The organism is Winogradskyella sp. SM1960, assembly GCF_020179375.1.
Lineage (GTDB): Bacteria > Bacteroidota > Bacteroidia > Flavobacteriales > Flavobacteriaceae > Winogradskyella > Winogradskyella marina.
This window is the reverse complement of record NZ_JAICBG010000006.1, coordinates 1-115343: the sequence shown is the minus strand read 5'-3', so window position 1 is coordinate 115343 and position 115343 is coordinate 1. Positions and strand designations below refer to the sequence as shown.

At 34.3% G+C, this 115343-nt stretch carries 105 protein-coding genes; 73 read left to right on the top strand and 32 right to left on the bottom strand.

Annotated features, from left to right (window positions below):
- Positions 1 to 98 precede the first annotated feature (98 nt).
- From K1X16_RS14315 to K1X16_RS14290, 6 genes are all read left to right on the top strand, one after another.
- On the top strand, positions 99 to 845 hold the full coding sequence (locus K1X16_RS14315) for an electron transfer flavoprotein subunit beta/FixA family protein (RefSeq protein ID WP_195871476.1): 747 nt from the start codon (positions 99 to 101) through the stop codon (positions 843 to 845).
- Positions 846 to 950: 105 nt separating this feature from the next.
- On the top strand, positions 951 to 1913 hold the full coding sequence (locus K1X16_RS14310; RefSeq protein WP_225036895.1) for an electron transfer flavoprotein subunit alpha/FixB family protein: 963 nt from the start codon (positions 951 to 953) through the stop codon (positions 1911 to 1913).
- A gap of 296 nt (positions 1914 to 2209) precedes the next feature.
- Positions 2210 to 2827 carry a bifunctional nuclease family protein gene (locus tag K1X16_RS14305; RefSeq protein ID WP_195871474.1) on the top strand — a complete coding sequence of 206 codons (618 nt, stop codon included), beginning with the start codon at positions 2210 to 2212 and terminating at the stop codon, positions 2825 to 2827.
- 15 nt (positions 2828 to 2842) lie between these two features.
- Positions 2843 to 4555: a nucleoside transporter C-terminal domain-containing protein gene (locus tag K1X16_RS14300; protein WP_225036894.1), complete on the top strand. Its 1713-nt coding sequence runs from the start codon at positions 2843 to 2845 to the stop codon at positions 4553 to 4555.
- Between the two features lie 191 nt (positions 4556 to 4746).
- Positions 4747 to 5571: a thymidylate synthase gene (locus tag K1X16_RS14295; RefSeq protein WP_195871472.1), complete on the top strand. Its 825-nt coding sequence runs from the start codon at positions 4747 to 4749 to the stop codon at positions 5569 to 5571.
- Between the two features lie 8 nt (positions 5572 to 5579).
- A complete protein-coding gene (locus K1X16_RS14290; RefSeq protein ID WP_195871471.1) occupies positions 5580 to 5993 on the top strand; it encodes an energy transducer TonB in 414 nt (137 codons plus the stop codon).
- Positions 5994 to 6059: 66 nt separating this feature from the next.
- Here the strand turns inward: K1X16_RS14290 and K1X16_RS14285 are convergent, their stop codons facing one another.
- Positions 6060 to 6356: an isoamylase early set domain-containing protein gene (locus tag K1X16_RS14285; RefSeq protein ID WP_195871470.1), complete on the bottom strand. Its 297-nt coding sequence runs from the start codon at positions 6354 to 6356 to the stop codon at positions 6060 to 6062.
- Positions 6357 to 6653: 297 nt separating this feature from the next.
- Between K1X16_RS14285 and K1X16_RS14280 the strand changes: the two genes are divergently transcribed.
- A complete protein-coding gene (locus tag K1X16_RS14280) occupies positions 6654 to 7586 on the top strand; it encodes a dihydrofolate reductase (protein WP_225036893.1) in 933 nt (310 codons plus the stop codon).
- Between the two features lie 85 nt (positions 7587 to 7671).
- Here K1X16_RS14280 and metK read toward each other — a convergent pair whose 3' ends face one another.
- The gene (metK, locus tag K1X16_RS14275; RefSeq protein WP_225036892.1) at positions 7672 to 8925 is read right to left on the bottom strand and encodes a methionine adenosyltransferase; all 1254 of its coding nucleotides are present in this window, start codon (positions 8923 to 8925) and stop codon (positions 7672 to 7674) included.
- A gap of 468 nt (positions 8926 to 9393) precedes the next feature.
- Between metK and K1X16_RS14270 the strand changes: the two genes are divergently transcribed.
- The 10 genes from K1X16_RS14270 (at position 9394) to K1X16_RS14225 (ending at position 17708) form a co-directional block, all read left to right on the top strand.
- Positions 9394 to 9531, top strand: coding sequence for a hypothetical protein (locus K1X16_RS14270; protein WP_195871467.1), 138 nt, complete (start codon positions 9394 to 9396; stop codon positions 9529 to 9531).
- Positions 9532 to 9563: 32 nt separating this feature from the next.
- Positions 9564 to 9977, top strand: a complete 414-nt coding sequence (locus K1X16_RS14265; protein WP_195871466.1) for an RrF2 family transcriptional regulator — start codon at positions 9564 to 9566, stop codon at positions 9975 to 9977.
- A gap of 120 nt (positions 9978 to 10097) precedes the next feature.
- The gene (locus K1X16_RS14260) at positions 10098 to 10358 is read left to right on the top strand and encodes a DUF2061 domain-containing protein (protein WP_195871465.1); all 261 of its coding nucleotides are present in this window, start codon (positions 10098 to 10100) and stop codon (positions 10356 to 10358) included.
- Complete coding sequence (locus K1X16_RS14255) at positions 10355 to 10975, top strand: phosphoadenosine phosphosulfate reductase family protein (RefSeq protein ID WP_225036891.1); 621 nt, start codon at positions 10355 to 10357, stop codon at positions 10973 to 10975. The genes K1X16_RS14260 and K1X16_RS14255 overlap by 4 nt, the downstream gene beginning before the upstream one ends.
- 94 nt (positions 10976 to 11069) lie before the next feature.
- Positions 11070 to 13157 (top strand): HEPN domain-containing protein, encoded by a 2088-nt coding sequence (locus K1X16_RS14250; RefSeq protein ID WP_195871463.1) that lies wholly within the window; start codon positions 11070 to 11072, stop codon positions 13155 to 13157.
- Between the two features lie 10 nt (positions 13158 to 13167).
- Positions 13168 to 13947 carry a uroporphyrinogen-III C-methyltransferase gene (cobA, locus tag K1X16_RS14245; protein ID WP_225036890.1) on the top strand — a complete coding sequence of 260 codons (780 nt, stop codon included), beginning with the start codon at positions 13168 to 13170 and terminating at the stop codon, positions 13945 to 13947.
- A 2-nt stretch (positions 13948 to 13949) separates the two neighbouring features.
- Positions 13950 to 14528 carry a bifunctional precorrin-2 dehydrogenase/sirohydrochlorin ferrochelatase gene (locus K1X16_RS14240; RefSeq protein WP_225036889.1) on the top strand — a complete coding sequence of 193 codons (579 nt, stop codon included), beginning with the start codon at positions 13950 to 13952 and terminating at the stop codon, positions 14526 to 14528.
- 3 nt (positions 14529 to 14531) lie between these two features.
- Positions 14532 to 15581, top strand: a complete 1050-nt coding sequence (locus tag K1X16_RS14235) for an NAD(P)/FAD-dependent oxidoreductase (RefSeq protein WP_225036888.1) — start codon at positions 14532 to 14534, stop codon at positions 15579 to 15581.
- Between the two features lie 295 nt (positions 15582 to 15876).
- Positions 15877 to 16968 (top strand): acyloxyacyl hydrolase, encoded by a 1092-nt coding sequence (locus K1X16_RS14230; RefSeq protein WP_225036887.1) that lies wholly within the window; start codon positions 15877 to 15879, stop codon positions 16966 to 16968.
- The gene (locus tag K1X16_RS14225; protein ID WP_225036886.1) at positions 16965 to 17708 is read left to right on the top strand and encodes a head GIN domain-containing protein; all 744 of its coding nucleotides are present in this window, start codon (positions 16965 to 16967) and stop codon (positions 17706 to 17708) included. The genes K1X16_RS14230 and K1X16_RS14225 overlap by 4 nt, the downstream gene beginning before the upstream one ends.
- A gap of 31 nt (positions 17709 to 17739) precedes the next feature.
- Here the strand turns inward: K1X16_RS14225 and gldA are convergent, their stop codons facing one another.
- Positions 17740 to 18636, bottom strand: coding sequence for a gliding motility-associated ABC transporter ATP-binding subunit GldA (gene gldA, locus K1X16_RS14220; RefSeq protein WP_195871456.1), 897 nt, complete (start codon positions 18634 to 18636; stop codon positions 17740 to 17742).
- Positions 18637 to 18972: 336 nt separating this feature from the next.
- Here gldA and K1X16_RS14215 point away from each other — a divergent pair, with 336 nt between their 5' ends.
- From K1X16_RS14215 to K1X16_RS14150, 14 genes are all read left to right on the top strand, one after another.
- On the top strand, positions 18973 to 19800 hold the full coding sequence (locus K1X16_RS14215) for a prephenate dehydratase (protein WP_225036885.1): 828 nt from the start codon (positions 18973 to 18975) through the stop codon (positions 19798 to 19800).
- Positions 19797 to 20939 carry a pyridoxal phosphate-dependent aminotransferase gene (locus K1X16_RS14210; RefSeq protein ID WP_225036884.1) on the top strand — a complete coding sequence of 381 codons (1143 nt, stop codon included), beginning with the start codon at positions 19797 to 19799 and terminating at the stop codon, positions 20937 to 20939. The genes K1X16_RS14215 and K1X16_RS14210 overlap by 4 nt, the downstream gene beginning before the upstream one ends.
- 50 nt (positions 20940 to 20989) lie before the next feature.
- Entirely contained in the window at positions 20990 to 21841 is an 852-nt protein-coding gene (locus tag K1X16_RS14205; RefSeq protein WP_225036883.1) for a prephenate dehydrogenase, read from the top strand.
- A 99-nt stretch (positions 21842 to 21940) separates the two neighbouring features.
- On the top strand, positions 21941 to 23023 hold the full coding sequence (locus K1X16_RS14200) for a bifunctional 3-deoxy-7-phosphoheptulonate synthase/chorismate mutase type II (protein ID WP_195871452.1): 1083 nt from the start codon (positions 21941 to 21943) through the stop codon (positions 23021 to 23023).
- A 152-nt stretch (positions 23024 to 23175) separates the two neighbouring features.
- The gene (locus tag K1X16_RS14195; protein WP_225036882.1) at positions 23176 to 23814 is read left to right on the top strand and encodes a T9SS type A sorting domain-containing protein; all 639 of its coding nucleotides are present in this window, start codon (positions 23176 to 23178) and stop codon (positions 23812 to 23814) included.
- 65 nt (positions 23815 to 23879) lie between these two features.
- Positions 23880 to 24830, top strand: a complete 951-nt coding sequence (gene rsgA / locus K1X16_RS14190; RefSeq protein WP_225036946.1) for a ribosome small subunit-dependent GTPase A — start codon at positions 23880 to 23882, stop codon at positions 24828 to 24830.
- A gap of 83 nt (positions 24831 to 24913) precedes the next feature.
- Positions 24914 to 25366, top strand: coding sequence for a D-aminoacyl-tRNA deacylase (gene dtd, locus K1X16_RS14185; protein ID WP_225036881.1), 453 nt, complete (start codon positions 24914 to 24916; stop codon positions 25364 to 25366).
- A gap of 191 nt (positions 25367 to 25557) precedes the next feature.
- Positions 25558 to 27471, top strand: a complete 1914-nt coding sequence (locus tag K1X16_RS14180) for a DUF3857 domain-containing protein (RefSeq protein ID WP_225036880.1) — start codon at positions 25558 to 25560, stop codon at positions 27469 to 27471.
- A 41-nt stretch (positions 27472 to 27512) separates the two neighbouring features.
- Complete coding sequence (locus tag K1X16_RS14175; RefSeq protein WP_225036879.1) at positions 27513 to 29468, top strand: transglutaminase domain-containing protein; 1956 nt, start codon at positions 27513 to 27515, stop codon at positions 29466 to 29468.
- A 2-nt stretch (positions 29469 to 29470) separates the two neighbouring features.
- Complete coding sequence (locus K1X16_RS14170) at positions 29471 to 29797, top strand: nucleotide pyrophosphohydrolase (protein ID WP_195871449.1); 327 nt, start codon at positions 29471 to 29473, stop codon at positions 29795 to 29797.
- A gap of 33 nt (positions 29798 to 29830) precedes the next feature.
- Positions 29831 to 31057 carry a 3-phosphoshikimate 1-carboxyvinyltransferase gene (locus tag K1X16_RS14165; protein ID WP_225036878.1) on the top strand — a complete coding sequence of 409 codons (1227 nt, stop codon included), beginning with the start codon at positions 29831 to 29833 and terminating at the stop codon, positions 31055 to 31057.
- 74 nt (positions 31058 to 31131) lie between these two features.
- Positions 31132 to 32181: a tRNA preQ1(34) S-adenosylmethionine ribosyltransferase-isomerase QueA gene (gene queA / locus K1X16_RS14160; protein ID WP_195871447.1), complete on the top strand. Its 1050-nt coding sequence runs from the start codon at positions 31132 to 31134 to the stop codon at positions 32179 to 32181.
- A 90-nt stretch (positions 32182 to 32271) separates the two neighbouring features.
- Complete coding sequence (gene rlmN / locus K1X16_RS14155) at positions 32272 to 33312, top strand: 23S rRNA (adenine(2503)-C(2))-methyltransferase RlmN (RefSeq protein ID WP_225036877.1); 1041 nt, start codon at positions 32272 to 32274, stop codon at positions 33310 to 33312.
- Between the two features lie 73 nt (positions 33313 to 33385).
- Positions 33386 to 34420 (top strand): T9SS type A sorting domain-containing protein, encoded by a 1035-nt coding sequence (locus tag K1X16_RS14150; protein WP_225036876.1) that lies wholly within the window; start codon positions 33386 to 33388, stop codon positions 34418 to 34420.
- Positions 34421 to 34878: 458 nt separating this feature from the next.
- On the opposite strand, the gene K1X16_RS14145 is transcribed toward K1X16_RS14150, so the two are convergent.
- Positions 34879 to 35622, bottom strand: coding sequence for a T9SS-dependent choice-of-anchor J family protein (locus K1X16_RS14145; RefSeq protein WP_225036875.1), 744 nt, complete (start codon positions 35620 to 35622; stop codon positions 34879 to 34881).
- Between the two features lie 301 nt (positions 35623 to 35923).
- Between K1X16_RS14145 and K1X16_RS14140 the strand changes: the two genes are divergently transcribed.
- Positions 35924 to 36748, top strand: coding sequence for a T9SS-dependent choice-of-anchor J family protein (locus K1X16_RS14140; protein WP_225036874.1), 825 nt, complete (start codon positions 35924 to 35926; stop codon positions 36746 to 36748).
- 457 nt (positions 36749 to 37205) lie between these two features.
- Here K1X16_RS14140 and K1X16_RS14135 read toward each other — a convergent pair whose 3' ends face one another.
- Positions 37206 to 38438 carry a T9SS type A sorting domain-containing protein gene (locus tag K1X16_RS14135; RefSeq protein ID WP_225036873.1) on the bottom strand — a complete coding sequence of 411 codons (1233 nt, stop codon included), beginning with the start codon at positions 38436 to 38438 and terminating at the stop codon, positions 37206 to 37208.
- Positions 38439 to 38579: 141 nt separating this feature from the next.
- On the opposite strand from K1X16_RS14135, the gene K1X16_RS14130 reads away from it, so the two are divergent.
- From K1X16_RS14130 to K1X16_RS14115, 4 genes are all read left to right on the top strand, one after another.
- The gene (locus tag K1X16_RS14130) at positions 38580 to 39557 is read left to right on the top strand and encodes a polyprenyl synthetase family protein (RefSeq protein WP_195871443.1); all 978 of its coding nucleotides are present in this window, start codon (positions 38580 to 38582) and stop codon (positions 39555 to 39557) included.
- A 134-nt stretch (positions 39558 to 39691) separates the two neighbouring features.
- Complete coding sequence (locus K1X16_RS14125; protein WP_225036872.1) at positions 39692 to 40270, top strand: RNA polymerase sigma factor; 579 nt, start codon at positions 39692 to 39694, stop codon at positions 40268 to 40270.
- Positions 40257 to 41042: a hypothetical protein gene (locus K1X16_RS14120; protein ID WP_225036871.1), complete on the top strand. Its 786-nt coding sequence runs from the start codon at positions 40257 to 40259 to the stop codon at positions 41040 to 41042. The genes K1X16_RS14125 and K1X16_RS14120 overlap by 14 nt, the downstream gene beginning before the upstream one ends.
- A 92-nt stretch (positions 41043 to 41134) precedes the next feature.
- Positions 41135 to 42232: a hypothetical protein gene (locus K1X16_RS14115; RefSeq protein ID WP_225036870.1), complete on the top strand. Its 1098-nt coding sequence runs from the start codon at positions 41135 to 41137 to the stop codon at positions 42230 to 42232.
- Between the two features lie 95 nt (positions 42233 to 42327).
- Here the strand turns inward: K1X16_RS14115 and K1X16_RS14110 are convergent, their stop codons facing one another.
- The 3 genes from K1X16_RS14110 to aceB form a co-directional block, all read right to left on the bottom strand.
- Positions 42328 to 42654, bottom strand: a complete 327-nt coding sequence (locus tag K1X16_RS14110) for a DMT family transporter (protein ID WP_195871439.1) — start codon at positions 42652 to 42654, stop codon at positions 42328 to 42330.
- Positions 42655 to 42811: 157 nt separating this feature from the next.
- Positions 42812 to 44443 (bottom strand): isocitrate lyase, encoded by a 1632-nt coding sequence (locus K1X16_RS14105; protein ID WP_225036869.1) that lies wholly within the window; start codon positions 44441 to 44443, stop codon positions 42812 to 42814.
- 73 nt (positions 44444 to 44516) lie between these two features.
- Entirely contained in the window at positions 44517 to 46115 is a 1599-nt protein-coding gene (aceB, locus tag K1X16_RS14100; RefSeq protein ID WP_225036868.1) for a malate synthase A, read from the bottom strand.
- A gap of 118 nt (positions 46116 to 46233) precedes the next feature.
- Here aceB and K1X16_RS14095 point away from each other — a divergent pair, with 118 nt between their 5' ends.
- On the top strand, positions 46234 to 47712 hold the full coding sequence (locus tag K1X16_RS14095) for a helix-turn-helix domain-containing protein (protein ID WP_225036867.1): 1479 nt from the start codon (positions 46234 to 46236) through the stop codon (positions 47710 to 47712).
- A 201-nt stretch (positions 47713 to 47913) separates the two neighbouring features.
- Positions 47914 to 49881 carry a DNA primase gene (gene dnaG / locus K1X16_RS14090; protein ID WP_195871435.1) on the top strand — a complete coding sequence of 656 codons (1968 nt, stop codon included), beginning with the start codon at positions 47914 to 47916 and terminating at the stop codon, positions 49879 to 49881.
- 11 nt (positions 49882 to 49892) lie between these two features.
- Here dnaG and K1X16_RS14085 read toward each other — a convergent pair whose 3' ends face one another.
- On the bottom strand, positions 49893 to 50522 hold the full coding sequence (locus K1X16_RS14085) for a response regulator transcription factor (RefSeq protein WP_195871434.1): 630 nt from the start codon (positions 50520 to 50522) through the stop codon (positions 49893 to 49895).
- Between the two features lie 131 nt (positions 50523 to 50653).
- On the bottom strand, positions 50654 to 51442 hold the full coding sequence (nadE, locus tag K1X16_RS14080) for an NAD(+) synthase (RefSeq protein ID WP_195871433.1): 789 nt from the start codon (positions 51440 to 51442) through the stop codon (positions 50654 to 50656).
- Positions 51443 to 51526: 84 nt separating this feature from the next.
- Between nadE and gldB the strand changes: the two genes are divergently transcribed.
- Both gldB and gldC read left to right on the top strand, forming a co-directional pair.
- The gene (gene gldB / locus K1X16_RS14075; protein WP_225036866.1) at positions 51527 to 52495 is read left to right on the top strand and encodes a gliding motility lipoprotein GldB; all 969 of its coding nucleotides are present in this window, start codon (positions 51527 to 51529) and stop codon (positions 52493 to 52495) included.
- On the top strand, positions 52495 to 52830 hold the full coding sequence (gldC, locus tag K1X16_RS14070) for a gliding motility protein GldC (RefSeq protein ID WP_225036865.1): 336 nt from the start codon (positions 52495 to 52497) through the stop codon (positions 52828 to 52830). Before gldB ends, gldC begins: the two co-directional genes overlap by 1 nt.
- A gap of 2 nt (positions 52831 to 52832) precedes the next feature.
- Here gldC and K1X16_RS14065 read toward each other — a convergent pair whose 3' ends face one another.
- Entirely contained in the window at positions 52833 to 53807 is a 975-nt protein-coding gene (locus tag K1X16_RS14065; RefSeq protein ID WP_225036864.1) for a hypothetical protein, read from the bottom strand.
- A gap of 247 nt (positions 53808 to 54054) precedes the next feature.
- Positions 54055 to 54822, bottom strand: a complete 768-nt coding sequence (locus K1X16_RS14060; protein WP_225036863.1) for a hypothetical protein — start codon at positions 54820 to 54822, stop codon at positions 54055 to 54057.
- Positions 54823 to 55051: 229 nt separating this feature from the next.
- Here K1X16_RS14060 and K1X16_RS14055 point away from each other — a divergent pair, with 229 nt between their 5' ends.
- On the top strand, positions 55052 to 55675 hold the full coding sequence (locus K1X16_RS14055) for a DUF4230 domain-containing protein (protein ID WP_225036862.1): 624 nt from the start codon (positions 55052 to 55054) through the stop codon (positions 55673 to 55675).
- Between the two features lie 3 nt (positions 55676 to 55678).
- On the opposite strand, the gene K1X16_RS14050 is transcribed toward K1X16_RS14055, so the two are convergent.
- Positions 55679 to 55987, bottom strand: coding sequence for a rhodanese-like domain-containing protein (locus K1X16_RS14050; RefSeq protein ID WP_195871427.1), 309 nt, complete (start codon positions 55985 to 55987; stop codon positions 55679 to 55681).
- Positions 55988 to 56100: 113 nt separating this feature from the next.
- On the opposite strand from K1X16_RS14050, the gene K1X16_RS14045 reads away from it, so the two are divergent.
- The 16 genes from K1X16_RS14045 to K1X16_RS13970 all read left to right on the top strand — a co-directional run bounded on the left by K1X16_RS14045 (position 56101) and on the right by K1X16_RS13970 (position 71823).
- Complete coding sequence (locus tag K1X16_RS14045; protein ID WP_225036861.1) at positions 56101 to 56673, top strand: TetR/AcrR family transcriptional regulator; 573 nt, start codon at positions 56101 to 56103, stop codon at positions 56671 to 56673.
- 274 nt (positions 56674 to 56947) lie between these two features.
- Positions 56948 to 58021, top strand: a complete 1074-nt coding sequence (locus K1X16_RS14040) for an FAD-binding oxidoreductase (RefSeq protein ID WP_225036860.1) — start codon at positions 56948 to 56950, stop codon at positions 58019 to 58021.
- Positions 58022 to 58117: 96 nt separating this feature from the next.
- On the top strand, positions 58118 to 59074 hold the full coding sequence (paaA, locus tag K1X16_RS14035) for a 1,2-phenylacetyl-CoA epoxidase subunit PaaA (RefSeq protein ID WP_225036859.1): 957 nt from the start codon (positions 58118 to 58120) through the stop codon (positions 59072 to 59074).
- A 204-nt stretch (positions 59075 to 59278) separates the two neighbouring features.
- The gene (gene paaB, locus K1X16_RS14030; RefSeq protein WP_225036858.1) at positions 59279 to 59563 is read left to right on the top strand and encodes a 1,2-phenylacetyl-CoA epoxidase subunit PaaB; all 285 of its coding nucleotides are present in this window, start codon (positions 59279 to 59281) and stop codon (positions 59561 to 59563) included.
- A gap of 46 nt (positions 59564 to 59609) precedes the next feature.
- Positions 59610 to 59957: a four helix bundle protein gene (locus K1X16_RS14025; RefSeq protein WP_195871422.1), complete on the top strand. Its 348-nt coding sequence runs from the start codon at positions 59610 to 59612 to the stop codon at positions 59955 to 59957.
- 130 nt (positions 59958 to 60087) lie between these two features.
- Positions 60088 to 60840 carry a 1,2-phenylacetyl-CoA epoxidase subunit PaaC gene (gene paaC, locus K1X16_RS14020; protein WP_225036857.1) on the top strand — a complete coding sequence of 251 codons (753 nt, stop codon included), beginning with the start codon at positions 60088 to 60090 and terminating at the stop codon, positions 60838 to 60840.
- A 97-nt stretch (positions 60841 to 60937) separates the two neighbouring features.
- Positions 60938 to 61438 (top strand): 1,2-phenylacetyl-CoA epoxidase subunit PaaD, encoded by a 501-nt coding sequence (gene paaD / locus K1X16_RS14015; RefSeq protein WP_225036856.1) that lies wholly within the window; start codon positions 60938 to 60940, stop codon positions 61436 to 61438.
- Between the two features lie 71 nt (positions 61439 to 61509).
- Positions 61510 to 62289: an enoyl-CoA hydratase-related protein gene (locus K1X16_RS14010; protein ID WP_225036855.1), complete on the top strand. Its 780-nt coding sequence runs from the start codon at positions 61510 to 61512 to the stop codon at positions 62287 to 62289.
- A gap of 76 nt (positions 62290 to 62365) precedes the next feature.
- Complete coding sequence (locus K1X16_RS14005; protein WP_225036854.1) at positions 62366 to 63304, top strand: pyridoxal-phosphate dependent enzyme; 939 nt, start codon at positions 62366 to 62368, stop codon at positions 63302 to 63304.
- Between the two features lie 136 nt (positions 63305 to 63440).
- Positions 63441 to 64613, top strand: a complete 1173-nt coding sequence (locus K1X16_RS14000; protein WP_225036853.1) for a 3-hydroxyacyl-CoA dehydrogenase NAD-binding domain-containing protein — start codon at positions 63441 to 63443, stop codon at positions 64611 to 64613.
- 118 nt (positions 64614 to 64731) lie between these two features.
- Positions 64732 to 65136 carry a PaaI family thioesterase gene (locus tag K1X16_RS13995; protein WP_225036852.1) on the top strand — a complete coding sequence of 135 codons (405 nt, stop codon included), beginning with the start codon at positions 64732 to 64734 and terminating at the stop codon, positions 65134 to 65136.
- A 20-nt stretch (positions 65137 to 65156) separates the two neighbouring features.
- The gene (locus tag K1X16_RS13990) at positions 65157 to 66017 is read left to right on the top strand and encodes a neutral zinc metallopeptidase (RefSeq protein ID WP_225036851.1); all 861 of its coding nucleotides are present in this window, start codon (positions 65157 to 65159) and stop codon (positions 66015 to 66017) included.
- A gap of 158 nt (positions 66018 to 66175) precedes the next feature.
- Complete coding sequence (gene pcaF / locus K1X16_RS13985) at positions 66176 to 67384, top strand: 3-oxoadipyl-CoA thiolase (protein WP_225036850.1); 1209 nt, start codon at positions 66176 to 66178, stop codon at positions 67382 to 67384.
- Positions 67385 to 67395: 11 nt separating this feature from the next.
- Complete coding sequence (locus K1X16_RS13980) at positions 67396 to 68214, top strand: hypothetical protein (protein WP_225036849.1); 819 nt, start codon at positions 67396 to 67398, stop codon at positions 68212 to 68214.
- Positions 68215 to 68275: 61 nt separating this feature from the next.
- Positions 68276 to 70813 (top strand): phenylacetic acid degradation bifunctional protein PaaZ, encoded by a 2538-nt coding sequence (gene paaZ / locus K1X16_RS13975; RefSeq protein WP_225036848.1) that lies wholly within the window; start codon positions 68276 to 68278, stop codon positions 70811 to 70813.
- A 257-nt stretch (positions 70814 to 71070) separates the two neighbouring features.
- Positions 71071 to 71823, top strand: coding sequence for an enoyl-CoA hydratase/isomerase family protein (locus K1X16_RS13970; RefSeq protein WP_225036847.1), 753 nt, complete (start codon positions 71071 to 71073; stop codon positions 71821 to 71823).
- 3 nt (positions 71824 to 71826) lie between these two features.
- Here the strand turns inward: K1X16_RS13970 and K1X16_RS13965 are convergent, their stop codons facing one another.
- Positions 71827 to 72117, bottom strand: coding sequence for a hypothetical protein (locus tag K1X16_RS13965; protein WP_195871410.1), 291 nt, complete (start codon positions 72115 to 72117; stop codon positions 71827 to 71829).
- Between the two features lie 104 nt (positions 72118 to 72221).
- Between K1X16_RS13965 and K1X16_RS13960 the strand changes: the two genes are divergently transcribed.
- Positions 72222 to 72818 carry a transferase hexapeptide repeat family protein gene (locus tag K1X16_RS13960; RefSeq protein WP_225036846.1) on the top strand — a complete coding sequence of 199 codons (597 nt, stop codon included), beginning with the start codon at positions 72222 to 72224 and terminating at the stop codon, positions 72816 to 72818.
- A 107-nt stretch (positions 72819 to 72925) separates the two neighbouring features.
- Here K1X16_RS13960 and K1X16_RS13955 read toward each other — a convergent pair whose 3' ends face one another.
- Positions 72926 to 73402: an Lrp/AsnC family transcriptional regulator gene (locus K1X16_RS13955; protein WP_225036845.1), complete on the bottom strand. Its 477-nt coding sequence runs from the start codon at positions 73400 to 73402 to the stop codon at positions 72926 to 72928.
- 176 nt (positions 73403 to 73578) lie between these two features.
- On the opposite strand from K1X16_RS13955, the gene K1X16_RS13950 reads away from it, so the two are divergent.
- From K1X16_RS13950 to K1X16_RS13940, 3 genes are all read left to right on the top strand, one after another.
- Positions 73579 to 74898 carry a dihydrolipoamide acetyltransferase family protein gene (locus K1X16_RS13950; protein WP_225036844.1) on the top strand — a complete coding sequence of 440 codons (1320 nt, stop codon included), beginning with the start codon at positions 73579 to 73581 and terminating at the stop codon, positions 74896 to 74898.
- 123 nt (positions 74899 to 75021) lie between these two features.
- Positions 75022 to 76089: a branched-chain amino acid aminotransferase gene (locus K1X16_RS13945; protein ID WP_225036843.1), complete on the top strand. Its 1068-nt coding sequence runs from the start codon at positions 75022 to 75024 to the stop codon at positions 76087 to 76089.
- A gap of 522 nt (positions 76090 to 76611) precedes the next feature.
- On the top strand, positions 76612 to 78750 hold the full coding sequence (locus tag K1X16_RS13940) for a thiamine pyrophosphate-dependent enzyme (protein WP_225036842.1): 2139 nt from the start codon (positions 76612 to 76614) through the stop codon (positions 78748 to 78750).
- Positions 78751 to 78832: 82 nt separating this feature from the next.
- Here the strand turns inward: K1X16_RS13940 and K1X16_RS13935 are convergent, their stop codons facing one another.
- The 5 genes from K1X16_RS13935 to K1X16_RS13915 form a co-directional block, all read right to left on the bottom strand.
- Entirely contained in the window at positions 78833 to 79024 is a 192-nt protein-coding gene (locus K1X16_RS13935; RefSeq protein WP_179339703.1) for a cold-shock protein, read from the bottom strand.
- A 127-nt stretch (positions 79025 to 79151) separates the two neighbouring features.
- On the bottom strand, positions 79152 to 81053 hold the full coding sequence (locus K1X16_RS13930; protein WP_225036841.1) for a SulP family inorganic anion transporter: 1902 nt from the start codon (positions 81051 to 81053) through the stop codon (positions 79152 to 79154).
- Positions 81054 to 81178: 125 nt separating this feature from the next.
- Positions 81179 to 81730 carry a DUF4136 domain-containing protein gene (locus K1X16_RS13925; RefSeq protein WP_225036840.1) on the bottom strand — a complete coding sequence of 184 codons (552 nt, stop codon included), beginning with the start codon at positions 81728 to 81730 and terminating at the stop codon, positions 81179 to 81181.
- A 17-nt stretch (positions 81731 to 81747) separates the two neighbouring features.
- The gene (locus K1X16_RS13920) at positions 81748 to 83748 is read right to left on the bottom strand and encodes a urocanate hydratase (protein ID WP_225036839.1); all 2001 of its coding nucleotides are present in this window, start codon (positions 83746 to 83748) and stop codon (positions 81748 to 81750) included.
- 2 nt (positions 83749 to 83750) lie between these two features.
- A complete protein-coding gene (locus K1X16_RS13915; RefSeq protein WP_195871399.1) occupies positions 83751 to 83909 on the bottom strand; it encodes a DUF5522 domain-containing protein in 159 nt (52 codons plus the stop codon).
- 114 nt (positions 83910 to 84023) lie between these two features.
- Here K1X16_RS13915 and K1X16_RS13910 point away from each other — a divergent pair, with 114 nt between their 5' ends.
- The 4 genes from K1X16_RS13910 to hemL all read left to right on the top strand — a co-directional run bounded on the left by K1X16_RS13910 (position 84024) and on the right by hemL (position 87462).
- Positions 84024 to 84347 carry a hypothetical protein gene (locus K1X16_RS13910; RefSeq protein ID WP_225036838.1) on the top strand — a complete coding sequence of 108 codons (324 nt, stop codon included), beginning with the start codon at positions 84024 to 84026 and terminating at the stop codon, positions 84345 to 84347.
- A gap of 82 nt (positions 84348 to 84429) precedes the next feature.
- Entirely contained in the window at positions 84430 to 85335 is a 906-nt protein-coding gene (locus K1X16_RS13905) for a 1-aminocyclopropane-1-carboxylate deaminase/D-cysteine desulfhydrase (protein ID WP_225036837.1), read from the top strand.
- 3 nt (positions 85336 to 85338) lie between these two features.
- Positions 85339 to 86172, top strand: a complete 834-nt coding sequence (locus K1X16_RS13900) for a glucosaminidase domain-containing protein (protein ID WP_195871396.1) — start codon at positions 85339 to 85341, stop codon at positions 86170 to 86172.
- Positions 86173 to 86175: 3 nt separating this feature from the next.
- Positions 86176 to 87462: a glutamate-1-semialdehyde 2,1-aminomutase gene (gene hemL / locus K1X16_RS13895; protein ID WP_225036836.1), complete on the top strand. Its 1287-nt coding sequence runs from the start codon at positions 86176 to 86178 to the stop codon at positions 87460 to 87462.
- Between the two features lie 51 nt (positions 87463 to 87513).
- On the opposite strand, the gene K1X16_RS13890 is transcribed toward hemL, so the two are convergent.
- The 5 genes from K1X16_RS13890 to lysS form a co-directional block, all read right to left on the bottom strand.
- Entirely contained in the window at positions 87514 to 87864 is a 351-nt protein-coding gene (locus K1X16_RS13890; protein WP_225036835.1) for a hypothetical protein, read from the bottom strand.
- A 108-nt stretch (positions 87865 to 87972) separates the two neighbouring features.
- Positions 87973 to 88446 carry a Spy/CpxP family protein refolding chaperone gene (locus tag K1X16_RS13885; RefSeq protein ID WP_225036834.1) on the bottom strand — a complete coding sequence of 158 codons (474 nt, stop codon included), beginning with the start codon at positions 88444 to 88446 and terminating at the stop codon, positions 87973 to 87975.
- 215 nt (positions 88447 to 88661) lie between these two features.
- Positions 88662 to 91154: a zinc-dependent metalloprotease gene (locus K1X16_RS13880; protein WP_410530023.1), complete on the bottom strand. Its 2493-nt coding sequence runs from the start codon at positions 91152 to 91154 to the stop codon at positions 88662 to 88664.
- An 86-nt stretch (positions 91155 to 91240) separates the two neighbouring features.
- The gene (locus K1X16_RS13875) at positions 91241 to 92494 is read right to left on the bottom strand and encodes a fibronectin type III domain-containing protein (protein ID WP_225036832.1); all 1254 of its coding nucleotides are present in this window, start codon (positions 92492 to 92494) and stop codon (positions 91241 to 91243) included.
- A gap of 157 nt (positions 92495 to 92651) precedes the next feature.
- Positions 92652 to 94340 carry a lysine--tRNA ligase gene (gene lysS / locus K1X16_RS13870; RefSeq protein ID WP_225036831.1) on the bottom strand — a complete coding sequence of 563 codons (1689 nt, stop codon included), beginning with the start codon at positions 94338 to 94340 and terminating at the stop codon, positions 92652 to 92654.
- Positions 94341 to 94604: 264 nt separating this feature from the next.
- Here lysS and K1X16_RS13865 point away from each other — a divergent pair, with 264 nt between their 5' ends.
- The 3 genes from K1X16_RS13865 to lipB are packed head-to-tail and all read left to right on the top strand — an operon-like array spanning position 94605 to position 96290.
- A complete protein-coding gene (locus tag K1X16_RS13865) occupies positions 94605 to 94763 on the top strand; it encodes a YqaE/Pmp3 family membrane protein (protein ID WP_092446701.1) in 159 nt (52 codons plus the stop codon).
- A 39-nt stretch (positions 94764 to 94802) separates the two neighbouring features.
- Positions 94803 to 95567 (top strand): hypothetical protein, encoded by a 765-nt coding sequence (locus K1X16_RS13860; protein ID WP_225036830.1) that lies wholly within the window; start codon positions 94803 to 94805, stop codon positions 95565 to 95567.
- Between the two features lie 12 nt (positions 95568 to 95579).
- The gene (gene lipB / locus K1X16_RS13855; RefSeq protein ID WP_225036829.1) at positions 95580 to 96290 is read left to right on the top strand and encodes a lipoyl(octanoyl) transferase LipB; all 711 of its coding nucleotides are present in this window, start codon (positions 95580 to 95582) and stop codon (positions 96288 to 96290) included.
- On the opposite strand, the gene K1X16_RS13850 is transcribed toward lipB, so the two are convergent.
- From K1X16_RS13850 to K1X16_RS13825, 6 genes are all read right to left on the bottom strand, one after another.
- Positions 96287 to 97021, bottom strand: coding sequence for a YoaK family protein (locus K1X16_RS13850; RefSeq protein WP_225036828.1), 735 nt, complete (start codon positions 97019 to 97021; stop codon positions 96287 to 96289). The two genes, lipB and K1X16_RS13850, sit on opposite strands and share 4 nt — an antisense overlap.
- Before the next feature lie 471 nt (positions 97022 to 97492).
- The gene (locus tag K1X16_RS13845; protein ID WP_225036827.1) at positions 97493 to 98569 is read right to left on the bottom strand and encodes a hypothetical protein; all 1077 of its coding nucleotides are present in this window, start codon (positions 98567 to 98569) and stop codon (positions 97493 to 97495) included.
- Between the two features lie 222 nt (positions 98570 to 98791).
- Complete coding sequence (locus tag K1X16_RS13840) at positions 98792 to 99841, bottom strand: nucleoid-associated protein (RefSeq protein WP_195871387.1); 1050 nt, start codon at positions 99839 to 99841, stop codon at positions 98792 to 98794.
- 153 nt (positions 99842 to 99994) lie between these two features.
- Positions 99995 to 101566 (bottom strand): OmpA family protein, encoded by a 1572-nt coding sequence (locus K1X16_RS13835; RefSeq protein ID WP_225036826.1) that lies wholly within the window; start codon positions 101564 to 101566, stop codon positions 99995 to 99997.
- An 83-nt stretch (positions 101567 to 101649) separates the two neighbouring features.
- A complete protein-coding gene (locus K1X16_RS13830; RefSeq protein WP_225036825.1) occupies positions 101650 to 104001 on the bottom strand; it encodes a ribonuclease HII in 2352 nt (783 codons plus the stop codon).
- Positions 104002 to 104032: 31 nt separating this feature from the next.
- Entirely contained in the window at positions 104033 to 104635 is a 603-nt protein-coding gene (locus K1X16_RS13825; protein WP_225036824.1) for a ribonuclease HII, read from the bottom strand.
- 215 nt (positions 104636 to 104850) lie between these two features.
- On the opposite strand from K1X16_RS13825, the gene K1X16_RS13820 reads away from it, so the two are divergent.
- The 5 genes from K1X16_RS13820 to K1X16_RS13800 all read left to right on the top strand — a co-directional run bounded on the left by K1X16_RS13820 (position 104851) and on the right by K1X16_RS13800 (position 114772).
- Entirely contained in the window at positions 104851 to 107916 is a 3066-nt protein-coding gene (locus K1X16_RS13820) for a SusC/RagA family TonB-linked outer membrane protein (RefSeq protein ID WP_225036823.1), read from the top strand.
- A gap of 11 nt (positions 107917 to 107927) precedes the next feature.
- Positions 107928 to 109352: a RagB/SusD family nutrient uptake outer membrane protein gene (locus K1X16_RS13815; protein WP_225036822.1), complete on the top strand. Its 1425-nt coding sequence runs from the start codon at positions 107928 to 107930 to the stop codon at positions 109350 to 109352.
- A 42-nt stretch (positions 109353 to 109394) separates the two neighbouring features.
- Entirely contained in the window at positions 109395 to 110225 is an 831-nt protein-coding gene (locus K1X16_RS13810; RefSeq protein WP_225036821.1) for a Calx-beta domain-containing protein, read from the top strand.
- A 544-nt stretch (positions 110226 to 110769) separates the two neighbouring features.
- Positions 110770 to 112671 (top strand): S8/S53 family peptidase, encoded by a 1902-nt coding sequence (locus K1X16_RS13805; protein WP_225036820.1) that lies wholly within the window; start codon positions 110770 to 110772, stop codon positions 112669 to 112671.
- A 136-nt stretch (positions 112672 to 112807) separates the two neighbouring features.
- Positions 112808 to 114772 (top strand): putative porin, encoded by a 1965-nt coding sequence (locus K1X16_RS13800; protein ID WP_225036819.1) that lies wholly within the window; start codon positions 112808 to 112810, stop codon positions 114770 to 114772.
- 297 nt (positions 114773 to 115069) lie between these two features.
- Here K1X16_RS13800 and K1X16_RS13795 read toward each other — a convergent pair.
- Positions 115070 to 115343, bottom strand: a 274-nt coding sequence (locus K1X16_RS13795; RefSeq protein ID WP_225036818.1) for a hypothetical protein, incomplete at its 5' end; no start/stop codon positions are given.

Below are 115343 nucleotides of genomic sequence, written 5' to 3'. Positions count from 1 at the left end.
GTTTTTACAAAAATTACTATGCGTGCATAGTAAAATTCAAATTATTATTTTTATCTTCGTACTCAAGAAAACAGACGTTTAAAATAAATCATTTATATATGAAAATATTAGTATGTATTAGTCATGTTCCTGATACAACCTCAAAGATTAATTTTACAGATGGCGACACAAAATTTGACACTAATGGTGTTCAGTATGTCATTAATCCAAATGATGAATTTGGTCTAACACGCGCCATGTGGTTTAAGGAAAAACAAGGAGCAAGTGTAGATGTTGTTAATGTTGGTGGGGCAGAAACAGAACCAACTTTAAGAAAAGCTTTAGCGATTGGTGCAGATACAGCAATTAGAGTAAATACACCTGCAACAGATGGTTATGCCGTTGCTAAGCAATTGGCAAAAGTGGTTAACGATGGTGGTTATGACTTAGTAATTGCTGGAAGAGAATCTATTGACTATAATGGAACTATGGTTCCTGGTATGTTAGCTGCAATGGTTAATGCTAATTTTGTAACTAACTGTATTAGTTTAGAAGTCGACGGAACCAACGCAAAAGCGGTTAGAGAGATTGATGGAGGTAAGGAGACAGTTAGCACATCGTTACCATTAGTAATTGGTGGACAAAAAGGATTGGTAGAAGAGAGCGATCTTCGTATTCCAAATATGAGAGGGATTATGATGGCGCGTAAAAAACCATTAAATGTTGTTGAGCCAACTGATGCAAATGCAGAAACTAAAGTAGTGAGTTTTGAAAAACCAGCACCAAAAGGAGCTGTTAAATTGGTTGATGCTGATAATATAGACGAATTAGTAAACTTACTTCATAACGAAGCTAAAGTGATTTAGTGAAACTAAATTATTCCGAACTTGTTTCGGAAGCTCATGGAGTTAAAAGGAAATAATAATAAGTTCCTGAATCAAGTTCAGGAAAAATTTTATAAATAAAATTTTATGTCAATTCTAGTATATACAGAATCCGAAAACGGAAAATTAAAAAAGGCGGCTTTAGAAGTTGTCTCTTATGCTAAAGCTGTTGCCGACCAAATGGGAACAACAGTAACGGCAGTTGCTGTTAATGCAGACAACACAGAAACGCTTGGAAACTACGGAGCATCAAAAGTACTTTTGGTAAAAGACGAGTCTTTAAACGCATTCAACGCACAAAAATATGCCGCTATTTTAGAAGGTGCTGCTAAAACTGAAGGAGCAAAAGTAGTTGTGGTAAGTGCCAGCGCCAATAGTAAATATGTAGCGCCATTGTTGGCGGTTGGGTTAGATGCAGGTTATGTATCTAATGTGGTAGAAGCACCATCTAGCGTGTCTCCGTTTACAGTAAAACATTCAGCATTTACAAATAAAGCATTTGCGAACACAGAAATTACAACAGAGGTAAAAATTGTAGGTATATCTAATAACTCATTTGGGTTCGTAGAATCTGGAGGTAGTGCTTCGGTTGAAGGTTTTTCACCTTCAATTCCAGATTCTGGTGTAACTGTTGAATCTGTTGATAAAGCAACTGATAAAGTAAGTATTGCGGATGCCGAAATTGTGGTATCTGGAGGAAGAGGATTAAAAGGTCCAGAAAATTGGGGAATGATTGAAGAGCTTGCTGAAGTTTTAGGAGCAGCAACCGCGTGTTCTAAACCAGTTTCAGATTTAGGATGGAGACCACATAGCGAACACGTTGGACAAACAGGAAAACCTGTAGCATCTAATTTGTATATTGCCGTTGGTATTTCTGGAGCGATTCAGCATTTAGCAGGTATTAATTCGTCTAAAGTAAAAGTAGTGATCAATACAGATCCAGAAGCACCTTTCTTTAAAGCTGCAGACTATGGAGTGGTAGGTGACGCCTTTGAAGTGGTGCCGAAATTAATAGAAAAGTTAAAGGCTTTTAAAGCTGCTAACGCATAATTTATTGAAACGCTAATTTAAATCGTTACGTTATGACGCATTTAAATTGGGGCGTTGAATACAAACATCTTAGTTTAAAAAAAACCTCTCGGCTTGCTCAGAGGTTTTTTTTTACTACCTTTAAAGTTCAATGCCAAATCAATAATTAGATCGATGAGGTATAAATAGGGACTGTTTAAATTTAGAAGCACTCTTGTTCACTTGCGTTTTATCGAAAGTATCAGGAAAATTAACCAAATCTGCACAATGCAGTTGGTAAAGTCCAAATTTAAACAGTTCTTTGTGTTTTATAAATTATGAGTTTAGTACGTTTAAATATAAAGGGGATTTCTTACAGTCAGACCCAAAATGGTGCCTACGCTTTAATACTTAACGAAGTAGATGGTGACCGAAAATTACCAATAGTTATTGGTGCATTTGAAGCCCAATCCATTGCAATTGCTTTGGAGAAGGAAATTCGACCTCCGCGTCCTTTAACTCACGATTTATTTAAAAACTTCTCTGATCGTTTCGATATTGTTGTTAAGCAAGTTATTATTCATAAGTTGGTTGATGGTGTTTTTTATTCGAGTTTAATTTGCGAACGCGATAAAATCGAAGAAATTATCGATGCTAGAACTAGTGATGCTATTGCGTTAGCTTTACGTTTTCAGGCACCAATATTTACCTATAAAAATATTCTAGATAAAGCAGGAATCTACCTTAAAGTCAACCCAAAAAAGGAAGACGAAGAAGAGCAAGATAGTATTCTTGTCGATGATCTTATTGTTGAAGAAATTGAAGCTGCATCAGCAGAACAAGAAGGTTATAAAAATAAATCTCTCGAAGAACTCAATACACTTCTCGAAGAAGCCGTTAATAATGAAGATTATGAAATGGCTGCTCAGTTAAGAGACGAAATTTCCAAACGCTAACTAACACATCTTTTTATGAATCAGTTTTTCAAGGCTTTTCTGGCTATTTTTATTAGCCTTTCATCAATAACAGCACAAGAACTTGAAAAAACATGGGAGTCAACAACTTCTGAAAATAACTATTCTACTTTAGAATTTAAAAAAGGAGAATTCAACTTTTCTTCAAACACGGTAGATGATTTAACAGGAGATTATATGTACCAAAATAATTTGTTGGTACTGTATCACAATGATTCATTAAACTCTATTAAGCGATATAAAATTACAGAACTTACAGATTCTACTCTGGTTTTCTCTGGAAATGAGATGCGTTTTAATTTAGTGTCAAAACAAAATAAAACTATAGTTACACCTGCGTCTATTAAAGGAGAAATTATTCCAAATCAAGGGTTTTCTTTTAGCAGTTTATGGCGAGGCATATTAGGAATGGTAACCTTAATTTTTATTGCTTTTTTATTTAGTAGTAATCGAAGAGCTATTAACTGGAAAACGGTTGGTATTGGGTTAATTTTTCAATTAGTAATTGCTATTGGAGTTTTAAAAATAGATTTTGTAAAAACAGTTTTCGAATTTATAGGGCAAGGTTTTATAGCTATACTTGGATTTACGCAAGCTGGAAGTGAATTTTTATTAGGAGGCATGTTAGATGTAAACTCTTTTGGTTACATTTTTGCTTTTCAAGTATTACCAACAATTATATTCTTTTCGGCTTTAACTTCAGTGCTATTTTATTTAGGACTAATTCAAAAAGTTGTAAAAGGGTTGGGCTGGTTATTATCGAAAGTACTAGGTATTTCTGGTGCAGAAAGTTTAAGTGTTGCGGGAAATATTTTCTTAGGTCAAACAGAAGCTCCTTTATTAATAAAAGCCTATTTGGAGAAAATGAATAAGTCTGAAATTCTCCTAGTAATGATCGGTGGAATGGCTACTGTAGCAGGTGCTGTTTTGGCTGCTTATATTGGGTTTTTAGGAGGGGAAGACGAAGCGTTACAATTGTTTTATGCTAAACACTTATTAGCAGCGTCAGTAATGGCGGCACCGGGAGCTATTGTAATTTCTAAAATTTTATTTCCACAAGTAGAAGATGTTAATACAGATGTTGCCGTTTCAAAAGAAAAAATAGGTTCTAATATATTGGAAGCAATAGCTAATGGAACAACAGAAGGTCTAAAACTAGCTGTAAACGTTGGTGCTATGCTTTTAGTTTTCGTAGCGTTTATTGCTATGATTAATGGAATTTTAGGTGGTCTTGCTGGATTTGATGGTATTGTTATTGAAGAGTGGAATGTGAATTGGCATTTTACATCACTTAATGAAGTCATTGCAGCAAATACACCATACCAGAGCCTGTCTTTAGAGTTTCTTTTAGGCTATTTGTTTGCTCCTTTAATGTGGCTTATTGGTGTAGCAAAAGAAGATATGGCTTTAATGGGGCAGCTTTTAGGAATTAAATTAGCTGCAAGTGAATTTATTGGGTACATTCAACTTGCAGATTTAAAAAATATAGCAAACGCCACACACCTTACTTATGAGAAGTCGATTATAATGGCAACGTATATGTTATGTGGTTTTGCGAACTTCGCATCTATTGGAATTCAAATTGGTGGTATAGGTTCTTTAGCACCAGGTCAACGTACACAGTTGTCTAAATTTGGTATGAAAGCCTTAATAGGAGGAACAATCGCTTCTTTAATATCTGCTACTATTGCTGGGATGATAATAGGGTAACAAATTCCTGCGAAGGCAGGAATCTAAAAATTATAGTTAATAAGTAATCATAGATACTCAAGCATCAAAATATAATGTTTGATGCTTTTTTTTTATTTTCGCTTCAAGCCATGTTGAATTTATTTTCAGCATTCAATTACATCAATATTTTAGTTTAATTTAAAGAGATTCCCACTTTCGTGGGAAATGTTATGAAACAATATCACGACTTAGTAAAACACGTTTTTGCAGAAGGCAACGAAAAAGGAGATAGAACAGGCACAGGAACTACAAGTGTTTTTGGTTACCAAATGCGTTTCGATTTAAGTGAAGGTTTTCCAATGGTGACCACTAAAAAGTTACACCTAAAATCTATTATATACGAATTACTTTGGTTCTTAAAAGGAGATACTAATACCCAATATCTAACCGAAAATGGTGTTAGAATTTGGAATGAATGGGCTGATGAAAATGGTGACCTTGGCCCTGTTTATGGTCACCAATGGAGAAATTGGGCAAGTGAAGAAATTGACCAAATTAAAGAGGTTATTTCAACTTTAAAAAATAATCCAAACAGCCGTAGAATGTTAGTTTCTGCGTGGAACCCTTCGGTATTACCAGATACATCAAAATCGTTTTCTGAAAATGTAGCTAATGGAAAAGCAGCATTGCCTCCATGCCACGCGTTTTTTCAGTTTTATGTTGCAGATGGTAAATTATCTTGCCAACTCTATCAACGTAGTGCAGATATCTTTTTAGGTGTGCCTTTTAATATTGGTTCTTATGCTTTGTTTACTATGATGATGGCGCAAGTGTGTGGCTATGAAGCAGGTGATTTTATTCATACGTTTGGTGATGCACATATTTATAACAATCATAAAGAGCAGCTAGAATTACAATTATCGAGAGAAATTAGACCATTGCCTAAAATGATTTTAAATCCTGAGGTAACCAATATATTCGACTTTAAGTTTGAAGATTTTACGTTGGTCGATTACAACCCACATCCACATATAAAAGGTAAAGTTGCCGTGTAAGATTATTTATGAGAAATAGTATTTTAGCTGTTGTTTTTTTTTGCGGCTTGTTATTAAATGCCCAAGAAAAGGAAGATGCTACATACCCTGTATATAGAGGTTGTGGTAAGGATTTAAGCTTTGAGGAGACTAAAAAGTGTTCTACAGATAAGATCCTAGATTATATTAAAGTGAGCTTTAATTATGAACTCGCAGATAAAGTCTTCCCAACGGAATTAAACACTAATTTTCAAGTAGAATTTACCATTAATAAAAAAGGTAAAACAGAACAAATCAATGTAAAGGCGCATCATAAAGCTATTGCTGTAGATGTGATTCAGCTTATAAAACGTATGCCAAAATTTAAAGCACCAGGCACTCGAAATGGTGAAGCTGTTGAGACGCATTTTAGGGCGTTAATAACGGTAAGGTTGTTAGGGTAAAATAAAAAAAAGCGTTCCGAATTACATCAGAACGCTTTATTTATGTCGTGTTTGTATTGAAATAGCCTATAAATTGATGACACAGTTTTCTTCTCCTGCAAATTCGTTGAATGCGTAAGAATCCGCTTGATCATCATTAGTGTAAATACCATCGACTAGGTATCTAAACTCATAAGAGTTATCTTTCTCTAAATCAACAGTCCCTTTAAAAGTACCGTTTTTTAATTTCTTTAGTTCAGTAGCTTCAGTATTCCACTCGTTAAAGTTTCCAACAACTGCTACACTTTTTGCCTCTTTTGCAGGCACAGAAAATGTTACCTTACAAACTGGCTTACTTTTTAAATACTGCTTTTTAATTGCCATAATAATATGAAATATGAATTTATATATAGGTACAAAAATATAAAAGAAAAGTGCAAAATATATTTATTAAACCTCTAAAAACTAAAGAATTATCAATTTCTTAATATTGGAAATGTTTTTTATTATTCCGTGTAATTTAAAACCTTTAAATTATAGGATTGATAACAAAGAATAGATTTGCTTGATTGCTGATAATCAGTTATATCGTTTTTACGTGTTGAGATATGTGAAACTCTTGAAATCACAATACAAATTTTGTAAAAAAACAAGTATCTTTATCTTTATTAAATGACGATTATGTTTGGTAAAAAAAAGGAAGCTACGACTATAGATAGAGATCAGTTAGAGCTTATTGAAAATGCTCAAAAACGCATAAAACAAAAGAAGCGTTTGTATATTCATTTTGTGATTTTTTTAATAGGATCAGTGTTTTGTATTGTAGCAAACAACTTTTTAGGGATTGGAGATACATTAATAATTGCTGGTCAAGGTTGGTGGTTTTATGTTGTATTAGCTTGGTTACTCATTCTTATATATCATTTTATAAGTGTTTTTATTACTAATAAGTTTATGGGTAAGGATTGGGAAAAACAGCAACTCGAAAAATTAGTTAATAAGCAGCAAGAACGCATCGATAAGTTAAAACAGAATTTTGAAAAAGAAGAATCTAAGATAGCTCAAAGCCAGGTGTATAAAGAAACCAAAGAAAACGCGTTGGCTAAAGAAAAAAAAAAGGCCTCTGAGTTAACTATTATTGTTGCGGCAGGTGAAGACAACGCTATTGGCAAGGATAATGATTTAATATGGCACTTAAGTGATGACCTCAAAAGGTTTAAATCCTTAACAAATGGTCATCATATAATTATGGGAAGAAAGACTTTTGAGAGCTTTCCGAAGCCACTACCAAACCGTGTACACGTTGTAATTACAAGACAAAAAGATTACAAGGTTCCAGAAGGTGTTATTGTAGTTAATTCATTAGAAGATGCTCTCGATGCTGCAAGACGCGACAAACAACCATTTATTATTGGAGGTGGTGAAATCTATAAACAAGCTATGACTTTAGTAGATAAGCTTGAAATAACACGTGTTCATGCAGAATTTGAAAATGCTGACACCTTCTTTCCAGAAATTGATGAAACATTATGGAGTGAAGTCGATAGAACTTCGCACGATGTTGACGAAAAACATGCCTATTCATTTTCGTTTATTACGTATTTACGGAAATAGAATAATGTTATCACGCTGTATAAAAAAACACCCTAACTACTTTATAAGTTAGGGTGTTTTCATTTATCAATAGTATTGAAGCTTACTAAATTTCGAAAGCTGCTTTTACTTTGTCAACATAATCCAATTTCTCCCAAGTAAACAATTCTACATCTAAAGTAATAGGTTCACCATTGACTTGCTGAAATGATTTGCTTACCACTTCATGTTGTCTTCCCATGTGGCCATAAGCAGCAGTTTCGCTATACATAGGTTGGCGTAATTTTAAACGATCTTCAATAGCTGCAGGTCGCATATCAAATAGCTTTTCAACTGTTTTAGCTATTTCACCGTCGGTTAAATTAAAATGACACGTACCGTAAGTATCTATAAAAATTCCCATGGGTTCAGCCACTCCAATGGCATAAGATACTTGCACTAAAACTTGGTCACATAAACCTGCCGCAACTAAATTCTTAGCAATATGTCTTGTAGCATATGCAGCACTACGGTCTACTTTACTTGGATCTTTTCCTGAGAATGCGCCTCCTCCATGTGCACCTTTTCCACCATAGGTATCAACAATAATCTTACGACCAGTTAAACCAGTATCTCCGTGTGGTCCTCCAATTACAAATTTTCCTGTTGGATTAATATGGTAAGTAATATCATCATTAAATAAATGCTGAATATGTTCTGGCAATTTAGCTATAACCCTCGGAATTAGAATTTCAACAATATCTTTTCTAATTTTAGCCAACATAGTGTCATCTGCATCAAACTCATCATGTTGTGTAGATACCACAATGGCATCGATGCGTTGAGGGACATTATCATCACTATACTCAATAGTAACCTGACTTTTAGAATCTGGTCTTAAGTATGTTATGTCTTTGTTTTCACGACGAATTTCAGTTAATTCTTTTAAAATTCGGTGTGATAAATCTAAAGCTAAAGGCATAAAATTTTCAGTTTCGTTTGTTGCGTAACCAAACATCATACCTTGATCTCCTGCGCCCTGTTCTTCTTTAGATGTTCTATCTACACCTTGATTAATCTCTGGAGATTGCTCGTGGATCGCAGATAAAACTCCACAAGAATTACCATCAAACATATACTCACTTTTAGTATAACCTATTTTGTTAATCGTGTCTCTTGCTATCTTTTGTACGTCTAAATAGGTTTGTGACTTTACCTCACCCGCAAGTATGACCTGCCCTGTAGTTACTAAAGTTTCGCATGCAACTTTAGATTCAGAATCAAAAGCTAAAAAATTATCAATTAAAGCATCACTAATTTGATCTGCTATTTTGTCTGGGTGGCCTTCAGAAACACTTTCTGAAGTAAATAAATATGGCATAATTCCTTTTGTTTATATTAAAAAACTTTAGATTGCTGGGTCGCTAGAGAAGTAGAAAACTTACTGCTTTAGCATTTTTTATTCTGAAATAATTTCAGAATCTGTTCCTTAGGAACAGGTACTGAATCGATTTCAGCACTAGAGGTTGCAATCAGATCAAATTTTTCCTCTTAATTTTTGATGGTACAAAAGTAGAAAAATTATATGAAATGAAATTTTATTTTAGTTTTTTTATGTTTTTATTCCTAAATATGTCTTTTTTTAGATGTTATTTTGTAAAATAGAATTATCAAATCGTTACCATTTGTTTTTTCACTAGTAATTGTTTTATTTCTAACGCGTTGTACGACTTCAAACCCGTCAGGTGGTATTAAACAAGAGAACGTATTTTAGTAATAGACGTAATGATGTTGGTGATAACTTGTATTATTAGAGTAGGGAAAAAGTGTTGTTGTAAACACTTTAAATATGGTTAACCGAGGCTATAATGTTGGTGGACAATACATATATTTTAAAGCTGGAATTCTTCAAGGAAAATATTCTGGTAATGATGATTATAAACAGGCAACTTATTATGCTGTAAAAAAATTGCATACTACAAATTAGCATTTAGCTTCTAAAATACTTATAATAACATAATGCTTTCAAAGAAAACAAAATACGGAATTAAAGCTTTAGTGCACTTAGCACGATTAGAAGATCGTTCACCTGTGCAAATTTCTACAATTTCGAAAACAGAAAATATTTCTCAAAAATTTTTAGAAAGTATATTATTGACCTTAAGAAAAAATGGGATTTTGGGTTCTAAAAAAGGTAAAGGTGGTGGCTATTACTTATTAAAGGATCCTAAAGAAATCCCGATGACAACTGTAATGCGATTGTTAGAAGGGCCAATTGCCATGGTGCCTTGCGTAAGTTTAAACTTCTACGAAAAATGTGCAGATTGTAAAGACGAAGACGCTTGTGCTGTTAATAAATTAATGCTAAAAGTACGAGACAATACCTTAGAAATATTCCGGAATACAACCTTGGCCGATCTGTCTCATTATTAAATTCTAATTTTTTTAATCTTTTTTTTTCGAAATTATTACAGCCTTAATTGGAAATAATTTCTAAGTTTGCATTACTCTAGTAAATCTATAGGGTAAAAGGATTAAAATTAATAGCAATTTATGAATAGAGTAATACAAGCAGATCTAAATTTGGAAAACGACCAGCAAGTTTCTACTGCACCTAAAGAAAATATAAAAAGAAGTATTGTAAAAACAATTAGTTGGAGGATTGTCGGCACAATTGCAACCGTAACTATTTCTTATCTCTTAACTGGCACATTAGCACTAGCATTTTCAATTGGAGGTATAGAATTAGTGTCTAAAATGGTGCTTTATTTCTTTCATGAGCGTACGTGGAATTCTATTAAATGGGGAAAATGATACAAATAGATATAGACGTTTGGAATAAAAAATTACGGGATAAAACTCCTGTTGAGATAGCAGAATGGGCGTTAACCTTGTCCAATAATAACATTGTAACCACAAGCTTTGGAAAGTATTCTTCGGTTTTATTGAGTACGATGTCTAAACTAGATAAAGATATTAGAGTGGTTTGGTGCGACACTTTATACAATCAGCCAAGCACATACGAGCACGCTTCTAATCTAATAAAGAAGTATAATCTAAATATGCTTAAGTATCAAAGTTTATATACTAAAGAAGAAATTGAGGCGAGTATTGGGTTACCAAGTTTAGAAGATGATAACCATGCGATTTTTTCAGAAGCAGTGAAACTCGAACCCTTTAGACGTGCCTTAAAAGAGCAGGATCCAGACATTTGGTTTACGAACATTAGAGTGAGGCAAACGGAATATAGAGATAAGAAAGATATTTTAAGTTTTAGTAAAGATGGAATTCTTAAAGTGAGCCCATTTTACTATTGGAGCGATGCCGATTTAGATACCTATATAAAAGAAAATCAGTTAACTAAAAACAGTTATTATTTCGATCCAATTAAAGCATTACTTAACAGAGAGTGCGGTATTCACTTTCAATAAATATAAATAAAACCCTTACTTGGCCCAAGTAAGGGATCTTCTCAAACTATGTTTATCATATTAAAAAAAGGGAAGTTAGAAGAGGCTGTTAGCAGTGAAAAGTTTTAGAACAGAATTAGAAAACCCGGTCGTAGAAAAAGATATCATAGACTTAGCTAATAAAATTGAGCTATTTAACAATGGTAAAGTAGATGAAGAAAAATTTCGAAGTCTGCGATTAGCCAGAGGGATTTATGGTCAGCGCCAAGAAGGTGTACAAATGATTAGAATTAAATTGCCTTATGGTAAAGTTTTAAGTCACCAATTGCGTCGTATTTCTGAAGTTTCAGATACATATTCTAGAAGTCGCTTACATATTACAACGCGTCAAGATATCCAGATCCATTATGTAGATATTAACAAAACTCCAGAACTTTGGGCAGAATTAGAGCGCGATAATGTAACCATAAGAGAAGCATGTGGAAACACGGTAAGGAACGTTACTGCAAGTGAAACGGCAGGTATTGATGTTAACGAACCATTTGATGTGTCACCTTATGCAGATGCATTATTTAAGTTTTTTTTACGAAACCCTGTTTGTCAAGAAATGGGTCGAAAATTTAAAGTGTCTTTTTCAGCTTCAGATGAAGATACAGGGTTATCGTACATGCACGATTTGGGTTTTATTGCTAAAATTGAAAATGGTATAAAAGGTTTTAAAGTAATGTTAGGTGGAGGATTAGGCTCTCAACCAAGACATGCCGATGTGTTCTATGAGTTTTTACCTTCAGACAAAATTATTCCATTAATGGAAGGTGTTCTAAGAGTTTTTGATCGCTATGGTGAACGAAAAAGTAGAGCCAAAGCACGACTTAAATTCTTGATAAAAGATATCGGTTTAGAAGATTTTAAAGGTCTAGTTGAAGAAGAACAAAATGCCATAGAATTTAAAACTGTTGCGATAGACGAAGCTAATTACAACGTTTCAAAACCAGTTTCTGTAACAGCACCAAAAGTAGAAATAGAAAATACTAAAGCGTACAACTTATGGAAATCGACTAATGTAGTGCCTCAAAAACAGGAGGGTTATGTTGCTATAGGAATTAAGGTGCTTTTAGGAGATTTTTATACAGATAAGGCGCGCAAATTAGCAGATTTGGTTGAGAATTATGCAGCTGGTGAATTACGATTGAGTTTGCGTCAAAACATTTTAATTCCCTTTGTAAAAGAAGAATTACTGCCTTTTTTCTATACCGAATTAGAAACGTTGGGTTTTGTTGAAGCAGGTTATAATAAAGCTGTCGATATCACAGCATGTCCTGGTACAGATACATGTAATCTAGGAATTGCAAATAGTACCGGAATTGCAGAGGAGTTAGAACGTGTTATTAAATCTGAGTATCCTCAATATTTAGAAAATTCTGATTTAGTAATAAAAATCAGTGGTTGTATGAATGCATGTGGACAGCACAATATGGCAGATATTGGTTTTCAAGGCATGTCAATTCGTACAAAAGATAAATTAGTTGCTCCAGCACTACAAGTACTATTAGGTGGAGGAAACTTAGGAAATGGAAGTGCATATTTTGCAGATAAGGTGGTTAAAATTCCAAGTAGAAGAGGACCAGAAGCCTTACGCAGAATATTAGATGATTTTGAAGCAAATGCAGATGGCAAACCCTTTGTAGACTATTATAAAACTCAAGGTGAAAAGTATTTTTACCACTTACTAACCGATTTGTCTAATACAGAAAACCTGACTCAAGAAGATTTTATTGATTGGGGAACTAATGAACAATACGTTAAAGCCATCGGAATTGGTGAGTGTGCAGGAGTTGTTATCGATTTAATCGCTACACTTTTTTTAGAAAGCGATGAAAAAATTGAAGAAGCAAAAAAAGCGTATGCTAACCAAGTGTATTCTGGAGCTATTTACGAAGCGTATCGCTCAATGGTGAATTCGGCAAAAGCCATTTTACTGTCAGAAAACATAAAAACGAATACGCAAGCGGGTATCATTAAACAATTCGATGAGCTTTTTGTAGAAACGAAACGAATAGATTTAGGAACCTCTTTTTCTGATCTTATTTATCAGATTAAAGTGTTTCCTCCTTCAAAAGAATTTGCCAAAAATTATATTAACACAGCACAACAATTTTTAGGAAGCGTAAGAGCTTTTAGAGATGAACAAGTTGTAGCATAACACTAATATTATGACACCAAGATTAACCATAGTAGGCGCAGGTCCAGGAGATGCAGACTTAATTACTTTGAAAGCAATAAAAGCTATTAAGTCGGCAAACGTCATTTTGTACGATGCATTAGTTAATGTAGAATTGCTAAAATACGCTTCACCAAAAACCGAATTTATTTTTGTTGGAAAACGTAAAGGATGTTATGCCTATCAACAAGAACAAATAAATGAGTTAGTCGTACAGCGTGCCTTAAGATTTGGCCATGTCGTTCGGTTAAAAGGTGGTGATCCTTTTATTTTTGGTCGTGGAGCAGAAGAGTTAGATTATGCCAAGGAATATGCAATTGAAGTTGCTGTAGTTCCTGGTATTTCATCTTCAGCTGCTGTACCAGCATATCAAGGTATTCCATTAACAAAACGCAATGCTTCAGAAAGTTTTTGGGTAATTACAGGAACCACAAAATCACATAAAATTTCTGGAGATATTGCACTCGCAGCAAAATCTACAGCAACTGTGGTTATTTTAATGGGCATGAGTAAGTTGTCAGAAATTGTTCAAATTTTTTCTAATGAAGGACGCTCTGATACAGCCATTGCTATTATTCAAAATGGTACACGGCCAAATGAAAACGTTGGTATCGGAAAAATCTCAAACATTGAATCTATTGTTGAAGAAAAGCAATTAGCTAATCCTGCAATTATAATTATAGGTGAGGTGGTTAATCAACGTGTAGACCTTTCTAATATTTATTCGCAAGCAGATTTGGCTCTGGCGAGTTCAAAAAAACAAGTCGCTTAAGTATGGAACGAAATAATTTGTATCCCATTTTTCTTAAAGCAAAAAACCTCAATGTCTTAATAGTTGGAGGAGGCCATGTGGCAGAAGAAAAATTAACCTTCCTGTTAAAATCCAGTCCAGATGCCAATGTCACTATGGTAGCACCATTATATAGAGATGGCACTATAGCTGTGGCTAACACAGGGCATGTAACTCGCGTAGACGACACTTACAACGATGGGTATTTAAAAGGTCATCATATCGTCATTGCAACAACAGATAATCCAGGTGTGAATATGAAAATATATCAGGATTGTCGCTCACAAAACAAGTTAGTTAATGTGGCAGATAATCCACCGTATTGCGATTTTTATATGGGAGGTATTGTTACCAAAGGCAATGTAAAAGTGGCCATTTCTACCAATGGACAATCGCCAACTACAGCAAAACGATTACGTCAATTTTTTGAAGATGTCATTCCAGAAAATATAGATGATTTAGTAAAGAATCTCAATATATACAGAAAAACAATAAAAGGTGACTTTGAGCAAAAAGTCGAAAAGTTAAACGAATTCACTAAAGGTTTAGTCGAAAAAATATGAATTATGATTAAAACAGATATACTTATTATAGGAGCAGGACCAACAGGTTTATTTACCGTATTTGAAGCCGGATTGTTAAAATTAAAGTGCCATTTAATTGATGCATTGCCACAACCTGGTGGTCAGTGCTCTGAATTATATCCTAAAAAACCAATTTACGATATTCCAGGATTTCCTGAGATATTGGCTGGAGATTTGACTTCAAATTTATTGGAACAAGGAAAACAATTTCAGCCTGGTTTTACCTTAGGTGAACGTGCCGAAACGATTGAAAAATTAGAGGATGGAAGCTTTATTGTTACAACGAATAAAGGTACACAACATCATGCACCTATAATCGCAATTGCAGGAGGTTTAGGAAGTTTTGAGCCAAGAAAACCACAATTAGAAAACATCGAAAAATATGAAGACAATGGTTTAGCATATTTTATTAAAGATCCAGAAGTATATCGCAATAAAAAAGTGGTGATTGCAGGTGGTGGAGATTCTGCTTTAGATTGGAGTATTTTCTTAGCAGATGTGGCTTCAGAAGTTACTTTAGTGCACAGACGAAATGAATTTAGAGGTGCTTTAGATTCCGTAGAACGCGTGCAAGAATTAAAGTTGATTAATAAAATTAACATCATTACACCAGCAGAAATTACTGAATTACATGGAGAGAATCACATTGAAGGTGTTTCTGTGACTAAAAATGGTGAAACACAACTTATTGAAGCCGATGAATTTATTCCTCTTTTTGGATTGTCGCCAAAATTAGGTCCAATAGGAAATTGGGGACTTGAGATTGAAAAAAACGCTATAAAAGTAGATACGTTAGATTATCAAACTAATATTCCTGGTATTTATGCCATTGGAGATGTCAACACTTACGAAGGGAAATTAAAACTGATTCTTTGTGGTTTTCATGAGGCAACTTTAATGTGTCAGTCAGCATATAAAAGATTAAACCCTGGTAAGAAGTTTGTTTTAAAATACACAACTGTTAGTGGCATAAATGGTTTTGATGGTTCAAGAAAAGAATCACCAAAAGCCGTAGTTAAAGCAATTTTATAAAAAAGCAAAGCTATTTGATTTTCGAAAATTCTATCTGCTTTAGAGATTAATTAGATAACTATTTCTTAGGGTTTAATTAACAAAAGAAAATTGATTTAATCTGATATTTGCACTTTATTATTAAGCCCTTAATCATGAAATTAATAAATAAATATAAATCAGATTTTAAGTTTGTGTTACAGCTTTTGGCGTTAACAGTGATATCATTAATCGCGACTTTATTTGTGTAAAGTCTTGTAGGTTAATTCACTAGTGAATTGTAATTATTGACTATTTTTGCAGCTCAATAATTGCCATGCGACATCTATTATGTTTAATTGTATTACTACTATCTATAGGACTCTATGGACAAGAAGAAACGAACAGTTCATATTTTGATCTCAATTATATAGGAGGCAATATAGCACTTCATAATAACAGTATTCTTCATTTAATTAAAGGGCATCCCGAAGGTTTTGTTTTTAGCTGGAATAAAAAAACATTTGGAAACGAAGCATGGGAACATCGATTTAATTATCCAGATTATGGAGCGTCTTTAATTTATCAAGATTTAAAGAATGAAACATTAGGAAACACCATTGCCCTATACGCACACTATAATTTCTATTTTTTTAAACGGCGTGTCATGTTGCGTCTTGGTCAAGGGTTAGCATATGCCAGCAACCCTTATGATAAGATTGAAAACGCAAAAAATGTGGCCTTCGGATCAGATATTTTAAGTTCAACATATATTATGTTGAACTATAAGAAAGACCGTCTTTTTAATCGTTTTGGTTTTCAAACAGGATTGGCTTTAACGCACTATTCTAATGCTAATGTTAAAGCGCCAAACACAAGCGTAAATACTATAAATTTTAATTTAGGTCTAACGTATCATTTAGATACTGAAGATCCAGAATTTAGTGAACCTATTGCTGAAGAAAAGTACACGGAAAGGGTAAAATATAACTTAGTATTTAGATCTGGAATTAATGAAAGTGATGTTATTGGTAGTGGCCAATTTCCATTTTATGTGTTGTCTGGTTATGCCGATAAGCGTTTAAGCCATGTTAGTGCTATTCAGTTTGGTGCAGATGTGTTTTTTTCAAAATTTTTAAAGGAATTGATCTACTTTCAATCCGTTTCGTTTCCTGAGGAAAATGTAAGTGGTGATGAAGATTATAAGCGTGTTGGCCTTTTTGCTGGTCATGAATTGTTTATAAATAGAATGTCTATTGAAACACAGTTAGGTTATTATGTTTATTATCCATTTGATTTTGAGGGAAGAACCTATATTAGAATAGGTTTAAAACGGTATTTTGGTAAAAAACTATTTGGAGCTATTACCTTAAAATCACATGGAGCAAAAGCTGAAGCTGTAGAATTCGGTATAGGAGTAAGATTATGAGAAAATTAGTTTACATATTTAGCTTGTTTATATTTGCTTGTAATAGCGAAGATGCCTACGATTGTTTTCAAACCTCAGGAAGTATCATTCAGCAGGAGGTTTCGGTATCTAATTTCAATCGCATGCTTGTTCATAGAGATATTGAAGTAATTATAAAAGCATCGCCAAATTATAAAGTAACCATTGAAACAGGTGAAAATTTAATTAACGATGTAGCGGTTGAGGTCATCGATAATCGTTTGGTTTTAACAGATCATAATTCATGTAATTTGGTAAGAGATTATGGTATCACCAAAATATATGTTGAAACACCAACACTTACAGAAATAAGATCTTCTACACAGTATGATATTTCATCAGATGGTGTTTTAAATTATGACTCACTAACCTTATTTTCTGAAGATTTTAACGAAACAAATGAATTCACTGTTGGTGATTTTAGGCTCAATATTAGTTCTGAAAACCTTTCCATATCATCTAATAATCTGTCGTTTTATTATATAACTGGAACTGTAGACAATCTATTCGTTGGCTTTTATGCAGGTGCAGGTCGATTTGAAGGTGAAAATTTAAGTGCTCAAAATGTACGTGTTTATCATCGTGGTAGTAATGATATGGTTGTAAATCCGCAACAAACCTTAACAGGTCAACTTTATGGAACAGGTGATTTGATTTCAGTAAACCAACCAACCACTGAAGATGTTGAACGTTTTTATACTGGAGAATTGCGTTTTCAATAATTCACAAAGTAAATCTTCAAAAGCTAGACATCTATTTACTGGTCAATTCCCTAAATAAACTTTCTAAACTTGCATTCTTCTGATTCAGTTGTAAAATTTTCAACTCATTATCATGTGCAAAATCAAACACATGAGAACGCATGTCTTCTTTTGTAGAAAATGTAATTTCGTAAACAAAACTATGTGTGTTTTTTACCGCTTTTACTTTTGGTAATTTTAGCAAAAAGGCATCTTCCACTCTAAAGTCAAATTCAACAATCACAATTTGTTCTTGGCCATCACGCAAATCTTTCAAATATTTATCAGCAACAACTTCTCCTTTATTGATGATAATAACACGGTCGCACATGGCTTCAACTTCTTGCATAATATGCGTCGATAAAAACACCGTTTTTTCTTTTCCTATGCTTCTAATTAAGTTTCTAATGTCTACTAATTGATTTGGATCTAAACCGGTTGTAGGTTCATCTAAAATTAAAACGTCCGGATTGTGCAGTAAAGCATTGGCTAAACCAACACGCTGTCTATAACCTTTAGAAAGCTGACTTATTTTTTTGTGTGATTCAGGTTGTAAACCCGTAAGTTCAATAACGTCTTCTATTCTAGATTTAGAAGTGCCATAGACATTCGCGTTAAAATTCAAATACTCTTTAACGTACAAGTCCGTATAAAGCGGATTGTGCTCCGGTAAATACCCAACACTAGTTTGTACAGCCTTCTTGTCTGAAGTAATATCAAATCCATTCACACTTGCAGAACCTTCTGTAGCATCAATATACGTGGTTAAAATTTTCATCATAGTAGATTTTCCGGCACCATTTGGTCCTAAAAAACCTACAATTTCAGCATCATTTACTTTAAAAGAAACATTGTTAAGTGCTTTCTGATCTTTGTACAGTTTGGTTATGTTTGAAACTTCGATTGACATACAATTAGAATTTATTCAAAAATAGGTATTTCCGAATATTGTATAGCAATTATTAATAATTCTTTAAATTTTTGAAATTTTTTCCAAAAAAACAATGCAACAATTTTGATTTGTAAAAATAATAATTACATTAGCCGCATAATTAATAGATTTCCACGGATGTGGAGAATAAATATGAACATATCTAGAGCATATTATAACTGGTTTTATTTCTTTTTTAGCTAAAGGAACGAGACTGAGTATGTTTTATTTAAAATATAGTTTTAAAAGTCTCGATTTAATCGAGACTTTTTTTATGCCAATTTTTAAGGAGTTGATAAATAAGAAAGATAAATTGTGAATAAACCAATAGCAATACAAGGAATTAAGGGATCATTTCATCACGAAGTTGTTCAGCATTATTTTAATGTTGATGCAGACGTTGTTGAATGTATGACGTTTGATCGTGTGATTGATACCTTACTCGAAGGGCAAACCGATGAAATTGTAATGGCGTTAGAAAACTCTATTGCAGGCTCAATTATACCTAACTATGCTTTAATCGATACACATCAATTAAGTATTGTTGGTGAGTGCTATTTAGATATTCAGCATCATTTTTTGGCTTTAGAAAATCAATCTATTGGAGATATTTTAGAAGTGCATTCGCACCCTATGGCATTACTGCAATGTAAGGAGTTTTTTAGAAGTTATCCGCATATAAAACTTGTAGAAGCTAAGGATACAGCAGATGTTGCTAAGCAAATTTCTGAACAAAACCTTAAAGGTATTGCAGCCATTGCAAGTAAAAATGCAGCACAATTATATGGTCTTAATGTTTTAGCAGAAAGCATTCAAACTATAAAACACAATGAAACGCGTTTCGTTATTGTGAGGCGAGAAAGTAACAGAACAGATAATAATGATATCAATAAGGCATCGTTAAAATTTGAATTAGATCATAAACGAGGAAGCTTAGCAGCATTGTTAAATGTGTTGAGTGACTGTAAACTTAACCTTACTAAAATTCAATCCTTGCCAAAAATAGACACACCTTGGAAATATGCTTTTTTCGTGGATGTTACTTTTGGAGATTACAAAGATTACGATAAAGCCAAGTCTATTATAAGTTTAATGGCTGAGAATTTTAAAGTATTGGGAGAATATAAAAATGCAAGACTATGATAGAAGTTGCAAAACGTTTACAAAAAGTTGAAGAATACTATTTCTCTAAGAAATTGAGAGAAGTCGCGTTTTTAAAATCGCAAGGTAAACCTATTATTAATTTAGGAATTGGAAGTCCAGATTTAGAACCTCCTATTAAGGCCTCAATGTTACTTCAAGATAGTTTAGCTGAAGAAAAAGCACACCAATATCAAAGTTACCAAGGCTTACCAGAATTGAGAGATGAGATTGCAAACTTTTATAAAACACATTATCAGGTTAATTTAAGTTCAAAAGCTGAAGTATTGCCATTAATGGGCAGCAAGGAAGGCATAATGCACATTTCTATGGCTTTTTTAAATAAAGGTGATAAAGTGTTAATTCCTAATCCTGGTTATCCAACCTATGCTTCGGTTACCAAACTTTTAGAAGCAAAACCTGTGTATTACGGTTTAAAAGAAGACAATAATTGGGAACCAGATTTTGCCGCTTTAGAACGTTTAGATTTAAAACGTGTAAAAATAATGTGGATTAATTATCCGCATATGCCAACAGGTGCAAATGCCACCAATAAGTTTTATGATAAGGTAATTGCGTTTGGGAAACGTCACGATATTTTAATCGTAAATGACAATCCGTATAGTTTTATTCTCAATGAAAAACCTATAAGTATTTTGAGATACAAGGATGCTAAAGACGTCTGCTTAGAGCTAAATTCTTTGAGTAAAACATTTAATATGGCTGGTTGGCGTGTTGGCATGTTAGTAGGTAATTACGATTTTATAAGTGCCGTTTTAAGGGTGAAAAGTAATATGGATTCTGGTATGTTCTATGGCATACAAAAAGGAGCTATTGAAGCTTTAAAATGTTCAGAATTGTGGTTTAAGAGTTTAAACAGTGTGTACCAAACGCGTAGAGAATTAGTGTGGAAATTAGCCGAAAGGCTTAAATGTACTTATGATGAACATGCATCAGGGCTGTTTGTTTGGGCAAAATTACCACCAAACTTAAAATCTGAAGAATTTACAGATTTGGTGCTAAAAGAGCATTCAATATTTATTACGCCAGGAACTGTTTTTGGTAGTAATGGTGAAGGCTATGTGCGATTTTCGTTATGTGCAACAGAAGAAGTTATTGAAGAAGCTATAGCGAGAGTTTAAAAAAATAATAGTTACGAATTGAGGTAACTCGTAAAAAGAAAAAATTAAAAGTGAATACTATTTTTATCATAGGAGTTGGGTTAATTGGAGGAAGCTTCGCTTTGGATATTAAAAAATTACACCCAGAGAGTACTATTTTTGGTATAGATAATAATGAAGCGCATCTCGATGAAGCAATTGAGCTAAAGATTATAGACCAAAAAGCTAAATTTGAAGATTTAGAAAAAGCAGATTTGGTCATCTTAGCCATTCCTGTAGATGCAACTTTAACAATTTTGCCGAAAGTTTTAGATCATGTATCAGACAACGCTATTGTATTTGATGCTGGTTCTACCAAAGAAGATATTTGTTTTTCGGTAAAGAATCATCCAAAACGTCGAAATTATTTAGCAGTGCATCCTATTGCTGGTACAGAACATTCTGGTCCAAAAGCAGCGATTCATAATCTATATAAAAGCAAAACCAATATTATTTGCGAAGTTGAGGAAACAGCCTTTAAACTTCAAGAAAGAGCATTGAAATTGTTTTCAGAATTAGGAATGCGTATTCGTTATATGAATCCTAAAGCACACGATAAACATATTGCTTATGTGTCGCATTTATCGCACATCAGTGCATTTATGTTAGGAAAAACAGTGATTGATAAAGAAAGAAACGAACGCGATATTTTTGATATGGCTGGCAGTGGATTTGAAAGCACAGTACGATTAGCAAAAAGTTCACCAGCCATGTGGGCACCTATTTTTAAGCAGAATAAAACGAATGTTATTGAAACATTAGATGAATATATTTCCAATTTAAAACATTTCAAAACATTGATGGAAGACGGTGATTTTGATGCTGTGTTTGAAGAAATGGAAACCACAAATCATATAAAAGACATATTAAACGGAATACAATAAATAACTAAAAAACAAATTTCAAAATCCACATTCCAAGAACTTTATAAGTAAAAACCATTGGAATTTAGGTTTTGATTTATTGAAATTGATTTAAAAATTATGGAAAACAAAAAAGAAATGAGAACCTGGTTAGATGATATGAAATTAGATCATCCAATAGTAATTGCGGGTCCATGTAGCGCAGAAACAGAAGAGCAAGTGTTAAAAATAGCGCACGAGCTAAAAGATACAGATGTTAATTATTATAGAGCTGGTATTTGGAAACCAAGAACACGTCCTGGTAACTTTGAAGGTGTTGGAGCTTTAGGTTTAAAATGGTTGCAAAAAGTAAAAGAAGAAACAGGAATGAAAACCTGTACGGAAGTTGCCAATGCAGCGCATGTGAAATTAGCATTAGAGCATGATGTTGATTTATTATGGATTGGTGCACGTTCTACGGTAAGTCCATTTATAATGCAAGAGATTGCTGATGCTTTAGAAGGAACCGATAAAATTGTATTGGTTAAAAATCCAGTAAATCCGGATTTATCTTTATGGTTAGGTGGTATTGAACGTTTATACTCTGCAGGAATTAAAAATTTAGGAGCTATCCATAGAGGGTTTTCAACATATGAGAAATCTAAATATAGAAATATACCAGAATGGCAATTAGCCATTGAGTTTCAAAATAGATTTCCAGATTTACCTTTAATTAATGATCCATCGCATATCACAGGAAATAGAGATATGATTTTAGAGGTTTCTCAAACAGCCTTAGATCTTAATTTTGATGGCTTAATGATAGAAACACATTTCGATCCTGAAAACGCCTGGAGTGATGCTGCACAACAAGTAACACCAAGTAGTTTAGTGCAGATAATGAAAGATTTAAAGATTAGAAAAGAAACAGATCCTGAAGCAGAGTACAATGCTGAACTCAACAATTTAAGAGCTCAGATTGATGTTGTTGATAACCAAATTATTGAATTATTAGGAAAACGCATGAAAGTGGCTGATGGTATCGGAACCCTTAAAAAACAAAAGAATGTTGCTGTTTTACAAAGTAAACGTTGGAATGAAATTTTAGGAAGTATGGTACTAGAAGGTGAAGAAAAAGGATTAAGTGAAGAGTTTATTTTACGTATGTTTAAAGCGATTCACCAAGAATCTATTAATCATCAAGAAAAGATTATTAATAGTTAGAAGTGTATTACAAGTATGAAGAAGGTTCGCAAATTTTGCGAGCCTTTTTTATTTGGTGCGTTTACTAATTGAAACGTATCGTTTACGAATTGGTTGTTTTTTAAGTTTTGGTTTCTAGATAGGTTTGGTCTATTATCCAAAACCAATCACTCATGAAAAAAATGACTTTATTTATCCTAGCATTAAGTTTAAGTGCAATTGCTTCTGCACAAATTACAGTAACAGGAATTGTTATCAATGATTCCATCCCATTAGAATTAGCAAGTGTAATGATTAAAAATTCAACCAACGGAATTGCTACGAGTAACAAAGGCGAATTTAAACTTGAAGCTAAAAAAGGAGACACATTATCTGTGTCGTTTGTAGGGTATAAAACCAAAGAACTTGTTTTAAACAAAACCGAAGACTTCACATTTAAACTTGATGAAGAAAACAGTTTTGACGAGGTTGTAGTTGTTAGTTGTCATAATGCTACTATAACATGTTATAAAGGAGCTTGTGGTTGGTACAGAGAGGATGTTTCTTTGCTAGATAATAAATCTGGTAAAAAAAATAAGCTTTACCCAAACCCATCATCGAACGGAATCTTTCAATTAATGTTGGTCAATAATTACAACAAAGTATCTATTTCAATAGCAGATATGTCCGGAAGAAGTGTTCAAAATACAACACAGCAAAAGTTTGGTAAAAAAGGAACTATTGATTTGTCAGCGTATCCAACAGGTATCTATATCGTAAATATTATAGCTGACGGAAAGCGATTAGAACCCATAAAAGCCATAAAAAGTTAAAAATTGGCTCGTATATTTTGCAAGCTTTTTTGTTCCATTAAACAATAATGACCATCTTTGTTGTAATGACAGGAACAGTATATAAATCTACAGGCAGTTGGTACACTGTAAAAACCTTAAACGGTAAATTCTATGAATGTAGAATTAAAGGCCGTTTTAGGTTAGATGGTATTAAAAGTACCAACCCAATTGCTGTTGGCGATAAAGTAGAATTCGATCTTGAAACAAAAAATAATACTGAAACTGGTGTTATTAGTCGTATTGAAGAGCGCAAAAACTATATTGTTCGTAAATCAGTTAACCTTTCTAAGCAAACGCATATTATTGCAGCTAATATCGATCAGGTGTTCTTGTTGGTAACCATAGATAATCCGCCAACATTTACCACGTTTATTGATCGGTTTTTAGTTACTTCTGAGGCATATTCTATTAATACAGTTCTATTATTTAATAAAATAGATAGCTATGATGAGGACACCTTACTCGAAGTAAAATATCTAGCCAGTATTTATAGAGACATAGGTTACGAGTGTATTGGGATTTCAGCAACCACTGGGAAAAATATCGATAAAGTAAAAGCGTTAATGAAAGGTAAGGTGAGTATGTTCGCTGGTCATTCAGGAGTTGGTAAATCGACTTTAGTTAATGCTATTGAGCCATCCTTAGACTTAAAAACAAAAGCAATTTCTACACAACATAGTCAAGGACAGCACACTACCACATTTGCAGAAATGTTCGATCTTAGTTTCGATGCTGTCATTATTGATACACCAGGCATTAAAGGTTTTGGGGTTGTTGATATGGAACGGGAAGAAGTAGGTGATTATTTTCCTGAATTTTTCGCACTAAAGCAAGATTGTAAATTCAATAATTGTATTCACTTAAACGAACCAAAATGTGCCGTTAAAGATGCCTTAGAAGCTAATGAGGTGTCTTATTCTAGGTATAAAAGTTATCTTCAAATTTTAGAAGGCGAAGATGAGCATTACAGAACAGATAATTGGGAAGAAAATTAGTATTTAGTGTAAATCCGCTAACCTGCAAGGTTTTCAAAACCTTTTAGGTTTAAAAAACGATTCCCATTTTCAAGGGAAATGATATGAAAATAGTAATACAAAGAGTTTCTGAAGCTTCGGTTGTTATAAATAATTCTGAAGTAGCAGCTATAGAAAAAGGACTGGTAATTTTGTTAGGTATTGAGCATGACGACTCTCAAGAAGACATCAAGTGGCTTTGTAATAAAATAACAAATCTTCGTATTTTTCCTGATGAAAACGATGTAATGAATACCTCTCTAAAAGCTGCTAATGGAGATGTTATTTTGGTGAGTCAATTCACACTTCACGCTAGTACAAAAAAAGGAAATCGTCCGAGTTATATTAAAGCAGCAAAACCAGATGTTGCTATTCCGATGTATAATGATTTTATTAAAACACTTCAAGAGCATTTAGGGAAACCGATACAAACAGGAGAGTTTGGAGCAGACATGAAAGTGCAGTTAGTTAATGATGGTCCTGTGACGATCATTATCGATTCTAAGAACAAAGAATAACGCTTCACTAAAACTATTATTTCCTACGTTTCGATTGACATTGCTTAAAAACGAAATAGGTAAGGTTAAGTATTGAAATTCATAAGAACTGTATCGACTAAATTAGAAGTGTAAGATAAATAACATATAAATGCTTTGGCATGTAGGTTTTACTCTTTATATTGTAGGGCTAAATCTAAATAAGCCTTCTAATGCATTCATTTCTAGACAAAAAACACCGACTTTTCGTAGTTGCTTTTCTTATTTCAATCTTTAGTTTTTCTCAATCTGAAGACGCCTACATTGCACTACTTGCGCCACAAGAGCTCATGACTAAAGTTAATGCTATTGTGAGATACGACAATCAAAAAGTAGAAATTAATGCTATTGATGATATGGTAGTGCATACTAAACGTATTGTAACTATTTATAACAAATACGGAGATAAGCATGCCAATTCATTAGAGTTTTATAGCGATAATTCAAGTGTTAAAAGCATAGAGGCGAAAATATATGATGGCTTAGGTGAAGAAATAAAGAAGGTAAGAAAGAAAGATTTTACTGATAATAGTGCTGTAAGTGGTGGCACATTATACTCAGATAGTCGTGTAATGTATTACGATTATACACCTATTAGTTACCCTTATACTATTGAATATATTTCTGAAGTTAAACATAATACAACAGCCTTTCTTCCACAATGGAGACCAATCAATGGTTATTCTTTAGCTATTCAACATGCGGAATATAAGATTGAAAACAATTCAGGAATACCTTTAAAAATAAAAAAAGAAAATATTGAAAACAATAATGTTGTTGAAGTTTCAGAACATCATTTCACTATAACTAATTTGCCTGGAGTTCACTATGAATCGTATAGCCCTTCGCTAGTTACATTTACTCCTAACGTAAAACCAGCGTTGACAAAGTTTAATATGAATGGAGTAGAAGGTGTAAATACTAATTGGCAAGATTTTGGTAAATGGGTATACGGTGAACTTTTAACAGGTACAGATGTTCTTCCACAAACGGCAATAGACGATGTAAAGGCATTAACGGAAGGCGTAGATGATAAAATTGAACGTGCTAAACTGGTTTATAAATACATGCAAGATAAAACGCGATATATCAGTGTTCAAATAGGTATTGGAGGTTGGAAACCTATGTTAGCAGATGATGTAAATAAATTGGGTTATGGCGATTGTAAAGGATTAACAAACTATACAAAAGCCTTGTTAGAAGCTGTAGATGTACCATCGTATTATACTTTAGTTTTTGGTGGTAGAAATATTTTAGATATTGACGATGAGTTTTCGTCTGCACAGGGAAATCACGCAATTCTATGTGTGCCTAACAACGATGAAAATATATTTTTAGAATGTACAAGTCAAACCAGTCCATTTGGTTTTTCAGCTGGTTTTACAGATGATAGAGTTGTTTTGTTAGTTAAGCCAGAAGGCGGTGAAATCGTACGAACTAAAATCTATGAGGCAGATGATAGCGTACAAAAAACCAATGCCAATATTGTTATGGATGCAGCAGGAGGTTTTACTGCAGACGTTAATATTGAAACCACAGGATTTCAGTACAGTCTTCACGATGGTATTGAAAATAGAACAGCACGCGATCAGCACAAACATTATAAGTCGTATTGGGATAATATCAATAACATAACTATTGATAATATCGATATTGTAAATGATAAAGACCGAATTGTTTTAAGCGAGAATGTAAAATTATCGGCAACAAATTATGCATCTAAAAGTGGAGGTAGACTTATTTTTCAACCCAATATGTTTAATCCTGTTACGACTATTCCTTCAAGATATACTGACAGAAAGTTAGAGTTTAAAGTAGAGCGTTCTTTTAAAGATACTGACGAATTTATAATTCAATTACCAGAAGGTTTAAAAGTTGAAGCGATGACAGATTCTAAAGAAATTAAAACCAAATTTGGAACCTATAGCTTTAAATTAGAAGCTTTAGAAGGCAATCAATTAAAATATACGCGTACGTACATTTTGTTAAAAGGAAACTATTCTAAAGAAGATTATAAAGCATTTAGAAGCTTTAGAAGACAAATTGTAAGACACGATAAAAGTAAAGTTGTGTTAATAAAAGCGTAATAAATTCTAATCTAAAATTATTAATCAAAACAATTAAACCCATGATAAAACATCTATTCGTTACTCTGATTATAGTCTTAAGTTTTAACTTTTTGTCAGCTCAAGATTATGATTTTGGTAAAATTTCAAAAGCAGAATTAGAAGAAAAATTCCATCCAAAAGATTCGGCATCTTCGGCAGCGATTTTATATCGTAATGAGGAGATTAGTTTCTACTACTCTTCAAGTGAAGGGTTTATGCAAAAGCGTGAAGTGCATGAGCGTATAAAAATATATAATAAAGATGGTTTTGATTGGGCAACAAAAAAGATCTATTTATACCAAGGTTCGCGTCAAAAAGAGGTTGTTAAAGGTATAAAAGGATTCTCTTATAATCTTGTAGATGGTAAAGTTGATAAGGATAAATTAAGAAATGATGGTAAATTTGAAGAGGACTATAGTGAGTTTGTAAAAATTAGTTCGTTCACCGTACCTAATGTTAAAGAAGGTACTGTTATAGAATATCAATACACGGTTACATCGCCTAGAATTAGTATAGATGATATTATTTTTCAATTTAGTGTACCAGTTAATAAGTTAGATGTTCGAATTGCGACACCAGAGTATTATGTTTATAATAAGCAGACCAATTTTCGAGCGAAATTTGTGCCTAAAATAAATGAAACATCTAGAAATGTAAGTACACCGTTTGATTACAAAATTAATATCATTGACATTAATGAAGAAAATATTCCTGCCATTAGACCTGAAGCCTACTCTGGTAGTATTAACAATTACATAAGTAAAATGGCTATGGAGTTGACGGCAACTTTAAACAATATGAAAATTGTTAATAAGACCTACTCAACAACATGGGAAGCGGTTTCAAAAACCATTTATGAAAGTGAAAATTTTGGTAATCAATTAACAAGATTTAATATTTATAAAGACGATTTAGAAGCTGCATTAGAAGGAATTGAAGACGATTTTGAAAAAGCAGCGGCCGTTGAAAAACTTGTGAAATCTAAGGTAAAGTGGAATGATAGATACGGTAAATTTGCTCAAAAAGGGGTAAGGTCAGCATATAGAGATGGAGAAGGTAATGTTGCTGATATAAACTTAATGGTGGTTTCAATGTTGCGTTCTCAAGGTGTCAATGCTAATCCAGTACTTGTGAGTACAAGAAATAATGGTGTGCCACTTTTTCCAACGCGAGAAGGATTTAACTATGTAATATGTAGTGTTCAAAAAGGTGAAGACTATCTATTAATAGACGCAACTGAAGAATATAGTACTAATAATGTATTGCCACATCGCGTATTAAATTGGCAAGGTAGATTGCTTGAAGACAATAAAGTGTCACGTTGGATTTCTGTACAACCCATTAAAACATCATTAGAAGCCTCTATGCTAAGTGTTACTATTAACGACGATTTAACTGTGTCTGGAAAAGTAGGTCAACATCTTACTGATTATGTTGCATATTCTCATAGAAACAGATATGCCGTTTTAACAAATGAAGACCATATTAAATCGTTAGAAAAAGACAAAGGTGATATTGAAATTAGTGAATTAAATATTGAACATACAGAGGACATCACACAACCTATTAAAATAAGTTACGAGTACGAATTAATGGACGGTATAGATGAGGTCGGAGATAAACTGTATTTTTCACCACTTTTATTTTTAGCAACAAAAGAAAACCCTTTTAAATTAGAGGAGCGCGAGTATCCAATTGACTTTGTAATCCCTTTTACAGATAAATATATGGTTAATATTATATTGCCAGAGGGCTATACTGTAGAGTCATTACCAAAATCTGAAGCCCTAGAGTTTAAAGATGCTAACGTAACGTTTTCGTACCTTTTACAACAAAACGGTACGTTCATTCAGTTAAAAGTGGAACTAGATATTGTTACACCAATGATCTTACCATCAGACTATAAGGCGTTTAAAGATTTTTATAGTAAAATTGTAGAAAAGCAAACTGAAAAAATTGTATTAACCAAAGTATAACTATGAATATAAAAAACGCACAAAAGGAAGTAGATGATTGGATAAATGAACATGGTGTAAGGTATTTTAATGAACTTACAAACATGGCACAGTTAACCGAAGAAGTTGGTGAAGTGGCTCGTATTATAGCAAGACGCTACGGAGAGCAAAGCGAAAAGGAAAGTGATAAAGATAAAGATCTAGGTGAAGAATTATCTGATGTAATGTTTGTTGTATTGTGTTTAGCAAACCAAACAGGAATAGACTTACAAGCCGCTTTTGATAAAAAAATGGATAAAAAGGCAAAACGAGATCACAACAGACATCACAATAATGATAAATTAAAGTAATTTTGTCATTCATTTTTTATTTAGAGCTTTCTTATGGACATTAGAATCCAAAAATCAAAACTTCATAATCACCAAAAGATTCAAATTACAGGATCAAAAAGTGAATCAAATCGCTTACTGTTGCTTCAGGCTTTGTATCCTCAAATAAGTATCAACAATGTATCTAACTCAGACGATTCTGTACTCATGCAAAACGCATTGGTTTCAGAAGACGAATTAATAGATATTCATCATGCTGGTACTGCTATGCGGTTTTTAACAGCGTATTTCGCTATTCAAAAGGGTAGAGAAACCATTCTTACGGGATCGCCTCGTATGAAAGAACGTCCAATTAAAATTTTGGTCGATGCTCTAAAAATGTTAGGTGCAGATATCACTTATTTAGAAAATGACGGTTTTCCACCTATAAAAATAGTAGGAAGTGAATTAACAAAGCACAAAGTCACTTTACAAGCAAACGTTAGTAGTCAGTATATTTCGGCATTATTACTAATTGCGTCTAAACTAGAAAACGGATTAGAACTAACCTTAAAAGGGAAAATAACCTCTGTACCATATATTAATATGACCTTGAGTTTGTTGCAATCTATTGGAGTTGAAACGAGCTTTATTGAAAATACAATAACTGTAAAACCTCAAACCACAAACCTCAAACCACATACCTTAACTGTTGAGTCCGATTGGTCATCAGCATCATATTTTTATAGTCTAATCGCATTAAGTCCTGTTGGTACTGAAATTACGATTGCAGCCTATAAAGACAAAAGTTTACAGGGTGACTCTGTATTAGCTACTATTTACAAGGAATTTGGAATTACTACGACTTTTAAAGACGAATCTATAAGGCTTCAAAAAATATCAAATCCTGATAAAAAGTTGAAAGTTGAATTAGATTTAAAAAATGCACCAGATATTGCGCAAACCATTGCTGTTACGGCATTTGGTTTAGGGTTAGAGTGTTATATGATTGGATTACATACCTTAAAAATTAAGGAAACAGATCGCTTAGTAGCGCTTAAAACTGAATTAGAAAAGTTAGGTGCTCAAGTAGAGATTACAGACCTTTCTTTGCATTTACAACCATCGGAAAATCGCAATAGTAATATTAAAATTGCAACTTACAATGATCACAGAATGGCAATGGCTTTTGCACCTTTAGGTTTAAAAGTGCCAATTGATATTGAAAACGCTGATGTGGTGAGTAAGTCTTATCCTCAATTTTGGGAAGATTTTAAATCCATTGGCTTCAATTTAAAATAATCCCTCATTTACTTGACAACGCCTATCTCGAGATTGTATATTTGCAATTCGCTAAAAAAAATAAAAAGACACATATGAAATTATCACATTTCCATTTTGACCTTCCTGAAGAATTACTTGCCGAACGTCCTGCAGAACACAGGGACGAATCGCGATTAATGGTGCTTAATAGGGCAGAACAAACTATTGAACACAAACAATTCAAGGATATTATCGATTATTTTGATGAAGGTGATGTGATGATTATGAATGATACCAAAGTGTTTCCAGCACGTTTATTTGGTAATAAAGAAAAAACAGGCGCACGTATCGAAGTGTTTTTACTTCGTGAATTAAACCAAGATCAACGTCTTTGGGATGTATTGGTAGATCCTGCTCGTAAAATAAGAATTGGTAATAAATTGTATTTTGGTGAAGATGAGACATTAGTTGCCGAAGTTATTGATAACACAACCTCAAGAGGTAGAACATTACGCTTCCTTTATGATGGTTCTTACACAGACTTTAGAACAAAATTAACCCAACTTGGTGAAACACCATTGCCAAAATATATTAATAGAGAGGTAGAGCCAGAAGATGAAGAGCGTTACCAAACTATTTATGCAAAAAATGAAGGCGCTGTAGCAGCACCAACAGCAGGTTTGCATTTTTCTAAACACTTATTAAAACGTTTAGAGATTAAAGGCGTTAAAACAGCTGAAGTTACTTTACATGTTGGTTTAGGAACATTCAATCCGGTTGAAGTTGAAGATTTGTCGAAACACAAAATGGATAGTGAAGAGATAATAATTAAACAAAATTCTGCAGATACGGTAAATAACGCTATTGAAAATAGAAAGCGCGTATGTGCTGTAGGTACAACATCAATGCGTACAATTGAAAGTTCTGTATCATCAAACGGAAGATTAAATGCATTTGAAGGATGGACCAATAAATTTATATTTCCACCGTATGATTTTAGCATCGCTAATTGTATGATTACAAACTTTCATACACCAAAATCGACATTGTTAATGATGACATCGGCATTTGCAGGTCATGATTTTATGAAAAAAGCATATGAAGAAGCTGTAAAAGAAAAGTATAAGTTCTATTCTTATGGTGACGCTATGTTAATCATCTAATTACGAATAACATCTATTCTAAAAGCCTCTTTATTGAGGCTTTTTTATTTTAAGGGAAAACCTAAATTCATTTCATTACTTTTGCAAAATATGGAAGCCAAAAAGAAAGACATACGCGCATTAACTAAAGAGCAACTCAGAGATTTCTTTGTAAAACAAGGAGATAAAGCTTTTAGAGGTAACCAGGTTTATGAGTGGTTGTGGCAAAAGTCTGCACATAGTTTTGAAGATATGACCAATGTATCTTTAGAAACCAGACAAATGCTAGAAGATAACTTTGTTATTAATCATATAAAAGTAGATCAGATGCAACGTAGCTCTGATGGTACTATTAAAAATGCGGTTCGTTTACATGATGATTTAGTGGTAGAGTCGGTTTTAATTCCCACAGCCACCAGAACCACCGCTTGTGTGTCGTCTCAAGTAGGTTGTAGTTTAGATTGTAGGTTTTGTGCAACATCGCGATTAAAGCGTATGCGTAATTTGAATCCAGATGAAATATACGACCAAGTTGTTGCTATAGATAATGAAAGCCGATTATATCATAACAGACCATTAAGTAATATTGTGTTTATGGGAATGGGAGAACCCTTAATGAACTACAATAATGTTCTTAAGGCCATAGATAAAATCACCTCGCCAGAAGGCTTAGGGATGTCACCAAAACGAATTGTGGTGTCAACCTCTGGAGTGCCAAAAATGATAAAAAAGATGGCAGATGATAAGGTGAAATTTAAGTTAGCCGTATCATTACACTCGGCCATAGATGAAATTCGTACCTCAATAATGCCATTTAACGCTACATTTCCGTTATCCGATTTAAGAGAGGCATTACAATATTGGTACGCAGCTACAAAAAATAGAATTACGTACGAGTATGTGGTTTGGGATGCAATTAACGATAAACGAAAAGATGCCGAAGCTTTAGTAGAGTTTTGCAAATTCGCACCAAGTAAAGTCAATCTTATAGAATATAACCCAATTGACGATGGTGAGTTTCAGCAAGCCCATTCAAAAGCTATTGATATGTATGTTTCTGTTTTAGAAGCTAATAATATTACGGTTACTGTAAGACGAAGTAGAGGTAAGGATATTGATGCCGCTTGTGGACAGTTGGCTAATAAAAGTTAAAGTCGTGGTATTTTTTCTGCTTATTGTAAATTTGTTTTACCTTTCAATTTAATTTAAAAAAAACACATATATTATGAGAACAAAATTACTTTATTTATTATTTATCGTTCCATTTATTTCATTTGGGCAAACTATTGAATCTGAAACTTTTGATGGTTTGTCTTTAGGGAGTATTTCAGGACAAGGTACTTGGCAAAGCCAAATAGGCAATGGTGATGGCTCGACGACCAATATGACCGAAGCTAATTTAGCTGTAACGACAGGGGGTGTTGCTTCCACTAACGGTTTTACTATTACAGGACCAAATGGTGATTCTGGATCAGCATTTATATGGAATGATGGATTTGCAGGTGCTTGGGCATCAAGAACATTAGGTAACGATATAGTTGAAGTGGAAGTTTCAGTTAATCCTGGAGCTGTTGGAGGAACTTCAAAAAATACTTTTGGTGTTTATATTTATAACGCTGACTATACTAAAGTATTAGCTGGTTTTATTGTCGACGCTGATACTAATACTTTATCAGTTATAGCATATAGTCTCCCTACAGGTGAGCTATCTCCAGGTAATTTTACATACGGTTTGGCAGCAGCTCCAGGTTTGGCATTAGCATCTAATACTTGGTCTAAAGTTGGTGTTAGTTATAATACAATTACTGGTGAGGTTTTAATTGATAGCGATGCAATAACGGGTGGTCCTTTAGGTCTTCCAACGAATGTTGCTGTTGACACACCGGCAGAAGTAGATTTTGTTGTTACCTCAGGAAGTTCTACAGCTGGAGGTGCAAACACAGCTTCTACCACTATGATTTTTGATAATTATGAGGCTAGGGCAACAGCAAGTAATACTTTATTGAATACAGAAGAGTTTGAATTGAATTCAGTTGGGCTTTATCCAAATCCAGCGAAAGAGTCAATTACTCTAGCTTCAGATATTTCAATTAAAAATGTTGAAATTTATAATAGCCTAGGTCAAGTGGTTCTTACGAAAAATTCTGATTTTAGTAATACGAATGTATTTGATATTTCTAATCTAACTTCAGGGGTTTATATTATGACTATTAACTCAACTGATGGTGCTTCACAAACTAAGAAATTTATTAAAGAGTAATATTTCTTTTTCTTATTAATACTATAACAGAGGACTTAATTTATTAAGTCCTCTGTGCTTTTAAAAGATGCATAGACTCTATTTATAGGAAACAGTCGTTTTATAAACAAAGCTATAGTGCTTTGTGAGTTTTGAGGGTCTTAAAGTTTCTTCAATATTCATTTTTGATAAATATATACCATCATTTAGAACCGAATTATCTATATGTTTCTTTTTGGTTTTTTAATATGTAATGATAAAAATGTTTGAAATCATGTGTTTTAAACTGAAATTTAGATAGAATTTGTATTAATAGTTTATTGATAATATTCAAGCATATGCTTTGTAATTTTGCAATAGTACTGTTGCTCATTATCTTATTGATACTTATAATGTGGACTATTTAGTTCTATAAAATAGGACATAAAAAAAAGCGGCAAATTGCCGCTTTTTTCAGTTGTAATTATGAACATTAAAAGTTAATTTTTAACAAACTTAATTGTTTTATAATTTCCTTCTATATTTACTTTAGCTAAATACACACCGTCAGTTAAAGATGAAATGTTTAAAGATTCTGTGGTGTTAGACAAAGATTTTGTCATAACGTTTTGTCCAAGAATAGAATATATTTCAATGCTTGTTAAAGCCATTGCAGGCGACTCAAAATTAAGTGTCTTTAATTCGCTGTTGTAATAATGTGTAAATGTATTTGATTCAAAATCATTAACGCTAAGTGTAGAGGAAATAGCAATATTATCAATATTCAATGCAAATTGATCAGATACATCGTGATGTCTGAAAGCAAAATATACATTAGATTCCCCTGCAAATGCGCTAAGGTCTAGTGTTCTGCTAACAAATACTCCATCACCACCATTTTCACCTACAATTTCATTAAAAGTCGTTGTACTAGCTGTGAAATCCGAAACCTCGTTACCAATTGCAACATATACAGTGTAGTTTTCATTAGCCCAATCTGCGTCAGCACCTCGTGCATCCCATGATAATTCTAAATTATCAGTAGCACTGTATGGTGAAAAATCTAGAGACTGTGATATTAACCAATTATCTGGAGTTAATGCAAGTCCTGTATTGTTATCATAAGAGGCAGATGTTGCCATAGGGTTTCCATCTGGAATTTCATCTCCGTAAGAGTCGTAGTCAGATGTAAGCCAGTCACTTCCGTCTCTGTCTTCATCAAGTGTTTCCCAGCAAATTAGCAATGTAGATGGAACAGAGAAATCTTCTGAAAAAGGTAAAGATGAATCTGGGCAAGTAACTTTAGAATGGGTTTATGAGAAATTTCTGCTAAAAGAAATAGAATTGAAGGAATTAGTGATAATTAAGGGGGAGTTTATTTTAAAAAGAAAAACGGCCTTAATTTAGAATTTATTAAAAAACCCATATTAGATTGAAAGTATAATACTTTATGAAGTATAAATAAGAATGTTAAAATGCCTTGTTATTTTTATATCCATGATAGTAATTTGTAAATTAGGTGATTAATCTTTAAAATAAAACAACATGAAAAAAATACTACTTTTATTATTTTTAGTACCACTAGTGTCACTAGGTCAAAATCTTTTCAGTGAAGATTTTGAAGAAATTGAAAATTTAACTTCGGAAGGATGGACCTTATATAATGACACAAATACACCGCAACCTACTTATGCTTCAATTATTACAGATGCGTGGAATATTGTTGATTGGGTGGATGAAGATGGTAATTTTGCTGTTTCAACAACATCATGGTTTACTGTACCTGCATCTGCAGATCGATGGTTGGTAACTCCAAGTATAGAGATACCAGAAGGTTCAAACGCCACACTGTCATTTAAGATTAGATCTCATGATGAAGTGCCTTATGCAGATGGTTATACGTTAAAAATTTCTACTGGTACGGCTTCTAAAGCAGATTTGTCAACTGATTTAATCACTGTGGATGCGGCAGTGAATGATGTCTTAGCGAATATAACTGCTACAACCATAGACTTAAGTGCTTATAATGGTGAAACTATTTTTCTTGCTTGGGTCAACACGGATTCAGATAGGAATTTATTGAGTCTTGATGATATTTCAATTGATGTATCACTAAGTGTAGAAGATTTTAGTGAAGTAGCAACTGCTATTTATCCAAATCCAGCAAAAGAGTCAATTACATTAGCTTCAGATAATTCTATTAAAAGTGTTGAAGTTTTTAATAACTTGGGACAAGTAGTGTTACAGAAAAATTCTGATTTTAGTAATACAAATAAATTTGATATTTCTAATCTAACGTCAGGAGTTTACATTATGACTATTAACTCAACTGATGGTGCTTCACAAACTAAGAAATTTATTAAAGAGTAATATTTCTTTTTCTTATTAATACTATAACAGAGGACTTAATTTATTAAGTCCTCTGTGCTTTTAAAAGATGCATAGACTCTATTTATAGGAAACAGTCGTTTTATAAACAAAGCTATAGTGCTTTGTGAGTTTTGAGGGTCTTAAAGTTTCTTCAATATTCATTTTTGATAAATATATACCATCATTTAGAACCGAAATATCTATATGTTTCTTTTTGGTTTTTTAATATGTAATGATAAAAATGTTTGAAATCATGTGTTTTAAACTGAAATTTAGATAGAATTTGTATTAATAGTTTATTGATAATATTCAAGCATATGCTTTGTAATTTTGCAATAGTACTGTTGCTCATTATCTTATTGATACTTATAATGTGGACTATTTAGTTCTATAAAATAGGACATAAAAAAAGCGGCAAATTGCCGCTTTTTTCAGTTGTAATTATGAACATTAAAAGTTAATTTTTAACAAACTTAATTGTTTTATAATTTCCTTCTATATTTACTTTAGCTAAATACGCACCGTCAGTTAAAGATGAAATGTTTAAAGATTCTGTGGTGTTAGACAAAGATTTTGTCATAACGTTTTGTCCAAGAATAGAATATATTTCAATGCTTGTTAAAGCCATTGCAGACGACTCTAAATTAAGTGTCTTTAATTCGCTGTTGTAATAATGTGTAAATGTATTGGATTCAAAATCATTAACGCTAAGTGTAGAGGAAATAGCAATATTATCAATATTCAATGCAAATTGATCAGATACATCGTGATGTCTGAAAGCAAAATATACATTAGATTCCCCTGCAAATGCGCTAAGGTCTAGTGTTCTGCTAACAAATACTCCATCACCACCATTTTCACCTACAATTTCATTAAAAGTTGTTGTACTAGCTGTAAAATCTGAAATCTCGTTACCAGTTGCAACATATACAGTGTAGTTTTCATCAGCCCAACTTGCATCGACACCTCGTGCATCCCATGATAATTCTAAATTATCAGTTGCACTGTATGCTGAAAAGTCAAAAGATTGTGAAATTAACCAATTATCAGGGAATAATGCGCCACTGGCGTATGAAGCAGAGACTAACATAGGGTTGCCATCAGGAGCACCATCATCATCTGAGTCGTAATCAGCTACGAACCATCCATTGCCATCTCCGTCATCATCAATTGTTTCCCAGCAGACTAACAATGTAGATGGAACAGAGAAATCATCTAAAAAAGGTAAAGATGAATCTGGGCAGATAACTTCTTCCTCTATTATTTCAAAGTCAAAACCTACAGCAGACCAGGTATCATCCCAATGTATAAAATAGGTAGTGCCGTTTTCTACTGAAAAGCTAGCTGTGCTTAAGAAATTAAAACTGCCTACGTCATCATTACCTCCTATACAGGTTAAGTCACTACAAGTACCACTAAAAATACTTAAACGTGTATCCTCACTGTTAGTAACTCCATCATTTTGCGCTAAATCTGAAGTTATTGTCACAACACCATCAATAGTAGCTGTATAAGAATACCACGCACCGAATCCTCCTGGGAAAGTATAGCAGCCTCCATTTGCAGTTCCTTCTATAGTGCCAACAGAAGTTACTCCAGCAGTAGCATCTATAGCTGTTTCGCATGTGTCTTGAGCGTTACTTAAGTTAAATGCCAAAAAAGTGAACATCATTAATGTAATTTTTTTCATATGTTTTTAGTTTTAAGATTAGTTTTAAATGTACATTTTTTTTTTTAAGAAAATAAGGTAACACTGTATATTTACATTTTAGGTAATTTACAATCACGATTATTTGTAATATTGTAAAATATGAGTGCATTATTGATTTAAATGAAAATAACCGAACAAATAAAACAACCTATCGCCTACGAAATGGAACTTTTCGAACAGAAGTTTCAACTCGCTATGGCAAGTAAGGTCGCGTTACTTAACAGGGTTACACATTATATCGTAAACCGAAAAGGGAAACAAATGCGACCAATGTTTGTGTTTTTGGTAGCTAAAATGATGAATAATGGCGATATAAGCGAACGTACCTATAGAGGAGCTTCCGTTATTGAACTTATTCATACAGCAACCTTAGTTCATGATGATGTTGTAGATGATAGTAACAGGCGACGCGGTTTCTTTTCAATAAATGCACTTTGGAAGAATAAAATTGCGGTTCTTATTGGCGATTTTTTATTATCCAAGGGCTTACTACTTTCCATTGATAATAATGATTTCGATTTACTAAAAATTATCTCAGTTGCGGTTCGCGAAATGAGTGAAGGTGAGTTGCTTCAAATCGAAAAAGCCAGACAATTAGATATTACAGAAGACATTTACTACGAAATAATACGCCAAAAAACAGCAACGCTTATTGCAGCGTGCTGTAGTTTAGGAGCTGCATCTGTAAAACCCAATTCGACAGACGTAGAAACTATGCGAAAATTTGGTGAGCTGATTGGTATGGCATTTCAGATTAAAGACGATTTGTTCGATTATGGCAAAGAAGCCATTGGTAAGCCAACAGGTATTGATATTAAGGAGCAAAAAATGACATTGCCTTTAATTTATGTTTTAAACAACTGCACCAAAAAAGAAAAAGCCTGGTTAATTAATTCGGTTAAAAATCATAATAAAGATAAAACCCGAGTTAAAGAGGTTATTAATTTTGTAAAAGCTAATGGAGGGCTAGATTATGCCGTTTCTAAAATGAAAGCATTTCAAGAAGAGGCCTTAACTATTTTAGCAAATTACCCAGAATCACCATATAAAGCGTCTCTTAAGCTTATGGTAGATTACGTGATTGATAGAAAAAAGTAAGATATAAGTATCTGTAGTTCAGTTCTATAAAAATTATTTTAATTATTTTTCACTTCCCAGGCAACCCTTGGCTACAAAATTGCGTCTTTATAAATAGAAAGGCATCTGAACGTATTCAGAACTTAAACTAAACCATGAAAGTTATTCAACTTCATAATTCCGATAGCTATCGGAACGAAAAAAAACTCATACAGAGCGCAGCGAAACAAAATCGCGAAGCACAGCATGTATTGTATCAATTGCATGCGCCAAAAATGTTGAGTGTGTGCAGGTATTATATAAAAGATGTGTGCCAAGCAGAAGAGGTAATGTTGAATGGTTTCTTTAAAGTTTTTAAAAATCTGAAGTCGTTTAAAAATAAAGGTAGTTTTGAAGGATGGATTAGGCGTATAATGGTTCGTGAATCTATTTCGTATTTAAGACAACAAAAGAACATAGAGTTTGCAGTAGAAGACGACTATTTAGATCAGGATTCATCTAATAACATTAACTCTAACATCGAAGTCGCAGAAATACAGCAACTCATAGATGGTTTGCCAGAAGGTTACCGAATGGTGTTTGTAATGTACGCGATAGAAGGGTATAAGCACAATGAGATTGCCGAATTATTAAAGATTTCTGAAGGCACTTCTAAATCACAATTATTTAAAGCAAGACAGATGCTTCAAAAGAAATTAAAAGAATTAAATAGCAACAGTTATGGCTCCAATTAAGTTTGAAGAAAATATAAAAGACAAGCTAGAAAACCGAAAGATAACACCATCTTCTGAAAGTTGGTCTAAACTATCGGAACGCTTAGATGCAGAAGACAATACGTCTAAACAACCTATCTTTTGGTGGTTAAGTATTGCTGCCGGATTATTACTTATGATAGCGGTTTCTATACAATTTTTTAGCAGTAATGAGTCGGAAAAGGTATTGCCTAAAATGGTTGAAGAAGAAGTGATTAATAAACAGTTACAGAACGAACAGCTAGCGCCAAACCCAAAAGAATCTATTGAGTTAGCTAACGAAGAAAAAAGCACAGAAGAAACAGAAGCGGTTGTGCCAACTATAAATAATTCAAAGATTATAGATTATAAAGAAGTAATTAATCAAAAGCCAGAGCCTCAAACGCAACTTGTAAATGAAAGTCAACCAACAGAGAAATCAAATAAAATAAACAAGGAAGAGCAACTGCATAATGAAGCACAGCAACTCTTAGAAGAAGCAAAATTAAAATTGGCAGTAGCAGAAGCGATGGCAACTATAAAGTCTGAGGACACGTCAGTAACTGACAGAGAGATAGATTCGTTATTAAAAATAGCAAGTAAAGAGCTGTTTAGAGAAAACTTACAAAAAAAAGCCACTAGAACAGTAGACGCAAAAGCACTATTAATGAGTGTAGAAGACGAAATGGGGCAATCTTTTAGAAGCCGAGTTTTTGAAGCCCTAAAAGAGAGTTACGAAACTGTAAAATCAGCAGTTGCGGATCGTAATAATTAAGTTCCTGCGAAAGCAGGAATCTCATCAAAGAAACTTGAAACAAGAATTAAAATAAATCATCAATAAATCAATTAATCAAAAAACGAACAATTATGAACACAATTACCAGATTAGTAGTCAGTTTAATGTTAACGCTAACATTTACAACATTACAAGGGCAAGACGTAAAAGTTGATAGTACAAACACGTCAGCAACCCAGTTAAAAATTAATACACTAAAACAGCTCAAAACAACTATTGAGAATGAAGAACGCGAATTTTTAAAATCTGAAATAGAAGCGATTAATAACCGTTTGGATGCTGGGAAAATAACAGCGTCAGAAGCTGAAGATCTAAAGAAGGAAGCTGCAAAAAACAGGGCATTAAATATTGAAAACCGTTTAGCTATTATAGATAATAAAATAGCCTTGCTAGAGCGTAACGATGACGATTATATGACCGAAGACGGTGAGGGTGATCAATTTGTGTTTAGAATTGGTGGTGCAGAAGAAGCTAATGAAACTTTTATACACTTTGGTGAAAAATCAAATGAAAAGCCAAGAAAGTACGATAAACGCACAACCACGAGTATTGTTTTAGCATTAGGGTTTAATAATGCTATAATTGAAGGGCAAGATTTAAGTGATACGCCATACCAATTAGAAAAATCTGGTTTTTTTGAATTAGGATATGCATGGAAAACGAGACTTTTTGAAGATACTAACTTTTGGAGGTTAAAATACGGTTTCTCTGTGCAATGGAATAAATTTGAAATGGATGATAATAATTATCTAGTGAATGCTGATGGTGAAATTTCATTTCAAGAATTCCCTTTAGATTTAAATAAGGCAGTTTTTAGAACCACAAATCTAGTATTCCCAATGCACATAGAATTTGGGCCTTCTAAAAAGATAGAAAAAGAGAATTATTTTAGATACTCTACACACAAACAATTAAAAGTAGGCTTAGGTGGTTATGCTGGTATTAATATTGGAACCATGCAAAAATTAAAGTACAAGGAAGATGGAAACAGAGTGAAAAATAAACAACGCGGTGGTTTTGAAGTCAACGAGTTTGTATACGGATTAAGTGGTTATGTGGCTTTTGGTGATATGGCTGTATATGTAAAGTATGATCTTAATCCTTTATTTAAAGACCAAGTGGTACAACAGAATAATATTTCATTAGGTATACGTTTTGATATGGACTAATTCATCAATCAATCAATCAATCAATCAATCAATCAATCAATTTTTGAGTGTTAAGGAGCCTTAATCTGTAATGGATTAAGGCTTTTTGTTTAGCTTTAATTAGATACGAATTTAAGTCCAACGATAGAAATTATTAATGTCGAAATAAAAAACAAGCGCCAAAACGTGGCAGGCTCTTTAAATACAAAGACGCCAACAAGTACAGTACCTACAGCTCCGATTCCTGTCCACACAGCATAAGCGGTTCCTATGGGCAATTCTTGTGTGGCTTTTACAAGCAATAACATGCTAATGCTTAAACAAACCAAGAAACCAATATACCAATATGTGGTTTCGATGCCTGTAGATGCCTTAGCTTTTCCTAGGCAGGCTGCAAAAGCAACTTCAAATAATCCTGCTATGATTAATAAAATCCAATTCATTTAATATTAAATTTCTATGATGATACGCAAACCAGTATCCTGTACAAAACCGAAGGTCATTCTTTTAAATGACAAAGTCAAATTTTAAAACTGAAAAAGCCTTAATCAAAAAAAATGATTAAGGCTTTTTTTTCGTTTTCTAAGATGATTAAAACGGTTATGCCGGAATTTTCATTGTTTGTTTTACTTTGGCATTTGTAGTCGTTGTTTCAAATTGATTAGAGGTGTTTTTCTCACCTCCTGCTTTTAAAGCTTTATCTCCAGCAAAGAATGTTTTGTGGTCATCACCAAGATCTGAACCTGCCATTCTTTGGTGCTTTACGCAAGATACACCTTTTCGGATTTCTTGACGCTGTACACCTCTTACATAAGCTAACATACCGTCTTCTCCAAAATAACCTTCTGTAAGATCATTCATATGAAGTGCTGTTGTATGATAGGTTGGTAAAGTGATTAAGTGATGAAAAATGCCAGCTTCTTTTGCACCATCCATTTGAAAGGATTTTATTTTTTGATCAGCACGATGGCATAATTCTGAACCATCATATTGCGCATCCATCAAATTGTTTTGATCGTAAGCCGTCATGTTTTCTCCTTCTAATAGCATTTCTTCATAAACTTGTTTTCTAAAGCTAAGCGTCCAATTAAAAGAAGGTGAATTGTTATAAACCAATTTTGCATTAGGAATCACTGCTTTAACTCTGTTGACCATATGTGCAATCTGTCTCACATTTGGTGTTGGAGTTTCTATCCAAAGTAAATCCGCTCCATTTTGAAGACTTGTAATGCAATCTAAAACCACACGATCGATGTTCGTCCCTTCTTTAAATTTGTACAATCCATTCGCTAGTCGTACAGGACGCACTAATTTACCGTCTCTTTTTAAAAGTACATCATCTTCCTTGGCCTCGGTAATTGCAATTTCTTCAGCTTCAATAAATGCTAAGTATTGCGACGCTAAATCACCAGCTTCTTTACTTACAGGAAGTTTTTGCGTTAATCCAGCACCTTCAGAGTCTGTTCTGGCTACAATAATGCCATCTTCAATTCCTAGTTCTAAAAACGCATAACGAACAGCGTTTAGTTTCGCTACAAAATCTTCGTGAGGAACGGTAACTTTTCCATCTTGATGTCCACATTGTTTTGCGTCGGAAACTTGATTTTCAATTTGAATCGCACAAGCACCAGCTTCAATCATTTTTTTAGCGAGTAAATAAGTCGCTTCTTCATTACCAAAACCAGCATCAATATCTGCTATAATTGGAACAACGTGTGTTTCAAAATTGTCAATTTCATCTTGCACATTTTCACCATTCTCTAATCTTCTAAATAAATCATTTAAAGCGACAGCATCTGCTTGGCGCAAGAATTCATAAATTTCTTTTATTAATGCAGGTACAACAGTTTTTTCGTGCATAGACTGGTCTGGTAATGGTCCAAATTCAGAACGTAAAGCCGCTACCATCCAACCTGATAAGTATAGATATTTTTTGTCGGTTGTTTTGTGATGTTTTTTTACAGCAATCATTTTTTGTTGTGCAACAAACCCATGCCAGCAACCTAATGATTGTGTGTATTGTGAGGGATCGGCATCATAATCTGCCATATCTTTTCTCATAATTGCTGCTGTGTATTTTGCAATATCCAAGCCAGATGTAAAACGATTTTGAGCTACCATCCTTGCAGCGTTTTCAGAATTTATAGAATTCCAAGTCGCACCATATTTTGCCTTTAAATTTCTAACGGTGTCTAGAGCTGAACTGTAATTTGTTTGTGATAAATTTTTCATAATTTTGTAATACGTTATTTATTATTAATAATTAGATCCTGTTGATTGTTGCCGCAATCGCAGGATTGTTTTTTTAAATATGTTGGTAAGCAGGAAGCGTTAAAAACTCTTCAAATTCTTCTGATAGTACCAGTTTGTCAAAAAGGCTGATGGCGAGTTCGAACTTGGTGTTTTTAATATTGTCTTTGCCAACTTCTTTCACGATTTTTGCAACTTCATCATTAAAGATGTCGCTATACATTTCTAAGTTAAATTGTCTGCCATCGTCTAAGATGACTTCGTTTTTTAGCCACTGCCAAACCTGAGTTCTAGAGATTTCTGCTGTAGCTGCATCTTCCATTAAATTATATAGTGCAACAGCGCCATAACCTCTTAACCAAGCTTCAGTATATAAAATGCCTACATTGATATTTTTTCTAATACCAGCTTCAGTTACAGTGCCTTTTGGAAGCTCTACTAAATCTTCGGTTGTAATATGGACATCGTCTCGTGTAACATGTAATTGATTTGGCGTTGGCATGTGTTTGTTAAACTCTTGCAGTGCCACGTCAACTAAAGCTGGATGTGCGACCCAAGTACCATCATGTCCGTTTTTAACTTCGCGCTCTTTGTCTTTTCTTACTTTTTCTAAAGCAGCTGCATTGGCATCTTCGTCATTTTTAATTGGAATTTGAGCTGCCATTCCACCAATAGCTAAAATTCCTCTTTTGTGACACCGCTGAATTACCAACTTAGAATAGGCATCCATAAAGGGTGTGGTCATGGTCACTTGATCGCGATTAGGAACTACGAAATCCTTGTGGTTTCTAAACTTTTTAATGTATGAAAAGATATAATCCCAACGTCCACAGTTTAAACCTACAATATGATCTTTTAGTTCATAGATAATTTCATCTAATTGAAAACTTGCAGTTATGGTTTCTATTAAAACTGTTGCTTTAAAAGTGCCTTTTGGTACGTTAAGGTAGTCTTGAGCAAATTCAAATACGGCGTTCCACCATCGTGCCTCTAAATAATGCTCGAGTTTTGGAAGGTAAAAATAAGGCGCGGTGTTATGTTCTAGCATGGTTTTGGTATTGTGAAATACATAAAGTCCAAAATCCACTAAACTTCCAGAAGCTTCTTCGTTGTTAATTAAGATGTGTCGTTCATTTAAATGTAGTCCTCGAGGTCTCACCAATAAAACAGCAGTTTCGTCATTTAATTGATAAGATTTTCCACGCTTAGAATCTACTAAATCAATGGTCTTTTTATTGGCATCAATTAAATTTTGCTGGCCTTCAATGGTATTTTTCCATGTTGGTGCATTACTATCTTCTAGGTCTGCCATAAACGTTTTGGCACCAGAATTTAAAGCATTAATCACCATTTTTCTATCGACAGGCCCTGTGATTTCTACACGTCTATCTTGTAAGTCGTGAGGAATAGAATCTGCTGTCCAATCTTTCTCTCGGATAGCTTTTGTTTCAATAGGAAACGTAGGAAACTTACCAGCGTCAAAAATAGCTTGTTGTTTTAGTCGTCTGTTTAATAATTCTAATCGCTTAGAATTGAATTTTTCATGAAGGGCAATTAAAAAATTAAGTGCTTCATCGGTAAGAATTTCTGGATAGTAATTACTAACGTTATTTGCGAAAGTAATCTGCTCTGGTTTTAGAAGTGTGTGTGCCATAGTATTTAAATTTATAAGACAATAGTATAACAAAGTTTTTAAAAAAACAAGCGAACGTTCGCTAAAAATGTTTTTTCGCAAATTATTCATGTTCGCAAATTTGCTTATATTTGCTAATATGGAAGAAGATTATATAAAGTTGGTTTTTGGGTTAAAGCTAAAGCAGATAAGGACTGATAAGAATTTGTCCCTCTTTGGTTTATCTAAACTTTCAGGATTATCTAAGTCGTATTTAAATGAAATAGAAAATGGAAAAAAATATCCTAAACCAGATAAAATTGCGACACTTTCAGAAAAATTAGACGTACCTTATGATCAGATGGTATCTCTTAAATTAGATAAAAACCTAGCTCCAATTGGCGATTTATTACAGTCAAAAATCTTAAAGGAAATACCTTTAGAGTTATTTGGAATTAAAGAAAGTAACTTAATAGATATTGTCGCTAATGCGCCAGCAAAGGTTAATGCGTTTATTAGTACAATTATTAAAATTGCTAAACATTATAGTTTTAGTAAAGAGAGCTTTTATTTGGCTTCCGTGCGTTCTTACCAAGAGGCTAATAATAATTATTTTGAAGATTTAGAGCAAAGTGTTTTGAAGTTTGCCAAAGCATATCATGTAGATTTGAATAAAAAAGTAACCTCAAGTGATTTAGCTGAAATATTAGTTGAAGAATATGGGTATAATATTCAATCTAACGAACTTAGTAGATATGAAGCTCTGGGAAAGTTAAGGTCTATTTTTGTTCCTAAAACCAAAACCTTATTATTAACAAACGAAATAGATGAGGCGCAACGAACCTTTATCTTTGCAAAAGAGTTAGCGTACAATTATCTAGAGATTGAGGACCGTTTATATACGTTTCCATGGATAAAATTTGATAGTTTCGATCAGGTGTTAAACAATTTTTATGCCTCATATTTTGCAGGTGCTTTAATAATTCCGCGTGAAAAAATCAGTAACTATTTAAAAGATATTTTTGCAGAAGATCGTTTTGATGCCGCATTGTTTACACAAGCCATTGAAGCATTTAATGCGTCACCAGAATCGTTTTACCAGCGTTTAACTAATATTTTACCTAAGGCATTTAATATTCAAAATTTATTCTTTTTAAGATTTACACATAAGGCTAAAAGTGATAAGTTTTACCTTAAGAAAGAATTACATTTGTCGCATCAGCATTCTCCTCATGGCAATGAAACCGAAGAACATTACTGTAGGCGTTGGGTCTCTTTAAAAGTTTTGAAAGATATTAGTAAGAGCAAGAAGAAACACGAGTTTGATTTGCAGATTTCTAATTATGAAAATGATGGCATGAAGTATTTAGTGCTATCCTCTGCAACAAAAGATCCATTTAAAGATAAGCAGTATCGCAGTATAAGTATTGGCTTGTTAATTAATAAACAGTTACAGCGTAAACTTAATTTCCTAGACGATCCTAAAATCGATATTCAGAATGTAAACGTAACTTGTGAGCGTTGTGATATCATGGACTGTAAGCTCAGGCAAGTGCCTCCTGTTGTTTTAGATAAAAGTGCTAAGAATAAGAAAATTGAGACTATAGTAGAAGAATTGAATGAAAAATTTAGTTCATAACTAGTGCTGTTTAGCTAAGATTAAAGTTTGAAGAACGTTTATTTAAACGCGAATGACACGTTAAATCTTCTTATAAATTTTTAAAACAATTTCTTTGTATTAAATTTACCAACTTGTCATTTCTGATTTGTCAGAAATCTATAAACATCAATATTTAACCAATAAAAAAAGTTCTTGTTATATCAGGAATAATAGAAAAAATTGATCTCACAAAACTCCATAGCACAAGTATTTGAAACCGCTCGCGTAGAAGAGGTGATTGGTGATTTTGTTCAACTCAAAAAATCGGGAAGTAACTTTAAAGGTTTAAGCCCTTTTAGTGATGAGCGCTCTCCTAGTTTTATGGTGTCTCCAGTAAAGCAAATTTGGAAAGATTTTTCAAGTGGAAAAGGTGGAAATGCGGTAACTTTTTTAATGGAGCACGAACATTTTACCTATCCTGAAGCTATAAAATATTTAGCTAAAAAGTATAATATTGAAATAGAGGAAACGGAAAGAACCGACGAGGAAAAGGCGCAAGCAGATACGAGAGAAAGTTTGTATTTAGTGAGTGAGTATGCCAACACCTATTTTCAGAAAATTTTACATAAAACAGATCAAGGAAAAGCCATAGGTTTAAGCTATTTTAAAGAGCGTGGTTTTACTGAAGAAACCATTAAGAAATTTGAACTTGGTTATTCCTTAGACGAATGGCAAGCCTTCACAGATGATGCGTTGGGTAAAGCGTATCAGCTCCAATATTTAGAGCAGACAGGTTTAACCATTGTAAAAGGTGAAAAACGTTTCGATAGATTTAAAGGGCGTGTGATGTTTCCTATTCACAGTATGAGCGGACGGATTTTAGGTTTTGGAGGGCGGATTTTGGTTAACGATAAAAAAGCCGCAAAATATTTAAATTCACCTGAGAGCGAAATCTATCATAAAAGTAAAATTTTGTATGGTTTGTATCATGCAAAACAGAGTATTGCAAAGGAAGATAATTGTTATTTAGTTGAAGGCTATACAGATGTTATTCAGTTTCATCAAACTGGTATAACCAACGTAGTGTCTTCTTCTGGTACGGCGTTATCACCAGAACAAATTCGCTTAATTAATAGACTTACAAATAATATCACCGTGCTTTTTGATGGTGATGCAGCCGGAATTAGAGCCTCCATTCGTGGTATCGATTTAATATTAGAACAAGGTGTTAATGTTAAAATCTGTACGTTTCCAGATGGTGAAGATCCTGATAGTTTTTCAAAATCGAATACATTAGAAGAACTTACAGATTACCTCGATACAAATGCAAAAGATTTTATTCAGTTTAAAGCTTCTCTATTAGTAAAGGAAGCTGATAATGATCCGATTAAAAAGGCAGAGACCATTCGCGAGATTGTAAATAGTATTTCAAAAATTCCAGATCAAATTAAGCGCGAAATTTATATTCAAGAATGTGCTCGCATTATGGATATAAGTGAAAACGTTTTGTTTAGCACTTTGGCACAAATTAACAAGAAAGATACTCAGGGCGCAAACAAATCCTATCAACCAGAGGAAAAGCAAGCGTTTCAAGTTGTTAAAAATGAACCACAGTCAAAACAAAAAGTAGATGTTCAATATGAATTAGAACGAAAAATCATAGAAATTTTGATGCTCTATGGTGATAGAACAGAACAGTTTGAAGACTTAATTTTACAAGAAGACGAAAATTCTGGGGAGTTGCTTTTAGAACCAACAATGCATGAAACGCGCGTGTTTGAAAAAGTCTATTTAGACCTTCAAGAAGATGAAATGCAATTTTCTAATCCGCAATTTAAAACACTTTATTATTCTATTGTAGATAAACTGAATCAAGACGAGGGTTTTTCAACTAAAAACTTCGTCAATCAATTAGATCAAGAATCTGCAAGTACAGTGACAAGTATTTTAATGGAGGATGAGCGTTATAATCTCCATGATTGGGAGCGCAACCAGATTATACCAAAAGAAAAGAAGGATTCTGTATCTCAATTAGTGAGTCAGACGATTCTTAGTTTACGTTGCCATCTTATTGATAAAAAAGTTGCTGAATACAAAACTGAAACCTTAGACGCAAACGCTGATACACGAACCATAATGGAAGATGTAAAAGATTACGTTGGTCTTAAAATGCTATTATCTCGTAAACTTGGTAAAGTTCTTGGTTAACAAATGCCTCGTTAAGTTAAATTGTGATGCTTAGCTTGATGGATTAAATCTACAATATTGGTTACATTAAGTTTCTTAAACAATCGTGCTTTGTACGTACTTACTGTTTTTTCGTTAATATCTAACTCTTGCGCAATCTCTTTGTTTTTACGACCAATAGAAAGTAATTTTAAAACTTCAATCTCTCTAGTAGACAGTTTTTTGAACATACGGCTTCTGCTTTTTCGAGTATCTTCATAGCGATAGTGTTTATCCATTTTTTCACTAAGGGATGTTTCGCCAGCGCTAATTTTTCGAACTGCAGTTTCAATTTCGTCGACACTAGCTCCTTTGTTTAAGTAGCCAGATGCGCCTGCTTTAATAGTGCTTATGGCGTAAATCTCTTCGGGCTGGTGGCTAAACATTAAAACTTGAACCGATTTGTTTTCTTTTTTTATGGCTCTCAGTGCCGTAATTCCATTAAGTTCTGGTAAGTCGATTTCAGATATAATAACGTCAACGTGGTTGCGTCTTACAAATTCAAAAATCTCAATGCCGCTTCCTAAACTACCGATGACTTTAAAATCTGCTTTGCTGTTTAGAAATAGTTCTAATCCTGTTCTCACAATAGGATGACTGTCTACAATCAGAATATGTATCATGATAATATTATTTTGGTTTTTGGTTAATAAATACTTTGATGCGCTATTATCAAATACTTTGTGGAGACTTGTTAAGTAAAAATAGTTAAAAATTAAATAAATTAGCTATTTTATTCACTGAAATGCAAAAATTATTTTAAATTATTAGGGATTTCGCAAACAGGTATTGGGTTCATTTTGTGTTTGTTGGATGAATTGTAGCCTAGATATATGTCAATAACCTCGCGTTTTCGACCTTCAAAATCTGATGCTGTTTTTCCGTTTTCTGTAACGTGCATTGCCCATTCTAATTCTGGATAAGAGGCACCAATTTGATCTTCATCACTACGTGCATCGCCAAATAATCCATCACTAGGCGCTGCTTCTATAATTGATTTGGGTACATCTAAATACTTACCAACAGTGTAAACTTCAGACTTTAATAAATCTGCAATGGGACTTAAATCAACTCCACCATCACCATATTTTGTGTAGAATCCTACTCCAAAATCTTCAACTTTGTTCCCAGTTCCGGCTACTAAAAGTCCTAAAAGTCCGGCGTGATAGTATAAGGTTGTCATCCGTAAGCGTGCTCTTGTATTGGCTAATGCCATGTCTACAGTGGCTTGTTTGCCGTCTAGGTTAACCTCGGTTTTAAACGCTTCAAATACAGGTGTTAAATTAACAACCGTGTCTTTAACGTTAGGAAACTGACGTTTTAAATGAGCAATGTGCTCTTGCGCTCTGGTGACGTGGCTTGGTGCTTGGTGAATAGGCATTTCTATACACAAAACGTCTAACCCTGTTTTTGCACATAGCGTTGAGGTGACGGCAGAATCAATTCCTCCGGAAATTCCTACAACAAAGCCATTAACTTTAGCTTTTGTAGCATAATCTTTTAGCCAGTTTACAATATGGTTAACTACATTTTCGGTTTGCATAATTTTTATTTTTTAAAACAAAGAAGTGTACCTTTGCACAACAAAAATAACGCAATAGAGTTAGGATTAAAAATATTTTACCAAATGCAAATTAGAATTTACTTTATTTTAATATTAGGATTTATCATGCTTTCATGTGATGGGGAATCTGAAGTTGAAAAAGAAATCGCTAAAATTGAAGTAGATCTTAATGTAGATCGATTTGAAAACGTATTTTTTAAAGCAACACCCTCAGATTTACCTCAAATAAAAGAAAACTATCCTTTTTTCTTTTCTGAGCGTATGCCAGACTCTCTTATGATTCAGAGAATGAATGATACTTTACAGAACGAAATAGTGCAAGAGGTGAATCATACCTTTAAAGATTTTAGTGCTATAGAAGCAGATTTAGTGGCTTTGTTTCAGCATCTAAAATATTATGACAAAGTGTTTTCTGTACCAAGAGTCATAACTTTAACCAATAATGTGCAGTATAGAGATAAGGTGATTGTTACAGATAGTATTGCGTTAATAGCGTTAGATAATTATTTGGGTAAAGAACACAGGTTTTATGTTGATGGAAATATCCCAGCGTATTTAGCTGAAAATTTTAGAAAGGAACAAATTGTAGTTGATTTAGCTGATGGATATGCAAAGAAATATATTTTTCAAACGGATAGAAAACAATTGATCGATGAGATGATTTACTTCGGAAAGCTTCTCTATTTCAAAGATGTTATAATTCCGTTTAAAACAGACGCCGAAAAAATTGGGTACTCTGAAGATCAGATAAAATGGGCCGAAGCAAATGAAAGTCCTATTTGGAGTTATTTTATTGAAAAGGAATTATTATACAGCACAGATCCTAAATTACCAAACCGTTTTATTGCAGATGCTCCGTTTTCAAAGTTTTATCTCGAATTAGATAATGAGTCTCCAGGACGATTAGGTCAGTATATTGGCTGGCAAATTGTAAAAGCTTATGCAGAAGTTTCAGGAGACGATCTGATGAAAATTATGCAAACAGCGCCTAAAGAAATATTTACAAAATCTAAATTTAAACCCAAAAAGTAATGTCTAAAGTTATAAAATCTAAAATAGTATTAAACGTTGAACTCGATGAGAATAGAGTTCCAGAGAAACTAAATTGGTCAGCCCAAGATGGTGGAGTTAATAATGAAGAGGCTAAGGCGATTATGTTATCCGTTTGGGATAGTAATGCGCAAGAAACGTTGAAAATAGATTTATGGACTAAAGATATGCCTGTAGATGAAATGAAAGTGTTTTTTCATCAAACTTTAGTAACCATGAGCGATTCATTTTTAAGAGCAACTCAAGATGAAAAAATGACTGGAGATATGAAAGATTTTTGTGATTATTTTGCCGAAAAATTAGAGCTTAAAAAGTAAGCTTAATTATTTGAGATATTTTCCACTTTATAGTAAGGAACTAAATTAAAACTATCTGACTCAATGTTCATATAATTTGTTTGGTTCATTCTTTTGTGTCGTGCAAAATTAGTTGTATCATATATTTCCCAAACCGTTAGTTCATTTAACTGACCCGATTTGGTTTTTCGGTCAATTTCATTCTTAAGAATCATGCGGTCAACGGTCTTTTGGTCTGCTATTTTTAGCACCTTTTCAGAACGTATGCCATTGTTCATTTTGTAAACCACCCAGTATTTCGAATTGTTCGTTTTAGAATCCTCTGCTCTTGTTTGTGGTTGTCTTGGTAATGTAGATTTTGCTGCTTCAGTTGGATATGAAGGAATCCTATTGCTAATGAGATCAGTTTTTTGTGTGTTAATAGTCCGCTTTGATGTTTCAGTCACATGTGTTGCCTTTTTTCCCGATAAGCTCAAGTCTGTTCGACCTTTGTTATTTTCAGTTCCAAAGAGTGTTTGGTGGGTTAAAGAATCTAATCTTGCAGGTCCTTTTATATATGTTTTAAGTTTTTTAGGTGCATTTTCAGCACTAGCAATTATGTTTTTTTGTTTTATTATTTTATTGTGATTAAGGCGATGAGGTCTAGCTATTAATGGGGTAGGTTCTTCTAAGCCAAACGATTCATTTCTTAATAATGTTATGATAATTAACTTGTCTCGTAATACGGCTTCAATGGCATAACGCCCAACAGGTATGTCGGAAATTTTTATTTGCGCTACTGTATCTTTAACCTTTATGACGCGTTCAAAACCTTCTTCATTAAAAACCATAAGTTCGTAGATAGTACGGTCGCACTTAAAGGCAATACTGTCTTCTGTTTTGTTGAGGTAGTGTTTAAGCTCTTGAGCTCGTGTATTCGTATTTTGAAGTAATACAGATTTTTGACCATAAACTATGGATGACAAAAATAACAATACAATAAAGTATAGTAGTCTCATAATAAGTAGGTTTTTGTTTTGGGAAACAATTTTATCATCAAACAAATCCTATAATTTGTTTTAACATTATAAGCAAAGTTATTTACTTTTTAGTGTGTTACATTTTATTATAGATACGTGGTACGTTTTTTAGTTAATGTGCTGTGTCTATCGATATAACACATATATATCGTATAAGATGCTGTAGTCGTCCTGTTTAAAAGGGTCTAATTTTGTTGTTAATAAGCTCTAACAGTTAGAAATACGACTATAAATTTTGAATATTTTGACTGGTCATAAAATAAGGGGTTGGGTTAAATATATCTGTAGCCGATGAGTACACAAATTCTGGGTTAGAAACCTGATTTTCCATAAATTCACTTTTGTCGTAAACTTCCCAGATGGTTAACTTATTTAATTTTCCTGAATCACTTTTTACCTCTAATTTATGCCTAAGAATCATAGCTTCCACGGATTGCTGATCCACTAAACGCATTGTTTTACTAGAGCCGCTATCATTGTTTATTTGTGCTTCGGTCCAGAAATATCGTTGATTTTTTCTGTTCTCGTGTTCTGAGTTCTGACGAGTTAACAAAAACGCAATGCTTGTTTTAGGAGTACTCTTAATGACCTTTAATTCTTCATCTAACATCATGCCTTTGCCTTCTATCATTTGATTAGTGCTGAGCGATTTGTTAGAATAAGAACTGTTGTAATTTCCGTATTTTATTAATTCTATAATTATTACCTTGTTTGCTAATTTGGTTTCTATAACAAATTCTCCTATTGGTAAATCTTTTAAAGAAATCTGTGCCTTATTAGCTTCTACTGTTGTTATTAAATCGTACTCACCATTAAAAATTTCAACATTTTTAATTTTAGTATCGCACTCTAGCATTAAGCTATCCTTAGTAGTGTTTAAACCGTGTAATAACTCTTTAGCTTTTGGATTGGTGTTTTTGATTAATGTAATGTTTTGACTATAGCTATTAAGAGTCAAAAGTAGGACGAGCAATGTACTTATGTTTTTAATCATAACTATTACTTTTTTATGTTTTCGGGGTTGCAATAAATGGCCTTATTAAGCGACTTTATTTGCGTATTTAAAGACTAAGTTATAGCCTAAGTCCTTATCTTGTATTTATTTAGGATGTGTTGCGCTTTTTTTAGATAATACACCTTCACTGACGACATATGGTAAAAAAACAGGATTTAATTATACTATGTTTTCGGTGTGATCAGGTGTAATTTGTTTAAATTAGCCCATGCGAAAAATTGTATTTGGTGTCATAATTACCTTAGTTGTTTTATTTACATTTAAATATTGTGACGATAAAAAAGAAGCTGAAATTGTTATTGAAGAGCACAGTGCTTTAATTCAAGAACAAATTAAAAATGTCGGTAAGTTAGTGGTTACCGAAGGTCACTTTTCTGAAGTCTTTAGTTATAAGAATTCTAAAGCCATATTTGGAGATTTGGTGTCGGCAGAAAAGAAAGCACTCGTTGTAGTTAATGCTGATGTTACGGTAGCTTACGATTTAAGTGAAATTGAATATGAAATTGATGAAGCCACAAAAACACTTCAAATCATAAGTATTCCTAAAGAAGAAATTAAAATCAATCCCGATTTTGAATATTACGATGTACAAGCCGATTTCCTAAATCAGTTTGAAGCAAAGGATTATAATAATATTAAGGATACTGTAAAAAAATCCTTGATGAAAAGAATTGAAGCGTCCGACTTAAAATCAAACGCCCAAAATAGATTAATAACTGAGTTATCTAAATTTTTGATATTAACTAAATCCTTAGGATGGACGTTACAATACAATGAAAGCCCAATTGAAGATGTAATTCAGTTACAGAATTTTGAAGGTTTGGTAGATTAGTTCTTATACTAACTTTCGTTGCAAGCTGCTTATGCCACCACCATTTATGGCATCAATACCATTAGATTTTAACATACTCGAAGCACTGCCAGAACGCATACCACTTGCACAATAAGCAATTACAGGTTTATTTAATTTTTTAATTTCATCAATTCTATTACCCAATTCTTGAACAGGAATATGTAATGCGTTTTTTATATGTCCACCTTCATATTCGCTTTTGGTTCTAACATCTAAAATAATAGCACCTTTTTCAATGTATTCTGCAACGTTATTAGTCGATTTCCCAAATAGTGCATTTAATAATCCCATAGTATTTAATTTTTGTCAAAACTCGTAAAAGCATTCAAGATGAAACGTAACCAAAGTTACATTATTTTGATTTCAACTCAAAAATCTTCTTATTTTAGTGCTCTTCAATAGTTATGAAACCAGAAACCAGACAACAAGAAATTATACGCGTAGCCGCTAAGCTCTTTAAAGAAAAAGGTTATAGTGCGGTTACCATGCGCCATTTAGCTACGGCAATGGATATTAAAGCAGCGAGTCTTTATAATCACATAGAGTCGAAACAAGACATATTAGAACGTATTATCATTTCTTTAGCGGAAACCTTCACACAAGGCATGAAGCAAATTAGTGAGTCCAATGAAACTTGCATCGAAAAGCTTAAAAAAATTATTGAACTACACGTTCATATTTCAAGTAAAAACAGCTACGGTATGGCATCTTTAAATAACGATTGGATGCACCTTGAAACTCAACTTAACCACTACAAAAAACTACGCAGCGATTATGAAAATGACTTCAAAACCATTTTAGAAGACGGTATAAAATCCGGAGAAATTATCCATGCAAAACCAGATGTGATGATGTTTTCTATCCTCACGACCTTACGCTCACTCTACATTTGGATTCCTAAAAAAGAAGATTTAAATCTTGAAGAACTATCCGAAAACTTAAATAACATTCTCATTAATGGTATTGCCATAGAATAGCTAATAAATTATTATTTTGTTAGTTTATGGCGTTCAGAAAATCGAATTAACAAAAACTTTAGAATATATTTTATAACTTTGTCAAGTAAACTAACAGGTGTTAGTTAACAGAATATCCTGTAAGGTTTCCAAAACCTGACAGGTATTCAAAAGTTGTAAGTAAAACATAATAGTTCGCATTCCTGCAAGGTTTCGTTTTGGTGGCTGAGCGTAGTCGAAGTCAAAACCTAGTAGGTGTAAACAGAAAGATACCTCGTACAAAGCGTGGCACAAGATGGCAGAATTTCACAAATTAAAAGTCGAAGACATATATAAGGAAACAGAGGACACCTCTGTCATCACTTTCCATGTGCCTTCAGAATTACAAAACGCATTCAAATTCAGGCAAGGGCAACATTTAACCTTAAAAGCTGATATTGATGGCGAAGACGTACGGCGTTCCTATTCCTTATGCTCAAGCCCAGATGAAAAGCTTTGGAAAGTCGCGGTAAAATTAATTCCAGGCGGAAAATTCTCAACCTACATTAATAACGAACTCAAAGCCAATGACGATATCGAAGTCATGGCACCAAGTGGCACATTCGGAGTAGAAGTCAACGCCAAAAAAGCCAAAAACTATCTGTTTTTCGCAGCAGGAAGTGGTATCACACCAGTCTTGTCTATGGTAAAAGCACATTTGCAAGCCGAACCAAATTCAACAAGTAAGTTATTTTACGTCAATAAAACCGCAAAATCCATTATCTTTAAAGAAGAATTGGAACAACTGCGTAACAAATATTTCGGGCGACTAGAAATCTATTATTTCTTAACAAAAGAACGACGGGATATCGAACTATTCAACGGAAGATTCGATGACGACAAAATGAAAGTCCTCACAAAAACCTTCATCGATATTCCAGACACCAGTGAAGTATTTCTCTGTGGTCCAGAAAAAATGGTCAACTACGTGAGCGACTATTTAATCACAGCCGGATTACCAAAAGAACTCGTTCATTTTGAACTCTTTGTAACCGGACTTTCAGACGAAGATATCAAGCGCGCCGAACGCTTAGCAAAACAAAATGTAGAAGGGACAGAAATCACCATCGTAGATGGCGGAAAAGAATTTTCCTTCACTATGACAAAGGAATACGACAACATCCTCGACGCAGCCCTTGGCGCTGGAGCCGATTTACCATTCGCCTGTAAAGGAGGCGTGTGCAGCACCTGTAAATGCGAAGTTAAAGAAGGTGCCGTGGAGATGAAAATAAATTACGCATTAGACGATAAAGAAGTCGCACAAAATTTGGTGTTAAGTTGCCAATCCGTACCAACAACCGATAAAGTTGTGGTCGATTTTGATGTGTAACAAATTCCTTTGAAAAAAGGAATCTCAATAACTTGTCATTCCTGCGTAGGCAGGAATCCACTAAATATTAATCATTATTCACTAATATCAAAAGTAATGAGTGAAGAACAAATAAAAAATCTAGAAAAACAGTTCGAAGCACGTATCGCAAGAGACGAAAAAATCGAACCCAAAGACTGGATGCCAGAAAAATACCGAAAAACACACATTCGCCAAATGTCGCAACACGCCCATTCCGAAATTGTAGGTATGCTTCCAGAAGGCAATTGGATAACGCGCGCACCGTCATTACGACGAAAAGTAGCCTTACTCGCCAAAGTTCAAGATGAAGCTGGTCACGGTTTATACCTTTATTCAGCAACAGAAACACTCGGTATTTCTAGAGATGAAATGTACGAGCAATTACATACCGGAAAAGCAAAATATTCATCCATATTCAATTACCCAACAGTTACTTGGGCAGATATGGGAGCTATTGGTTGGTTGGTTGATGGCGCAGCCATTATCAATCAAGTGCCATTGTGTAACACCTCTTATGGTCCTTATGCAAGAGCGATGATTCGCGTCTGTAAAGAAGAAAGTTTCCACCAACGTCAAGGTTATGAAATCATGATAAAACTGGCAAACGGAACACCAGAACAAAAGGAAATGGCTCAAGATGCTTTAAACCGATGGTGGTGGCCAAGTTTAATGATGCTGGGCCCAACTGACGCTGAATCCATTCACACCGAACAATCCATGAAGTGGAAGTTAAAACGAAAATCAAATGACGATTTACGTCAACAATTTATAGACCAAACCGTACCACAAGCCGATTTAATCGGACTCACCATTCCGGACCCAGATTTAAAATGGAACGAAGAACGCCAAAGTTATGACTTCGGCGACATCGATTGGGACGAATTCTGGCAAGTAGTCAAAGGCCATGGACCAATGAATAAAGAACGTATGAAAGCAAGAGTTGGCGCATGGGAAGAAGGCGAATGGGTTCGCGATGCAGCAATGGCGTATGCCGATAAGAAACAAGAACGAAAAGAGAAACAAGTAGTTTAATTTAGACAATAGATATTAGACCGCTTTGCTGTTAGATTATAGACAAAGCAGTCCTTTGACAAAAAATAATAATATAATAGTTGAGATTTTGAATCCTTGGATTGTCCCCTTGAGGGGACTTTAGGGGTGTTTTTAAGATAGTAATAGTATAAAGTATAAATTGAAACGATTCATATTCGAGTTCAATTTCAAATTCAATTTCATATGAGTAAAAACTGGCCACTTTGGGAAATCTTCGTAAGAAGTAAAAACGGATTAGAACACAGACACTTTGGTAGTTTGCATGCCGCAGACGCTGAAATGGCATTAGAAAATGCAAGAGACGTATACACCAGACGCAACGAAGGCGTTAGCATTTGGGTTGTAGAAAGTAAAAACATCACAGCATCCAATCCAGAACACAATGGAGAGATGTTCGAACCAGCACATGACAAAGTCTATCGTCATCCTACGTTTTACGATTTACCAGATGAAGTGAAGCACATGTAATGTTGAAAATGAACTTGAAGTTGAACTTGAAACTAAAATCGTCAATATGAACAACAAGTACAATTTAACAGAACGACTAGAAGACTTTGCTGCTCTGGTTATTCTAATTTATGACAAAAAACCATTGTCTTATGCTGGCGATTATCTAGCAAAACAACTTATTCGTTCGTCTTGTTCCTCAGCACTAAATTATGGCGAAGTTTTAGGTGCTGGAACTGACAAAGATAAAATCAATAAACTTAGAATTTGTTTAAAAGAACTAAGGGAATCATTAAGAAATATAAATATTCAAATTAAAGCTAAACTCGTTTCGGAAGAAACTATAGGTAACTTAAAAGATGAAAATGACCAATTAATTCGAATAATAGTAACAAGAATTAAAAACATTAATTAAAAGAGATTGAGATATAATGCAAACAAAAACAACATTCAATTTAAATTTCAAACTCAAAATATAAAATTTTAACTACAAGTTTGATTTCAACTTTCAAATTCGATTTCAAATTCAAATTCAAGTTCGCTTTATGAAACAAGAATTATACAACTACATCCTAGGCATAGCAGACAACAGTCTAATCCTCGGCCAACGCCTAGGCGAACTTACAGGTCATGGTCCTACCCTAGAAACGGACATCGCTTGCACCAATATCTCACTAGATTTATTCGGTCAAGTACGCAGTTATTTCCAATACGCAGCTAAAATCGCAGGAGATGGCAGAACCGAAGACGACATAGCTATGCTCAGAAAAGAGCGCGAATACGTCAATGTATTATTAGTAGAACAGCCAAACACTAATTTTGCTTACACTATGGCACGTCAGTTTTTATTTGATGTGTACCATTTGGCTTTTCTTTCAGAATTAGAAAAAAGTAAAGATTTAACGCTGTCGGCAATTGCAAAAAAATGTATCAAGGAAGTACGTTACCATGAGCGATTTTCATCGGATTGGATAAAACGTCTAGGGGACGGAACAGAGGAAAGCAAAGCAAAAATGCAAGAAGCCATCAACGATTTATGGACATACACTGATGAATTATTTCATCAAACCGAAGCCGATAAAGCAATGGTATCAGAAGGCATTGGCGTGGATGTAACGCAATTAAAAGATAATTATTACCAACGTGTTAACGACATATTAGAAGAAGCAACACTAGAAATCCCAGAATCAAAATATTTTCAAAAAGGAGGCAAAAAAGGCATTCACACCGAACATTTAGGGTATTTATTAGCCGAATTACAATATATGCAACGCACATATCCTAATATGGAATGGTAACCCAATTCCTGCGAAAGCAGGAATCTCATGAATGATAAACTAAATTTCAAATTAAAACTATATGTCACTCTGAGCGTAGTCGAAGAGTCTCAATAGAATGACAACAACAGAACAAAACATAGACAAAAACCTAATTGAGATTTTATCCAAAGTCTCAGACCCAGAAATCCCAGTCCTTTCCATAATGGACATGGGAGTCGTACGTTCTGCTCTGATAGAAAATGATATCGTCAAAGTAAAAATCACACCAACCTATAGTGGTTGTCCTGCTATGGACGTCATTGGAGACGATATAAAAAAAGCTTTAAAAGAAGCCGGTTACGAATCAGAAATCGAACTCATCCTGCATCCAGCATGGACCACCGATTGGATTACACCAAGAGGTAGAAAAGCGCTTGAAGATTACGGCATAGCAGCACCATTAGAGGCAGAAGCAGACAAAGATGTATTGCTCAACGAAAAACGGTTGGTAAAGTGTCCGCAATGTGGTTCTACCAACACAAAATTAGTAAGTCAGTTTGGTTCCACAGCATGCAAAGCACAATTTCAGTGTGACGATTGCCATGAACCCTTCGATTATTTTAAATGTTTAAAGTAAAGTCACGTCAGTTCGAGTGAAATTGCTTTTGGGCAATTTTGTATCGAGAACATATAAAAGAAAAAGATTAAATGAAGTCAATTGAATTAAAAATAGAAAACAAAATAGCAACCATAACGCTAAATAGACCAGAAGTCTTCAATAGTTTCAATCGTGAAATGGCTTTAAGTTTACAAAGCATTTTAGATGATTGTGAAAACAATTCTGAAGTCAGAGCCATTGTCCTCACTGGAAATGGAAAAGCTTTTTGTGCAGGTCAAGATTTAAAAGAAGTGACTGACCCAGATTCAAATCCAGGATTCAAAAAAATATTGGAAGAACACTATAATCCAATTATCACAAGAATCAGAAGCATTAAAAAACCAATTACAGGAGCCATAAACGGTGTTGCTGCAGGAGCCGGAGCAAATATAGCTTTAGCTTGTGACATAGTAGTTGCTCATGAAAAAGTAAGCTTCATTCAAGCCTTTAGCTTAATAGGTTTAGTACCAGATAGCGCCGGAACCTATTTTCTGCCAAGATTAATAGGTTTTCAAAAAGCACAAGCCTTAGCCATGTTAGGTGATAAAATTTCAGCTGAAGATGCAGAAAAAATGGGCATGATTTACAAAATGATTCCATTGGAAAACTTCGAAGAAGAAGTAGAAAAATTAGCATTAAAACTAGCTAACATGCCAACAAAAGCATTGGGAATGATAAAAGAGTTATTTAATAAATCAATGACCAATACTTTAGAACAACAACTCGCTCTTGAATCAAAATTACAAATAGAAGCAGCACAAAGCGACGATTACAAAGAGGGTGTTGCCGCTTTTATTGAAAAGAGAACACCAAATTTTAAAGGGAATTAGATTTACTCGTTTACTCAAAATTTTAATCAGAAAATTGTCCCCTCGAGGGGACAATCCTGACCAAGATTATTCTAGTATGCAATTAAAAGAATTACTACTACAAACCCACACCAGAATAAAACCCTTTATTCACAATACACCTGTCTTAACTTCAGAATTATTAAACGAAAAAGCCGAGTGCAATTTATACTTCAAATGCGAAAATTTCCAAAAAATGGGAGCGTTTAAAATGCGAGGCGCAACCAACGCTATTCTTTCGCTTTCTGAAGAAGAAAGACAACGCGGTGTCGTTACGCATTCTTCAGGAAATTTTGCCCAAGCGGTTTCATTAGCAGCTCAAAATCTAGGCATAAAAGCTTATATCGTTATGCCAGAAAACGCACCACAGGTTAAGAAAAATGCTGTTAGAACATATGGAGGAGATATCATTGAATGCGAATCGACATTAAAAGCAAGAGAGGAGACAGCCAATAAAATAAAGACAGAAAGAGGCGCCTCATTTTTACATCCATCCAATCAAGACGAAGTGATTTATGGTAATAGTACAGCTGCTATAGAATTACTGGAGGAACAGCCTAATTTAGAGGTCATTTTAGCACCCGTTGGAGGCGGTGGATTATTAGCAGGCACAGCCCTAGCTGCTCATCATTTTTCTAATAATTGTGAAGTTATTGGAGCAGAGCCAATGGAAGCCGATGATGCTTATCGTTCCTTAGTTTCTGGGCAAATTGAAACAAACAAGACAACCTTGACAATTGCAGATGGTTTGCGAACAAATTTAGGAAATCGTAACTTTCCAATTATCAAACAGCATGTTGAAAAAATAATTCGTGTGGAAGAAAATGAAATTATTAACGCTATGCAATTAATTTGGGAACGTATGAAGATTATTATTGAACCTTCGAGTGCAGTGGCTTTGGCAGCAGTTTTGAAACATAAAGAAGAATTTAAAAACAAAAACGTCGGTATTATTTTATCTGGCGGCAATGTAGATGTGACAAAACTTCCCTTTTGATGAATTTAAGAATTGTCCCCTTGAGGGGACTTTAGGGGTGTTATCAAATTGAAGAATGAATTAGAAGGTTTCAAAACCCTTGTAGGTATTTAAAATAAAGTTTAATTAAAAGTTACCCACTTTCGTGGGCATAAAGATGAATATAGGAATAATAGGTTCTGGAACCATGGGAAGCGGCATAGCACAAGTCGCGGCAACTTCAGGCTGTAAAGTAAAATTATACGATACTAATCAAGCAGCTTTAGACAAAGCAAAAGCTTCATTGGAAAAAATATTAAATCGCTTAATCGAAAAAGGACGGATAGATGCAGAAGAAAAAAACAGAATTCAATCCAATATCAGTTATCTTGATGCTTTAAAAGACTTATCTGATTCAAATCTAACGATTGAAGCCATTATTGAAAACCTTGACATCAAGAAAAAAGTGTTTTCAGAATTAGAAAGTTATGTGTCTGAGGATTGTATTATCGCTTCTAACACCTCAAGTTTGTCTATAGCATCCATTGCAGCATCCCTAAAAAAGCCAGAACGTTGTATTGGCATTCACTTTTTTAATCCGGCACCTTTAATGAAATTGGTAGAGGTTATTCCTGCCATTCAAACCTCAAAAGAAGTGCTTGAAAAATCAATTCAAACCATTTCCGATTGGAAAAAAACGGTTGCTGTTGCCAAAGATACACCAGGCTTTATTGTCAATAGAGTGGCAAGACCATTCTATGGCGAAGCTTTAAGAATTTATGAAGAAGGCATAGCAGATTTCGAAACCATAGACGCAGCAATGAAAGAAATCGGAGGTTTCAGAATGGGACCCTTTGAGTTAATGGATTTCATTGGAAACGATGTCAATTACACTGTAACTGAAACCGTTTTTACAGCGTTTTATTTCGACCCAAGATACAAACCAGCATTCACGCAAAAACGTTTTGCCGAAGCAGGCTACTTAGGACGAAAATCTGGAAGAGGCTATTATAATTATGATGAAAATGGAAGAAAAATAGAATGTACATCTGTCTCGTCGAGCGCAGTCGAGACGTCTCTTTCTGAAACCATTTTAAATCGCGTCCTTATCATGCTCATCAACGAAGCAGCAGACGCCCTATTTTTAAACATCGCATCAGCCGAAGACATAGACAACGCCATGACCAAAGGCGTCAACTACCCAAAAGGATTACTTGCTTGGGCAGACGAAAAAGGTATCAATTGGTGCGTGAGTAAAATGGATGAACTTTACAACGAATATCATGAAGACAGATACCGTTGTAGCCCGTTATTACGTAAAATGAATAAAGAAAATAAAACGTTTTTTTAATACAACGTCAGTTCGAGTGAAATTGCTTTTTCTGCAATTTTGTATCGAGAACAAATGAAACTTCTCGATACAATTTGCTCGAAACTCACAAATCACTCGAAGTGACGAAAGAATATATATGACAGAAGAACAAATCCCACATAAAATGCTATCCCAAGACGCATACAGCCAATGGCTAGGAATAGAAATCCTAGAATGCGAACTTGGCAGATGCAAAGTGGCCATGACCATAAGAAAGGAAATGCTAAATAGTATGGGTAAAGCTCATGGAGGCATCAGTTATTCTCTCGCAGATACCGCTTTTGGGTTTGCAGCAAATACACATGGTAAATATGCTGTGTCTATTGAAACAAGCATTAATCATATTGAAGCGTTGAACGAAGGCGATTATATTGTTGCAGAATCTGTAATTGAAAGCGTTAAAAACAGATTAGGTTTTAATATTGTTGAAGTCAAACGCGAAGAGGAATTAGTCGCACTTTTTAAAGGTGTCGTATACCGAACGCAAAAAGATTGGAAATAAAAAACGAAATACAATAAATTATGAAATGGAAAGGTAGGAGACAAAGTGGTAACCTTGAAGATCAGCGTGGCATGGGAACCAAAGGTAAAGTTGCAGCGGGAGGTGGTGTAATTGCAGTTGTGGTAATTCTTTTACAACTCTTTGGAGGTGAAACCGGACAACAAATCGCACCAATCATAGAGCAAGTAGCCAATAGTCGAACAACACAACAAGTTGAACAACGCGAATTGACCAGCCAAGAACAAGAAATGGGAGGTTTTATGGCAACTGTTCTGGCCGATACCGAAGATGTATGGAGCCAAATATTTAGAGATTACAATTTAGGAGATTATAAAGAACCAAAAATGGTATTATTCATAGATGCTGTTAATACGGCATGCGGAAGTGCAACCTCAGCTTCCGGACCGTTTTATTGTCCAGGAGACCAAAAATTGTATATGGATTTGGCTTTTTTCGACGAGTTAAAAACGCGATTCGGAGCCAAAGGTGGCGATTTTGCCATTGCTTATGTGACTGCTCATGAGGTTGGGCATCATATTCAAACTATCCTTGGTACATCTAATAAAGTAAGACAATTACAAAGTCAAACCAGTCAGACCGAAGCCAATAAACTGTCTGTAGCACAAGAATTACAAGCGGATTTCTATGCTGGAGTTTGGGCGCATCACAATAGGAAATATTTGCAAGAAGGAGACATTGAAGAAGCCTTAAGTGCAGCTAATGCTGTTGGTGACGATGCTATACAAAAACGAACAAGAGGTAGTGTGAATTCAGATAGTTTTACGCATGGCACATCAGAGCAGCGTATGGAGTGGTTTATGAAAGGCTATAACACAGGCGATATTAGAAATGGAGATACGTTTTCTGCACTTTTAGATTAGTCAATTCCTGCGAAGGCAGGAATCTCAGAATAAAACAGAACAGAACAAACCAAAATCAAAGACTTAAATAAATAAGTTTTTTAAGACCGAGTAAAAACACAAGATTCTCACTTTTGTGGGAATGTAATCAAAAGATACCCACTTTCGTGGGCAATACTATGGAAGCATACATAATAGACGGCATTAGAACACCAATAGGAAACTACAAAGGCACATTATCAGTCGTAAGAACAGATGATTTAGGAGCACTTGTCATTGCAGAAATCGTAAAACGAAACCCAAACATCCCAAAAGACGCTTACGACGATGTCATCATGGGATGCGCCAATCAAGCAGGAGAAGATAATCGAAATGTCGCAAGAATGTCCTCACTTTTAGCAGGATTACCTTTTACTGTGCCAGGCGAAACCGTAAACCGACTTTGTAGCTCAGGATTATCCGCAATCATTCACGCCAACAGAGCCATAAAAGCAGGCGATGGCGACCTTTTTATTTCAGGGGGTGTTGAAAACATGACCCGTGGACCGTACGTTATCGCCAAACCATCAACCGGATTTGGAGGTGATTCAAAAATGTACGATTCTACATTCGGGTGGCGTTTTATCAATCCAAAAATGAAAGAGATGTATGGGACAGATGGTATGGGAATGACGGCTGAAAATCTTGTAGAAAAATATAATATCTCTCGCGAAGACCAAGATAAGTTCGCGCTTTGGAGCCAGCAAAAAGCCACCAAAGCACAAGAAAATGGTCGACTAGCAAAAGAAATTGTAACTGTAGAAATTCCACAACGCAAAAAAGACCCAATCCTTTTTTCAAAAGACGAATTCGTAAAACCTAACACGTCCTTAGAGGTTTTAGGAAAACTAAGACCAGCCTTTAAAAAAGAAGACGGAAGTGTTACGGCAGGAAATTCATCAGGATTAAACGATGGCGCGGCAGCAACAATCATAGCATCAAAAGATGCCGTGCAGAAATACAATTTAAAACCATTAGCAAGAATCGTGAGTTCGGCTGTGGTTGGTGTAGAACCAAGAATCATGGGAATTGGTCCTGTTACAGCTTCTAATAAGGCCTTAAAAAAAGCAGGTTTAACTATGGAAGATATGGATGTCATCGAGCTTAACGAAGCTTTTGCAGCACAAGCTTTGGCATGTACGAGAGCTTGGGGATTAGCAGATGATGACCCTCGACTCAACCCTAACGGGGGAGCCATAGCCATAGGTCATCCACTTGGCGTTACCGGAGCAAGAGTCGCGTATTCTGCAGCTTTGGAATTGAAAGAACAAAACAAAAAATACGCTTTGGTAACGATGTGTATTGGCGTTGGACAAGGCTATGCCGCGATAATTGAAAATGTGAATTAAATTATCCATATATGTTTTTTAAAAAAATAGGATTTCTTTTTCTAAGCGTAATTTTCGTTTTTGTTTCATGTCAGGAAACGAAATCTAAAACTACTTCAAACCCAATAAAAAATACAGGTAAGAAGGTGGTTGCTAAGAAAAAAGATAGTGCTGTTAAATTAAAAGCGGATAGCGTTATCGATATTTCCGGTAGCTATGAATTAATAAAAGGGGAAACTTTTTATGAAGATGAAAAACACATAGCAATCCACAATAGTGAATTAATTATAAACCGCCTTTCAGAAACCGATTTTGGATTCTATTCCGCTTATAAAGAAAAAGATATCACGCCGATTAGTGATTTTGGTGTGCTAAGAAGTTTTAAAAATAAATTTTATTTAATAAAAATATGTAATGGAAATGGATTAGGTTTCGATGCTTATGCTCAAGAAAATTTCACAGCAGGAACTTACCTCTATAATCAAGTGATGATTAGAAAAAATAAGAATCTACTCTCTGTAATAGAATATGGAAGTAATTTTAGAAGGTATCTAATTTATAAGAAAAAGAAACCGGGTTCAGAAGCTTATGTTTCATTACAAAAAACATTAGAAAAGGCTAAAAATGCTTTCAGAAATTATACGTTAGAATACAATAAAGCAGAGGAATACGACAAAAACAAATTACAAATAGAACATCTTTTTAAAGATAGTATTTGGGTTTCTAGACATAAGCATAAAGAAGAATATGCATCTTTCGATTATTTGCATACTTATGCAAATCCATACCAGAACGGTAGATTTATAAAACAAGACAGCATTTTTTATAAAGAATTTAATGCTTATAAATAAGATAAAGACAACATCAAGTTTCCGTGAAAACGGAAATCTCACAAAATAAACCAAAAAGTTTATGAGAAAAATAGAACATTATGTAACTGGTTCTTGGACAACAGGAAAAGAAGAAGGAACACCAATCCTTGACGCCGTTACAGGCGAAGCATTCACAAGCATTGCTATTGAAGGTTTAGATATTCCGGAAATCCTAAACTACGGAAGAACCAAAGGCGGCGAAAAACTTCGTAAAATGACGTTTCAAGAGCGTGGAAATATGCTCAAAAGTTTAGCACTATATCTTACCAAGAGAAAGAATGAGTTTTACGATTTGAGCTACAGAACAGGCGCCACAAAAGTAGATAGTTGGATAGATATTGAGGGAGGTTTCGGAAACTTATTCGCCAATGCGTCACTAAGAAAATTGTTCCCTAACCAACCTTATCATGTAGAAGGCGATGCTATCGATTTATCTCGTGGTGGACGTTTTATGGCGCATCACATAATGGTGCCTAAAAAAGGCGTTGCGGTTCATATCAATGCGTTTAATTTTCCAGTTTGGGGCATGTTAGAAAAATGTGCTGTCAATTGGATGGCGGGAGTTCCTGCAGTCGTTTTACCAGCACCTTCATCCTCGTATTTAGCGGAAGCTGTAGCGAGAACTATTATAGATTCAGGTATCCTTCCAGAAGGTGCACTTCAAATTATAAACGGTACCGTAAAAAACATTTTAGATACAGTTGAGTCACAAGACGTTATCACTTTTACAGGTTCAGCGCAAACAGGACGATTGCTAAAAGCACATCCAAGATTAATTCAGGAGTCTGTACCATTCACCATGGAAGCCGATTCTTTAAACGCATCAATACTTGGAGAAGACGCGATTCCTGGTACACCAGAATTCGAACTATTCATCAAAGAAGTAAGAAAAGAAATGACCGTAAAAGCAGGACAAAAATGTACGGCCATCCGCCGAATTATTGTGCCTGAGAATTTAGTGGAAGACGTTCAAATGGCATTAGGAAAAGCACTAGATAAAGTTACGATTGGAGACCCAAGATTAAAAGAAGTCCGAATGGGCTCTTTGGTCAGCCATCAACAAGTACAAGCCGTTCGAGATTCGGTCAACGATTTGTCAAAAGAAGCGCAAATTGTATATGGAAATTTAGACGACATAAATACCATTGGAGCAGATGCCAAAAAAGGCGCTTTTATAAGTCCGATTTTATTGCGGGCAGACCATCCATTTCAGAACACCATCATTCACGAACGTGAAGCCTTTGGGCCAGTAAGTACCATTATGCCTTATAAGAATTTAGACGAGGCTATTACTTTAGCGCAAATGGGTAAAGGTTCACTGGTGTCTTCAATTGCGACTAACGATGATAAAATCGCTAAAGATTATGTCGTAAATGCTGCAAGTCATCACGGAAGAATATTAGTTTTAAATAGAGAAAGCGCGAAACAAAGTACAGGACATGGTTCGCCATTACCATACTTAGTGCATGGTGGTCCTGGTCGTGCAGGAGGAGGTGAAGAAATGGGCGGCATGCGAGGCATCAAACATTATTTGCAACGTACAGCCATTCAAGGTTCGCCATCAACGATTACCGAAATCACAGGTATTTACCAACAAAACGCCAAATATAAGGAGGCAGAACAACATCCGTTTCAATACCATTGGGAAGATATCCAACCAGGAATGTCCTTAAAAACCCACAAACGAACACTAACTGATAATGATATCCAGAATTTTGCCAATTTAACTTGGGACCACTTCTATGCACACACCGATATTACGTCATTAGACGGCAGTATTTTCGAAAAAAGAACGGCTCATGGCTATTTTATCATTTCTGCAGCAGCAGGATTATTTGTATATCCAAATAAAGGACCAGTAGCTGCAAATTATGGCTTAGATAGTATCCGTTTTTTAAGACCATTATATCATAACGATACTATATATGTGCGTTTAACTTGTAAGGAAAAAGTAGACCGCGATGTGGCTTCTGCAGAACACCCAAGTGGAATTGTAAAGTGGCATGTTGAGGTTTTTGATGCTAATTTTGAAAACCGTCCAGAAAGTCAGAAAACAGAAAAAGATAGTCCCTTAGTTGCTGTTGCAACCATATTAACGATGGTAGAGAAAAAGCAAGAAACTTTTGTAGAGATGACAGAAGAAAAAATAAACGAATGTCTTTCTAAATTAACAGCAGATGCCAAGCCAAAATGGGGAATCATGACACCACAACACATGGTTGAACATTTAGAATATACCTATAAAATTGCTTCAGGCGACATACAAGATTTTGAAATTGCAACACCAGAAAAGATTTTAGAAAAAGTACATCATAGTTTATATAATTATGATAAATTTCCACTAAACTCTCAGTTTCCTCAGTTGGAAAAAGACAAATTAGAAGATTTGAAACATCCTGATTTGGAAACGGCAATCGAAAAATTCAAAGCACAGCGTGAAAGATATATTGAATATTTTAAAGAACATCCAGAAGCTAAATTGAAAAATTTGGTATTTGGTGAATTAAATAAATATGAATCGTATCTTTTAGAGCGAAAGCATTTGAATCATCACTTCGAGCAATTCGGATTGATATAGTTTTGTCATTCCTGCAAAGTCGGGAATCCACAAAGAATAAAAATAACGTCACTTCGAGTGATTTGAGAAGCATGAACAAATTGTATAGAGAAGCTCATGATAAAGTTCTCGATATAAAACAGCTAAAAAAGCAATTTAACACGAACCAATTAAAAACAAGAAGTTTGTTATTACTGCGAAAGCAGGAAGCCACAACAAAAGAGTAAGTTAAGAATAGATTCCTGCCCTCGCAGGAATGACAATAAAATAAAAGAAAAATGAGTGAACCTTATGTTAAGATTAATATTGAGAACGAAGTAGGCTACATAGAATTCTTCCATCCTGCACACAATTCCTTACCAGGTGCTATATTAGCAGAACTAGCACAAGTTATTACAGATGCTGGAGCTAACGATGCAATTAGAGTTATTGTTTTAAAAAGTGGAGGCGACAGAACATTCTGTGCAGGGGCAAGTTTTAATGAACTTATAAATATTAATGACGAAGCTACAGGTAAAGTATTCTTTTCCGGTTTTGCTAATGTGATTAATGCCATGCGTAAATGTCCGAAATTTATCATCGGACGTGTTCAAGGGAAAACCGTTGGAGGCGGTGTTGGTTTAGCCGCTGCAACTGATTATTGTATGGCTACTAAATTTGCAGCTATTAAGTTAAGTGAGCTTAATATTGGTATCGGACCATTTGTTGTCGGACCAGCCATAGAGCGTAAAATGGGATTAAGCGCTATGTCGCAAATTGCAATCGATGCGAATACGTTTTATTCGCCAGAATTTGCTAAAGACAAAGGTTTATATACTCATGTTTTTGATAGTACAGAAGCTTTAGACGAAGCGGTAAAAACAACAGCAGAACATTTATGTACTTACAACACAGAAGCCATGCTTGAAATGAAAAAAGTATTCTGGCAAGGCACAGACCATTGGGATACTTTATTAGCAGAACGCGCAGTCACTAGTGGACGATTGGTGCTGAGTGATTTTACAAAAGAAAAACTAAAAGGGTTTAAATAAAATTTATTCAACGTATACAACACTATGTTTAGGTATTGTAACCCCTTGTTTTAGTATAACAAAATCAGAAGTTACAGCCCAAATAGTGGTGTTTACACTCATCAACCTATTCGTATTATCTTTAAAATATATTTTAACTTTAGTTTTTAATAGGTTGCCTAGTTGAGTTGCGCGTTCTAAATAATGAGTCCTCAATTTTTGTTTTTTAAGACTTTGTAAAACTTCATCATTAGAAAATCTTAATTGAGGAATATTTTCCTTTTGTATCACGCAAGAAGGTGTCGAGTAATTCATGTTTTTTCATTTTTATCTTTTAATAGTCTACATAAAGATAGAAAACCTTACGTTTTATTGCGATTTTTATGATTATTTAACAGCATGTAAAGTATAATAGTAATATGATTTATAGTTTTAAAGGTTACATCCCAGTCGTTCATGAAAGTAGTTTTGTTCATCCATTAGCTGCAGTTACCGGAAATGTTATCATCGGTAAAAACTGTTACATTGGTCCAGGAGCAGCTATTCGTGGAGATTGGGGACAAATTATTTTAGAAGACGGTGTTAATGTTCAAGAAAATTGTACCGTACACATGTTTCCGGGAAAATCCATAACCCTACAAGAAAGCGCACATGTTGGTCATGGAGCTATTATTCATGGGGCCAATTTAGGACGCAATTGTTTAATTGGTATGAATACCGTAATCATGGATGACTCTGAAATTGGTGATGAATGCATCATAGGCGCCATGTCTTTTATAAAAGCCGAAACCAAAATCCCATACCGAAGTTTAGTAGTTGGAAACCCAGCAAAAATAATACGAGGTGTAACGGATGAAATGATTGCTTGGAAAACCAAAGGCACTGAATTATACCAACAATTACCTAGCGATTGTCATGAGAGTTTAAAGGAAGTCGAGCCACTGAGGGAAGTTCCAGAAAACATGAAAGTTCAAGATGATGTTTATAAAACGCTTCGGGAAACGTTTAAGAAATAGTGTCACGTCACTTCGAGTGATTCCGATTTTTTTATCGGAATTGTATCGAGAAGCCGTAATTTAATTCTCAAAAAATAAAGATTGTTAGGTGTTGAAAGCTTCCAAGACTACAACACCCGACTCAAATCAATCTCATTAGTTTCCTTACTAGTCGATAAAGCAATCAAACTCTGAACATTTCCCAAATAAGGAAGCAGCGTTAATTTTGAAATGATAAACGTTTCATAAGCTTCGATATCTTCTACCACCAACTTCAATAAGTAATCAAAGTTTCCACTTACTCTATGGCATTCTACAACTTCAGGAAAATTATTGATTTCATTGACAAACTTTTCCAAATAACTTCTAGTATGGCCTTGCAGCGTGATTCCAATAAAAACGGTCAGTTTTAATCCAATTTTTTTATTGTTGAGAACAGCGACGTACTTCTCAATATAACCTTCCTTTTCAAGTTTTTTAATCCGTTCAAAAATTGGAGAGGTTGTCATTCCAAGTTCAGAAGCAATACTTTTTGTCGTTCGATTACTATTTTCTTGAAGTATTTCTAGAATTTTAGTGTCAATTTTATCTAAAACTTGAGCCATGAGAATATTATTTTTTAAAACGGATATAATCGCAAAATTAAAGAATTATAATCTGCAATTGTAAATTTATAAAGAATATTATTCTGTTTTTAATTAATACAAAAGACTTTAACAATTGAAATAATCAATATGTATTATCTTTAGTTCTTATTATATTGTTGATAATAGATTAAGAAATGAAAGATAAAGAGAGATTCCCACTTTCATGGGAATTGAAGATGCCCAGAATGGGTGAAAGTATTACTGAAGGAACCATCATCAATTGGTTAATTTCCGAAGGAGATACTTTCGAAGAAGGCGACATCATCCTAGAAGTAGCAACGGATAAGGTTGATAACGAAGTTCCAGCACCAGCATCAGGAACATTAAAAGAAATATTGTTTCAAGCCAAAGCTGTGGTTCCCGTTGGAGAGGTCATGGCAATTCTTGAAGTTTCAGAAGACATAAAATCTTCAAATAAGAAACCTGTCGTTTCGAATGAAAGTGAGAAATCACATAAGCCAAAGAAAGAGGTGAAAAGACCAAAACAAGTTCCGCAAGCTTCAAATTCATTTTCAACATCAAATTCAAACACCTTCTTCTCGCCCTTAATCATTTCAATAGCAAAAGAACATCATATCAGTTTTGAAGAATTAGCAAGAATTCCCGCAACAGGACACGACCATAGATTACGAAAAAGCGACCTCTTTCAATATATCGAAGACGGAAGACCCTATAAATTTGCACAACCCATTGTGGAAAAAGACCCAACCGCCTATCGAATTCCACAGTTACAATTCGATAAAGGCAAAGGGAAAGTCATAGAAATGGACCGTATGCGACAAATGATTGCGGACCACATGGTGTATTCAAAACATACATCGCCTCACGTCACCGCTTATGTGGAAGCCGATTTAACTAACATGGTCAACTGGCGAAATGCCAACAAAGTCGCTTTTCAAGAAAAGCATGGCGAACGCTTAACCTTTACACCATTATTTGTGGAAGCCGTAGCCAAAGCCGTAAAAGATTTTCCAAATATCAATGCTTCTGTAGATGGAAATAATATCATCGTAAAAGAAGATATAAATATTGGTATGGCAACCGCATTACCAAGCGGAAACTTAATTGTTCCTGTAGTCAAAAATGCAGACACCAAAGATTTAAAACAAATTGCCGCTAACGTCAACGAATTGGCTGGAAAAGCAAGAGAAAATAAGTTAGCAGGCGACGATATAAAAGGAAGCACCTTCACTATTTCCAATGTTGGAACTTTTGGAAGTGTCATGGGTACACCAATCATCAACCAACCCGAAGTGGCGATTCTCGCATTGGGAATCATCAAAAAACGACCAGAAGTTATCACCACTGAAAAAGGCGATGAAATTGCCATTAGAAGTATGATGTATTTATCATTGTCTTTTGACCACAGAGTTGTCGATGGCTTTTTAGGAGGAAGTTTTGTACGCAGAGTTGCTGACTATTTTGAGCAATTTGATATCAACCGAAAAATATAAAAATAAACGTCACTTCGAGTGATTCCGATTTTTTATCGGAATTGTATCGAGAAGCCATCAAAAGTTCTCGATACTAAATTTCAGAAAAAGAAATTTCACTCGAACTGACGAAAACTAATAAATATGAAACCTAACATTTCAATAACTAAAGTAGAAGAATCTAGAGTAGACACGATAGACTTCAATAATATTCCATTAGGAACCACCTTCACGGACCACATGTTTATCTGCGATTATAATAACGGCACATGGGAAAACCCAAGGATTGAGCCTCTAGCATTAATCCCAACACATCCGGCAGCAATGGCTTTGCATTACGGACAAGCTATTTTTGAAGGCATGAAGGCCACTGTTGATGAAGATGGAAACCCTATGCTTTTTAGACCCTCTAAAAATGCCGAAAGATTAAATTTTAGTGCAGATAGAATGGGAATGCCATCATTTCCCGATGATTTATTTGTAGAAGGTTTAAAGCAACTTGTCGATTTAGAACGTAATTGGATTCCGCCACAAGACGGAAGCGCCTTATATTTAAGACCTTTTATGTATGCCGACGAACCTTTTATTGGAATGCGAGCCGCAACCCATTTTAAGTTTATTATTATGGCATCGCCAGCAGGTCCATTTTTTACGAAGCGTATTAAGCTGTGGGCAGAAAACAAGTATATCCGTGCCGCTTCAGGTGGAACAGGAGAAGCTAAAGCCGCAGGAAATTATGCGGCTGCCATACGACCAACCGAATATGCAAAAGCCAAAGGTTACGACCAGGTCTTGTGGTTAGATGCCGTGGAGCACAATTATATTCAAGAAGTTGGTACTATGAATATCTTCTTTAAAGTCGATGGTAAATTCATCACACCTCAACGCGATGGTTCAATTTTAGATGGTATCACAAGAATGAGCGTCATGGATATATTAAGGGATAAAGGTTTTGAGGTCACAGAACGCGCCATCACCATTCAAGAAATTCGGGATGCGGCGATTGATGGTCGATTAGAAGAAGCCTTTGGCACCGGAACTGCCGTAGGAATTGCCTATATTCAAGAAATCGCTATGGGCGAAAAGACCATTCATGTATCCGATGAAAGTCCGGTTGGTTTAGACGTTAATAATACTTTAAATGCCATTAAAACCGGAAAAGTGGACGATAAATTTGGTTGGATGGTTAAAGTGGAAAACGAATTGGTTTAACCTGCAAGGTTTTAAAAACCTTGTAGGTTTATTTTCAATTTAAATAAGTAGGACGAAAATTTAGTGTAGTTGGGCGTTACTTTTTGCTCATACCTGCCAGGTTTTAGAAACCTTGCAGGATCGCAAAAAGTCGGGCTTTCGGCAGTCGCTTTTTTTGAGAAAAACAAAAAAGAGCTTCAACAAATGCCTCAATCCCTAACGCAAAACACCCCTAAAGTCCCCTCAAGGGGACAATTGTTACCAATTAACTTTATAGGATTGTCCCCTTGAGGGGACTTTAGGGGTGTAAAAAATATAATTTTATGGTTACGGATAATGAGAACCGTTCAACATCGAAAAGACCTGTCAGGTTTTTAAAACCTGACAGGTCTAAAAAACAACCTCAGTGTATCTCTGTGTAAACTCAGTGAAACTCTGAGTAATAATTTTAAAATAAATTAATAGCATCATTCTTAACGAAGGCGAAATGTCTCATCAAGAGATTGCCACGTCCTTCGTCCTCGCAATGACAGAACGATTAATATGAAGAAACAAATATTAAAAAAAGGATTCTCAAAACTCTGCACTGCAAAAGCAATGGCAGAATTATACGAAGCTAATTTTAAACAAGTCTCAAAATATGTACATGCCACATCTCGTGGTCATGAGGCTATTCAAATTGCATTAGGTATGCAATTATTACCTCAAGATTATGCCTTTCCGTATTATAGAGATGATGCTATGTTGTTATCATTTGGGTTAGAACCCTATGATTTAATGCTACAACTATTAGCCAAAAAAGACGACCCGTTTTCAGGTGGAAGGACCTATTATTCGCATCCTAGTTTAAAAGATGAGGATAAGCCAAAAATTCCACATCAATCATCGGCAACAGGCATGCAAGCGATTCCAGCCACAGGAGTTGCTATGGGATTTAATTACCGCGAAAGCGGTAATCTCTTCGCGGATGAAAACCAAGAAAATGGCAAAGCACAAAACACAAAAGAAAATTTAGGAATCGAATATGATTCTTCTGTTCATTCAGAAGATTCCCGCGTTCGCGGGCATGCACCACTTGTAGTCTGTTCCTTAGGCGACGCATCAGTAACCGAAGGCGAAATAGCAGAAGCCTTTCAAATGGCAGCTTTAAAACAAATGCCAATCTTATATTTAGTGCAAGATAACGGTTGGGATATATCTGCGAATGAAGGCGAAACTAGAGCCCAAAATGCCTTTGAATATGCAAAAGGATTTCACGGTTTAGAAGCCATTTCAATTGATGGTGCTAATTTTACAGAAAGTTATGAAGCTGTCGAAAAAGTTATAAAAACGATACGTGAAGAACGACGACCATTTTTAGTACACGCCAAAGTACCATTGCTAAATCATCATACTTCTGGTGTGCGCATGGAATGGTATCGCGATGATTTGGAGGAAGCGCGTTCTCGCGACCCTTATCCAGTTTTAAAACAACAAATGCTGGATGCAGGTTTTTCAGAAGACGAAGTTTTAGCTATTGAAAATTCCGCAAAGGAAAAGGTGCAATCGGACTACGAAAAAGCGTTACAAGCCGAAGACCCAAAACCAGAAGATTTATTTACTAATGATTTTGCACCAACGCCAATCACAGAAGAAAAAGGTACACGAGCACCAGAAGGCGCAGAAAAAGTAGTGATGGTAGATTGTGCATTATTTGCGGTTGAGGAACTCATGAAAAAACATAAAGAGTGCTTACTCTATGGCCAAGATGTTGGTGGACGATTAGGCGGTGTATTTAGAGAAGCCGCTACTTTAGCGCAAAAATTTGGCGACGACCGCGTTTTTAATACCCCAATTCAAGAAGCCTTTATCGTTGGAAGTACCGTTGGCATGTCTGCTGTAGGCTTAAAACCAATAGTCGAAGTTCAGTTTGCGGATTATATTTGGCCTGGATTGAATCAACTGTTTACCGAAGTGAGTCGAAGCTGTTATTTATCTAATGGCAAATGGCCAGTTTCTATGATTCTTAGAGTGCCAATTGGAGCTTATGGTAGTGGTGGACCTTACCATTCATCTTCTGTAGAATCTGTAATTACCAATATTAGAGGCATAAAAATTGCTTATCCAAGTAATGGAGCAGACTTAAAAGGCTTATTGAAAGCGGCTTATTATGATCCAAATCCGGTAGTGATTTTAGAACACAAAGGCCTGTATTGGTCTAAAGTTCCAGGCACTAAAGGAGCCACATCTATAGAGCCATCTGAAGATTATGTATTACCATTTGGGAAAGCTTGGCTGCTTCAAGAAATCTGGAAACAGGATAATGTAGAAACTATCACCATTGTCACTTACGGTATGGGCGTGCATTGGGCTATGAATGCTTCTGAAGAATTAGGTATGAAAGACCAAATTGAAGTGATTGATTTGCGAACGTTATTTCCATTAGATGAAGACACGATTATGACATCGGTTAAAAAAACAGGAAAATGTTTAGTAGTTACAGAAGAGCCTTCCAACAATAGTTTTGCTCGCGCATTATCTGGGAAAATTCAAGAGGAATGTTTTAAGTATTTAGACGCACCTGTTATGACTATTGGAAGTGAGAATATGCCAGCTATTCCTTTAAATTCTACATTGGAAGAAACGATGATTCCTTCAACCGAAAAAGTAAAAGCTAAAATTGAAACCTTGTTGAATTATTAAATTCTCAGGGGTTTGAATCAAATAAAAAAGCCTATCCGGTTTGGATAGGCTCTATTTCTTAAAAAGATTGTAAGATATATAATTATATAACTTTTACATTAACTGCGTTTAATCCTTTTTTTCCTTCTGCTAAATCGAATTCTACATTATCACCTTCTCTAATCTCATCGACTAAACCAGAAATATGTACAAAATGCTCTTTACCGTTTCCTTCTTCTGTTATGAATCCAAAACCTTTAGAGTCATTAAAAAATTTTACTGTACCAGTACTCATATTAAAATATATTAAATTAAGCTGCAAATATAATGTAATTAATTGAAATTCAATTAATTTAAGTCGCTTATTTTAAAAATGACTTAACTAACTCAGTTTGAATGTTTAGTTCGTTTACACTTGAAGTTTAAACATTATACTCTGATAATGGTTTTGTAAATCTTTCAGGATCGGCTGCTAAATGATAGCGTGGATCATCAATGGCTTCAACTATAACATCTTTAAATTTAGGACTGGCTTTATACAATAAAATTTTACAATCTTCACTTAGGTGCTTTAGTTTTATAGTTTTTCCTTCAGCTTGATATTTTTCGACAATAATAAAAATAGCTTCAATGGCAGAATGGTCTGAAATACGGGCTTCAACAAAATCTATCTCTACATTGTCAGGGTCATTTTTAATATCAAATTTTTCATTAAAAGCAGTAATACTTCCAAAGAATAATGGTCCCCAAATTTCATACGTTTTAGTTCCGTCTTTTTGAATGCGTTTACGTGCCCTAATTTTCTTAGCATTCTCCCATGCAAAGGATAAAGCTGAAATAATAACACCAACAAAAACAGCAATAGCTAAATCGAAGAAAACAGTTACCACCGAAACAATAACCAGTACAACAGCGTCTGATACAGGTATCTTTTTCATAATTCTAAAACTAGACCAAGCAAACGTGTCAATGACCATCATAAACATAACACCAACTAAGGCTGCAATAGGAACTTGTTCTATGTATTTATCTGCGAATAAAATAAAAGTCAATAGGGTAATTGCCATCATTACACCAGACAAACGACCTCGTCCTCCTGCATTAATATTAATTACGGTTTGACCTATCATTCCGCAGCCACCAGTTCCTCCCAAGATACCACTGACCATGTTACCTGCGCCTTGAGCGACGCATTCTCTGTTTCCATTTCCTCTAGAGTCTGTTAGTTCGTCTACAAGATTCATGGTCATTAATGTTTCTATAAGGCCTACCGAAGCGGCTAAAAAGGCGTAAGGGGCAATAAATTTTAGAGTGTCTAAATTAAAGGGTAGATGACTCCATAGCTCACTAAGGTTAAGTTTACTGGAAAGTTCGTCAAATCCATTTAAACCTGCTCCGCCACCATCTCGTATAAAGTCTCCGACATTGATAGAATGAAGTCCGCCGAAAATGGAGATTAACGTTACAATTAAGATGGCTGTTAATGCAGCAGGCATTTTTTTTGTTAGTTTAGGTAAACCCCAAATTATGAACATGGTGAGTAAGACTAAACCAATCATTATATAGAGTTTTTCGCCTTCCATTGTAGATTTTACAACTCCATTATCTCTTACCGAATAGAAGCCATTATCTTTTATATTAAAAACAACTTGTTTAGTGTCTATATCATAAACTTGATTGTCTGCTATAATAAAAACACGCTCACCTGTACTGATATTAGTTACTGTGTCTTCATTTATTGAAAATATTTTGGTGTCAGAAATTAAATCTCTAACGGAATTATCACTTACATTGTAAACCAACTCTTTAGATTCGGTTTTGCGCATGTTTTGACCGAAAATATCCTTAGTATTTTCTTTAAACATTCCGAGTTGCGCCAAGAAAATGACAATAGCTAATCCGTTTACAAAACCCAGCATTACAGGATGGGGAATTAAACGTACAAATTTACCAAGTTTAAAAACGCCTGCTAAAATTTGAATGAGTCCCATTAAAACAACGGCTGCTAGTAAATAAAAATAACCCATGTTGTCTACAGGTGTGTCAAATAATAAACCTTTAGCATGTCCTTCTTGAATCATGTGAACAAAAATAACAGCAACAGCTCCTGCGGCTCCAGAGATTAAACCAGGTCGTCCCCCGAATAGGGCTGATACAATTCCTATTATAAAGGCCCCAAACAGTGCAACAATCGGACTAATTTGCGCGACAAATGCGAAGGCAACAACTTCAGGAATCATTGCTAATGATACTGTAACACCAGCTAGAATATCATTTTTTGGGTTTTGAGTAAAGTTTTTTAGGGTGTTTTTCCCAAATTTCATAATATATACTTTTAAAAGGCGGCAAAGATAGATTATTTAGATTTAAGATGTAATGTTATAGAGTTTAGCCCATAAAAAAAGCACCAGTTTTAAACTAGTGCTTTTTTTTTGTGTAATAAAAGTTGTTATTTCTCTGGAGGAAATTGCTCCAACATTTTAGATACAAACTCTTTAATACGAGCTTCTTTTTTCTCGGGGTTATTGGAATTTAGACTTCCAGTTCCGGAGCCTTGCCAAATTAATTCTTTTTTTGCGGTATCAATAAGGTCTATAAATAGCATTCCTTCTGTTGTAGTAGTTACCTGATTGTTGTTGTTCCAACCAGATCTCCAACCCCAACCGCCATAGCCTCCCCAGCCCCAAGCTCCATAGCCCCAAGCATTGTTGTAAACATCTACGCGTTGGTTAGATTTGGTAAACATGCTAACTAGCATATCTGGGTTTTCTGATTTCGTATAACCTTTAGCCATCAGTTCAGCTTCAATTGCTCTTAGAATTCTTCGCTTATCAATGTCGTTAATTTCTGCTTTATCAATACCAGGCTTAAAAAAAGCAAAGGTTTTGTAATTATCAAAATTAGCTTCTCTATCGTAATCAGCGGCAACTTTTACAGAGCTGCAAGATGCTAATCCAATTAATAAAAGAAATATTGGAGTAAGTTTGAGTAGTTTTTTCATAATACCTTTTTTTAAAATTATACGTCATTTAATAAGCTGTCATCAACGAAATTTGGCAAAGTGACTTTTAAGTTAGGTTCGATTTCCATAGCGCGTTTTATTGCAAAAACGGCTCCTTCGTTTCTAGCCCAGCTTCGTCTTGAGATACCGTTGTTTACATCCCAAAATAGCATTTGTTTTAATCGCTTTGATGCTTCTTTAGTACCATCAAGAACCATACCAAAACCACCGTTTATAACTTCTCCCCAACCAACGCCTCCTCCGTTATGAATACTGACCCAAGTGGCTCCTCTGAAGCTATCTCCAATCACATTATGAATAGCCATATCTGCTGTAAAACGTGAACCATCATAAATATTACTGGTTTCTCTATACGGTGAATCTGTACCTGAAACGTCGTGATGATCCCTGCCTAAAATAACATTACCTATGACTCCGTTGTTTATGGCTTGGTTAAAAGCTTCTGCTATTTTCATACGGCCTTCAGCATCTGCATATAAGATTCTTGCTTGTGATCCGACAACGAGTTTATTGTCTTGAGCTCCTTTTATCCATTGAATATTATCAGCCATTTGTTGCTGAATTTCTATCGGTGAATTCTTTTTTATGCCTTCAAGAACCTTACAAGCAATGTCGTCTGTTTTTGCTAAATCTTCAGGTTTTCCAGAAGCACAAACCCAGCGAAATGGTCCAAAACCATAGTCAAAACACATTGGTCCCATGATATCCTGAACGTAACTTGGGTATCTGAAATCAATTCCATTGTCTGCCATAATATCTGCACCAGCTCGAGACGCTTCTAATAAAAAAGCGTTACCATAATCGAAGAAATAAGTACCTTTTGCGGTATGCTTATTTATGGCGTTGGTGTGACGACGCAAGGTTTCTTGAACTTTCTCTTTAAACAATTCGGGATTATTTGCCATCATTTTGTTGGCGTCTTCAAAAGAGATGTCAACAGGATAATAGCCTCCTGCCCAAGGGTTGTGTAATGAGGTTTGATCACTTCCTAAATCGACATGAATATTAGCCTCTTCGAATTTTTCCCAAACGTCTACAATGTTTCCTAAATAGGCAATTGAAATGGTTTCTTTTTCGGCTTTAGCTTTATTAACGCGATTTACAAGTTGGTCTAAATCTGTTATTTTTTCATCAATCCAACCTTGATCTAATCGTACTTGAGTGATTTTTGGATTCACTTCAGCACAAACAGTAATACAGCCTGCAATATTTCCTGCTTTTGGTTGTGCTCCTGACATTCCGCCTAATCCCGACGTCACAAACAAATTACCTTTAGGTTCTTTTTTTATTTTTCTAAAGCCATTAAGCACAGTAATAGTTGTACCATGTACGATGCCTTGTGGTCCAATATACATATAACTTCCGGCAGTCATTTGTCCGTATTGCGTTACGCCTAAAGCATTAAATTTTTCCCAGTCGTCTGGTTTAGAATAATTGGGAATCATCATACCGTTAGTGACGATAACTCTTGGTGCTTCTTTATGTGATGGAAACAACCCCATAGGATGTCCAGAATACATGGTTAAAGTTTGCTCATTAGTCATTTCCGCTAAATATTTCATGGTTAAGCGGTATTGTGCCCAATTTTGAAATACGGCTCCATTACCACCATAAGTTATTAATTCATGCGGATGTTGTGCCACGGCATAATCTAAGTTATTCTGAATCATAAGCATTATGGCTGCTGCTTGGTTTGATTTAGCTGGATATTCAGAAATTGGTCTGGCATACATTTTATAATCTGGTCGTAGACGATACATGTATATTCGGCCATAAGTATCTAATTCATGTTTAAACTCAGGCAATAAGGTTTTGTGGTCTTTTTTATCAAAGTAGCGCAAGGCATTTCTAAGCGCTAACTTTTCTTCTGCCGCGGATAAAATTGCTTTACGTTTAGGAGCATGATTTATTGAAGCATCATAAGGCTTTGGCTCTGGTAATATATTTGGAATGCCTTCTAGTATTTGGTCTTTGAATGAATGTTTTGTAGTATGCATTACTATTTTTTTAAAGTCTTTTTATTGAAACCATACGGACAATGTCTGCAGCCGCTCTCGCAACAATATCCACGTTTTAAATGGTATTGCTCTGTGAAGCAACGATAACCTTCTGGTGTTAGGTAGTAGTCTCCGTCTTCAATGGGAACGTATTTTTTCATATCTAACAAAGATAATGTAAATTCGAGTAAAAACTTCTTGACCTAGTTAAGGTTTCCTATTAGCTGTCATTCTTATGAAATTGAGAATGGTTTGATTTTTGAAGTGAGTAAGTTGTGATATTAATTTCAAAATATATAGTGCCCAAAGGGTATATCGGAATTACGCTATTTCCATTTGTGTTTTTAAAATCTAAAGATTTAAAAGGGGACAAGGTGCTTTTAAATCATGAGAAAATACATTTGAGACAACAACTTGAGTTGCTTATTATTCCATTTTATGTAGTTTACATGTTTGAATTTCTAATGCGATTAATTCAATATAGAAACTGGCATATAGCCTATAAAAATGTTTCTTTTGAGCGTGAGGCTTATGCTAATGAAAAAGATTTTGAATACTTAGGATCTCGTCCTTTTTTTAAGTTTAGAACTTATTTTTAATAGAAGTCTTTAAGTATTGTTAAGGTTAGCTGTTTTAGTAGAGAAATAGAATAGGGTTACTTATTTTTACACTAAAAAGAATTTGTTACACAATCCCATTCATAATCAGAAAATAAGTATTGAGGGTTCTTCTATTGACATTGTAATTAAACGCGAAGATGAAATTCATCCATTTATATCTGGTAATAAGTTTCGTAAATTGAAGTATAATGTTGAAGCTGCAAAAGCGTGTAGTGCAAAAGTGTTACTAACTTTTGGAGGTGCATATTCCAATCATATTGCCGCTGTTGCCGCTGCAGGGAAAACATATGGTTTTAAGACCATCGGTGTTATTAGAGGTGAAGAATTAGCTGATAAAGATTCTATGAATTCAACCTTAGGCTTTGCCAAAGAACAAGGGATGGAATTTCATTTTGTTTCAAGAACGGCTTATAGGGAAAAAACATCTAAAAACTTTATCGAAAACTTGAAAGGTAGGTTTGGCAAGTTTTATTTAATTCCCGAAGGCGGCACAAATGACTTAGCCGTTAAAGGCTGTGAGGAGATTTTAACAGATGCTGATAAATATTTCGATTATATCTGTTGTCCAGTAGGTACAGGAGGAACTATTTCTGGGTTAATTAATGCTTCTAAAAGTCATCAGAAAATATTAGGTTTTCCTGCGTTAAAAGGTGATTTTTTACAAGAAGATATTTGTAAATTTGCAACTCAAAATAATTGGGAATTAGTAACAGATTATCATTTTGGTGGTTATGGTAAAATAAAGCCGGAATTGATTACGTTTATTAATAGGTTTAAGAATGATTATAACATCCCTTTAGATCCAATATACACAGGTAAAATGCTGTTTGGGATTTTTGATTTAATGGCGCGTGGGTTTTTTCCGAGCGATTCAAAACTACTAGCCATTCACACAGGTGGTTTGCAAGGTATAGCAGGCGTTAATAATATTCTGAAGCGTAAAAACCACCCTTTAATTGAAGTATAAAACATGAAGTTTAAATATCTAATCTTATTAGTTGCTGTATTGGCAATGAGTTGCGGTCCTAAAAAAGGAATCGTTACTAAGAAAAAACGAAGTAGCACTAACAAAACTGTTGTTGTAAAAGAGCGCAAAGAAGAGGTTAAAACGTCTGAAACTAATACACCTGTAATAAAAGAAAATAAGGCTCCAAGTAGTGTTGAGGTTTATATTGATTTATATGCCGAAATTTCTAAAAATAAAATGCGAACGCATAAGATTCCGGCAAGTATAACCTTGGCTCAAGGTATATTAGAGTCTGGTGTTGGAAAAGGTCGTTTAGCCGTGAAGGCCAACAATCATTTTGGTATTAAATGTCATGGTTGGACAGGTGCTAAGATCTACCATGATGATGATAGGTCACAAGAATGTTTCCGAAAATACCCAAAAGCAGAAATGTCTTATGAAGATCATTCTGAATTTTTAACAGGGCGAAGTCGTTATGCTGGCTTATTTAAGCTCAAACAAGACGACTATAAAGGTTGGGCAAGAGGCTTAAGAGCTGCAGGTTATGCAACAGATAGAAAGTATCCGCAAAAATTAATTAGTTTAATTGAACGCTACGAACTTCATAAATATGATGATGAAGTCCTTAATGGAACAACAACCAAATCAACACGAAATTCGACTACAATAATAGAAGGCACACCGAAAGGCTCTTCTAAAAAACACACCATAGTAAAAGGTGATACCTTGTATTCCCTTTCAAGGTTATATAAAACTACTGTGGACGCTATAAAAGCTAAAAACAATTTAAAATCGAATGACCTAACTATTGGTCAACAACTTATTATTCCAAATTAATTTATGTTATATCAAAGAAGTAGTGCTTTATTTAAAGAGGCTCAAGAGGTAATTCCTGGCGGTGTAAATTCTCCAGTTAGGGCGTTTAGTGCTGTTGGTGGAACTCCTATTTTTGCTAAATCTGCAAAAGGTGCTTATGTGTATGATGAAGACGGAAACCGTTTTATAGATTATATAAATTCTTGGGGACCTATGTTATTGGGTCATGCATTTCCTCCAGTGGTTGATGCTGTTGTTGAAAAAACAAAACAAGGCACGTCTTTTGGAATGCCAACGGCGATTGAAACAGAGATTGCAGAATTAGCAGTTTCTATGGTTCCAAATATTGATAAAATTCGTTTTGTGAATTCGGGAACAGAAGCCTGTATGAGTGCAATTAGATTGGCAAGAGGGTATACAAAAAAGGATAAAATCATAAAATTTGCTGGTTGTTATCATGGTCATAGTGATTCCTTTTTAATTGCAGCAGGAAGTGGAGCTGTAACTTTTGGAACTCCAAATAGTCCAGGTGTAACGCAAGGCACAGCAAAAGATACACTTTTAGCGACTTATAATGATCTTGAAAATGTAAACGATTTAGTAGATTCTAATAAAGGGGAAATTGCCGCTATTATACTAGAACCTATTGCTGGAAATATGGGGTGTATTCCTCCTATTGATGGTTTTCTTGAAGGCTTAAGAGCGATTTGTGATGCGCATAATATCTTATTAATATTCGATGAGGTTATGACGGGGTTTAGACTCGCAAATGGAGGCGCACAAGAACTTAAGCAAGTTAATGCTGATATTGTGTGTTTTGGAAAAGTTGTTGGTGGAGGTCTTCCAGTTGGTGCGTTTGCAGCCAGAGATGAGATTATGAATCATTTGGCTCCGCTGGGTCCTGTTTATCAAGCTGGAACTTTAAGTGGAAATCCGTTAGCGATGGCTGCAGGATTAGCGATGTTAAAGACGATTAATTCAGATAAGGGCTTAATGAATAGGCTAGAGGAGAAAACAAAATATCTTCACAATGGCATTGCTGATGCGCTTAATAAAAACAATGTAACACATACGATCAATAGAATAGGTTCTATGATTTCTGTTCATTTTTCAAAAGACGCTGTTGTTGATTTTGATTCAGCCGCTAAAGGAAATAATGATACGTTTAAAAGGTTTTTTCATGGTATGTTAAACAAAGGTATATATATTGCTCCAAGTGCTTTTGAAACTTGGTTTATAACAGACGCTTTAAGCTATGAAGATTTAAACGAAACAATAGCAGCAGTAGAAGATATAGCAAAAGATTTGTAAATAAAAAAGTCTCGCAAATTGCGAGACTTTTTTTATAAAAATATAGTGTATTTAACTTCTTGAAAACTGTTTGTAGCGTTCAAATTGTTCTGCACTTAAAATAGTTTTCATTCTAGTTTCTAAATGCGCGCTTATCGCTTTAGTCTTTTCTTTTTTATAGTCGGCCGTTTCCTTTTGGCTTTTAATTGCGTAACTGGAGCGAATAAATTCTTGTTGTGCTTCATAAATTTGATCTCTTTGAGTGTTATCAAACTTAACAAACTGTCTTAAAGCTTCAGTTTTTTCAGCAGCTTCAGTATTAACCTTTTGTGCGGTTTCTAATTTACTGTTTTGAGCTACAGCGGTTTGAGTGCCAAGAAATAGTGCAAATACAAATAAACAAAGTGTAATTATTTTTTTCATTATGGATGGATTATTTAATAATTGGACACTAAAGTAACAATTTTATTCAATAAAATGAAAAAGTATCGCTTAAGCGATACTTTTTATTCTTGAAATACGTCTGAGTTTTTATTTCTTAGTGCGTTGCTTATCATGATTTCTGTCTCTTTTGTGAGCGCGCACACCTCTTTTTTTGTTTTTTCTAGGTGTCATTTTTTCAAACTTGGCATATTGTTCTTCGGTTAAAATAGATTTCATTTCACGCTTCATTTCTATTTGTGCATCTAATCTTTCATTTTGTCTTTTAACCATTTCTTGTTGTGATGGTTTTTCACGCTTTTCACCTTCTTTAGGTTTGTTTTTGTCCCTTAAGTGTTGCCTGTCAGTAGCGTTATCTAAAATAAGTTTGTGTACCTTCTGTTGTTGTCCGTCTGTTAAATCTAATTTTAAAGTTAAATTTTTAGATTTTAAATCTGCAATGTCATTAGGAGTCATTTGTGCTCTTAATTCAGATCGGTCTTTTTTGTCTTTTGTTTGTTTTTTTTTCTGAGCCATACCATTTATTGTAAATAGAGCTAAGGCGATTACTAATACTTTTTTCATGTCTTTTATGTTTTATGTTATACTGTTTAGACCAATGATTCTTAGTAAGGTTTAATCTTAGAATAGTTTTTAACAGATGCTTTAACATTTAATGCCTATGTCTATTGACTTAAGTGTTGTTTGTTATGGTGTGAACTTTTAATCGCATACAGAGGGTAATAAAAAAAGGCCTCAATATAAATTGAAGCCTTTTTTAAACTGTGTTTCTGTTTAGATTACTTAGGATCTAAAATAAGGTTAATACGCTCAATAGCATCAGCAATATGAATTCTACTCATAGCATCTCTACCACGTGAAGAACGTAACTGACTGCGTAAGGCTGTTAATTCAGCTCTAACAACCGCTCTAATATCAGATTGGCTAGTATTTACAGGTGTAAATTTAACATAAGAAGAACTAGATCGTCTGCCCGGCGTTTGGTTTTCTGCCGTCATTAGATACTCTAATCTGTCAATGTGTGCTCGTTGTAAATTACGTCTGTATGTGTCTATTGCTTTTCTTGTACGTAGTTCACTCCAAACTCCTGCGCGTAAATCACTCATCATATCTGGTAAGGCATACGCATTGTTATCATACGTGCTAGCTTCGATAAGACGTTGCATTTTACCTAAACTCATTATGTTGTTAAGTGTTCTAGATTGCATTGCTCTAACACGTTCTACAGAACCTGTAAACTCAATTCGGTCAAATATGTCTTTGTCAATTAACCATTCTGGTGTTTCAAATAAGTGCTCTTGAATAAAAGCCATAGCTTCTTTCTGGTGGTCTTTTGGTACAGCCGTATAAACAGCTCCTTCTTGGTCAGCCGTTTTATAATTTTCATATACACCTCCAATATTATTAGAAACGTGTCCCATATAACGATTAAATTGAGATACTACATGACCATACATTTCATCTAAATCTTCATAATCTTCACCAGCTTCAGTAGTCCACTCAATTAAGTTTGGCACAATACGTTTAAGGTTTTTAATTCCGTATTCACTTGCTAGCATCGCATTATCTCCTAAGTCTTCAGTTTGAGAACTTGGATCAACGACATCTCCAGATTGTTGATGACCAAAACGATACAGAGGATCGCCAGCATGCTTCATTATCCATTCGTTAAGAATTGGCTTCTCTTCTTCAGCAGTTTTATCTAAAATAGGTCTGTAACCCCAAGAAATAGCATATTTATCATAAATTCCGATATCTGGCATTAGAGCTACACCTTCATCACCTGGTTGTGCAATGTAGTTAAAACGCGCATAATCCATAATAGATGGTGCTGTTCCAAATTCTTTTGTAAATTCTGCATCACGCAACTTCTCTACAGGGTAAGCAACACTAGATCCCATGTTATGTGGTAAACCTAAGGTGTGACCAACTTCATGAGACGATACAAAACGAATTAAACGCCCCATAACTTCATCTTTAAATTGTGGGCTTTGTGCTTCTGGATTAATGGCAGCCGTTTGTACAAAGAACCATCCACGTAGTAAAGACATTACGTTGTGATACCAGTTAATGTCGCTTTCTAAAATTTCACCAGTTCTTGGATCACTAACGTGAGGTCCGTTTGCGTTTGGAATAGGAGACGCTAAGTAACGTACTACTGAGTAACGTGCATCTTCAGGACTCCATTCTGGATCTTCTTCTACCGTTGGAGGATCTTTAGCAATGATTGCTTCTTTAAATCCTGCAGCCTCAAATGCTACTTGCCAATCTTCAATACCTTGTTTAATGTATTTTTTCCATTGGTCTGGAGTCGCTCTATCTACGTAATAAACAATTTGCTTTTTAGGGACTACAAGTTCACCTCGTTTGAATTTTTCAATATCTTCATCTTTAACTTCTAACCTCCAACGGTCTAGGAATACTACAGATTTACTTTTTTGATCTTTTAATCCATAATCTATTTGGTTACTTGTAAACCAACCTACACGTTCATCAAAATAACGACGTTTCATCGGAACGTCTGGTAGTAGGATCATAGAATTATTCATCTCAACAGAAATACTTCCTGTGCTTGAGTTAGAAGGAGGATTTCCGGCAGTATATGTTTTTACATGACGTGCTTCAATGTTTCTTGGGTAACTTTTTATCGATTCAATGAATGACTTATCACTTTCAATACGCGATATTTTATGAGTCGATCTACCACGTTGTGGAATACCTAAAGGCTTTACGTCTTTTTGAAATAATGGCGAAGCATCTATGACTGTACTTGTTGAGTCTTTACCAAGCGCTGCAATAGGAAACGTAAATAAAACAGGTTCAAAATTAGAGTTTACAACGGCTTCACTTACAGGAAGTGAATCTGCTGCAACAACATTGTGAGATACAACTCTAAGTACTACTTTCTTGTCTTTTCTCTCCCAACGCAATACTTGTTCGTTGGTTTTTCCACCACCAAAACCAAGGCCTGATGCGGTTTTAGCAATACGTGTAACCATTAACATTTCTCTGTTAAAAAGAGAATCTGGTATTTCGTAAAAGAATTTATCATCTACAGTGTGTACTGTAAATAGACCTTTATCACTTTTTGCATCTTTGGTGATGACTTTGTTGTACGGTTTTGGATCGTTTTTTCCAGGTTTTTTAGCTGAAGGTTTTGCCATGGCAGTGGCATCTTTACTTGATTTTCCGGCTTTTTTTGCTGTAGAGCAAGAAAATGCAAGAAAGGCAGAAACTACAAAAAGTAGTTTGAAGGATACATGTTTCAAAATAGTTAGGTTTTAAATTTCGTTGAAAATACGTATTCTATTAAGAATATGTTAATACAAAAACCGATTTTAGTATTTCTTTAACGTCCCTATTCTAGGGTCTCTAAGTAAGATTGAATGAGTGCTACTCCTTCTGTATGCATCATTGAGGTTCCTATGTATGGCATGCTTATACCATCTAAATAAAATGAAATTCTATAATCAATACTAAAACTTTGCTCTACAATATCGCTGTTTTCTAATCGTGTTTCAAAAGCGAGATTTAAAGTAGACTCATCTTCACAAGAGCCTCCAGGAATATGACAATGCGCACAGTTAATATCTATATAAGCTCTCGCTCTGTTTTCTAAACTTTCGTTGTCATCTTCCCAATTTGGCAAGCTTCTTACGTTGCCACTATGGCTTACACCTGTTAATTGAGAGTTAGCTATAAATTGATCTAATTGATTAACTCCATTAATCTCAAAATTCATAGATCGTAATTTCGGTCCAATAGGAATAATTTCATCGTTGTTACCATGGCATGTAAAACAATCTGTATTTGATGGAATTTTGTACGTTGTGGTGTTGCTATTACCTTCGGTGTCGATCCAAGTAACAGGTAGTGAGCTGCCTCCTAAATCTAAAATCGCTTCGGTTTGGGTGTCGTTCCATTTATAATCTCCAGTTTCCCAAGTTCCATTAAGCTTCATTAAAATACGTGTTTCAATAATGTGTCTTCCTAAGGATAAATCGCGCTCATCGTTATTGTAATAGAAGGTTTTCGCAATAACCGTATTGTCTGGGAAAATAGGTAATCCATCGCCATCATACTCCATACTTGTACCTTCTGGTAATGCTATGATACGTTGTTTGTGTGCGTAATCTGAAAACAAGGTGGTGCTAAGGTTGTACTCAAATCCTTTTGAGGTAATATTTAATTCACTTAAATCGCCTGTAAATAAATTTAACTCCGATAGATTTGTTCTAAATTCTGTAACAACATTGGGAACTAAAGTTGTAAAACTAAATACAGCTGTATGTAAGCTTGTGTTGCTTGAGCTACAGATCGTTTGAATATAAATATCGTAAGTTGTATTTGGTACTAAATCCGTAAGTTGAATGTTTGTTTCTGATGTTGAAATCGTTGTTCCATTACCTATTATAAATCCTGAAACACCATACTCTACAGTGTAAGTGGCCGAAGTGTTTGCCGCGAGCCAATTGATTGTGGCAGAATTATCGGTTATTGAATTTGATGATATGTTTGTTACAGTGTCGCAAACAGGAACAAGGTCTCCGTCGTCGTTATTACATGAAAATATGAGAATAGCAAAAAGTGATAAAGTGAATAGGTTTTTCATGTGTAAATCAGAGATTTAGTTTGGTTTGTTTAAGCTAATTTACAAAAAAGATATAAAGCCTTGCTTTATTATCATTTTAAGAATGCAATCTTCATCTTATAAAAAAAGGAACTACCTCTCGATAGTTCCTTTTTTTTTGCTTGATGTTTTGCAGCTATTATACGAGCTCAACAAATAGACCATCATCGGTCTTTTCAACTTTAGTTAAGCCGTGTTTACCTAAGCCTTTAAGGCCTTTATCCCAACCTTTATTGCTTAAACCTGCTTGCGATTTAAGTACTGTTAAGTCCATGCGTTTTTCAGTTTTTAAAACTTCTAAAATCGCCTTTTCGTTATCACTTAAATCTACTTTTTTCTTCTCTGGTCGCATTTGAGGAAAGAATAAAACTTCTTGAATACTCTGATTGTTGGTTAAGAACATAATTAAACGATCCATACCAATGCCCATTCCAGAGGTTGGTGGCATGCCATATTCTAAAGCACGTAAAAAATCGTGATCTATAAATTCAGTAGCCTCATCATCCCCTTTTTGTGCCAGCTTTAATTGGTGCTCAAAACGCTCGCGCTGGTCTATTGGGTCATTTAATTCAGAATACGCATTCGCAATTTCTTTACCACATACCATCAACTCAAAACGCTCAGTTAATTCTGGGTTGTCTCTATGCTCTTTACATAGCGGACTCATTTCTTTTGGATAATCGGTAATAAATGTTGGTTGAATATAATTGCCTTCACATTTTTCACCAAAAATTTCATCAATCAACTTGCCCTTACCCATGGTTTCATCAACCTCAATATGCATGTCTTTGGCAGCTGCTCTTATCTCATCTTCAGATTTATTGTAAATATCAAAGCCTGTGAATTCTAAAATAGAATCGCGCATGGTAATACGCTTATAAGGCGCTTTGAAATTGATTTTATGTTCACCAAAAATAGCTTCTGGTGTACCGTTTACAGCAATAGCACAATGCTCTAGTAACTGCTCACAGAAATCCATCATCCAATTGTAATCTTTGTACGATACATAGATTTCCATTGCTGTAAACTCCGGATTATGCGTTCTGTCCATTCCTTCATTTCTGAAGTTTTTAGAAAATTCATAGACACCATCAAATCCACCCACGATTAAACGTTTTAGGTATAACTCGTTTGCAATTCGCATGTATAATGGAATGTCTAAACTGTTGTGGTGTGTAATAAACGGACGTGCCGCAGCTCCACCAGGAATCGGTTGTAATACAGGTGTTTCAACTTCAAAATAACCAGCCTCATTAAAAAACTGACGCATGGCATTAAACAATTTTGTACGTTTTACAAACACTTCTTTAACGTGTGGATTTACCGCCAAATCAGCATAACGTTGTCTGTAACGTTGTTCGGGATCTGTAAACGCATCATAAGTTTTTCCGTCTTTTTGCTTAGGAAAAGGTAATGGTTTTAAGGCTTTACTCAATAATTTAAAATCTTTAACCATAACGGTTTTTTCTCCAACTTGTGTTGTGAAGAGTGTTCCTTCAATACCAACAAAATCACCTAAATCTAGTAATTTTTTAAAGACATCATTATACTTCGATTTGTCTTCACCAGCACAAATTTCATCGCGATTAAAATACACTTGAATACGACCTTGGCTATCTTGCAATTGTGCAAAAGATGCTTTTCCTTGAATGTTAATTGCCATTAAACGACCAGCTATAGTCACCTGTTTACCTTCTTCGTAGTCAGATTTTATCTGTTTGGAAGTGTGATTAACCGGAAATAATTCCGCTGGATAAGGGTTGATCCCTAAAGCTCTAAGCTTTTCTAACTTTTGGCGTCTTACCAATTCTTGTTCTGAAAGTTGCATTCTTGTTAATTTTTAAAGACTTATTTGTTTTTAAATAAGCAGATGCAAAATTACAATTTTTACAAAAATTAAAGTGCACCTTTTTAGTTTGATTTTTAAAGCATAAAATTTTCTGTAAAAGTGCCGTTATTTTGAATGGTTTATAAGGTGTTTTGTGATGAGAACGACATCAAAAAAAAGCCAATTAATACAAATGATTAGTGAATTTTGTAACAGTTTAATGCTATTTACGTCTTATAAATACATCAAATCAATAAACATATTATGAGTATCTGGCGCGTTATCCTTTCAATCATCTGTCCACCTTTAGCTGTTTTAGATAAAGGCTGTGGCTCAATTCTAATCACCTTTTTATTATGGCTCTGCGGATGGGTACCTGGCGTTATTGCAGCTTTGGTTATATTGAATAATCCTGAGCGATAAAAGTCTTACCTTTGTAGCCTTAAATACTAAAATATTACTATGAAAAAGTGTCTTACACTACTTATGTGTGCTGTGTTAATATCGTTTACAAGTTGTCAATTTTCTGAAAACATTTACGTCAATGAGGATGGTAGTGGTACCGTGAAATTCTCAATGGATGCATCAGAAATGATGGATGTGTTAGAACAATTAGGGGAGAATGCTGCTGACGAAATGGGCAAAGCTGTAGATTCAACAATTGTTTTTAAAGACTTTTTGGTAAAGTACAAGGATAGTATATCTAAGTTATCATTAGAGGAACAGGAGAAAGTAAAAGCTATGGAGGATTATACGCTTCATATGGTTATGGATCCACATGAAAAGAAGATGTTTTTTGATATAGAAACAGATTTTGATAATGCCAATGAGTTGCGCGATATGTATAAAGCCATGAATAATTTTAATAGTTTAAAAGGAGATGAAACGGCGAGTGATAATTTACCATTAAGTCCTTTTTCTAGTATGGGGAATGAAGGCTCTACTTTAGTAAGTTACTCATACAATGGTAAGGTTTTTAAAAGAAATGTTGAGATTATTGATGTAGAAAAACATCAAAAATCTTTAGATAGTATAGATAAATCTGCTTTGATGTTGGGTTCGTCTAAGTATGTAGTTAACTACCATTTCCCTAAACCTATAAAGTCCTTTTCAAAAGAAGGTGCAATGTATAGTGAAGATAGAAAAACGGTCACTTATACAGTTGGATTTATTGCAATGCTTAAGGATCCAGAAATATTAAATTTCGAAGTTGTTTTAGAAGATTAAAAACTAATTATTTTGAATAAAACGATACAACTTCAGGATTTAGGAATTAAGGATTTTAAGGACACTTGGGATTATCAAGAAACACTCTTTAAAGCCATTTTAGATACTAAAATTAAGAATAGGAGAGAGGATGCTGGTTTAGAAACCGCTAACCATTTTCTATTTGTCGAGCATCCGCATGTCTATACTTTGGGGAAAAGTGGCGACTTATCTAACTTATTGCTTTCAGAGGAACAGCTCGCAGAAAAAGAAGCGACTTTCTACAAAATAAATAGAGGTGGAGATATTACCTATCATGGTCCAGGGCAAATTGTGGGTTATCCGATTCTGGATTTAGATAATTTCTTCACCGATGTTCATAAATACTTACGGTTTTTAGAAGAGGCTATCATTCTTACTTTGGCTGAATATGGCTTAAAAACAGAACGTAGTCCTGGTGAAACAGGGGTTTGGCTAGGTGTTGGAACACCTTTTGCTCGTAAAATTTGTGCGATGGGAGTGCGAGCGAGTCGTTGGGTAACTATGCATGGTTTTGCCTTAAATGTCAATGCCGATTTAGGGTATTTCGACCATATTATTCCTTGTGGAATTAAAGGTAAAGCAGTAACAACGCTTAATAATGAATTAGGAGTCGACAACGTTGATGAAGCTGAGGTAAAGCAGAAAATTTTAAAACACTTTTCAGAATTGTTTGAAGCTGAGTTTATAAAATCAAAACATTAGTTTCTTTGCTTATATTTTCGCTTTGTTCTGATGTAGCCATATCTTAAATCGTCATAAAATAGACTTATGATTAAGATCAATGCAGCCACTAAAAGGGCGTTTAATTCGAAATTTAATTTTGAATACAGATAGCCGCCAATTAGGCCTCCAAAAAAGAAAAAGCAAATTATTGAAATTCTGAGTTTGATAGTCGCTAATATTTGGGTTCTGTTATGGTGATTCGCAGGGAAACATAATTGGGAAAGCTCAATTCCTAGATCTGTAAATAAGCCTGTTAAGTGTGTTGTTCTAACGACTGCATTTGATATTTTCGTTACCAAAGAGTTTTGGAGTCCCATAGCAAAGAGTAGCGAACAAATAATGATATCAGGGTAGTGTAGGGGTGTTATGTTGCTTATAATAGCAATGATGACTAAAATAAGAACTTCAATTAAGGTAGGGAGAACAAAGACATTCAACCGTTTGTTTTCTTTAAATTTCTCGATGAGATAACTTGAAAAGAAAGAACCAAAAAGAAAGGATAAAATGTACAATAGAAAAATAGTGCCTTTCCAAAATTCAAAGTTAGCGACATCACTAATAAAAAGCGCAAAATGACCCGTAACATTAGTGGTTAATTGATGAAATGCTAAAAACCCGGTAACATTGACAATGCCAGCAACAAAAGACAATATAGTAGCAATCCGTAGATTGTGTAATAGTGTTCTGCTTTTACCTTGATGTCGAAACATGAATTTAGATTTAGAAAATCAAATTATGTGCTATTTACGAAAAAAAATACTCATTATGCTTTATTTTGGAGGAATTGCCAGGAGTTTATATAAATAATGATCAAGTTTTATCATTAAAAAATACCTTTTAAAAGTGCATTTTCTTTTCTTCAACGTAGTGATTTTCGAAATATTCTGCTAGAAGCATCTGACGCATCAATATTGAATTTTATTTTATTGTTGCTGTCTTCTTTATAGTTAGTTTTTTTTCTAAGCTTCTTCTAATTTAAAATTTGCATGTATTTTACGTTCAACAATTATTTTAAAAGGGGAGCCAATACTTTTTAAGTTTCTTTATGTGTTTCTGAATGAAACAGGTTATAATTCTTCAAGCTTCACGGAAAGTAGATGGATTATAAAACAGGAAAAACAGCTAAGATTATAATTCTTAACCGCTTTTCTCTGAATATAAAGTTTTGCCGTAAGTTTAGATTACGGTAACTCAATACTCACTATTTCGTATGTAGTACTTTCAAAATTATAGACCGACGCAACTAAATAATTATCTGATACTAAGGTAAATCCTGTTAAAACATATTTGTTGTCCATAGAAACATCGTAAGCGGCCACGGCTTTAAATGTACTTAAATCGTATTTGTGGATAGTGCGGTTGCTCCCAATATATAAATAGTTACTATCTAAGTCAAGACCATAGCGAGGACCACTATGGCCAAATTCTATTTCATTGCCCCAGATTTGGTCAATAAAATTCCATTTTCTGATGCTATTTTGAAATGCACCATAAAGGTCTGTACCGTTAGAACCTAATTGAAATACATTGCTAAATTGCACAGGCATTTCAATACTATTGGTTTCTTCTAAAGTTGAAGAGTTAAACGCATACATATGATCTAAAGGGTTTCCCCAATGATAGATCCAAAATTGATTACTTCCAACATACTCTATATTGCTGCCATAACCTAATGTGCCTGTGCTACCACTCGGAACGGGAATGTGTGACGTTGAAAAGTCATTTGGGTTAATTTTAGTAAGAACATAATCGCCATTTAAATCTTGATGTCCGTGTGTGTAAACATAGCCGTTATAATAGGTTAGATCCGCAATTTCAGGAGGGTTTTGATTTACAAAATCTGAAAGTTGTATTTTAGATACAGGATCAACCGTTGTTACCCATTCTTCTGCAGTTGGTACGCTAGATTCTTTTATAAAGATATATTTTGAGTTATCTGTATCAAAAGTTATTGTTACTTTATTGTCCTCCCATGACACCATTGCTGAACGGTCTTCGACTAAAAGCTCTGTCTCGCTTACAGCTTCATATTCTCGTTTAGTTCTTGTTCTACTTTTGTAGCTGTCTAATTCGCCTAAAAAGTTAATGTGAGTGTCATCAATATAGACTTTAGGGTGGTTGTTGTCAATACCTTCAACTACCACGTAACCTCCAGTTAGTTCTTTGGGTTGATCAATAGGTGTATCTGTTTTGTCATCGTCTTTTGAGCAAGAAAATGCAGTTGTAATTGAGATGAAAAGGATTAAAAATTTTTTCATAATATTTGGGTTTTGTAATTAATAGTAAATTTTGGGTTTATTAGTTTACAGCTTGAATTTTATAAGTTTTCAAGATGTTCACTTTCTTGTTTTTAAATTGTTTTTTCATAAAATTAATTTTAAATTAATATTATTTTCTTCCTTATTGTTTTCGATGAATTAGTTGATCTTTTGTTCTTTATATAGAAGAGCATTTTACGCTTTACCTTAGCTAATTATTTTTTAAGATTCATCATTAAAAAACACTTTGTAAAAGTGCATTTTCTTTTCTTCGTCGTAGCCACGTTCTAAATATTCTGCAGAAGCATCTGGAGCATCAACATCGAGTTTTATTTGAATGTTAGTGTCTAATTTTATTTCGGTTTTAATCTTCTGTTTTTGCTTTTTTAAAGCTACTTCCGAGACGTCAAACTGATTTCTAATGAGAACTTTGTTGTCCGTTTCGTAGGTTTTTTTATAATCTTCAAACAGTTGTATTTGGTCTTCTTCCTCAAAAACCTCTTCTTTAAACGTATCGATATTTACAATTTCATTTTCTTTAAAAAAGTCAACGGTTTTAGCTAAGAAATTACTCTGTTCTTGGCCACCAAAATTGGGTTGTAATACTTCTTTAGAAAACTCTCTACAAAGTTCAATGCAATTTTTGGTGTGTTGGTTGCTATCATCGGGATATTTGATATTTAAGAAGCTTTTTATCCAATACTGCGTATCGTAAGTGTTGTTATCGACACTGAGGACAATTTTACCTTCCATGTCAGACGTATTTAAGATTAAACAACCCTTATCCACCTTCTTGGCTTGGATGCCTTTTTGGACTAATATATCGTAGTTATTATCTTCTAAATAAGTCTGAAAAAATTCGGTTTTGTTTTCAATTTTAAAAATGCCAACAGCATCGGTAAAATAGTCTTCGTATTGCACGTTTTCAAAATGGCAAATAAGTACATCTCCTGTTTTAATTTGAGCTGAATTACTTTGTTCAAATAGGTGGGCAACAATGTGTTTTGAAATGTCTACAAAATCAGCATCTTCTTTAAAAAGTTGATCACTGTAGGTGTTAATTTCGTTGAGGTTAACATCACTGTGGTGATGAAAACGGTAACTTTCTGCTACGCTAACAAATGGTTTTAAAAGATAGGGCAGCATTAAATTATAGGTCGCTTCGTCAAATTCTACTATAGCATCTGAAAAGGCATTTTTTGTGCCGTTAAATTTATTACCTACTTTGTGAATTATACAGCTCTTAATTGATGCTTTTTGTCGTTTTATCATTATGAAATTTTTGTTGTTTGTTTGTCAAAATTTTGGGCTTTTAAGTTTATAAAACTTAGTGCCAGTTTTACGACTACAATACTACAAAAAGGAAAGATATATAAATTAGAAATCACCAATCTAAATTTGATGTTTTCAGACTTAAAACCTCCTCTATATTTTAACAAATTCTACACGTCTGTTTTTTGATTTACCTTCAGCGGTGTTATTATCGCCTACAGGTTGCGTTTCTCCTTTTCCGTCCGTTGTTAAACGCGATTCGGATATTTTGTAAATGGATACTAAAGCTTCTTTTACAGCAGCAGCTCTGGCCTTAGATAATTCTAAATTTGTAACATCACTACCATCTGCATCTGTATGCCCAATGATATTTATTTTGATGCTTTCATCTTGCATTAAAACTTGTGAAATTTGACGTACGATTCCAAGCGATTGTGGTTGAATGTTAGCCGAGCCAGAATCGAATAAAATACCGTTAGTAGAGATTTTTCCTTTTGAGATTAACTGACGTCTTAAATCTTCACCTCCTTTTAATATTTTTAGGTTTTTAATCATTAAGTGTTCGTCTTCATTTAGGCTATTTAAATTAAATTTTAAATAATTAAGCACGTCTAATTTTTCAATAAACCTTGGAATGTCCACATGTTTAACTTCGTTAATCCAAAGACGGTAACGATGTTTGGTTACAGAAATAGCGATATGAGGTTGGTTGTTTAATTCCTGACTAATATTTACAGGTGTCCTTGTGTCTATTTTGCCTTTTTTGCCCTCGAAATAGGAATGAACTCTCATGCTATATTCACGGTTTTGGACAAGTGGCAATGAGACTGATACGTAAGATTTACCATTTTTAAATAAATCGGTGTCACTAAGAATAATAGTGAATTTTGCTGAGGACGCCGTTTTAGATGAAAGGCCTGCAGTTAAAAGATCAAATTCAATAGTATAATCTTCAGGGAGGTTATTTATATTAGGCATCACAAAAAGGCCTTGGCCAGATTTAAGCTCGTACCAATGTCCTTCTACGTTATTGAGTTTAACAACGGCACCAGAGCCATTAGTGTTCCACTTACTAGGTAAATCTCCTATAAAATCTTGAGAGAAATCGTCGAAGAAAAGCAGTTCGTCTCCAGGGACAAAATCAAATTTACTATAGATTTCTAAACCATTAGAAATATTTGAAGCGGCGTCTTCTGTTTTACTCCCTTCGTCATCCGAATTGCTACTATTACTAGAGTTACTATTGGTGTCCTTATCAGAATTACTGCTGAGCTCTGAATCTTCTTTGTCTTCTTTATTTTTGTTTTCCCGATGACCTACCAGTAATTCTTTGGAAGTTTCAATACTGTATCTTAAAGCGTTTTTGGCTTTATTAATTTGCAAGGTTGCCTTGGCTTGTTTAAAAACGCTTGCGCCATCTATATCTTTTAAAATCGCTGGCGCGCTATCACTTATGGTTGTGCCATCTTCTATTGCTTCTTCTAAGACATCAATATCTTCATCATCTAATGAAGTGCCTGATGCCGCATAGCCATCATACTTGTAGACTTTATCGTATATATTAAAAGATTTTTGTACAAAATTATCGACACTCGAAATGCGAACTTTACTCTTAGGGCGTTTTAGTTTTTTGGTTTGTGCCTCTAAGTTAGAGGTTGTAAGTGTAACGAGCAGAATAGCGATTGCTAACTGTTTTAAATATTTTAAAATGGGTAACTTCTTCATTGTTATTGTTTAATAGAAAATGCTGTGAAATTTAAGAGTAGCATTAAGAATTAACAAGAACAAATGTGTCGTTGGTGGAATATTTAGTATAGTTTGTAAACCACGATAGTTTTATCGTCACTTTGGGTAATGAGTTCGAGGCTGTTTTCGTTGTCTAATTTTTCTAGTTCAGCCGAGGCTGTACCAAAAACAGGGAAGTTAGGAATGGGTTTGGCTTGACTGTCAAAAAGGTAAACTTTTTTAGATTGCAAATCAGTCGTAGAGACGTATATTTTATCATTTAAATAAAATATTCTTGGTGCTGTGTATTCACCATAATCTAAATCTAAAGTCCTAGATTTTATTCCTAATCGGTTTTCTCTTAAAGAAACTAAGGTTTTGCTTGTGGTTTCAATGTTGTGATTGTCTGTAAGATTCAGGTTTTTAGTACTTAGTTTTCCCTTGGTATCTACTTGAACTAGTTGACCTAGTGTATTAGTGGTTGTAAATTTATTTTGGTATAAGTAAATGTCGTTTTCAGAAAAACGAATCTTGTCTTTTACATCGATTCTAATAGCACCTTGGCGGTTTAAAATTTTAAGCGTTTCTCCAGCTCCAAAAGAGATATAATCTTTATTGCCAATTCTAAAATGTTTAGGTTGAGATATAATTTCAGAATTATTTGATTTATAATCAAAACCACTTACAGACTGTCCTTTAGCGTTGTACATTAAGAGATGTTTACCTTGTGTAACCAATAGTCTATAATCTTTTCGTTTATCGTAATCAAAAACCGAAAGTGGTTGCGTAATATCATCGTTAAATTTTAAAGGGAACGGAGATACATTATTGCCATTTCTATCTAAAACATATAAACGATTGGGTGTTGCAAAGGCTAATTGTAATCGGCCATTTTTATACATGTCTATCTGTTCTACTTGACCTAATATTTTTCCTTGTAGCTGTTTTTTCCAGAGGATGTTTCCTGTGCTTGAAATAAGATAGAGTGTATTGTTAACATCTTGAACAATAATATCATGCGCATTAGAAACATGGTTTTTAACTGCTTGAGGAGCGGTTAAAATAGAAGCGTCAATTTTTGTTGTAAAAGCTTCGGACACAGAATTGGAAGCAGCTCTTTTTTTGAATTTTTGAATAATCCCATTAACGTGTGTGTAGTTGTCTTCACGTATAAACTGAACAGCATTAGCGTTGTAGCCTGTCATTGTTTCACCTAAAACCGTTGATAATGCTTCAGAATTCTTAAAAATAAATAAAGACGCTTCATCACTCAAATTCTCACTTATATTTTGAAATGCATCAGAATTAGCAAGCGTATTGTTATTTAAAGCATCCGTTAGCATGGATTTTAATGTTTCTAAAGTGCTAGAAAACACAATAAAATTCTCAAAAACGGAAAAATACTTAGCATTTTTAAAACTAATAAATGGCTGAAGGGTAGATTCAAAAAAGTCTGGATTCCCAAATTCATAGATATCAATATCTCTAAACGATTCTGACATAGACTTATTCTCTATAGACTCAACAATTAAGTTTGGGTCTAATGAGTGAAGCACTAACATTGAGTCAACTATGGCAATTTCATCTGTAAAGTTTAGAAAAGTTTCTGGGACTCCTGAAATACTATCTTTTATATGGTTATTTTTATTAAAAAGAGAAAAGCTATCATAGCTAATGCTCAATAAAGATGCTGTGTTATAAGGTGCAATAGAAGGTGAATTTGTTTTTTGCGGAATGGTGTTTTTAAAGCGGTCTAAATCGTTAGCGCTAGAATCTTTGGACGTTAAAATACCATTGTAATTCAATCCATTTTCCGTATAATCGAAATCTAGAACGGTATAGTACGAGTTGTCTGTATTCATAGCATCGGAAAACAACAATTTAGAGTAGGTATTGGCTTCAGATTTAAACAAAATAGAAGCAACCGATTTTTTATCAGTAGTTTCAATTAAGTTGCTAAGATCGGTGTTTTCATTGCTGGGATTTAGAGTCTTTAAAAGTTCAAGATCATTGGAGCCAGCAAAAGTATTGCCAATAATTTTATGATAGATGGTATTGTTGTCTATTTGGGTTTCTTCAATTTGTAAATCACCTAACGTTTTCGACATTATATTCTTAACGGAATCAAGTACAAATAAGGTGCTGTCGTTTTCTGTGAGAATGAGGTAATTAGAATCTTTAAATGATGTGTAAACCTGTTTTGTTGTATTGAGTTGGTTGAGAAAAAATGCGGCATTTTTTAACTCCTTATTATATAGTGATGAGATAACATCGTTATTTTCAACACTATTAATAAAGTCGTTTAGTTCATTTATCTGAATAATAGTAGACGATTCTGCCGGAATAAATTTATACGGTTGTTTGGTTTTATTGTAGTCTTTTTGGCAGGCCAATACTAAGGTAAATACTATGAATAAAAAACCAAGTCGCTTCATTAAGTTGAATTTAGTTTACAAATATAAAAAGTTATATATCCAATTGGTATTGCTCGGGCAATAATCTAAATGATTTTCTGTGATATTTGGTAATACCGTATTTTTTTATAGCAGCTCTGTGTTCTTTTGTTGGGTAGCCTTTATTTTGTTTCCAATTGTACATTGGGAATTCTTCGTGTATTTTTTCCATATAACTATCTCTATAGGTTTTTGCCAATACTGAAGCTGCTGCAATACTGAGATATTTACTGTCTCCTTTAATTATTGTGGTATGTGGAATATTTTTAAAAGGTTTAAATTTATTGCCGTCTACAATAATATACTCAGGAGTTGATTTTAATTCCGAAATAGCGCCATGCATCGCTTTTATGGAGGCGTTTAAAATATTTATAGTATCGATTTCAGATTCATATATATGTTGAACAGCAAAAGAAACACTTGTGTCTTCTATAATGGGTTTTAATTTTGTTCTCTTTTTTTCGGAAAGTTGTTTGGAATCATTTAATAGTGTGTTTTTAAAAGAAGTTGGTAGAATAACTGCAGCAGCTGTTACAGGGCCAGCTAAACAACCTCGACCTGCTTCATCTGTACCACATTCTAACGTAAAGGTTGAATATTGATTTTTTAGAGACAAAACGTTAATTTTTGAACAAAGTTAAAATTTTAACGCAACTCATTTACACTTTTAGCATCTAAGTAGTGAGTTTCAGGCTTAAAACAAAGGAAAAAATGTTTTACCTGCATTGTTATCAATATAGTAACGTTCTTAACATTTTTTTAGCAAAAACACTTGGTTATTTAATATAAAATTAAGATGTTTGCAACTAGACTAACTCAAATAATTGTTTTATGAAATTAAAATTAACATGGTTATTAACGCTTTTTATGGCGTTCGTGATGCAGTTTTCTTTTGCACAAGAGAAAACTGTCACAGGTACAGTTACAACAGCAATGGATGGTTTACCCCTTCCTGGAGCGAGTGTAATTGTAAAGGGGACCTCTAAGGGTCAACAAACAGATTTTGATGGTAAGTTTACCATTCAAGTCAATCAAGGTGCTATTCTTGTAGTTTCTTATGTAGGTATGAAGCCTGCTGAAGTTACGGTTGGTGCCGGTAATACTTACGATGTAGCATTAGAAGATGCTAGTGCACTTGATGAAGTGGTAATTGTAGGTTTCGGTATTCAGGAATCTGAGACGCAGAAAGCTGGGTCTTATACAACAGTTTCTTCTACTGATATTTCTAGTACACCTGTAGTTTCAGTTGATCAAGCGCTTCAAGGGCGTGTTGCTGGTCTTCAGGTTGGTTCTATTAGTGGGCAGCCTGGTGCTTTTACTCCGGTCTTTCTTAGGGGGGTTTCCTCGTTAACGGCAGATTCAAATCCACTATATGTGATTAATGGGGTTCCTGTTTTATCAGGTGATAACGCGGCTCAAGCGGCTACTGCCAATCCTTTGGCTAGTCTTAATTCTTCAGATATAGAGAGTGTTACTGTGTTGAAAGATGCAATGTCAACTTCTATTTATGGAGCAAGAGGAGCTAATGGAGTTATTTTAATTACTACTAAATCAGGTAAATCTGATCAGTCTAGGTTTACATTATCTACTGAATATGGATTTGGAGATGTTGCTTATGACGAATTTGATTGGTTAAGTGCTGAAGAGCATGTTAATTTGATTGCTTTAGGTCGTATGAATTCTGGTTTAAATGCAAATCAAGCGGATGCAGTAGCTTTTGGAACATCGTTTTTAGGTTGGGATGGTGTTACAAACACTGATTGGAGAGCTGCAACAAGAAATAAGAGGAGTGTTACTAATTCTGTGAATTTGAACTACACTGGTGGTTCTGAAAATTTTCAAGTCTTTTCTTCTTTAGGTTATTTCGAGCAAGAAGGTGTGTCTAGAGAAGCTAAATATCACCGTATTACGGGTAATTTAAATGCTAATTGGAACGCTTCTGATAGATTAAAAGTTGGATTTAGTATTAACTTGTCTTCTGCAGAACAAACTGGTGATGCTGATGCATCGAGTTTTAGAAATCCTGTTTTTACAGGAAGTATATTATCTCCAGCTAATAGTATTTACAATCCAGATGGTACATATAATTTAGATTTAGCTTATCTTAACCCTAGTTTCAACCCAGTAGCGATTCAGAATACTGATGTTGCAACATCAAATTTTTATAAAGTTTTAGCTAATCTTAATTTAGATTATGAAATAATCAAAAACACATTGTCATTTCAATCTTTAGCTGGTGTTGATATGAACATTTCAGATGAGTTAACGTATTGGAACCCTGATTTTGGGGATGGTATTAATGAAGGTGATGTTAATGGTAATGGTAATGGTTTTAAGGATAATCGTTTTCGTCAAATTTGGACTTGGCAAAATAGCTTAAGTTTTAATAAGATGTTTGGTGATGTTCACAATATTACAGGTGTTCTAGGAATAGACGCTGTAGCAGATCGTACAAATACAACTTCAGCTTCTGCTCAAGGTTATACTTCAGGTAGGTATGACTTATATGAGTTGCAAAATGCTGCGAACCCAATAGGAGCTTCTTCTTCACATACTGACGCTACGTTTTTTGGGGCTTTTGTAAGAGGGTCATATACATATGATAGACGTTATTCTATAACAGGTTCATTTAGAAGAGATGGTTCATCTAGATTTGGATTCGAAAACAGATATGGTAATTTTTGGGCAGCTGGTGGAACATGGAATATAGCTCAAGAAAGCTTCCTTGATTCTGCAACTTTTATTAATACTCTTAAATTAAGGTTGTCTTACGGTGTAACAGGAAATGCATCAGTAGGTAATCATTCAGCTAAAGCATTAGTTGGTTTTGGAACTTACCTGAATCAAAATGCAGCTGTTATTGTAAATCCTGGTAACTCTGCATTAACATGGGAGTCTAAGAAAAACACCAATTTCGGTTTAGATTTTAGCTTGTTTGAAAGTAGGGTTTCTGGTTCTATTGATGTGTATAAAAATGAATCGGAGGATTTATTATTTAACGCACCAATAACACCATCTTCTGGTTTTACAAGTCTGACTCAGAACATTGGTACAACTGAAAACAGAGGTGTAGAAGTTCAATTAGGTGTAGTGCCAGTTCTTTCTGATGATTTTAGATGGAGTCTAAATGGTACTTTCTCTTATAACGAGAACGAAGTAACAAAGATTACTGATGAGGCTGATGAAATAGCTGCAAATGGTACAAAAAATTATGCTGTAGGTCATGATCCTTCTGAGTTCTATACAAGGTTATGGGCAGGTGTTAACCCAGCGGATGGTACACCATTATGGTACACTGATGAGTCTAGAACTGATGTGACTGGTGTTGTTGGTAATGCTGAACTTTCTTTTACTGGAAAACAAGCGCTACCTAAGCATTTAGCTAGTATCTCAAATGAGTTTCAGTATAAAGGCTTTAATTTTAAATTTTTATTAAACTATGCTGGTGGTCATTCTGTGATAGACCGTTGGGCCTTTGTTTATGACAATGATGGGGCTTTTGCTAACTTAAATCATTTAGCTTCGAATCTTTATGACTCTTGGACACCTGATAACAGAGACGCATCTAGACCACAGTACTTATTTAATTCTGATAATAATTCTTCTTCTGCTAATAGTACTAGATATATTTATGATGCAGACCATATTAGATTACGTTCTGTTGAATTAGGTTATAAGCTTGATGCTGAATTACTTAAAGGTGTAAATTGGGTTAGTGATGTTTATGTGTACGTAAGAGGCTTAAACGTTTATACATGGGTATTTGATGATGATTTATATTTTGATCCTGAAGTTGGATCTAATGAATTCAATACGTCATTAGAAGGTGCTGGTGTTTATGATCAGTCAGCTCCAAACTTGAAACAGTTTTTATTTGGAGTTAATGTTAATTTTTAAAAAAAAAAGATATGAAAATAAATAATAAATTAGTTGTCTTTGCATTTAGCGCATTAGCTTGCTTGCAAATGCAGAGCTGTGATGAGGAGTTTCTTACAACTACACCATCCGGTAGTATTCAAATTCAGGATGCAATTGTTGATGAAGCCAGTTTAGAAATCGCAACATTAGGTATATATAGTGGTATGCAGAGTGCTACTACATTTGGAGCAGACTTCTTTACACACCAAGCCTTATTGTCAGATAATGGTTACGTTAGTGTAAATAACAGTAATAGATTTACTGATGTAAACGACTATACTCACGCCATAGTAGATGGTGGTACAGTTGCTGGTATATGGAATTTCTTATACGGTACATTACTAGATGTGAATAATGTAATTTCTTTTGAAGGTACTGTTACAGATGAAGATGCTGTGAGCGGAACTCCTGATAATCGTTTTGGTGAGGCTCACATAGCACGAGCTACAATTTTATTTCAATTGGTAAATTGGTATGCACGTCCTGCAGGAAGTGGAATAGATCCTCAATTGGGTGTTGTTTTGCCTACATCTGTTAATATAGGTGGTTCGTTACCAAGAGCTACGGTGTCAGATGTGTATGATCAAATCATTTTAGATTTGGAAACAGCAATTTCATTAATGAGTGAAGAGCCTGGTGTAACTAGATTAGGGCCAACTGCTGCAAAATTACTTTTGTCTAGAGTTTATCTTTATTTAGAAGACTATCCTAATGCTAGACTTTATGCAGAACAAGTATTAAATAATGGTGAAGGATTTAGTTTAATGGGGCAATCAGATGTTGTTCCTTATTACGCGTCTGAGTCTTCTCCAGAAACTATCTTTCAAATCGAATTTAATAGTACTGATAATCCTGGAAGTAATGATGCTTTTTATGCAACATGGAGTTTAGCAGGTACTTATAAGCAGAATTTTGCTACTAGAGAGTTTTATGACCTAATGGCATCAACTGATGTTAGAAAAGGATTGTATTTAGACAATATTCCGGCATCATACTCGGATGCTGTTGTTGGAGTTGACGTTAGAAAATTTATAACTCCAGATAGAGATATGCCTCATTTTAGAATGAGTGAAGCAAAACTTAACCAAATTGAAGCGTTATATTATATTAATGAAACATTAGCTAGAACTGAATTAAATACATGGGTTTCTACAAATAGAGATTCTGCATATAATACAAATGCTTCTGGATCTGGATTGTTGAGTGAGATTCTAAAACAAAGAAGAATAGAATTAGCGTTTGAAGGTCATAGATATTTTGATTTAAATCGTAACGAACTAGATGTACAAAAAGATGCTAACTGTTTAAACAATTGTAGCTTACCTTTTACCGATTTTAGAAGAGTATTCCCTATTCCTCGAAGTGAGATGAATACTAATACATCAGGTGGTTTTGAGAACAACGCTCAATATTAACCGTACTAAAATTATATTATTAATTAATAAATATCATATATAATGAATTACAATAAATTAATTAAGGGTTTATTTTTCGTTGCTCTTTTGGCTACTGTGGCCTCATGTTCAGATGATGAGAGTAATGTATTTGAGGATCCTCATTTTGCATCGTTTTTAGGACTCAATACGTCTATTGTAGCCCCTGAAAATGGCGGAACTATTTCTGTGGAATTGGGAATAACTGAGCCGCAAAATCAAGACGTGACTATTACATTTGCAATTACTGATATAACAGCTGTACAAGGAGTAGATTATACTGTTTCTAGTACTTCTGTTGTGGTACCTGCAGGTGAGTATAATTCTAATTTTACGATAACACCAGTGGATAACGACGTGTTTAACGAAGCTAAAACTTTTACTGTTGAAATTACAGATGTATCATCTGCTGGTCTACAAGTAGGTAATTTTGATGAACAATCATATTTCCGTACAGTGGTTATTTCAAATGATGACTGTCCTACCGAATCTAATTTATGGTGGGGTAATCTCGTTGTACAAAATGTTGGTGGTGCTACATTCGGTGGTACTGGATCTGCTAATGATTCTGGAGACTGTGATGTGCTTATTATCACTTCAGATTTACCTGACGCTGGGATTGGACCTGTTCCTTTTGAGGCTACTTTTACGCCTAATTCACCAGGTGCAACTTCTGGGACAGTAGAAATACCTAGTCAGATTTATTGTACTAATTGTAGCGAAGGGTTTGATGCTCTTTACTCTGCAACGGGTACATATGATGAGGCTAGTGAGACTATAATCTTATTTTATAGTTTAGATAGATCTGATGGAGCATCTTTCGGTACTGGAACTAATATTATAACCCCAGAATAATAGCAAACGTTATCTATACTTAAAAAAAGACCATACCTTAATAGGTATGGTTTTTTTTATATATTTATTAGCGAGTATTATTATCTTATTTAAAATTCACCTAATTTATCTCAGATTTATAGAGATAACATTATTGTTTTAAGGTTAGAATTATTTAGTTCTATTTTTTTATAATTTTGTTTTCGTTGAATAGATGTATGGATCAGTGAAACAAATCTTTAGCACTTATTTTGAATACCGTTATATTAACCGGACTAACGTAATTTGGTTATATGGACTATAGCAATTAGTAAGATTTATAGTATGTACTACAAGTTAATATCTCTTATATTTGGGTAAATTGCTTTTAGATAGTCTTTTAAATTATTAGTGTCTGTGTTTTTTTATTCTGAAAAAAAAAAGAAAAATTATTACCATAAATTACTTATTTTTGTAATTATAAAAACAAGTACTTCTTATAAAATATTAAATTAATCTCAACCTCCAATGATTTTTTGAGCATTTGGCGCAATTGTTGTTAGTGGCATTATTAAAAAAAAGAGAAATGAAAAATTTTTACATTTATGTGTTCCTGCTCATGAATTCTTATCTTCTATTGGCACAGACGCCAGAGGAAAGAGCAGTAATAACGTCTAGTTATGATTTAAATAAATCAAAAGAGGTGATGCAATACCTTAAGGCGGAAAATGCAGAAAGGGAAATTAGAATACAAAATTACCTTAATACCTTGACAAAAGATGAACTAGCTAAAATAAATTTAGAGGGTCTTCGTGATATTACTGAAAATGGACAGCCCTTGTTTTATGTTTCTCATAATCTTGGATCTGCTAGAACAATTAGGTCAGACAGGTTAAATACGGGAGGATCGTTAGGTTTGGATCTTAATGGTCAAAATATGATAGCTGGTGTTTGGGAAGCGGAAAATGGATACCCATTGAGTACACATTTAGATTTAGCAGGAAGAATAACAGTCATTGATGGAGGATCTAATGTTAATTTTCATGCAACTCACGTTACAGGAACAATTATTAGTTCAGGAGGTAGTATTCCTATAAATCTGGGTAGAGGAATAGCCTTTGAAGCAACTGTACTAGCGGCTAATTCTGCTAATGACACACAAGAAATGTTAACGCAAGCAACAATGGGATTGTTGGTTTCTAACCATTCTTATGGATTTGGAGCGGAAAATATACCTGTTGAGCGTTTTGGAGCATACGGTTCAGATGCTTTCAATGTAGATTTAATTACTAATACTAATCCTTATTATGTACCAGTAGTATCTGCAGGTAACGATAGAGATGGCTTTAGTCAGTATAATCCATCAAAAGGAGGTTATGATTTATTAACTGGTCAGTCAGTGGCTAAAAATGCAATTACATCAGCGGCTGTTGGGCAGGTGCTTAATTATACGGGCCCATCAAGCGTAGTAATGTCTTCGTTTAGTAATTGGGGACCAACTGACGATGGAAGAATAAAACCAGATATCTCATCAAAGGGTGTTGGCGTTATGTCTACTTCAAATGAATCAGATACTGGCTATGGAAATTCAAGTGGGACTTCAATGTCAGCTCCAGCGACAACGGGATTATTATTGTTATTACAACAACATTATAATAACGTTAATTCTCAATATATGTTAGCCGCTACTGCTAAAGGTTTATTATTACATACTGCTGATGAAGCAGGGTTTTACCCTGGACCTGATTACAGTTTCGGATGGGGTTTAGCTAATGGTGAAAAAGCAGTGTCAACAATAACTAATAATTTAGATTCCTCGTATATTGAAGAAACTTCAATAAGTAATGCGGAAGTAAAGACTTTAGATGTTAGAGCATTAGGTTCTGAGCCTCTAATGGTGTCAATTTCCTGGACAGATCCTCAAGGTGAAGTTGCGAGTGGTAATATAGATGACTCTACCCCTAATTTAGTTAATGATCTTGATGTGAAGTTAACTAAAAATGGTACAGATTACTTCCCTTGGAAATTAAATGCAGCTAATCCTTCTAGTGCTGCTACTCGAAATACTACAAATGATGTAGATAATTTTGAGAAAATCGAAATTGATAGTCCCAATGCTAATGACGTTTATTCTATGTCTATTTCTCATAAGGGCACATTATCTGGAGATTCTCAAAATTATAGTTTGATTATAACAGGCGGTGTATTGTCTGGTTTAAGTGTAGAAGATTATGTTGCAGGGAAAGTAGAAATATATCCAAATCCAAACAACGGAAGCTTTAATATACGATTTAACAATAATAGCAACGATGATGTATTAGTGGATATATATGATTTAAGCGGTAGAGTGGTATATAAAAGAAGTTTTGTTAATGAGTCTGGTGAATTTAATAGAACAGTTAATTTGCAAAATGTGGCTTCAGGAGTGTATGTAGCTACTATTTCTAAAGGTGGTAATATATCATCTCACAAAATTATTATTGAATAAAGAATTCTAAATAATTATATAATACAAAAGACCAACAATAAACACTGTTGGTCTTTTTTATGTTAAGTAAATTGTAATTTTATATTCTTATGCAATAATTAATGGTTTACTTTGTTTCAAAATTATATATTTCTAAATGCAGAACAAATATTTTTACATACTTGTATTTTGTTTTTTTACAGTAAGCCTAGTTGCTCAGACTAAACTTTCTGAAGTAAATAAAGTAAATCTAAATAATAGATCAGATACGACTTCTTTAACTAATAGGTCAAAAGGATTTAAGGAATTAGCTACAATAGATATGTATCTGCAGTTTAGTAATGCATTAGACACTATCTCTGTTGATACAACATTAACCATAAAAAAGGACTATAAGCTAAACTATCTTCAGAAGGACAATTTTAATTTAATGCCTTTTGCCAATATTGGGCAAACCTATAATACACTCAGTTTTAATTCTTGGGATGAAAATACATCGCCTTTGTTTGGTGCGAGAGCACGTCATTTTAATTATTTAGAGCATAAGGATATTATGTCTTATGAAGTTCCTACTCCATGGACGCGATTAACCTATAAGACAGCATTTGAGCAAGGGCAGCTTTTAGATGCTTTCTTTACAGTAAACCTGTCAAAACAATTTAACTTTTCAATTGCCTATAAAGGATTAAGATCTTTAGGGAATTACCAAAACGCATTAACGAGTTCTGGGAATTTTCGGTTTGTTACAAATTATAAAACAAAGAACGAAAAATACCAAGCCAAAGGCTATGTTGTAATGCAAGACTTGCTTAATCAAGAAAACGGTGGATTAAAGGAAGAGGATTTAGATAATTTCACATCGGGTAATGAAGAGTTTTTAGACCGCTCTGTATTTGATCCTGTATTTGAGAACGCAGAAAACATATTAAAAGGGAAACGTTTTTTTCTGGAACATTCCTATGGAATACTTCATGACACAGATTCTTTGTCTAATAATACTATTAGGTTGGTTAATAAAATCTCTTTGGAGGATAAGTATTATCAGTATAAACAAACAGCATCTGCAACGGACGTTTTTGGCGATGCCTTTACAAATAGTATTAGAGATAAAGTAAAGTTAGAGAACTTCAAAACATCTCTTGGGTTAAATTATATTAATAATGTAATTGGAGATATTTCGTTTGCAGTAAATTATACAGATGTTAATTATGGTTATAACAGTATTGTCTTATTTCCGGAAACGACTATTACAAATAGAATAAAGTCCAACTTCTTTGGGGTAGAAGGAGCGTATTCTAAAACTTATAAAGGTTTTAATATTACAGGTAAGGGAGGGCTAAACCTGTCCGATACATTTGTTGGTAGTTATTTAGATGCAACATTAAACTGGCAGTTTAATGAGGATATTGCATTTTCTGGTGGAATTGCATTAAATTCTAGACTTGCAAATTATAACCACTTATTATATCAAAGCGATTACATAAATTACAACTGGTATAACTTAGATCGTTTTCAAAATGTAAATACACAACAATTAAAACTGAATATGAAATCTCAAAAATGGTTCAATGCCGTTCTTGATTTATCTAATATCGATAATTACACCTATTTTAATTTAGAAGAAACTATAGATGGAGTTAAGAAGATTGAGCCTAAGCAATACAATAAACCACTTCAATATTTAAGAATAAAACTGCAGAAGGAATTCAAGGTTGGCAATTTTGCACTAGATAACACATTAATGTATCAAAATGTTGTGAGTGATGAAGAGGTTCTTAATGTACCTGCATTCATATCACGAAACACACTTTATTATTCCAATCAGTTGTTTAAAAAATCAATGACGCTACAGACAGGTGTAACTTTTAATTACTTCTCCGAGTATAATATGAATGGTTATGATCCGTTACTCGCTGAATTCTATACGCAGAACGAAACCAAACTAGGTGGTTTTCCTAGATTGGATTTCTTTATTAATGCTAAGGTTAGACAAACACGTATCTTTTTTAAAGCAGAACACTTCAATTCTTCGTTTACAGGATACGATTATTTTTCAGCTCCTAATAATCCATACAGGGACTTTACGATTAGGTTCGGTTTAGTATGGGATTTCTTTTTATAGAAGGATTAAACTAAATCATCTTTAACTGTATAAAGCGAATGTTAACTAGTGTGTTATTTTAATTGAAGATTAATTGCATATTAAGTGGCTTCTGTAGTATCATATAGTTTCAAATAATATTACAGGTATAGATAAGTGGAGTGCTTATAAAGTAAGCACGTTGATATGTTAGTGGTTTACCTGGCCACTAGGAAGAGCTAAATAGGTTACGTATTCCGTATTGTATATTACCAACTGATCAAATTTAAAAAAACTTTGCTGTGTAAAAGGATGGTTTAAAGCCTCTTAAAAAAAAGATTAAAATAAAAAGCAAAAAGGTGTTGTGGGAATGAAAAAGGGTTCTATATTTGCACCCCGAAACAAAGACATCATGTCGCGTTTCAGACGTTCATTTCCAGACAAAATTAACTTTGAAAAAATAAAAAATATTTTTTCAAAATAAAGTTGTGAGAATGAAAAAAGGGTTTTATATTTGCACCCGCTTAGCGAAATAATGTTAAGCAAAAGTAAAGAAATAAGTTCATTAACATATTGAATTGACAGCGTAAAAATCAACTGGAAACGGTTGGTT

Bases quoted from the DNA above. Each gene is read 5' to 3' on its own strand.
- gldB (WP_225036866.1), top strand. From the start codon at position 51,527: ATGCAAATTAGAATTTACTTTATTTTAATATTAGGATTTATCATGCTT.
- K1X16_RS13995 (WP_225036852.1), top strand. From the start codon at position 64,732: ATGACAGAAGAACAAATCCCACATAAAATGCTATCCCAAGACGCATAC.
- K1X16_RS14170 (WP_195871449.1), top strand. From the start codon at position 29,471: ATGAATATAAAAAACGCACAAAAGGAAGTAGATGATTGGATAAATGAA.
- K1X16_RS13945 (WP_225036843.1), top strand. From the start codon at position 75,022: ATGAAACCTAACATTTCAATAACTAAAGTAGAAGAATCTAGAGTAGAC.
- cobA (WP_225036890.1), top strand. From the start codon at position 13,168: ATGACACCAAGATTAACCATAGTAGGCGCAGGTCCAGGAGATGCAGAC.
- rlmN (WP_225036877.1), top strand. From the start codon at position 32,272: ATGGAAGCCAAAAAGAAAGACATACGCGCATTAACTAAAGAGCAACTC.
- K1X16_RS13960 (WP_225036846.1), top strand. From the start codon at position 72,222: ATGATTTATAGTTTTAAAGGTTACATCCCAGTCGTTCATGAAAGTAGT.
- K1X16_RS13845 (WP_225036827.1), bottom strand. From the start codon at position 98,569: ATGAAAAAATTTTTAATCCTTTTCATCTCAATTACAACTGCATTTTCT.
- paaC (WP_225036857.1), top strand. From the start codon at position 60,088: ATGAAACAAGAATTATACAACTACATCCTAGGCATAGCAGACAACAGT.
- K1X16_RS13865 (WP_092446701.1), top strand. From the start codon at position 94,605: ATGAGTATCTGGCGCGTTATCCTTTCAATCATCTGTCCACCTTTAGCT.
- K1X16_RS14230 (WP_225036887.1), top strand. From the start codon at position 15,877: ATGCGACATCTATTATGTTTAATTGTATTACTACTATCTATAGGACTC.
- paaD (WP_225036856.1), top strand. From the start codon at position 60,938: ATGACAACAACAGAACAAAACATAGACAAAAACCTAATTGAGATTTTA.
- K1X16_RS13800 (WP_225036819.1), top strand. From the start codon at position 112,808: ATGCAGAACAAATATTTTTACATACTTGTATTTTGTTTTTTTACAGTA.
- paaZ (WP_225036848.1), top strand. From the start codon at position 68,276: ATGAGAAAAATAGAACATTATGTAACTGGTTCTTGGACAACAGGAAAA.
- K1X16_RS14175 (WP_225036879.1), top strand. From the start codon at position 27,513: ATGATAAAACATCTATTCGTTACTCTGATTATAGTCTTAAGTTTTAAC.
- K1X16_RS14305 (WP_195871474.1), top strand. From the start codon at position 2,210: ATGAGTTTAGTACGTTTAAATATAAAGGGGATTTCTTACAGTCAGACC.
- K1X16_RS14110 (WP_195871439.1), bottom strand. From the start codon at position 42,654: ATGAATTGGATTTTATTAATCATAGCAGGATTATTTGAAGTTGCTTTT.
- paaA (WP_225036859.1), top strand. From the start codon at position 58,118: ATGAGTGAAGAACAAATAAAAAATCTAGAAAAACAGTTCGAAGCACGT.
- K1X16_RS14255 (WP_225036891.1), top strand. From the start codon at position 10,355: ATGATACAAATAGATATAGACGTTTGGAATAAAAAATTACGGGATAAA.
- K1X16_RS14300 (WP_225036894.1), top strand. From the start codon at position 2,843: ATGAATCAGTTTTTCAAGGCTTTTCTGGCTATTTTTATTAGCCTTTCA.
- K1X16_RS14210 (WP_225036884.1), top strand. From the start codon at position 19,797: ATGATAGAAGTTGCAAAACGTTTACAAAAAGTTGAAGAATACTATTTC.
- K1X16_RS14040 (WP_225036860.1), top strand. From the start codon at position 56,948: ATGGCAGAATTTCACAAATTAAAAGTCGAAGACATATATAAGGAAACA.
- K1X16_RS14195 (WP_225036882.1), top strand. From the start codon at position 23,176: ATGAAAAAAATGACTTTATTTATCCTAGCATTAAGTTTAAGTGCAATT.
- K1X16_RS14310 (WP_225036895.1), top strand. From the start codon at position 951: ATGTCAATTCTAGTATATACAGAATCCGAAAACGGAAAATTAAAAAAG.
- rsgA (WP_225036946.1), top strand. From the start codon at position 23,880: ATGACAGGAACAGTATATAAATCTACAGGCAGTTGGTACACTGTAAAA.
- K1X16_RS14005 (WP_225036854.1), top strand. From the start codon at position 62,366: ATGCAATTAAAAGAATTACTACTACAAACCCACACCAGAATAAAACCC.
- K1X16_RS14150 (WP_225036876.1), top strand. From the start codon at position 33,386: ATGAGAACAAAATTACTTTATTTATTATTTATCGTTCCATTTATTTCA.
- K1X16_RS13860 (WP_225036830.1), top strand. From the start codon at position 94,803: ATGAAAAAGTGTCTTACACTACTTATGTGTGCTGTGTTAATATCGTTT.
- K1X16_RS13850 (WP_225036828.1), bottom strand. From the start codon at position 97,021: ATGTTTCGACATCAAGGTAAAAGCAGAACACTATTACACAATCTACGG.
- K1X16_RS14060 (WP_225036863.1), bottom strand. From the start codon at position 54,822: ATGATTAAAAACATAAGTACATTGCTCGTCCTACTTTTGACTCTTAAT.
- K1X16_RS14315 (WP_195871476.1), top strand. From the start codon at position 99: ATGAAAATATTAGTATGTATTAGTCATGTTCCTGATACAACCTCAAAG.
- K1X16_RS14235 (WP_225036888.1), top strand. From the start codon at position 14,532: ATGATTAAAACAGATATACTTATTATAGGAGCAGGACCAACAGGTTTA.
- K1X16_RS14010 (WP_225036855.1), top strand. From the start codon at position 61,510: ATGAAGTCAATTGAATTAAAAATAGAAAACAAAATAGCAACCATAACG.
- K1X16_RS13955 (WP_225036845.1), bottom strand. From the start codon at position 73,402: ATGGCTCAAGTTTTAGATAAAATTGACACTAAAATTCTAGAAATACTT.
- K1X16_RS14285 (WP_195871470.1), bottom strand. From the start codon at position 6,356: ATGGCAATTAAAAAGCAGTATTTAAAAAGTAAGCCAGTTTGTAAGGTA.
- K1X16_RS14115 (WP_225036870.1), top strand. From the start codon at position 41,135: ATGAACACAATTACCAGATTAGTAGTCAGTTTAATGTTAACGCTAACA.
- K1X16_RS13820 (WP_225036823.1), top strand. From the start codon at position 104,851: ATGAAATTAAAATTAACATGGTTATTAACGCTTTTTATGGCGTTCGTG.
- nadE (WP_195871433.1), bottom strand. From the start codon at position 51,442: ATGCAAACCGAAAATGTAGTTAACCATATTGTAAACTGGCTAAAAGAT.
- K1X16_RS14295 (WP_195871472.1), top strand. From the start codon at position 4,747: ATGAAACAATATCACGACTTAGTAAAACACGTTTTTGCAGAAGGCAAC.
- K1X16_RS14095 (WP_225036867.1), top strand. From the start codon at position 46,234: ATGGAAGAAGATTATATAAAGTTGGTTTTTGGGTTAAAGCTAAAGCAG.
- K1X16_RS13915 (WP_195871399.1), bottom strand. From the start codon at position 83,909: ATGAAAAAATACGTTCCCATTGAAGACGGAGACTACTACCTAACACCA.
- paaB (WP_225036858.1), top strand. From the start codon at position 59,279: ATGAGTAAAAACTGGCCACTTTGGGAAATCTTCGTAAGAAGTAAAAAC.
- K1X16_RS14045 (WP_225036861.1), top strand. From the start codon at position 56,101: ATGAAACCAGAAACCAGACAACAAGAAATTATACGCGTAGCCGCTAAG.
- K1X16_RS14290 (WP_195871471.1), top strand. From the start codon at position 5,580: ATGAGAAATAGTATTTTAGCTGTTGTTTTTTTTTGCGGCTTGTTATTA.
- K1X16_RS13925 (WP_225036840.1), bottom strand. From the start codon at position 81,730: ATGAAAAAACTACTCAAACTTACTCCAATATTTCTTTTATTAATTGGA.
- K1X16_RS14270 (WP_195871467.1), top strand. From the start codon at position 9,394: ATGGTTAACCGAGGCTATAATGTTGGTGGACAATACATATATTTTAAA.
- K1X16_RS13840 (WP_195871387.1), bottom strand. From the start codon at position 99,841: ATGATAAAACGACAAAAAGCATCAATTAAGAGCTGTATAATTCACAAA.
- K1X16_RS14055 (WP_225036862.1), top strand. From the start codon at position 55,052: ATGCGAAAAATTGTATTTGGTGTCATAATTACCTTAGTTGTTTTATTT.
- K1X16_RS14225 (WP_225036886.1), top strand. From the start codon at position 16,965: ATGAGAAAATTAGTTTACATATTTAGCTTGTTTATATTTGCTTGTAAT.
- K1X16_RS13810 (WP_225036821.1), top strand. From the start codon at position 109,395: ATGAATTACAATAAATTAATTAAGGGTTTATTTTTCGTTGCTCTTTTG.
- K1X16_RS14165 (WP_225036878.1), top strand. From the start codon at position 29,831: ATGGACATTAGAATCCAAAAATCAAAACTTCATAATCACCAAAAGATT.
- dtd (WP_225036881.1), top strand. From the start codon at position 24,914: ATGAAAATAGTAATACAAAGAGTTTCTGAAGCTTCGGTTGTTATAAAT.
- K1X16_RS14120 (WP_225036871.1), top strand. From the start codon at position 40,257: ATGGCTCCAATTAAGTTTGAAGAAAATATAAAAGACAAGCTAGAAAAC.
- K1X16_RS13815 (WP_225036822.1), top strand. From the start codon at position 107,928: ATGAAAATAAATAATAAATTAGTTGTCTTTGCATTTAGCGCATTAGCT.
- K1X16_RS13900 (WP_195871396.1), top strand. From the start codon at position 85,339: ATGAAGTTTAAATATCTAATCTTATTAGTTGCTGTATTGGCAATGAGT.
- K1X16_RS13885 (WP_225036834.1), bottom strand. From the start codon at position 88,446: ATGAAAAAAGTATTAGTAATCGCCTTAGCTCTATTTACAATAAATGGT.
- K1X16_RS13965 (WP_195871410.1), bottom strand. From the start codon at position 72,117: ATGAATTACTCGACACCTTCTTGCGTGATACAAAAGGAAAATATTCCT.
- K1X16_RS13990 (WP_225036851.1), top strand. From the start codon at position 65,157: ATGAAATGGAAAGGTAGGAGACAAAGTGGTAACCTTGAAGATCAGCGT.
- aceB (WP_225036868.1), bottom strand. From the start codon at position 46,115: ATGGCACACACACTTCTAAAACCAGAGCAGATTACTTTCGCAAATAAC.
- gldC (WP_225036865.1), top strand. From the start codon at position 52,495: ATGTCTAAAGTTATAAAATCTAAAATAGTATTAAACGTTGAACTCGAT.
- K1X16_RS14200 (WP_195871452.1), top strand. From the start codon at position 21,941: ATGGAAAACAAAAAAGAAATGAGAACCTGGTTAGATGATATGAAATTA.
- K1X16_RS14125 (WP_225036872.1), top strand. From the start codon at position 39,692: ATGAAAGTTATTCAACTTCATAATTCCGATAGCTATCGGAACGAAAAA.
- K1X16_RS14280 (WP_225036893.1), top strand. From the start codon at position 6,654: ATGTTTGGTAAAAAAAAGGAAGCTACGACTATAGATAGAGATCAGTTA.
- K1X16_RS14180 (WP_225036880.1), top strand. From the start codon at position 25,558: ATGCATTCATTTCTAGACAAAAAACACCGACTTTTCGTAGTTGCTTTT.
- K1X16_RS13950 (WP_225036844.1), top strand. From the start codon at position 73,579: ATGAAAGATAAAGAGAGATTCCCACTTTCATGGGAATTGAAGATGCCC.
- K1X16_RS14240 (WP_225036889.1), top strand. From the start codon at position 13,950: ATGGAACGAAATAATTTGTATCCCATTTTTCTTAAAGCAAAAAACCTC.
- K1X16_RS14065 (WP_225036864.1), bottom strand. From the start codon at position 53,807: ATGAGACTACTATACTTTATTGTATTGTTATTTTTGTCATCCATAGTT.
- gldA (WP_195871456.1), bottom strand. From the start codon at position 18,636: ATGTCAATCGAAGTTTCAAACATAACCAAACTGTACAAAGATCAGAAA.
- K1X16_RS14025 (WP_195871422.1), top strand. From the start codon at position 59,610: ATGAACAACAAGTACAATTTAACAGAACGACTAGAAGACTTTGCTGCT.
- K1X16_RS14135 (WP_225036873.1), bottom strand. From the start codon at position 38,438: ATGAAAAAAATTACATTAATGATGTTCACTTTTTTGGCATTTAACTTA.
- K1X16_RS13940 (WP_225036842.1), top strand. From the start codon at position 76,612: ATGAAGAAACAAATATTAAAAAAAGGATTCTCAAAACTCTGCACTGCA.
- K1X16_RS13830 (WP_225036825.1), bottom strand. From the start codon at position 104,001: ATGAAGCGACTTGGTTTTTTATTCATAGTATTTACCTTAGTATTGGCC.
- K1X16_RS14050 (WP_195871427.1), bottom strand. From the start codon at position 55,987: ATGGGATTATTAAATGCACTATTTGGGAAATCGACTAATAACGTTGCA.
- K1X16_RS13890 (WP_225036835.1), bottom strand. From the start codon at position 87,864: ATGAAAAAAATAATTACACTTTGTTTATTTGTATTTGCACTATTTCTT.
- K1X16_RS13835 (WP_225036826.1), bottom strand. From the start codon at position 101,566: ATGAAGAAGTTACCCATTTTAAAATATTTAAAACAGTTAGCAATCGCT.
- K1X16_RS14085 (WP_195871434.1), bottom strand. From the start codon at position 50,522: ATGATACATATTCTGATTGTAGACAGTCATCCTATTGTGAGAACAGGA.
- K1X16_RS14265 (WP_195871466.1), top strand. From the start codon at position 9,564: ATGCTTTCAAAGAAAACAAAATACGGAATTAAAGCTTTAGTGCACTTA.
- K1X16_RS14130 (WP_195871443.1), top strand. From the start codon at position 38,580: ATGAAAATAACCGAACAAATAAAACAACCTATCGCCTACGAAATGGAA.
- K1X16_RS13805 (WP_225036820.1), top strand. From the start codon at position 110,770: ATGAAAAATTTTTACATTTATGTGTTCCTGCTCATGAATTCTTATCTT.
- K1X16_RS14260 (WP_195871465.1), top strand. From the start codon at position 10,098: ATGAATAGAGTAATACAAGCAGATCTAAATTTGGAAAACGACCAGCAA.
- K1X16_RS13935 (WP_179339703.1), bottom strand. From the start codon at position 79,024: ATGAGTACTGGTACAGTAAAATTTTTTAATGACTCTAAAGGTTTTGGA.
- metK (WP_225036892.1), bottom strand. From the start codon at position 8,925: ATGCCATATTTATTTACTTCAGAAAGTGTTTCTGAAGGCCACCCAGAC.
- lysS (WP_225036831.1), bottom strand. From the start codon at position 94,340: ATGCAACTTTCAGAACAAGAATTGGTAAGACGCCAAAAGTTAGAAAAG.
- pcaF (WP_225036850.1), top strand. From the start codon at position 66,176: ATGGAAGCATACATAATAGACGGCATTAGAACACCAATAGGAAACTAC.
- K1X16_RS13920 (WP_225036839.1), bottom strand. From the start codon at position 83,748: ATGCATACTACAAAACATTCATTCAAAGACCAAATACTAGAAGGCATT.
- K1X16_RS14105 (WP_225036869.1), bottom strand. From the start codon at position 44,443: ATGAAAAATTTATCACAAACAAATTACAGTTCAGCTCTAGACACCGTT.
- K1X16_RS14140 (WP_225036874.1), top strand. From the start codon at position 35,924: ATGAAAAAAATACTACTTTTATTATTTTTAGTACCACTAGTGTCACTA.
- K1X16_RS13875 (WP_225036832.1), bottom strand. From the start codon at position 92,494: ATGAAAAACCTATTCACTTTATCACTTTTTGCTATTCTCATATTTTCA.
- K1X16_RS13980 (WP_225036849.1), top strand. From the start codon at position 67,396: ATGTTTTTTAAAAAAATAGGATTTCTTTTTCTAAGCGTAATTTTCGTT.
- K1X16_RS14000 (WP_225036853.1), top strand. From the start codon at position 63,441: ATGAATATAGGAATAATAGGTTCTGGAACCATGGGAAGCGGCATAGCA.
- hemL (WP_225036836.1), top strand. From the start codon at position 86,176: ATGTTATATCAAAGAAGTAGTGCTTTATTTAAAGAGGCTCAAGAGGTA.
- K1X16_RS13970 (WP_225036847.1), top strand. From the start codon at position 71,071: ATGAGTGAACCTTATGTTAAGATTAATATTGAGAACGAAGTAGGCTAC.
- K1X16_RS13930 (WP_225036841.1), bottom strand. From the start codon at position 81,053: ATGAAATTTGGGAAAAACACCCTAAAAAACTTTACTCAAAACCCAAAA.
- queA (WP_195871447.1), top strand. From the start codon at position 31,132: ATGAAATTATCACATTTCCATTTTGACCTTCCTGAAGAATTACTTGCC.